The organism is Enterobacter sp. 22466 (assembly GCF_052044775.1).
In the GTDB taxonomy this organism is placed as follows: Bacteria; Pseudomonadota; Gammaproteobacteria; order Enterobacterales; family Enterobacteriaceae; genus Enterobacter; species Enterobacter dissolvens.
In genome coordinates this window covers 1-114392 of record NZ_JBQENX010000004.1, presented here as the reverse complement: position 1 = coordinate 114392, position 114392 = coordinate 1, and the positions used below count along the sequence as shown (strand labels likewise).

Genomic DNA, 114392 nt, shown 5'->3' with positions numbered 1-114392 from the left:
GTCAACTTTGGTGCGAATACAGCCACTGCCAAGGTAGGTTAACTGGCGTCCAACCTGACGGATAACGCCGTAACCGGTGACGCGTGAGCCGGGGTCAATCCCAAGGATAATCGACATCACGCGTCTCCCGTAAACGGTTTACACGCTCTCATCAGAGAGTCGCTGCAACCTCATCAGAGATCTCACCGTTGTGATACACTTCCTGCACGTCGTCGCAGTCTTCAAGCATGTCGATCAGACGCAGCAGTTTTGGTGCCGTTTCAGCATCCATATCCGCTTTGGTGGACGGGATCATGGAGACTTCAGCGTTGTCGGCTTTCAGGCCCGCCGCTTCCAGCGCATCACGTACTGCGCCCATCTCTTCCCATGCGGTGTAGACATCGATAGCACCATCGTCGAAAGTGACTACGTCTTCCGCACCCGCTTCCAGCGCCGCTTCCATGATGGCATCTTCGTCGCCTTTCTCGAAGGAGATGACGCCTTTTTTGCTGAACAGGTACGCAACGGAACCGTCAGTCCCCAGGTTACCCCCGGTTTTGGTGAACGCATGGCGCACTTCTGCAACCGTACGGTTACGGTTGTCGGACAGGCATTCAACCATTACCGCGGTACCGCCAGGGCCGTAACCTTCATAAATGATGGTTTCCATGTTCGCGTCTTCGTCACCGCCCACGCCACGTGCGATAGCACGGTTCAGGGTGTCACGCGTCATGTTGTTGGACAGCGCTTTATCTACCGCCGCACGCAGACGTGGGTTAGACGCCGGATCGCCGCCACCCAGACGCGCCGCTGTCACCAGCTCGCGAATGATTTTGGTAAAGATCTTACCGCGCTTGGCATCCTGTGCCGCTTTGCGGTGTTTGGTGTTGGCCCACTTACTATGACCTGCCATAAAAAGTTCTCCAAAAATCGCGCCTTTTCAGGCTGCGTTAATTACAAATTCTTCAATCGCCTGCCGGTTGCTCCACGACTTGGTCAGTGCGGCGGCATCCGCCGCATCCACCCAGCGGTAGGTCAGATGTTCGGTGAACACGATCTCCCGTTCGTGGGGAAGCGCGAGACAGAACCACGATTCCGTGTTGCGCTCGATCCCCGGCGCATAGCGATGACGTAAATGGCTAAAAATTTCAAACTCCACCGTGCGCTGACAGTCCTTCAGGGTCAGTTGCTCACAAGCAACGTCAATGGTGACCTCTTCCTTTACTTCACGCGCGGCGGCCTGCGGCGCGGTTTCCCCCTCTTCCAGACTGCCGGTAACCGACTGCCAGAATTCAGGGTCGTCGCGCCGCTGCAACATCAGCACCCGCTTCGTATCTTCTGCATAAATCACTACCAGAACAGAAACGGGACGCTTATATGCCATATCAGTTTTTCTCTTCCTTTTTCACCACGTCGATACCCAGCTCAGCCAGCGCGGCCGGGTTAGCGAAGCTTGGCGCTTCAGTCATCAGACACGCCGCTGCGGTGGTTTTCGGGAAGGCGATAACGTCACGGATGTTGTCGGTACCGGTCAGCAGCATGGTCAGACGGTCAAGACCGAATGCCAGACCTGCGTGAGGCGGCGTACCGTACTTCAGCGCATCCAGCAGGAAGCCGAACTTCTCGCGCTGTTCCTGTTCGTTGATGCCCAGAATGCCGAACACCGTCTGCTGCATGTCACCGCTGTGAATACGCACGGAACCGCCGCCCACTTCATAGCCGTTGATAACCATATCGTAGGCGTTCGCGACCGCCTCTTCCGGTGCCGCTTTCAGCTCTGCCGCCGTCATGTCTTTTGGCGAGGTGAACGGGTGGTGCATGGCCGTCAGACCACCTTCACCGTCGTCTTCAAACATCGGGAAGTCGATAACCCACAACGGCGCCCATTTGCTCTCGTCGGTCAGGTTCAGATCTTTGCCCAGTTTCAGACGCAGCGCACCCATGGCATCGGCAACAATTTTCTTGTTGTCAGCGCCGAAGAAGATCATGTCGCCATCCTGCGCGCCGGTGCGCTCAAGGATCGCTTCGACGATTTCCGCATTCAGGAACTTCGCTACCGGGCTGGTGATACCTTCCAGACCTTTCGCCCGCTCGGTAACTTTAATATAGGCCAGACCTTTCGCGCCGTAGATCTTGATGAAGTTGCCGTAGTCGTCAATCTGCTTACGGCTAAGCGCAGCACCGCCCGGAACTCGCAGGGCTGCTACGCGGCCTTTCGGATCGTTAGCCGGGCCGGCAAACACTGCAAACTCAACGGATTTCACCAGGTCAGCAACGTCCACCAGCTCCATTGGGTTACGCAGGTCTGGTTTGTCGGAGCCGTAACGACGCTCGGCTTCGGCGAAGGTCATGATGGGGAAGTCGCCCAGCTCCACGCCCTTCACGTCATTCCACAGGCTGCGCACCAGCGCTTCCATCACTTCACGCACCTGCTCAGCGGTCATGAAGGAGGTTTCCACATCGATCTGGGTAAATTCTGGCTGACGGTCAGCGCGCAGGTCTTCGTCACGGAAACATTTAACGATCTGATAGTAGCGATCGAAGCCGGACATCATCAGCAGCTGTTTGAACAGCTGTGGAGACTGCGGCAGTGCGTAGAATTTGCCTTTATGAACGCGGGATGGCACCAGGTAATCGCGCGCGCCTTCCGGCGTGGCTTTGGTCAGCATTGGGGTTTCGATATCGAGGAAACCGTGGTCATCCATAAAGCGACGCACCAGGCTGGTGATTTTCGCACGGGTTTTCAGGCGCTGTGCCATTTCCGGGCGACGCAGATCCAGGTAGCGGTATTTCAGACGCGCTTCTTCAGTGTTGACGTGGTTGGAGTCCAGCGGCAGCGCTTCAGCACGGTTGATGATCGTCAGATCGGAGGCCAGCACCTCAATGGCACCGGTCGCCATATCTGCGTTGACGTTTTTCTCGTCACGCGCACGTACGGTGCCGGTGACCTGAATGCAGAACTCATTACGCAGCTCAGAAGCCAGCTTCAACGCGTCCGCGCGATCCGGATCGAAGAACACCTGAACGATACCTTCGCGGTCGCGCATATCGATAAAGATAAGGCTACCAAGATCACGACGACGGTTGACCCAACCACACAGGGTCACCTGCTGTCCGACGTGGGACTGACGCAGCTGCCCGCAATATTCTGTACGCATGAGATATCCCTTAATTAGCCGCAGGCTAAATGTCGCCTGGTATCAGGCTACTATGTCGCAGCTTTCTGTATGTCACAACTGGATGAAAAAAGGCGGCTATTATACTGGAAATTCCGCCGGACGATAAGAGCGAAGCACGGCCAGACGCACGTTTGCTGTGCTCTTATTGCGCATTCTCACAAAAATTAACAAAATTATCCGACCGATAACAGGCCATAACGTCGTAAGGTGTAACGGAAGCGATTCATTTAACTGGAGTTACCATGCTGACACTTGATGCCCGCAAAACCGCGCTGGTGGTGATTGATTTACAGGAAGGGATCCTTCCCTTTGCCGGTGGCCCGCACACCGCTGATGAAGTCGTCAGCCGTGCCGCCCGTCTGGCAGAGAAATGCCGCGCCAGTGGCGCACCGGTTGTCATGGTGCGCGTGGGGTGGTCGGCCGATTTTGCCGAAGCGTTAAAACAGCCGGTTGACGCCCAGGCACCCGCGCACGCCCTGCCGGACAACTGGTGGACGTATCCGGTCTCGCTCGGCAAACGCGACAGCGATATCGAAGTGACCAAACGCCAGTGGGGCGCCTTCTACGGCACCGACCTGGAGCTGCAGCTGCGCCGCCGCGGTATCGACACCATTATCCTGTGCGGGATCTCCACCAACATCGGCGTGGAATCCACCGCCCGTAATGCCTGGGAGTTGGGCTTTAACCTGGTGATTGTCGAAGACGCATGCAGCGCGGCTTCCGCAGAACAGCACCACGGCAGCATGACCCACATTTTCCCGCGTATCGGTCGCGTGCGCAGCACGGATGAGATTTTAAGCGCGTTATGATGTACGTGGGCCTGCCCCAATGGTCGCACCCGAAGTGGGTGCGCCTTGGCATAACCAGCCTTGAAGAGTACGCCCGGCACTTTAACTGCGTGGAGGGCAACACCACGCTGTATGCCCTGCCCCGGGCAGAGATTGTCGAGCGCTGGCGCGAGCAGACCACGGACGATTTCCGCTTCTGCTTTAAATTTCCGGCCACCATCTCCCATACCGCCGCGTTGCGAAATTGCGGTGATTTAACCGAAGAGTTCTTTGGCCGGATGTCGCCGCTGGCAAATCGTATCGGTCAGTACTGGCTGCAGCTTCCCGCCACCTTTGGTCCGCGCGATCTGCCCGCGCTCTGGCAATTTCTTGATGGCCTGTCCCGGGACTTTACCTACGGCGTTGAAGTGAGACATCCTGAATTTTTTGCCAAAGGTGAGGTGGAGAAAGCACTCAACCGGGGTTTGCATGAGCGCTCAGTCAACCGCGTCATCCTTGACAGTCGTCCTGTTCACAGCGCCATTGCGCATAACGAAGCCATTATTGATGCCCAGCGCAAGAAGCCCAAAGTGCCGGTCCACGCCATCGTAACCGCGCAGAATCCGATGGTCCGGTTTATCGGCAGCGACAATATGCAGCAAAATCAGGAGATGTTCGCCGTCTGGCTGCAAACGTTAGCGAAATGGGAACACTCCACCACGCCGTATCTCTTCTTACATACGCCGGATATCGCCCAGGCCCCCGAACTGGTCGATACACTCTGGCAGGCCTTGCAAACCGCGGTTCCGTCGGTAGGCAGCGCGCCGTCCATCCCACAACAATCTTCTCTTTTCTGAGATCACGCCATATCATAGAGACGCCATCTGCCAAAACACAGGGAGTTTGTATGGTCAGCGCGTTGTATGCGGTGCTAGGTGCATTACTGCTGATTAAATTTTCATTTGATGTTGTGCGACTCAGAATGCAGTACCGCGTCTCTTACGGCGACGGCGGGTTTTCCGAACTGCAAAGCGCTATCCGTATCCACGGCAACGCGGTCGAGTACATTCCGGTGGCACTCATTTTACTGCTGTTTATGGAGATGAATGGCGCCGAAACCTGGATGGTACACATTTGTGGCCTGCTGCTGATTGCGGGTCGGTTAATGCATTATTACGGCTTTCACCACCGCTTATTCCGCTGGCGTCGTTCCGGCATGAGCGCGACATGGTGCTCGCTTTTGCTGATGGTGCTGGCTAACCTTTGGTATATGCCGTGGGAGTTGGTTTTCTCCTTCCGTTAGCGCACAATACGCCACTTTATTTTTCCCGGATTTTTACGTTATGTCAGATCGCGACACGCTTTTTTCCGCGCCTATCGCCAGCCTGGGCGACTGGACCTTTGATGAACGGGTAGCCGAAGTCTTCCCGGATATGATCCAGCGCTCTGTTCCCGGTTATTCCAATATTATCTCTATGATCGGCATGCTGGCTGAACGCTTCATTCAACCCGGCACGCAGGTGTATGACCTGGGCTGCTCGCTCGGCGCGGCAACGCTGTCGGTACGTCGTAACGTTCATCACGAAGGCTGTAAGATTATCGCCGTCGATAACTCCCCGGCGATGGTTGAACGCTGCCGTCGCCATATTGATGCCTGGAAAGCGGCAACCCCGGTCGAGGTGGTTGAAGGCGATATTCGTGATATCGAAATCCACAACGCCTCGATGGTCGTACTGAATTTTACCCTGCAGTTTCTGGTGCCTGATGACCGCCAGCGGCTGCTGGACAAAATTTATCAGGGCCTTAACCCCGGTGGTGCGCTGGTGTTGTCCGAGAAATTCAGCTTTGAGGACGCGACCGTCGGCGAGTTGCTGTTCAACATGCACCACGATTTCAAACGTGCAAACGGCTACAGCGAACTGGAGATTAGCCAGAAACGCAGCATGCTGGAAAACGTGATGCTGACAGACTCCGTGGAAACCCATAAAGCCCGCCTGCGCCAGGCAGGCTTCGAGCACAGCGAACTGTGGTTCCAGTGCTTTAACTTTGGCTCCCTGGTGGCGCTGAAAGCTGAGGATGCCGCATGATTGAGTTTGGTAACTTCTATCAGCTGATTGCAAAAAATCATCTCTCCCACTGGCTGGAGACCCTGCCTGCGCAGATTGCCGCCTGGCAGCGCGATCAACAGCATGGGCTGTTAAAGCAGTGGTCAAATGCGGTGGAGTTTCTGCCGGAGCTGACGCCTCATCGTCTGGATCTGTTGCACAGCGTAACGGCAGAAAGCGCAGAGCCGCTTCCCGCCGGGCAGATTAATCGCATCGAAACGTTGATGCGTAACCTGATGCCATGGCGCAAAGGTCCCTTTTCGCTCTACGGGGTGAATATTAATACCGAATGGCGCTCAGACTGGAAATGGGATCGCGTTCTGCCGCATCTCTCCGACCTGACCGGCCGTACCATTCTGGACGTCGGCTGCGGTAGCGGTTACCACATGTGGCGCATGATTGGCGCGGGTGCGCATTTAGCCGTGGGCATCGATCCGATGCAGCTGTTCCTGTGCCAGTTCGAAGCCGTGCGTAAGCTGCTGGGTAACGACCAGCGTGCGCACCTGCTCCCACTGGGCATTGAGCAACTGCCAGCCCTGAAAGCGTTTGATACCGTCTTCTCCATGGGCGTGCTGTACCACCGCCGCTCCCCGCTGGAGCATCTGTGGCAGCTGAAAGATCAGCTGGTCAGCGGCGGCGAGCTGGTGCTGGAAACGCTGGTGGTGGAAGGCGATGAAAACACCGTGCTGGTGCCGGGTGACCGCTACGCGCAAATGCGTAACGTCTACTTCATCCCTTCCGCGCTGGCGCTGAAGAACTGGCTGGAGAAGTGCGGGTTTGTGGATGTGCGTATCGCCGACGTCTGCGTAACCTCCATCGAGGAGCAACGCCGTACAGACTGGATGGTGACCGAGTCGCTGGAGCAGTTCCTCGACCCAACCGACCACAGCAAAACCGTTGAAGGCTATCCGGCACCGATGCGTGCGGTATTGATTGCCACCAAGCCGTGACCTTATAGCCGGGTGGCGGCTGCGCCTTACCCGGCCTACTCATCGCAGGTTTTCTCCAAAATATTTCAAGTTGCAGCAAGGCGGCAACGCAGCTGCGGCTTAAAATATGAAGGAGAAAAAAAGGCCCCTGTGTAATTGGCAGGGGCCTGGTACAAGCAAGCATCATATTGGGCGACATGATGCGCGGTAAAAATCGGTACGTTGCTACACGTGATGACGTTCAATCAGCGATTTCATTTCCGCAACCGACTCTCCCTCTACACCGTAGCGTGAGTACTCATCCGCTTCAGCATCCGTCGACATAGACAACCCTGTGTTGCGATAACGCATGGGCGACGGTATCCATTTCCCGGCAGAGCTATGAAGCTCTTCCACCCCGGCGTTTAAAAACAGTTCCAGATTGCTGGCACGAACTCCCGCGCCCGCCATTATTATTGGAACACCGGAATGTGCTTTTAGTTCCGTAATTAATTGCAGTCCTTTTTCAGCAGACGACTGCTGGCCCGATGTTAAAATGCGCGCTACGCCAAGTTCTGCTAGCGTATCAAACGCTTGCAACGGGTTTTTACACATATCAAAGGCCCGGTGAAAAGTCACTGCCATCCCCTTTGCGGCATCCATCACCTGGCGCATACGCGGTACATCGACGTTGCCTTCTTCATCAAGCAGCCCCGTCACCAGCCCCGGGAATCCCAGATCGCGAACAAGGGCGATATCTTCAAGCATGGCACTGAACTCGCCCGCCGTATAACAAAAATCACCGCCACGAGGACGAATAATGGGGTGTACCGGAACGGTGACAGCCTGACGGGCAGACTTCAACACGCCGTACGAGGGCGTTAACCCCCCTTCTTTCGGTGCCGCGCACAGTTCAATGCGGTCAGCTCCCCGCTGTTGCGCCGTCACGGCACACTCCACGCTGTAACAACAAATCTCCAGCAGCGCCATCAACACCTCCTTAAATTCCGCTTAATGTACCATCATGACACGCTGTCCCCGGCCGGTCTTCGCGTGTTGTCACACCGCTTACCCTTCACTGGCAACGATCTGTTCAATCGTCCAGGGGTGAAACTTCACCGTCACCTGCCCGTCAGTCACCGCCAGCGTCGGGTTTGGTAAACGCTCGCGCTCGCCTTTCGGTGAACTCGTTTTCACAAAGATGCCCGGCTTGCTCAGCCCCTCATCAGACAGCAGCGCCAGCGCGCGGGCATTCAGCGTTTCGGGCTCGCCAGGCAGCACAATTTCGATATGCTCCCAGCCTTCATGCGGGTAACGCTTCTCTCCCGGCCACGGCAACTCAACGACGGTGAATTGCCAGTGCGCTACGCAGACCGGCTCATGCAGTTTAAACAGGCAGATAGGACGGCCGTTGATGATGTTCTCAGAGAGCAGTTCCCCGCACTGTTCAAACCCGCGACGCCAGCGCTCGGCGGTGGCGTTCTGATGACAGCGCAAGGAGATGTGATCGGCCTCAAGCGGCGCAATGTCCAGACCAAGACGGGTGGCAAGTTCTGTGAACGCCTGGGTGAAGCGCGGTAAATCTGCGGAAATATCATGCAGTTCGTCAATGGATTGCCAGTTCGCCATAAGTCAGTCTCTTATTGTGTCGCAAAGCCGCTAATTTACTCTGTTGCCCCCTTTTGACCAACCGTGGAATAACGGTTTTTGTGACTGCATGATTATGCACGCCTTCTTAGCCTGGATTCTGCGCGATCTTCGCCCCCCGCAATGCTGACGCCAGAAGGCATTTGCAGTATACTCCCGCCCTAAATTCTTTAACTGGCGCGGGCGGTGGTAAGCCCGCATCAAAAACGTAAGGTATCCAGGTGAATATTCAGGCTCTTCTCTCAGAAAAAGTCAGTCAGGCACTGATTGCCGCAGGCGCGCCTACGGATTGCGAACCGCAGGTTCGTCAGTCAGCGAAAGTACAGTTTGGCGACTATCAGGCTAATGGCGTGATGGCAGTGGCTAAAAAACTGGGCATGCCACCGCGACAACTGGCTGAGCAGGTGCTGACTCATCTGGATCTCACCGGCATTGCCAGCAAAACCGAAATCGCTGGCCCAGGCTTTATCAACATTTTCCTTGAGCCGGCCTTCCTGGCAAGCCACGTTGACGCCGCGCTGAAATCTGACCGTCTGGGTGTAACCCAACCAGAAGCGCAGACCGTGGTGATTGACTACTCCGCGCCAAACGTTGCAAAAGAGATGCACGTTGGCCACCTGCGTTCCACCATCATCGGTGACGCGGCAGTGCGCACCCTTGAGTTCCTCGGTCACAAGGTGATCCGGGCGAACCACGTGGGCGACTGGGGCACCCAGTTCGGTATGTTGATTGCTTACCTAGAAAAACAGCAGCAGGAAAACGCGGGTGAGATGGCGCTGGCGGACCTGGAAGGGTTCTACCGAGAAGCCAAAAAACATTACGACGAAGATGAAGCCTTCGCCGAGCGCGCACGCAGCTATGTGGTAAAACTGCAGGGCGGCGATCAGTACTTCCTTGAGATGTGGCGCAAGTTGGTTGACATCACCATGTCCCAGAACCAAATCACCTACAACCGTCTGAACGTGACCCTGACCCGCGATGACGTAATGGGTGAAAGCCTCTATAACCCAATGCTGCCGGGCATTGTGGCTGACCTGAAGGCCAAACAGCTGGCGGTTGAGAGCGAAGGTGCAACGGTGGTATTCCTTGATGAGTACAAAAACAAGGAAGGCGAACCGATGGGCGTAATCATCCAGAAAAAGGATGGCGGCTACCTCTACACCACCACCGATATCGCCTGCGCGAAGTACCGTTACGAAACGCTGCATGCTGACCGCGTGCTGTACTACATCGACTCCCGTCAGCACCAGCACCTGATGCAGGCGTGGACTATCGTGCGTAAAGCCGGTTATGTTCCCGATTGCGTACCGCTGGAACACCACATGTTCGGCATGATGCTGGGTAAAGACGGCAAGCCGTTCAAAACCCGTGCGGGCGGTACGGTGAAGCTGTCCGACCTGCTGGATGAAGCGCTGGAACGCGCCCGTCGCCTGGTGGCGGAGAAGAACCCGGATATGCCAGCCGATGAGCTGGAAAAACTGGCGAACGCGGTAGGTATCGGTGCGGTGAAATACGCGGATCTCTCCAAGAACCGTACCACCGACTATATCTTCGACTGGGACAACATGCTGGCGTTTGAAGGTAACACCGCGCCGTACATGCAGTATGCCTACACCCGCGTGCTCTCAGTGTTCCGTAAAGCGAATATCGATGAAAGCGTGCTGGCGAATGCAACAGTGACCATTACCGAAGATCGCGAAGCCCAGCTGGCAGCGCGTCTGCTGCAGTTTGAAGAGACACTGTCTGTGGTCGCGCGCGACGGTACCCCGCACGTGATGTGTGCTTACCTCTACGATCTGGCCGGTCTGTTCTCCGGCTTCTACGAGCACTGCCCTATTCTGTCGGCGGAAAATGAATCGGTCCGCAACAGCCGCCTGAAGCTGGCACAGCTGACGGCGAAGACCCTGAAGCTGGGTCTGGATACCCTGGGTATCGAAACCGTAGAACGTATGTAATACAAAAAACCCGGCCAACATCGCCGGGTTTTTTTATGATCAGAAGTACTTCCGCAAATACTCCGTCAAGCAGAGGATCGCCATTGCCTGACCGTACGGCATCGACGTCAGCGGGATCTGACGGTAAAACGCCAGATCGCTTCCCATCCCGGTTCCGAACGACGTTTGTAGCAGCTCCCCTTCCGGCGAGATATTTTTCACTATTCCTCGAATGGCTTTCTCCGCGACATCAGCATACTCCACCGCCACATAGCGCTTACGCACGGCTTTGAGAATACCGTAGGCAAAGCCTGCCGTGGCCGACGCCTCCAGGTAGGAGTCAGGGTCATCGAGCAGCGTATGCCACAGGCCGCTGTCATCCTGACATGTCGCCAGCGCAGCGATCTGCGCATTGAGCACCTGCGTCAGATAGCGGCGCACGGCGTTGTTTTCCGGCAGCTCGACCAGTTCGAGGAAGTCCGGGATCACGATGGTGAGCCAGCTGTTGCCACGCGCCCAGCGGGCATGGGCAAAGTTATGGTTGCCGTCATAGTTCCAGCCGTGGAACCACAGCCCGGTCTCCCGGTCCATCAGGTTCTGCACGTGCAGCAGGAACTGGTACACTGCCTCCTCAACGTATTCCGGTTTGTTCAGCAGCTTGCCAATTTTGGCCAGCGGCAGGACCGTCATCATCAGCGTATCATCCCACATCTGCTGCGCGTTCTCTTCCGCCAGGGTAATGTGCTGCATGCCGCCGTGTTCGGTACGGGGCATCTCGTGCATCGCCCATTCCGCCCAGCTCTCCAGCCACGGCAGCCAGGCCGGGTTTTTGGTCTCTTCATAGCGGTACGCCAGCGTCAGGAACGGCGACATGGTATTGACGTTTTTGGTGGTTGCCCCTTCCGCAAAACGGTCGGCAAACCAGGCGTCAATAATATCACGCATCCCTTCATCGCCGGTCTGGCAGTAGTACTGCCAGATACCGTACAGACCGACGCCATGCGTCCACTCCCACCCTGACCAGCCTTTGGTATCTATGACGCGCCCGTCGTCCAGCCGCAGCAAAAATTCACCCGTTTTGTCATGGATATTGACCAGGTTATGCGTCACCTTCTGAATCAGCGATTTCAGCTCGTCCCTGGCGATAAAACGCTCTGGCTGACGCAGTAAGGGGCTATGTTTGACAGGCCAAACTTTCATCATCTTAACCTCTGTTGTATGTCGAATTCAGTACCGCACGTCCCTTCAGCGAAGGCGCCGCTGGTTTATTGCGATTGAGATAACCAATGTTGTTATTGCCCCACAGGGATTCGAACGGCATACCGGCCAGCATTTCCACGGTGGCGCGGGCGCGCGGGGTGGCCGCTTCAGGCATCGCATGGCCGGACGCGCGCATTTTCGCGGTCTCTTCGCGCAGCGTGCTGTGGGTTTGCAGATTGAGCCTGAAGCGCAGGGAGACCAGGAAGCCACAGAACAGCACCAGAAGGGTTCCCACGCTTAAAATCAGCAGAATGGTGTGGCTTACCTCGGCAGGCTGGGTTTTCTGACCGCTGACAAACCCGGACATCTGCATCACAATCCCGACCAGCATTACCGCACCGGCCTGAGACGCTTTTCGGGTCAGCGTCATGATGCCGGCAAAGATGCCCTCGCGACGCTGACCGGTGATCACTTCGTCCACGTCAGCAATGTAGGTGTAGGTGTTCCACGGCACATAGTTGATACCGCCGCGACCGAGACCGGCAACCGCTGAGATAAGCAACAGCAGCGCGTAAACGTCGCTCAGTCCGGCGTAATACAGCACGGCGTAAGAGAGAGAGGCCAGGCCAAACAGCACCACCACCATGCGGTAAGACGGGGCAGGTCCAAAGCGAATGCACAGCGGGATCATCCCAATCACGGCGAGGAACTGGAAGATGGCCATCGTGCCCAGCAGGTTTGACGCCATTGAGGCCTCCTGCATCAACACAAACACCACGTAATAGGTAAACACGGCGTTGAAGACATCCTGGGCGATATATCCCCCAAGGTACATGCCCAGGTGCTGACGGAAAATCTTGATGCGCAGCGTCGAGCTTAACTCCACAAACAGGCGGTTCAGGCTCTGGCCGAGGGTCAGTTTTTTCTTCTCTTCTTCCGCGCGCAGGGCCGCTTCGGACCACTCCTCGCGCGGGCGCTCCCAGGTGAAGAACCAGACAAAGGTCAACATCAGCGCGCACAGCACCGAGAAGACCAGGCTTGCGTAGAAGAAAGAAATCGCGTTGTCTTTCCCAAAGTGGGTCAGCAGGATCCCCGGCAGGAACGAAGCCAGGATCGCGGACATCTGCGCCATCGAAATACGCGCACCGGAGAATTTGGTTTTCTGTTTAAAGTCATCGGTCATTTCCGGTACCAGCGTTTCATACGGCACCAGAATCATGGTGTAGACGATATCGAAGACCAGATAGGTCAGCAGGTAGTACCAGAAACTCATCTCCCCAACCCACATCAGGGAGTAGCTGAAGACGCAGGGAATACCGAGCAGAATAAAGAACTTGCGGCGGCCAAAGCGTTTGCCCAGCCAGGTCGTGCCAAAGTTATCGGTCACAAAGCCCATTAACGGGCTGACCACCGCATCCAGCACCCTTGCCGCCGCAAAAATAAAGGTTGCTTCAATCGGAGTGAGTCCACAGAAGGTTGTATAAAAATACAAAAGCCAGGCCGCCGTCAGCGCGGTGGTTCCCGCGCCGAGGAAATCCCCTGCCCCGTATGCAAGATAGTTTGCGAGTCCAATTTTTCGTGTTTTCATTGCCGTCAACCCTAATCAGTTTTAGGAGCCCCCTGTAAGCAAACCTCATCCGGGAGTTTTTACACGGCTACAGTAGAATTAACGCCCTGTGGAAACCTTTCTGTTTCTGCCATCACACCGCAGGGGTTGGCAAAAACGCAAAGAGTGTCATTACGCGCGTCACTGATTTATAAAACAGCGTTTCCTTTACTTCAAAAGGCGAGGTCATTTTTGCGAGCCCGCTATCATAATCATTGATAACGGGCGTTGAGGCGGGCAACTAGCGGTAGTTAACGATAACGGAATTACTCTGCACCTTAAGCGCCGGGATCAAGCGTCCGCCGCCTGGCACCTCCCAGATAAAGCGTAAAGGCTCTACAGCAGGTACGCCGTTGAACGCCTGGGTGGTGCCATTCTCTCCGTCGATTTCCGTGCAGCGGCTCTGGGAGCACAGACGCACCTGCAGCCCGGCGGGCGTCGGGCCAATCAGCGTGTAGTTCCACACCACCAGGCTCATCTGACCGGACACCGGTTCAGAGGGTGCCAGCGGGCGCGACGACATCGCCACGCCACGGTTGCTGAGGGTCACGCCAATGCTGCTGGCCTGCCAGGTACCTTCTCCGGCGGCCTGCGCCACCAGCGGGAAGAGTAAGAGCATTAACCACTTACGCATTATTTACCTCCAATCGTCGCCGTCATACGAATATGGCGATTATCAGACAGCTCCAGATTCGACAGCACAACCAGCTGGTTCAGGCTACGACGCAGGAAGCGTGACAACAGCGGACGTAGCGCATGGTTAACCAGCAGCACCGGTGGCGCCCCCAGCATCTCCTGGCGCGCCAGCGCCTCCTGAGTTTGCGCCAGCAGACGGTCCGCAAGACCTGGCTCCAGCCCGCCACCGCCCTGCAGGGCCTGCAGCAGCAGGCGTTCCAGCGGTGTATCAAGGCCAATCACCTGCACTTCACCGGTGCCCGGGAACCACTGCTGCGTGATTGCGCGGCCCAGCGCCACACGCACCACCGCCGTCAGTTCGTGCGGATCGCTTTGCAGCGGCGCATGCTCGGCGAGGGTTTCCAGAATGGTGCGCATATCGCGGATCGGCACTTTTTCATCAAGCAGGTTTTGCAGCACCTTATGCAGCGTGGTCAACGTCAGCACGCCCGGCACCAGATCTTCCGTCAGCTTCGGCATCTCCTGGCTCACGCGGTCAAGCAACTGCTGAGCTTCCTGGCGGCCAAACAGTTCTGCTGAGAACTGCCCAATCAGGTGGTTAAGATGGGTGGCCACCACGGTACTGGCTTCCACCACGGTATACCCCTGAATTTGCGCCTGCTCTTTCAGCGCGCTTTCAATCCAGATAGCGGCCAGACCAAACGCGGGATCGATAGTCTGTTCACCCGGCAGCGTACCGGCGGCTGTGCCCGGGTTAATCGCCAGCCAGCGCCCCGGATACGCATCACCGCTGCCAATCTCTACCCCTTTCATCAGAATACGGTAGCGTGCTGGCGGAAGATCCATGTTGTCGCGGATGTGCACAACCGGCGGCAGGAAGCCCATATCCTGAGCGAATTTTTTACGGATACTGCGAATGCGGCCAAGCAGCTCGCCATCCTGCTGGAAATCGACCATCGGGATCAGACGGTAACCCACTTCCATCCCCAGGGAATCTTCCAGTTGAACGTCGTTCCAGGTGGCTTCCACGGCCTGCGTGTTCTCCGGCATTTTAACCGGCACAGGTTCTGCCGCCGGTTTCATTTCGCGGCCACGCATCCACCAGGCCAGGCCCAGCAGCGCCGCCGTGAACAGCAGGAACACCAGGTTCGGCATGCCCGGCACCAGACCGAGCAGACCCAGCACCGCCGCCGCCAGCAGCATGACGCGCGGGTTGCTGAACAGCTGCCCGACCATCTGCTCACCAACGTCCTGATCGGTACTGACGCGGGTGACGATCACGCCCGCGGCGGTCGAAATCACCAGCGCCGGGATCTGGGCCACCAGACCGTCACCGATGGTCAGCAGCGTATAGCTTTCCGCCGCGTGTCCCATGTCCATGCCATGCTGCAGAACACCCACCAGCAGGCCGCCCACCACGTTAATCACCATGATGAGAATGCCCGCGATGGCATCACCACGCACAAACTTACTCGCACCGTCCATCGAGCCGTAGAAGTCCGCTTCCTGGGTCACTTCCGCACGGCGTTTTTTCGCTTCATCTTCCGCGATGAGTCCGGCGTTGAGGTCGGCGTCGATCGCCATCTGCTTACCTGGCATCCCGTCCAGCACAAAGCGCGCGCCAACTTCCGCGATACGCCCCGCACCTTTAGTGATAACCATAAAGTTGATGATAACGAGGATGACGAACACCACGATGCCGATGGCAAAGTTACCGCCCACGAGGAAGTGGCCGAACGCCTCGACCACTTTACCGGCCGCTGCCGCACCGGTATGCCCTTCCATCAGGATGATACGCGTGGACGCCACGTTCAGCGCCAGTCGCAGCAAGGTGGTAAACAGCAGAATGGTCGGGAACGCCGCGAACTCAAGGGTACGCTGGGTGAACATCGCCACCAGCAGCACCATAATGGACAACGCAATGTTGAAAGTGAAAAGCAGATCGAGGATGAATGCCGGCAGCGGCAATACCATCATCGACAAGATTAGCAGGATGAGGATCGGCCCGGCAAGGATCTGCCATTGGGTCGATTTCAGGTTGCCGGGCAGGCGCAACATTGCCACCAGATTAGCCATCAGTGTCCTTCTCGTTCATAAAATCCAGCGCAGCAGGCACCGGAAGGTTCTCAGGTTTCACAGGTCGTTGACCGCCGGCCAGACGCCAGCGTTTCAACTGCCATACCCAGGCCAGTACTTCCGCCACGGCGGCGTAGAGTTGTCCTGGGATCTGTTGTCCAATTTCAGCGTGGCGGTACAACGCTCGCGCCAGCGGCGGTGCTTCCAGTATTGGCACCCGGTTTTCCGTGCCAATCTCCCGGATGCGCAGGGCGATTAAGCCCGCCCCCTTCGCCACCACTTTCGGCGCGCTCATTTTGTTCTCGTCATACTGCAGCGCAACGGAATAGTGGGTCGGGTTGGTGACGATAACGTCGGCTTTCGGCACATCTTCCATCATCCGTCGACGGGCGGCGGCGCGCTGCATCTGGCGGATACGCCCTTTCACGTGCGGGTCACCCTCCATCTGCTTATATTCGTCGCGGATATCCTGGCGCGACATGCGCAGTTTTTTGAAGTGGCTATACAGCTGGAAGATAACGTCGAATCCCACCATCGGGATGATGCTGAGGACCACCAGCAGCGCACAGAGTCCGACCAGATTCAGCGCATTGCTCATCGCGGTAAGAGGAGATTCGCTGATAAGCCGCATCATTTCCGGCCAGTTATGCCAGAGGTAAAATCCCGCAGCACTGCCCATCAGCGCCGCTTTGAGAATGGCTTTAAGCAGTTCTGCCCCGGTCTGGGCGGAGAACATTTTCGCGATGCCCGACAGCGGGTTCAGTTTGGAAAATTTCGGTTGCAGCGATTTGGTGCTGAAGACCAGGCCGCCGAGCATCACCGGCGAGATCAGCGCAACCAGCACAACCCCGGTAATGAGGGGCAGCAGCGCGACCATGGCCCCTTTAATAAGCTGAATAATCTGGCTGAGGATAAGGTTTGGGTCGTTGACCATACTGTGGTCGAAACGTAAGCCGGCAGAGAGCATCCCCGCCAGTTTTCGGGCGAGCGACTCCCCACCCCACCAGATGATGCACACACCCACAATAAGGATCAGCAGGGATGTCAGCTCTCGGGATCGGGGGATCTGCCCTTCCTCACGCGCTTTTTCAAGTCGGTGGGGTGTGGGGGCTTCTGTTTTGTCGTCGTTCTCTTCTGCCACAGTGCATGCCCGGCCTGTTAAGTCACGGGTATCATGCCAGCGCAGCGGAAATCCAATGGCGGGAAAAGCCCGTTTATTCGGGCTCTTTTCGGTGATTCTGCGTTAACCGCCTCAGGTGCATGAGCCCCTGAGGCGGAAAGGCGTATCAGAAGCCGAGGCTGTCCAGCAGGTCGTCTACCTGATCCTGGCTTGCCACCACGCCCGCTTTGGTGGCGTCGAGCTGTGGACCATTGAGCAGGCTTTCGTTCTCGCGTTTCGGACGTGCAGCCGGTTCCGGGATGTTCTCGAGCAGCACCATCAGCAGCTGACGTTCAATCTCCTGAATGACATCCATCATGCGCTTGATAACCTGACCGGTCAGGTCCTGGAAATCCTGCGCCATCATGATGTCCAGCAGCTGAGCGTTGGTAAAGCTGGTGTGGCCCGGTACATCACCCAGGAACTGACGGGTATCCGTCACCAGCTCGCGGGCATCCGCCAGCTCGATAGGGTTCTCAAACCACTCATCCCAGCGTTTGGTCAGCGCCTTCGCGCCCTTTTCCATCGCATCCTGGTGCGGTTGTGACGCTTCAACGCTGTTCAGCGCACGTTCAGCCGCTTGCGCGGTCATCTGCACAACATAGTCCAGACGGTCACGCGCGTCAGGAATTGCTTCCGCCGCTTCTGCGATAGCCTGGTCCAGCCCCAGTTCACGCAGGCTGTCACGCAGCATGCGTGTCAGGCTGCCGATGCGGGCAATGATATCGCTGGGCGAATGTTCTTCAACGGGTTTCATAGCAGGTTGCATCATAACCAACACCTCACATGCCGAGTTTCTCGAAGATCTTACCGAGCTTCTCTTCCAGGGTCGCCGCGGTGAAAGGTTTCACCACATAGCCGCTTGCGCCCGCCTGTGCCGCGGCAATGATGTTCTCTTTTTTCGCTTCTGCGGTCACCATCAGCACCGGCATTGAAGCCATGCCCGCGTCCGCGCGGATGGTTTTCAGCAGTTCCAGACCATCCATGTTCGGCATGTTCCAGTCAGAGATAACAAAACCAAACCCGCCCGCCTGCAGTTTGTTCAGCGCATCCACGCCGTCTTCTGCTTCTTCAACGTTGTTGAAGCCCAACTCTTTCAGCAGGTTGCGCACGATGCGACGCATGGTGGAAAAGTCATCCACAACCAAAAACTTAAGCTCTTTATCCGCCATAAAATAATACTCCTGAGTCAAATACGTATTGCCTGTCCGGCACTGATTTTCGCCAGCATCTGCTGGCTTACCTGGCTAAGATCGACCACTTCGCTCACGCCACCCATATTGATGGCCTCGCGCGGCATGCCGAACACCACACAACTTGCTTCATTCTGCGCAATCGTCCAGGCGCCAGCCTGGTGCATTGCAAGCATTCCGGCGGCGCCATCGTTGCCCATCCCCGTCAGGATCACCCCAACGGCGTTGCGCCCCGCATGTTTCGCCACCGAATGAAACAGCACATCCACCGACGGACGGTGCCGGTTAACCGGCGGCCCGTCATGAATTTTGATTTGATAGTTAGCGCCGCTGCGCGCCAGCTCCATATGCTTATCGCCCGGTGCGATATAGGCATGCCCCGGGAGTACACGCTCGCCATCTTCCGCCTCTTTCACGCTGATCTGGCACAGCTTGTTCAGACGCTCCGCGAACGAGCGGGTAAAGCCTGGCGGCATATGCTGAGTGATCAGAATACCCGGACTGGAAAGCGGCAATGGCTGGAGTACATGGCGAATTGCCTCTGTTCCTCCGGTTGATGCGCCAATCACCAGCAGTTTTTCCGAGCTGAGTAACGGACCCGCCTTCAACGTTGCCGGGACAGTCGTTGGCGTGTGAGCGGCGAGTTTGGCGCGCGACGCGGTGCGGATCTTCTCGGCGATCATTTCGCTGTACGCCAGCATGCCTTCACGAATGCCAAGCTGGGGTTTGGTGACGAAATCCACCGCCCCCAGCTCCAGCGCACGCAGGGTGATTTCCGAACCTTTCCCGGTCAGGGATGAAACCATCACCACCGGCATCGGACGCAAACGCATCAACTTCTCAAGGAAATCTATGCCATCCATGCGCGGCATCTCGACATCCAGCGTCAGCACGTCGGGGTTATATTTTTTAATTAAATCCCGCGCTACCAGCGGATCCGGCGCGGTAGCGACCATCTCCATGTCGCTGTGGCTATTGATGATTTCAGTCATGATCTGGCGCATCAGCGCCGAATCATCGACAGACAATACCCTGATTTTACTCATGCTTTTTCCTTACTCAGCGCATATACCGTTTGCCCACGCAGGCTAAACTCACGCACGAGGTTGCTGAAGTTTTCCGAGTGCCCGGCAAACAGTAAACCGTCAGGCTTGAGCAACGGAACAAACCGACGCAGAATGTCCTGTTGCGTCGTTTTATCAAAATAGATCATGACGTTACGGCAAAAAATGGCGTCGAACGGCCCCGGCACGTTGTACTGCTTATCCAGCAGGTTAACCGGCGCGAATTCAACACAGTTCGCCAGCTCCTGACGCACGCGCACCAGCCCTTCATGCGGGCCGGTACCGCGCATGAAGTAACGCTGTAACTGCTGAGGCGACAGCGTCTTCAGTTCATCCTGGCGATACACGCCGTTACGCGCCTTCTCCAGCACTTCGGTATCAATATCGCTGGCGTACACTTTCCAGCGTCCCGGCGCCATTCCCAGGGTATCTGCAAGGGTGATCGCCAGCGAGTACGGCTCTTCACCGGTCGAGGCCGCCGCACTCCAGACGCGATACTCCCCACTGCGGCGACGGGCGTGCTCTGCCAGCACCGGGAAGTGATGAGCTTCACGGAAAAAGGCCGTCAGGTTGGTGGTTAACGAGTTGATAAAAGCCTGCCACTCGGCGCTGTTCTGGTTCGCTTCGAGCATGCTCAGGTAGCGACCAAAATCATCCAGCCCCAGCGTACGCAAGCGCCGTACCAGACGGTTGTAGACCATGTCTCGCTTATGGTCAGCAAGCACGATCCCTGCACGCTGGTAAATTAACTGACATATCCGACGAAAATGCGCGTCGGACAGCGCGAGGCGCTGTGTCATCTGCAACAATAATGACGTTTGCCCTGGGGGCATTGGTGATGTCATAGCGCCTTCTTAATTACATTCAGGATACAACTGGCACGGCCTGCGACCGCCCGACTTCTGTTACTGCTTCAACATGCTCTTTGACATTAAATACCGCGACCAGCCCGGTCAGATGATCGGCCTGACTGGCCAGCTGATCGGTTGCCGCTGCCGCTTCCTCCACTAACGAGGCGTTCTGCTGCGTGACCTGGTCCATCTGGCTTACCGCCTGAGCCACCTGCTCAATCCCGCGACGCTGCTCATCAGACGCCGAGGCAATTTCACCCATGATGTCGTTCACCCGCGTCACGGAGGTGACAATCTCGTGCATGGTTTTCGCCGCCGTATCCACCAGGGCGGAGCCTTGCTGAACGCGGGAGACGGACTCTTCAATCAGCCCCTTGATCTCTTTCGCCGCGTTGGCGCTGCGGCTCGCCAGGTTACGGACTTCACCCGCCACCACCGCAAACCCACGCCCCTGCTCACCGGCACGCGCTGCTTCCACAGCCGCGTTCAGCGCCAGAATGTTGGTCTGGAAGGCGATACCGTCAATCACGCTGATGATGTCGCCAATTTTCTGCGAACTGGCGGCAATGTCCTGCATGGTGCTGGCCACATGAGACGCCTGGTCGCCCCCCTTCTTCGCCGTCATTGCCGCCTGTTTCGACAGGTCAGACGCCTGACGGGCGTTATCGGCGTTCTGGCTTACCGTCGCGGTCAGCTGTTCCATGCTGGCCGCCGTCTGTGCCAGCGAAGCCGCCTGTTGCTCGGTGCGGGAAGAGAGATCGTTATTGCCTGCCGCAATCTCTGAGATCCCGGTGTGCATGGCATAGCTGCCCTGACGCACATCGGAGACCGTTTCCCGCAGCGATCCCTGCATGGCCTTCAGGCTGGCAAAGATCGCTGAGATTTCGTTCTTACCGTACACCGCCACCGGACGCGCCAGGTCACCCTTCGCGATACTGTCGAAGTGGCTGCTGATAATGGCCAGCGGCTGAACAATCATCCTGCGCGACCAGAGCAGCGCGGCACCGGTCAGCAGCGCCGCCAGAATCACCACCACGGTAAAAATCACCCCGGACATGTGGTAGCTCGTACGGCTGCTCTCCCCTGCGCGCTGCACAAACTGGTTAATGTCCTGCTGCCAGGCGTTAAAGCTGTCATCAAACGCCGCCTGTGAGGCCTGCACCGGCGCGGTCATAAAGTCCGAGAGCTGGTTGTTCTCAAGCCAGGTCGCCTGGTGATCCAGATCGCTGTGCCACTGTTCAAAGTTCTTTTTCATGGCAGCTTTCAGCGCTTTCCCTTTTTCGCTGACATCGTCATGTGCAATGAACGTTTTGAACTGCGCGTCGGCCTGCTTAAGGCTGTTGCGCGCCGTCGCCATCAGCGCCTTGATATCATCCGGCGGATAACTCAGCGCGGTTAAGGTTCCTGCCTTGTTCAGCGCAGTGCTTGCCTGCAACAGCACGGCACGCGTTTGTGCCAGTGCGGAGCGCTGCTGATTACTCGCCTCAACTTCCTGCAAATTCTGATAACCATCGCGAAACGCCCAAAAAGACAACCCGTTACTGCCAACCTGCAACACACCGCATAGGATCAGAATCAAAAACAGTGTGGTCGAGATACGAATACGATTTAACATCCACGCTCCCATCAAGCGGCAAGCAGCCGCGGTTTAAATGTCAGTCAAAATGTTTCCCAGTTTTCATCTTGTCCGGTCGTCGCAGTGCGGGTACGCGTGGCCGCCGGCTCAGCGGCTGGCGCACGATACGTGGCTTGCGGGGTGACCGTATTTCCAGCGAGTGAAGCGAGACGAAACGCCGAGACGGCCATCTTCAGACGGCTCGCCTGGTCTTCCAGCGCAGCGGCCGCCGCAGCGGACTCCTGCACCAGGGCGGCGTTTTGTTGTGTCACGCGATCCATTTCCGATACCGCCAGGGCAACCTGGTCAATACCACGACTCTGCTCATCAGAGGCAGAGGCGATTTCACCCATGATGTCCGTTACGCGGGTAACGGCATTCACGATGTCATTCATGGTCTCCCCTGCGCTTTCCACCAGCACGGAGCCGGTATCCACACGGGAAACGGAGTCTTCAATCAGGGCCTTAATCTCTTTCGCCGCGTTAGCACTGCGGCTGGCGAGGTTACGCACTTCGCCGGCCACCACCGCAAACCCACGCCCCTGCTCACCCGCACGCGCGGCCTCAACGGCGGCGTTCAGCGCCAGGATGTTGGTCTGGAAGGCAATGCCGTCGATGACGCTGATGATGTCAGCGATTTTCTTCGAGCTGTCGGCGATTTCGTGCATGGTTTTCACCACCCCATCCACCACCCGACCGCCGCGCTGCGCCGTCTCGGACGCGCTCTCTGCCAGCTGAGAAGCCTGACGCGCGTTATCCGCGTTCTGCTTCACAGTGGCGGTGAGTTGTTCCATGCTGGCCGCGGTCTCTTCCAGCGCGGAGGCCTGTTGTTCGGTACGGGAAGAGAGATCGTTATTGCCCATCGCAATTTCGCTGGTGCCGGTGTAGATGGCATCCGTGCCGCTACGCACGTTGGCAACGGTATCGATAAGCGAACGCTGCATGTGGTCTACGCTGTTGGCCAGTTCGGTGATTTCGTTACGCCCGGAGACGGTGAGCGTTTTGGTCAGATCGCCGCCGGCAATCTCGCGGATGTGGGCAATGACGCGCCCCAGTGGGTTCAACAGGCTATGGCGAATGCCGTACCAAACCGCGATCAGCACGATCACCAGCGCCAGCGCCATCACCGCCATCTGCCATTTGGCAAAGCGGTAGTCATTCTGGCTTTCCGTAAAGGCCGAGTGGTAGAGCTCTGCGCTGGCTTTGGCGTATTCACCCAGCGCCGCGCCGAGCCCGTTTTGCATCCCCTGGGTCGGCTGGGCGAAATAGGCGTCCATGTTGCCGCTTTCCAGGAACTGGATAAGCTCCGTCAGACCGGCATAGTAGGCGTTGTATTTTTCATCGATATTCTGGCTCACCTGCTCCATGGCAGGCTGCGGGGTGATCTTCTTGAAGGCATCGTAATGCTTTGCGGCATCCGCAAGGGTTGCGCGGGCATTTTTCAGCAGATCGGTTTTCGCACTGCTCTGCTGATTGTTGGGATCCATCATCATGCGCGCGGAGGAGCGGCTCAGGTTGATACGCGTTTGCAGCATCAGATCCCACGTTGAGGTGAGTTCACTCTGCTGCAGGCGCAGGTCGTTTGAGGCGGCGAAACTGTCCTGATTCTGCTTTAACGACGAGAAAAAAAGCCCACCGGAGATAAGCTGAAGTAGTGCGAAAATGACCAGCACCATCATGAGCATTGTGACAACGCGGATACGGTTCAACATACAACACCTTCTCATAGATTTATTAACGGTGTTATCGGCACAGGCCACAGGAACTTTACATTTGCGAAAGGGAAAAGCGCGGGCCTTAAAACGCCACGTCTACGATCAGCGTGTCGGTGTAGGTTCCGGCGGGGGGTGTGGCTTGTGTGGTCAGGACTTTGGCGGTGTAGTTGTAGGTACGCAGTAAACCGTCGGTACTGATCTGCGACGACGTCGCGCTGGTCCAGCGCTCGGTGCCGCTGCTGCCCCAGCGGTTGGTGGTGGCTTCTTTATAGATGTCGTAACTCATGTAATTACTGCCGCTCACCATGCGACGAACGTTGTTCAGCGCGTTGGCACCATTGTTAATCCCTATGGTATAGGTACTGCCTTTGGTGCAGGTGACGGCAATCGCCTGCGAGACGGTGGGAAAACTTTGTACCAGCGGTGCGCTGTTGAAATTCACGTCCGGGGTGCTCATGGTGCTGCAATCGTTAGTGACGGTCATGTTGAGAAGGATCGTGGTGGTGGCCGTGCCGGTTTGCGGCGTCAGGCAAAGTCCGGCAGCGCCAACGGCACAAACGTTGTAATTAATGCTGAATGTCAGCAGCACCTGATACGGTCCGGCCGAGACATTCTGCCCCGGCACCGTGCGGAAATAGAGCGGAATGTTGTAGCGCTTCGACCCCAGCAGCCCGAGCAGCGTGTTCCCGCTCCAGGTATAGGTATTACCGATCTGCACTTCGCTGCTACCGCCACAGCCGGAGGCCGCGCACAGGCGCGTGGGTATGACATCGGTAATAGCCGCATTGTCCGTGCGCTTCAGGGTGGCGCGGCTGTTGGCGAAGATCGATGCCGAGGTGTAAGTCAGCGCCACCGAGTCGTTGGTAAGCAGGTTGAGTACCGTATCGCAGGCAACCACCAGCGTGCCGGTGGTTTCCACTTCTCCGGTTCCGCTCAGCGCGAACGAGGTCACGCTGCCAAACGACGCATTCACCGTACTGACGGTGCAGGCCGCGCCGCTGGCACCGGAGAAGAGCAGCAAAATCACCAGCAGTAAACGCGTCACCGTGCCTCCCGACATACCAGCGGCCCGTAGGTTTGCAGCCTGTGTTCCGGGTTCGCGCCAACGGTCAGCGTCGCATGGCACCGTTTCCCCGTCGGGGTGATCACCTCAAGCGAATTGACGTCGCTGAGATTTTCCAGCCACGCAATCCCGTCATACCCCACCACCGCGTTGCTGCGCGAGGCGCGTCTGACCTGGCTGCCCACCGGAATAGCCTGCCCCTGCGCATCCTGCAGTATGACGCTGGCCACCCGCTCCTGCTCCATCGGGAAGTCCACCAGATAGCCACTGTGGCGGCGGATCGCGATCCGGCGCTCGGTCTCTTTCAGACGCGTATCGGCAGGCAGATTGAGGGTGTCAATGCGGTAACTGGCCGGGTAATAGGCTGATACACCGCTCACCAGCAGGTAGCCGTTGCGATTCGTTTTACCGACCGGCTGGTTCTCGTAGCTGACGGGCACATCCGGGTGACCATCGGTGCTGATCACCACAAAGGCGTCGTTGATTTTATTCGCCGCGAACAGTTCCCCGTCCATCAGCACAATGGAGCCCAGCGCCTCGCTCCACCAGGTCATCATGTCCTTTTCCCCGTAGGCCCCGCCCTGCAGTTCGATATTGTTATTACGCCAGCCCAACGTTCCCTGCTGATAATTATTCGCCCGTGACTGATGTGCCCATGCCATGTTCCAGCTCAAACCGCCATCGGAAGGCATGGAGTGGTTGTAGTTGATACGCTGCGTGCTGCCTGCCTCCGGCGTGTTTTCGAAGGTGACCGCGGCGCTGTCCCGTTCCCCAAAGGGGACCTGTAACGAGAGTGCAACCGTCCAGTCCCCCCGCTGCTGATCACGGCTTGCGGCAAGATAGAGACTGCTCGCGCCCCACAGGTTGCGGCTCCAGGAGAGGTTAAGCAGTTCCGTTTTCTGGCTGTCAAAACTCTCCACACCGATCCAGGCGGCCCCGATGTTGCCGTACTGCCCAAGATTAAAGGTCAGGGAATATTGATCGGTATTGCGGCTGAAGCTGGCGATTGGCCTGTCGTTTTCGTCATACACCGTCGGCTGGTCATAGAGGGCCAGGTTGCCAAAGCCGCGATCGCGTCGTGTATGTTGGGTCGCCAGGCTAAATTCGCTGGTGCTGTATTGATAGCCCCAGTTGATCTGCCCGCCCTCATCACCGCGCATCCGGCTTTGGGTATACGCGGTATTCACAACGCCAAAGCGCCCCAGCTTCACCACCGTCCCCGCCCCGCCCAGCGCCAGCGTCTCTGCACCCTCTGCGTGTCCCTCCAGGGTCAGCCAGTCCGTTACCCCGTAGCGATACGAACCACTGCCCGCCGCCGGACCGTAGTCGAAGTTATCAATCCCGTAATTACGCCGCAGGCTACCCAGCGTGACCGCCCCATCGCTCAGCCCTTGTTTGAGGAGTTCGCTGGTGACATAAAAGGGCAGCGTGGTGCTCACCTGGCGTCCCAGCGCATCGGTGGTGATCAGTACCGCATCGCCGGCCCCGTTGATATAGGGCAGATTCGTTAAGGTGAAGGGGCCCGGCTGAAGCTGCGTGGAGCCAGACCGATAGCCATTAATAAAGAGATCGACCGAGGTGGGAACTGCGGCTTCTCCGGAGAATTCCGGCAGTGGCCAGGTCACCAGATCCGGGCGCAGGGAGAAATCGCGCCCGTAGCTGATCCCGCCCATGCGCACGCTGGTGCTCCAGCTCAGGGCATCGCTGATCACATCCCCGGCGGTCCAGGTGGTGGCGTCGTCTTCGTTAGTGATCAGCAGGGTGGTGTCATAGCGAACGTAACCCGCCTGCTGGCCATTATCGCCAGCGAAATTTTTCCGCACATAACCGGTTGAAGAGAGCGAACCGCCCTCATTGAAGTAGCGGAACTCATGCCAGAGTGAGGCCTGACCGCCAACATGTTCCGTGTGGTTGGTATACAGATCGTAATTCAGCAGCGCCCCACGTCCAAAGTGAGGTTTACTTTGCGCGGTTTGCCCGCCAAAGGAGGTCACCCGGGAGGCTACCCAGTCGCGAGGAACGGTCAGCAGCAGACGCTGTCCGGCGCTGTCATACGCCACACGAACCTGTGAAAGTGACGCGAGATCCACCTCGCCTGTCGGGACATGCTCCGGCGGCAGCCCGGCGCGCAACAGGTCGGCACTGGAGATGAAGTAAGCACCTTTGCGCTGCGTCACGGGCACCACCAGACCGGTATCGTAGTGGTTCAGCACGAGGGCAAGCTGAAAAACCGCCTCATCGTTCACCCCCCGGGCCTCGGGAGGCGGCGGTAAACTGTCATCGCCGGGTTCAGCCCAGGTGCTGGTCGTGACGCAAAGCAGGATCATCATCGCCGGTTTCAGTTGACGGGCGTCGACTGCCATTGCTCATCCCTGGCATTAATCTGCGCGCGCATCTGGTCTGGCTGCCGAATGCCGGCCGGAATGGCCCAGCTGCGGGTACTGCCCGCCAGCACGTAGCCCAGCAATCCCTCGGCAACAGGACGTTTCTGACCGTCCTGTACCAGCGAAACATGGCTGAGTCTGACATGGACATCGCCCCGGTTGTTCACCGCCAGGTGAGGCTGTCCACCCTCATGCGTTACCCGCCAGCTCAACGTGCGGGTATCCACCAGCGCATGGTGTGCCCCCTCTTTGCGTGTCGGGATCCCCTGCCCATAGACAAAAAGGGGAATGGAATAACGCATCTGCAGTTTGAGGCCGATAGCCGGTTCGGCTTTGTTATCCGGCTGAGGGATTTCATCGACAATAATGCGGTAGGCCTGTTCGACCCCCACCGGAACTGTCCCCTGTTTGATAAGACGAATAAGCTGTTTGCTGCCCGCTGCGATGGTGACAATGGGCGGGCTGGCGACCACATCCTGCTGGGTGCTGTAACGTTCGAACCCGCCCTCCTGCTTCCAGCGCACAATGCGTACCTGCATGGTGGTTGGGCTGTTCCCTTGATTCTGGATCCACAGCTCCGTGGCTTTGGCGTCTGCCGCCAGCCAGGGATCGATAGGCCATAACAGAATGGTGGCGGCCGCCTGTACGTGGCCTGCCGTCACGGCCATCACCCCCAGCAGACTTCCCAGACACATGCGCCTGAAATATGCCGTCATCGTCTCTCTCCCTTTATCACCATGACAAGGTCACGGTAAGCTGATCAGAATAGGTTCCCGCCGGGCTGAACCCGGTCAATAGCGCCACGCCAAACAACGGCAGCGCGATGTTGTTGCTGTTGGTATAGGTCACCGGAATCGCCTGGTTGACCCCTATTTCGCTGTTCGCCGCAAGTGAACTGCTGCTGTAAAGCCGGTATCCCACCACGTCGTTCCCGCCGTTGCGCGTCATTCGCCGCACGGAGGCGTAATTCTGCCCGCCGTTAATGCTCATACTCAGCGCCACGCCTGGCGTACAGGCGATCGAGAGTGCCCCGTTTGGTACGAAGCTGGTGCTCACCGGGGCACTCTCCACGCCGGTATGGGTACCGAAGTTCAGCGTGCCTAGTACGCCTCCGCTGCCGGTACTCACCGCGCAGCCTGGAACAATGGTTGCGCTGACCTTAAAGGACTGTGACGTGACAGCCTCAACCGTGGGCGCCAGCGCCAGCCCAACGAGCAGGATGAAAAAAGGGCGCACGAGTCCTTCTGCGCGTTGGCGCAGACGCAAACAAGCGGTTTTCATGGCTGAATGGGTTTAGTAGGTTACGCTGACATTTATGGTGTCGGTGTAGGTTCCCGGTACCACCGTCACGCTGTTCCCCCCGCCGGTGATACGCCCGTAGAGGGTGTAACTGTCCACCCCGCCTGCCGTGGACGCGATCGGCAACGCCGCGTTATTCGCCACAACGTTATTAAACCCGCTGTCGCTGTACAGGCTGTAAGCCACACCCTGCGCCGTGTTGGTGGTGTTGATCAGATAGCGCGCGGGTGTCCCCGTCGTGCCAACGACGGTGCCCGGCGCAGTGGAATTGGTATTTCCGGTTATCGCCACCGTGTAGCTGGCGGTCGTACATTGAATCGTGAAGGTATTTCCCCCGCTGGCGCCAGTCAACTGCGTCGTCAGGGTGGAAAAGGTGGCAGGATGGGTCCCGAAATCCAGTGTCCCGAAGTTAATGCCGTTTTGGGTGGGTGATCCATTAATCAGACACCCGTTTGTCAATGTCAGTGTCGCGCCGATGGTGCCACTACTGGTGACCGCCAGCGCCTGCTGGGCGGTAGTCGCGGTTAACAGGATGCCAGCGCAGGTCAAAAGGCGTTTTCTTTTCATTTACCACCCTCCAGAAGACGTCTCCGTTCACGTACAACAATTTAGTTTTAACGTTCAAGATGTTAGCCCCGCTAAATGCGCCTCCGAGGGGGTTATTGAGAATTTAGTTTATGGTTATCGCTTCGACCACCCACGTCCATTGACGTCATCCCTTTGTCTGATTGACGCATTAATGATTTAAAAAACAGTGACTTAGATATTTTAAAAATGAATTTCGCAGCTTTCGCTTGAGGATATATCCATTAAAATGTGATAAGCGTCACAATATATCGTCGGCGCATTAGCAACAAAATTAATAAAACTTAAAAAGGAGTTGTATCTACCCCCGCTTTACTTCAATTTATGTGCCGAATAATTTCCCGCGCTGTAATAAAAAATCCATATACATCGGCGCGGGCTACACCTAAAGCGCATAGAGGGTCTTTTTTCGTGGCAAGTGCAAACAAACTTACACTCTTCATCGTGATATTCATGCTGGCGGGTATTCTTTCAGGGGCGGCCATTCATGAATATGCATCAGCGGATGCCATCAAAGCGTGGTCGGATAACATTACGCTTCTCACCGATATTTTCCTGCGACTGATCAAAATGGTGATTGCGCCATTAGTCTTCAGTACGCTGACGGTCGGGATTATGAAAATGGGCGAAACCTCCACCATTGGCCGCGTAGGCGGTAAAGCGATGGTATGGTTTATCAGCTCATCGGTGCTGTCTATCCTGGTGGGGCTGTTTATTGTCACCCTGGAGCATCCTGGTAGCGGTCTGAACCTGACGATCCCCACAGAAGCGGTGGATACGGGTCTGGCCGTCGGCGGCATGACGCTCAAAGCCTTCCTCTCTCATACCATTCCGACCAGTATCGCCGGGGCGATGGCGGACAATGAAATTCTGCAGATCGTCGTGTTCTCCATGTTCTTTGGCATTGGCGGCGCGTCGCTGGGCCAGAAATTCAACGCCCCGCTGGTCGCGGCGCTGGACGTGGTGTCCCATATCATGCTGAAGGTCACGGGCTACGTGATGTATGTTGCCCCACTGGCGATTTTCGCCGCCATCTCCTCGGTGATTGCCACCCAGGGTCTCGGCATTCTGCTGAACTATGCGTCCTTTATTGGCGGCTACTATGTGGCTATCCTCCTCACCTGCATGGTGTTGCTGGCGGTGGGTTATATGGTGCTGAAAAAAGAGGTGTTCCGCCTGCTCAGTATGCTGAAAGATCCGGTGCTGGTCGCGTTTACCACCAGCAGCTCCGAGGCGGCTTATCCGAAGACCCTTGAGCAACTGGAACGTTTTGGCTGCTCACGCAGCATCGCCTCTTTCGTCCTGCCAATTGGGTATTCCTTTAACCTGGTGGGCTCGATGGTGTACTGCTCCTTTGCCTCAATGTTTATCGCTCAGGCGTACAACATTCATCTGAGCTTCTCGGAAGTCACCGTCCTGATGCTGACGCTGATGCTGGCCTCAAAAGGCATTGCGGGCGTACCGCGCTCTTCGCTGGTGGTACTGGCGGCGACGATCCCAAGCTTCAATATTCCGGTAGCGGGTATTCTGCTGCTGATGGGAATCGACCACTTCCTGGATATGGGGCGTTCTGCCATTAACGTGCTGGGTAACGGGATTGCAACCGCGATGCTGTCGCAGAATGAAGGAGCGCGGGAAGCTGAAGCGGAGCTGGTAGAGCAGGAAGTGTAAGAGTACAAACGGGGTGTGGCCTGATGCCTCACCCCCACCCCTCTCCCACAGGGACAGGGAGCAAACACAAAAAACGGCAACCTGGATTGCCGTTTTGCATTTACCTACGCTACATGGTTCGCCGCGATATCCAGCAACGCCATCTCTTCGCTGTTCAACAGCTTCTCGATGTTCACCAGAATCAACATACGCTCACCCAGCGCACCCAGCCCCGTCAGGTACTCGGTAGACAGCGTGACCGCAAACTCCGGCGCCGGACGAATTTGGTCAGACGTCAGTGAGAGCACGTCAGACACGCCATCTACCACGATACCGACCACGCGCTGCCCCAGATTGAGGACAATCACCACGGTGTTATCGTTGTACTCCACATCGCCCTGGCTGAACTTCACGCGCAGGTCAACGATAGGCACAATCACCCCACGCAGGTTGGTGACGCCTTTAATAAACGCTGGCGTGTTCGCGATGCGGGTAACCTGATCGTAACCACGAATTTCCTGCACTTTCAGGATATCGATGCCGTACTCCTCATCGCCTAAAGTGAATACCAGGAACTCCTGTCCTGATGGCTCGCCCGCCAGTTTCGTTACATTACTCATACCGGTCATGTTCTTACCCTTTACTTAATCAGGCGGCTGTGTACGCCACACGTTGTTCACGATTTAATCCCTGAAGCGCCGACACGTCGACGATCAGCGCCACGCTACCATCACCCAGAATGGTGGCGGCAGAAATACCCGGCACTTTGCGGTAGTTGCTTTCGAGGTTCTTCACCACCACCTGGTGCTGACCGATCAGCTGGTCAACCAGCAGTGCGTAGCGGCGACCCGCACTTTGCAGGATCACCACGATACCCTGCGTGGCCTCTGTTTTCGCGCCATCCACTTCGAAGACTTTCCACAATTCCACCAGCGGCAGGTATTCGCCACGCACTTCGAGCACACGCTCGCCACCCGCCAGCGGATGCAGATCTTCTTCACGTGGCTGCAGTGATTCCATCACCGCATTCAGCGGCAGAATGAAGACTTCGTCCGCCACTTTTACCGACATGCCGTCGAGGATCGCCAGCGTCAGCGGCAGCAGAATACGAATGGTGGTACCCGAACCTTGCTTAGACTGAATTTCGACGTGGCCGCCCATTTCCTGGATGTTACGCTTCACCACGTCCATCCCCACGCCGCGTCCGGAGACGTCGGTCACCTGCTCAGCGGTAGAGAAACCTGGGGCGAAGATCAGCATGCCCACTTCTTCATCGGTCATGTTTTCGCTGACCGCCATGCCCTGCGAAATCGCCTTCGCCAGAATGCGCTCACGATTAAGGCCCGCACCGTCATCGGTCACTTCGATACAAATGTTCCCGCCCTGGTGCTCTGCGGAGAGGATCAGGTTACCCACCGGGGATTTGCCGGCTGCAATGCGGTTTTCCGGCAGTTCGATACCGTGGTCGAGGCTGTTACGCACCAGGTGCGTTAACGGGTCGATAATGCGTTCAATCAGGCTTTTATCAAGCTCGGTGGAGCTGCCCATCAGCGTCAGTTCAATCTGCTTATTGAGCTTACCGGCCAGGTCGCGCACCAGACGCGGGAAGCGGCTGAAGACATATTCCATCGGCATCATACGGATGGACATCACCGATTCCTGCAGATCGCGGGCGTTACGCTGTAACTGGCCCATACTGGTAATCAGATCGCCGTGCGTGACCGGGTCCAGTTCGTTAGAACGCTGGGCCAGCATTGACTGGGTGATCACCAGTTCGCCGACCAGGTTGATCAGCTGGTCAACCTTCTCAACGGCAACGCGGATACTGGTCGATTCGCTGGAGCGCGCCGCCGGTTTTTCACCGCGGCCCGGGGCGGCAGCCTCTTTCGGTACGGCTTTCAACGCCGGGGCAGCAGGGGCGACCGCAGGTGCAGCAGCCTGAGCCACAACAGCAACCTCCTCCACTGCAGCCGGGGCTTCAACGGCAACCGCTTCCGTTTCAAAGGCAATTTGATCGGCTTCGATAACAAAGCACAGCACCGCCACGATGTCATCCTGGCTGATACCGTCTTCAAGCGTCGCGGCAAGGCTGTCTTTGCCTTTCACCACGTTGCTCAGTGTCGCCAGGTTACCCAGCTCCTCTTCCAGCAGGTTGACCTCATTCTCTTTCAGGCGCGACAGCACAACGCGCAATTTTTCCGCTTTAGCAGCGGCAGGCGCTGACGCCTCAGCGGCAACCGCATCGACCACGCTCAGTTTGGCGGCAGGGACAACGGCTGCGGCGACCTCACCTTTTGCTTCCAGCGCAAGCTGGCGCAGCGCATTGCAGATGTATTCAAAGCTGGCGGCATCAGGCTCTGCCGAACTTTTATAGGCGTCGAGCTGTTCCTGCATAATATCTTTGGTTTCCAAAAACAGGTTGATAATGTCGGTATTGAGCTGCATCTCACCGCGTCGTGCTTCATCAAGCAGGTTTTCCATTAAATGGGTGGTTTCCTGCAAAATGGTAAATCCAAACGTTCCGGCTCCGCCTTTAATGGAGTGCGCGGCGCGGAAGATGGCATTGAGCTGCTCGGAGTCTGGCGCTTCAGGCACCAAATCCAGCAAATGTTGCTCCATATCGGCCAACAATTCGTCGGCTTCATCAAAGAATGTCTGGTAAAAATCGCTAATATCCATGCTCACGCTATCACCTCGGATTGGCTGGTGGCGATGTTGGAACGGCAGCCGAAGGAACGGCCCTAGGCTGTTTTAAATCGTCCAGTGACTCATTCTGACTTTCGGCGTTTTCATGCAGGATGGCCTGCTCCGCCTGCTGGTTCAGCACTAAAAGACTGATACGACGGTTGATGGCGTCATCCGGCCCGCGGTCGGAGACACGCATGGTTGCTGCCATGCCGACCACGCGCAGTACCTTGCCATCATCAAGCCCACCCGCCACCAGCTCGCGACGCGAGGCGTTGGCACGATCGGCAGAAAGCTCCCAGTTGCTGTATCCCTTTTCGCCCGTGGCATACGGGAAGTCATCCGTATGGCCTGACAGGCTGACGCGGTTTGGAATACCGTTCAGCACTGGCGCAATGGCGCGCAAAATGTCGCGCATATAAGGCTCAACCTCCGCGCTGCCGGTCTTGAACATCGGGCGATTCTGGCTATCAATAATCTGGATACGCAACCCTTCCTGTACCAGATCGATCTTCAGGTGCGGTCTCAGCGCACGCAGTTTCGGGTCCGCTTCAATCAGCTGGTCGAGATCGCCACGCAGTTTCTTCAGACGCGCCTGCTCCATCTTTCTCTTCAGCTCGTCGATGTTCGGCTCTTTTTTCACTTCACCCTGCTGCTGGGTGTAATCATCGCCGCCACCGGGGATCGGGCTGTCGCTGTTAGAGATACGCGGCCCACCGGAGACCGCAGTCGCCAGTGGCGTACGGAAATACTCCGCAATCTGGATCAACTCTTTCGGGCTGGAGATGGAGATCAGCCACATCACCAGAAAGAAGGCCATCATTGCGGTCATAAAATCGGCGTAGGCAATTTTCCAGGAGCCATGCGCACCGTGCCCATGCCCCTTATGCTTGCGCTTTTTTACGATGACGATCGGATGGGACTGGTTTTTCATGCGTCCTCAGTTGTCGTCTGTTGGTTTGGGTTTTTCACCGCACGCACGTGTTCTTCAAGCTCGATAAACGACGGACGCTCGCTGGAGTAAAGCGTTTTACGGCCAAACTCAACCGCGATCGGTGGCGCATAACCGTTGAGGTTAGAGAGCAGCGTGATCTTCACGCACTGCATCATTTTGGTGGTTTCCGCGCTCTTCTGGCGCAGAACGCTGGCCAGTGGCGAGATAAAACCATACGCCAGCAAAATACCGAGGAAGGTCCCCACCATCGCGTGGGCTATCAGCGCCCCCAGCTCTGCCGCCGGGCGATCTGCCGAGGCCAGCGCGTGGACAACCCCCATGACCGCCGCCACGATACCGAAGGCCGGCAGGGAGTCCCCCACCAGCGCCAGGCTGTTGGCCGGTACTTCGGATTCGCTCTCGTGGGTTTCGATCTCTTCGTCCATCAGCGCTTCAATTTCGAAGGTATTCATGTTGCCGCTGATGATCAGGCGCAGATAATCGACAATGAAATCCAGCATCATGGCATCCGCAAGAATGCGCGGATAGCTGGCAAAAATTTCGCTCTCTTTCGGGTTTTCGATATCCCGCTCCAGCGAGAACATCCCCTGCTGACGCGACTTCGCCATCAGGCGATAGAGCAGTGCCAGCAGATCCATATACATGCTTTTGGTATATTTCGAGCGACGGAACAGCAATGGAATAGCTTTCAGCGTCCCCTTGATCGATTTCCCGTTGTTGCCAACGATAAAAGCCCCTACCCCTGCGCCGCCGATGATAATAAGTTCAGCCGGTTGATAGAGTGCTCCAAGGTGCCCGCCGGTCATCATGTAACCGCCGAAAACTGTACCGAGAACTACCAGGTAACCTAATAAGATAAGCACGACATCATCCTTCCGCTAGTGACTATGGCAAGGACGTTCAGCTCGCAGCGTTTACCGAATTCAGGGTAAAAAAAAGCAGCGGTAATGGCTTACCGCTGCTGGAATCTTGCCCACACGTTCGGGTTAAACAGCTTGTTCGATCTGTTCATCCAGCAGTTGTGGAATAATATCGGCAGCATCCCGGGAAAGTTTACGTCTTTTTACTGCGCGGGATGGAGGCTGACATAAACTACAGGCGAAGCTGCCTGCAGGCTGATGAGCATGGGTAATAAAATTGCCATCGCAGCAGTTGCAGCGCGACAATTCAAGCATTCCGCTCTCAACAAAACGCACCAGCGTCCATGCGCGGGTCAGCGCCAGCAGGGGACCCTCTTCCTGCTGTGGGCATTGTTCAAGGTAAAGTTTATACGCTTTGATCACGGCATCAACGCCGCTACACAAACCGGTTTTGAGAAGGTACTGCCAGGCATTACAGAACATGGAGGCGTGAATGTTCTGCTCCCAGGTCATAAACCAGTCCGTTGAAAACGGCAACATTCCTTTCGGTGGAGGACTACCGCGTAACTCTTTGTACAGTTTGATGAGACGACCACGGCTCAACTGAGTCTCGCTTTCCAGCATTTGTAAACGAGCACCCAGTGTAATCAGCTCCATGGCCAACTGTATGTCACGCGCTTCCTGAACAATGCTTTTCTCGCTCATTTCTACGCTCTTTTCTTACGGGCTGCGTCATCAGGCTGGCTGATTTCGTTGAGCAAGCGGGTGGAGAGGAGAATACCGGTATGGATCTGTTGCAGATCGTCCACACGAGATTCCTGTGTCAGCCGCGTGATGGTCTGCGGATTATCGAAGCGGAACTGGCAAACCAGTTGATTCGTTTCAGCCAGTTTAACCATTTGAGGCAGGGTTAATCCGCCCAGCATGGTCGCCATCTCTTCGTTAATACCCAGACGAAACATCGCGGACGCTTTGTCCTGACTAATCAAACGCTGCGCGAGCAGTAAATATGACAAGTTGATGTCATAGATATGTTTTAGCAACTCGGATGTATGCATTTTTCCCATCCCGAATAACCAACTATTGTTTTTATGCGGAAAGACCGCACCCCGTGATGTCGCCGGGAAATCACCCGGTATTTAAAAAAAAGGCTAAATGCATAGTTGAATTTAGGTTTGTATTCAGCAAAACGTGCAACAACGAAACGCGGCAGCGTTTCTTACAGGTTTTATCATTTCTTACAAATAACTAAGATTTTTCCTAATTCGACGCAAACTCTACTCGTCAGTTTTGACACATACAATGCAGCCTACCCCAAATTTAAAAAAAATGTGATCCACGTCACATAATTTAAGTGAATATCATCCATAAATCCATCAGTATGACTTGTAATTTGTTCATTATTTGAACAATCGAGACCATTTTATATTCTTAATGGACGAATACTCATGCAGAAGTCTGAACCGAGGGGCCAGTGCGATTGCTTTTATGCTCATTAACGACTACCGCAACAATTCACATACTGTACATCTCAGGAGCACATTTTCATTACCTATGAAAAACATACAGTTATGCCTGAGGGGTTATAAAATTGTTTCAATGCGTGATCATTCGAATTGTGTTTATAACTCGTTAAAACGATTTAACAGCACGCGAGTGAATTTGTGTGATTTACGTTAAGTTGTTAATTTTTTTCATTTGGACGCGGTTTCCAGTTATTCTTCTTATAAGAATAATTAATGAATAATTATGAGAAGCTTCACACTATTGTCGTATTCACCTCTTGCAGAAGTGGTGATTTCGCGGTAATGCTGACGTAGACACGGTTTTTCAGACAGCTAAGGAGTGCGTGATGAGTTACGCCCATCTTCTTGTTTCTGTTGCAGTTTCACCGGAAAGTCATCAACTCGTTGCCCGGGCGGTTTCCATCGCCCGCCCGCACAACGCACGCATCAGCCTGATCACCCTTGCGGCCGAACCCGAGATGTATAATCAACTGGCTGCGCCGATGCTGGAGGATATTCGTGGGGTTTTGCAGGAAGAAACGCAGCAATTTCTGCGGGAACTGGTTGAGAAAGCGCACTATCCTGTTTATCAGACCGTCATTGCGACAGGTGAATTAAATGAGCATATTCTCAGCATGTGTCGAAAAGAGAATATTGATTTAGTGATCTGCGGAAATCATAACAAGAGCTTTTTTTCACGCGCGGCCTGTGCGGCGAAATCGATTGTCGCCTCAAGCCAGGTTGACGTGTTGTTAGTGCCTCTTGGGGGTCGTTAAACCCCCAGAGGAATATCACGCGAGTTTAGGGAATGTCGCGATCTTTTTTTGTAGAACGCCTTCGTGACTTTGCGGTTCGATATTACGCAAATCGCGAATAAAACGTGCCTGCCAGTGATTAATATCGTTCTTGCGAATCGTCTCCATCATTTCCGCATGACGGGAAATACGTTCCGTCAGCGGCATCGTCAGGGCACGGTTCAGCGCGTTCGCCACATCATCCCGGTCATAAGGGTTAACGATAAGCGCTGAGGTGAGCTCATTGGCGGCGCCCGCAAACTGAGAAAGCACCAGCACCCCCGGATCGGCCGGATCCTGTGCCGCCACATACTCCTTTGCCACCAGGTTCATCCCGTCGCGCAGCGGCGTAACGAGGCCGACGTCGGCATAGCGGAACACCTTCATCAGGATCTTACGGTCAAAATGTTGGTTCAGATAAAACAGCGGCGTCCAGCCCAGCTGGCCATAGCGGCCATTGATCCGCCCCGCTTCCGTCTCCAGTTGATGACGGATATCCTGGTAGGCCTGCACTTCCCCACGCGAGGTTGGCGCGATCTGTGTATAGCGGATTTTACCGTGGTGCTGCGGATATTTATCCAGCAGCGTTTCATACGCCAGGAAGCGCTCCGGCAGCCCTTTGGAGTAGTCGAGACGCTCCACCGAGAAGATATTCTTCACGTGTTTCAGCTCGTTTTTAAGCTGCGCCAGCTTCGGTGGCAACGGACCAGACGCCTGCTCAGCAATCTCATCCGGCTCTATCCCAATCGGATAGACTTCGGTGTGGAACGTTTTACCCCACGCCGTATGCGTTTTCCCCCCTTTCGTCATCAGACGCGTTTTGCCTGATACCGAATCCAGGAATGCAATGCGATCATTCTCAGTCTGGAAGCCCAGAAGATCATAGTCGCACAGCGCTTCCAGCAGCTCTTCGTGCGGTGGCAGCGCGGTAAAAATTTCCGGCGTCGGGAACGGAATATGGAGGAAGAAGCCGATACGGTTGTTAACTCCCCTTTTACGCAACTCACGGGCGAAGGGAAGCAGATGATAATCGTGGATCCATAAAATATCGTCTTCCTCGATTAAAGGCAGCAGTTTATCCGCCAGCAGCGCATTGACGCGGCTGTAGCCTTCAAACGATTCTCGCTGGAATTTTACCAGGTCAAGACGGTAATGGAACGCAGGCCAGAGCACCGCATTCGAGAACTCGGAGTAGTACTCATCATAATCTTTCTCTTTCAACGCGAATGACGCCCACGTGATGTTTCCGCGCGTCACTTTTTTGAGTGGTTTTTCTTCCTCACTGATGTCTCCACTCCAGCCAAACCACAGCCCCCCAGCGGCTTTTAAGGCACCTAATACCCCCACCGCCAGGCCACCTGCACTGGCTTTTTTATCGTCAGGCGGTGCGATACGGTTAGAGACGACGACTAAGCGACCCATAATGGTTTCCCCCCTTGTTTTGCGCTATTTGTTGTTGTTGCTGGTTAGCGATATCAGATATCCACTGCCAGACGCTGGCCACATTTGCCAGACGCCATTCGGCTTCAGTGTCACCAGGCCCAACCTTCAAGGAGATCCCTCCAGCCTGATTCACTACGCGAAACCCGGCCTCATCGGTCAGGTCATCCCCCAGAAAAACGGGCGTCCGGCCCTTGAAAGGCGGCGTTGCCATAAACGCAGCAATCGCAGCGCCTTTATTGATCCCCTTCGGTTTTAGCTCCACGACGCATTTACCCGGCTGCAGCGCCAGCTCAGGATGCGCATGCGCGACCCTGTCGGCGAGCGCAAGCACAGCCTCTTCATGCTGGGGTGCCTGACGGTAGTGCAAGGCAAAGGCCATACCTTTGGCTTCCAGCTCTGTGCCAGGCAGCTCCGCCAGCGCAGCAGAAAGCTGTATCTGCAGTTTGTTAATTAATGCGTCGGGGAGTGTAACGATGTGCGTATGATCATGGATGTCGCGGCGCTCCGCTCCGTGTACACCGGCCAGCGGAAAGTGGTAAGGACTGGCGAGCAGATCCAGCTCGGCCATTGAGCGCCCTGATATCAATGCCAGTGCTCCCTCATTCAGTTGCGAGAGCTGATGCAAATCCTGTAATACCGCCTCCGGGATGACCACCTGATCGGGGTGCGGTTTTATCCCGGCGAGCGTGCCGTCGAGATCAAAAAAGAAAGCATAGTGTCCGGGCAGTACAGGCGGTGCGGTTAACATGTCAGCCACCCTGGTCCTCCTTACGGTTTACGAGAGGTAAACGCCTTTACCTCTTTCATAGCCATGTAAGTATAGACAGTGTGACGTCGCTCGCCATTTGACAACCGCCCCGCCAGCAGAACTGGCGAGGCGATTCAGATGTCAACTAAGGTTATTAGTTGAGCAATTTAAAGGCAGGAAAAACGTTATACGGTACGCTTCGCTTTTTGCTTGTAACGGTCGAAAATCACGGCTGCGAGCAGGATCAGGCCACGAACCACATACTGCGAGAATGGCGAAATATTCAGCAGGTTCATGGCGTTCTCCACGGTCCCCAAAATCAGGATACCGGCCACCACATATGAGATTTTTCCGATGCCACCTTTCAGGGAAACACCCCCTAAAACGCAGGCTGAGATGACGATCAGCTCGTACCCGATGGAGGTCATAGGCTGACCGCTGGTCATGCGTGACGCCAGAATAATCCCCGCCGCCGCCGAGACCAGACCGGAAAGCACAAAGATAATGATCTTGGTACGCACCACCGGGACACCCGCCAGCCGCGCCGCTTCCTCATTACCGCCAATCGCCAGCGTATTACGGCCAAACGTGGTGCGATTAAGCAGGAAGCCGAACAGGATCAGGCAGGCCACCGTCAGCCAGATTGGCGCAGGTAATCCCAGCCAGTTCGCATAGCCCAGGGTGAAGAAGCGCTCGTCTTCAATCCCCACCGCTTTACCGTCGGAGATGATATAGGCCAGACCGCGCACTATTTGCATCGTTGCAAGCGTGGTGATCAGGGCGTTAATCTTCAGGCGGGCAATCACAAACCCATTGACCAGACCGCTGATCACGCCCAGCAGCAGACCCGCCAGCACGCCAATCCACAGGCTTTCGGTCATGTTGATCACTACGGCGGTGGTGACACCAGCACAGGCAATCACAGAGGCCACTGACAGGTCAAAATCGCCCGAGGCCAGACAGAAGAGCATCCCGCAGGCCACCATGCCGGACATGGAGATAGCCAGCCCCAGCCCTTTCATATTAATGAAGGTGGCAAAGTTGGGCACAAAGATTGCGCAGGCAACAAAGAGTGCGGCAAAGACCACCAGCATGCCGTACTGATCCCAGATGCGGCCAAAACTGAAAGCCGACTTCGGCGCTCCGGATGTAGTAACAGAGGACATCATTAACTCCTTACTCAGGCGACAGCCTGGCTAACTTTCGGCATGGCGAGGCTCAACGCCTGTTGTTCATTCGCCTGTTCATGAAGCAATTCACCGGCGATTTCCCCTTCACGCATCACAACAATGCGATCGGCGACGCCCAGCACCTCAGGCAGATCGCTGGAGGCGAACAGCACCGCCACACCGCGTTTTGCCAGCTCATAAATCACGTTATAAATTTCGTGTTTCGCCCCCACATCGATGCCGCGCGTTGGCTCATCCAGCAAAATGACCTTCATATCCTCCGACAGCCAGCGGCCTAAAATCGCCTTCTGCTGGTTACCGCCGGAGAGATTCATGATCAGCTGTTCCGGGCCCGGCGTTTTGATGTTCAGCGAACGGATATGGTGGTCGGCGTTGCTCTCCTCCCAGCCGTCGTTGATCAGGCAACCGGCGCGAATAAACTTCCGCCGGGCGGAAATATTGATGTTGTCGCGGACCGAGTGCACCGGAATAATGCCTTCGGCTTTGCGGTCTTCCGGGCAGAGCATCATGCCGGCCTGAATGGCATGCGCAGGCTTCTGGATATCGACCCGCTGCCCGTCAATGGAAACCTGACCTTCGGTGATGCGTGTACCGCCAAACAGGCCTTTCATTAACTCGCTGCGTCCCGCCCCCACCAGGCCAAACAGCCCGACGATTTCACCGCTGCGCACCGAGAGCGAGATCGGCGTCCGCACGCCCGGTGCTTTAACGTTCTCCAGCTTCAGGCGCTCAGGACCGTATTCGCGAGGCTGCCAGTGATAGATATCCCCCAGCTCGCGGCCGACCATCGCCTGGACGAGCTGGTCGTGGTTGACCTGCTCCATGTCGGTAAACGTGCGCACATAGCGACCATCTTTAAACACGGTGATGGCATCGCTTAAGGCAAAAATCTCTTCCATACGGTGCGAAACATACAAAATAATGCGGCCTTCTTTACGCAGCTCGCGGATCACCCGGAACAAATTCTCGATTTCACGTGCGGACAGCGAACTGGTCGGTTCGTCAAAGGCAATGATTTTGGCGTTACGCGCCAGCGCCTTGGCAATTTCAACCATCTGCCACTGGCCGATGGAGAGATATTTCAGTGGCGTCTGGGGATCGACGTCCAGGCCAAGGTGCTTCAACTGCAGCCCCGCTTCATAATTAAGTAGCGAACGATTCACCACGCCGCTTTTGTGCGGAAGCTGGCCTAAATAGATGTTTTCCGCCACCGTCATCTCAGGGATCAGGTGCAGCTCCTGATAGATAATGGCCACCCCGGCGTTGAGCGCGGCGGTGGTATCAGCAAATGCCACCTCTTCGCCACGAATGGCCAGCGTGCCGGTGGTTGGCGTGTAGTTGCCGCTGAGGATTTTCAACAGCGTGGATTTTCCGGCGCCGTTTTCGCCCATCAGGGCATGCACCTGACCGGCATAGCAGTCGAAGCTGATATCGGTCAGCGCGTTGACACCGGGAAAAGTTTTCCCGATACCGCGAAAAGAGAGATACGGATCAGACTGTCGCATAACGTCTCCGTGATTCCTGTAGTGTGTACGTCTGGCCCCTCGTGGTTCGCGAGGGGCACAATCACCGCGAATTACTTACCGCCCAGTCCTTTTTTCGCCAGCTCCTCTTTGAAGTTGTCGCGGGTGATCAGCACCACGTCGGTCACTTCAGTAAATTTCGGCGGTTCAACCCCTTTGGTGACCCAGTTGTACAGCATTTCGCTGGATTTATAGCCGTGTACGTCCGGGCTTGGCAGCAGAGAGCCGTAGAACCCGGTCGCCTGCGCTTTAGAGAGTTCACTCACCGCGTCGACGCCGTTGATGCCGATGCCGATCACATCAGGCGCTTTAAAGCCCTGACCTTCCGTGGCGCGCACGCCGCCCAGCACGGTGTTATCGTTCATGCCAACCACCAGCCAGTGTTTGACCTCCGGATGCTGAACCAGCATGGAGTTGGCAGCGTCGAAGGCCCCCGGGATATCGTTGGATTTGGTTGGGACTTTATAAATCTGTTTTTCCGGGAAACCGGCCGCTTTCAGCGCGTCCATGGAACCGGTGGTGCGACGGCGGGCGGTATCCAGCTCATCGGCGGTAATGGCCATCACGGCGGTCTCTTTCACATCCCAGCCGCGTTTTTGCATCTCTTTATAGAGTTCCTGGCCCTGACGTTCGCCAATTTTGGTTGCCGCCATCATGACCAACGGCACGCTGTCCATCGGTTTGCCCTTGGCATTGACGAACTGATCGTCAACCGCAATGACTTTCATGTCGTAGCCGCGCGCTTTGGCTGCAATCGCTGAGCCCAGTTTTGGATCCGGTGTACAGATAACGAAACCTTTTGCACCACTGGCCGCCAGGCTATCGATGGCGTTCAGCGTTTTTTCACCGTCAGGCACGGCGATTTTAATGACTTCAAAACCTAAATCTTTCCCGGCTTTATCGGCGAATTTCCATTCGGTCTGGAACCAGGGTTCTTCCGGCTGTTTTACCAAAAAACCGAGTTTTAAATTCTCAGCGATAGCGGATTGTGACATAACGGCAGCCAGACCGATGGCCGCCAGCGCTTTAGTAAATTTGTGCATGGTAAACTCCAGCATTAGCGTTCTTTTCTGTAGGGAATATTTGCGTGCTTCTTATTTAATCGGACTTAAAACAAGGCATTAGCGCTTACCTCGTCATAAGCGTTAGTGCTGGTGATAGTTTTAGCGGGAAATTAATCATCCATAAGAGAGCGCCATCACACCGCAGAATTACAGTAATTGCGTACATAAATTCAGCGAAAAATGACATGAAAATGGCTGGAATTGTCGGACAAACGAAACAGAGATAAGCAGAATTATCCATAAGATCAGCCAAGAAATCCCTGATAACCAGACACGCGGGCTGCGGCCGCGATGGTGGCAGGAAGATCTCCTCATCCAAATGTGTTCTGAACCCGTGTTGCGGGAAAAATGGCATCAGGCGCTATTGAATAAAATTGATTTAGCGCAATTTAATCAATGCATCATATAGTTGAAAGAGTTAATCCTGAATTATCCATTTGACCGAGTATTATTTCGACTCACTATTTCCGCCCGGAAAATATCTATAGACAAATACAAATAAAGCATAAATATCAATCAGTTAATTAAATTATGATTTATAACAACATATTGTTATTTTTGTACTATATTAAATTTTGTAATGTATGGTAAAAGCAAGCCAATTAAGAGTTTTCTTAATCCTCTCGCAGGGGTATGCTTATTTATATCGAACACAGGAAGTGAATATTCGGTCGACTTTTGTCGCTGCAGAAATGTTTTTCTGCCACTCACTCGTCTTAACCTGCCCGTTCAGGTTTTGTTACGGACATCACACCCAACAGTCTATAAGGATATTGGTATGACTACCCAAACGATGATGCAAAAACTCAATGCGCAGATGAACCTGGAGTTCTATGCGTCGAATCTGCACCTCCATTTGAGCGAGTGGTGTTCTGAAAACCGTCTCAACGGTACCGCCACTTTTTTTCGTACCCAGGCGCAGAGTAACGTCACCCATATGATGCGCGTCTTTGACTTTATGAAAGGCGCAGGGGCAAACCCTATCGTCAAAGCCCCTGATGCGATTAATGGTCACTACTCCTCGCTGGAGGAGTTATTCCAGAAAACGCTTGAAGAGTATGAGCAACGCTGTGTCACGCTGAATAAACTGGCTGATGAAGCCAGGGCACAGCATGACAGTACTACCCTGCAGTTCTTGCGCGATATGGACAAAGAGCAGCAGCAGGACGGCATACTGCTCAATGCGCTGGCGGATGAGCTCCGCAATGCACAGCTGGCCGGTTTATGCCCGGAACAGACCGACCGCCACCTGCTTGATCTGGTGACCGTACAGCACCACTAAGCATTTTCGCCTGCTCCCGTCAGGGAGTGGGCCTCTTTTCTCACAGCCAACCTTCTGCTTTTCCTGAGATTTAACAAATCAGATCTCGCTCTCATTGATTATCCATACAAAATGTAATGATTTATTTAATTACATAATTAATGACGAGGGAGCATCATGATCACCATTGAGTTTATTGTCATCCTCCTGTGCCTGCTGACAGGCACCCGTTTTGGCGGGATGGGACTCGGGTTAATAAGCGGTATCGGCCTTTTTATTTTGACGTTTATCTTTGGTCTGCAGCCCGGTAAACCCCCGGTTGATGTGATGCTGACCATCCTCGCCGTGATCGGTTGTGCGGCTACCCTGCAGACGGCAGGCGGCCTGAATGTAATGATGCAATTTGCCGAGCGCCTGCTGCGCAAACATCCTCAGCACATCACCCTCCTCGCCCCCTTTACCACCTGGATGCTGACCTTTCTGTGTGGTACCGGGCATGTGGTATACACCATGTTCCCGATTATTGCCGATATTGCCCTGAAAAAAGGGATCCGCCCGGAACGCCCGATGGCCGTCGCATCGGTGGCATCGCAAATGGCGATTACCGCGTCTCCGGTCTCCGTTGCCGTGGTGTCGCTGATATCGATCCTGGGTGCCCAGCACGGCATCGGTCACGCGTGGGGGATCCTCGAAATTCTCGCCGTGTCGGTTCCCGCCTCGCTGTTTGGTGTGGCGACTGCCGCCCTGTGGAGTTTGCGCCGCGGGAAAGATTTAGCCGATGACGTGGAATTTCAGGAAAAGCTGAAGGATCCGAAACAGCGTGAGTTTATCTACGGCGGAACCGAGACGTTAATGAATCAACGTTTTCCGAAACAGGCCTACTGGTCCACGTGGATTTTCTTCGCCGGGATCGCGGTGGTTGTCCTGCTTGGCGCATTGCCTGAACTGCGCCCGGCGTTTGAGGTGAAAGGCAAAATGACGGCGCTGTCGATGAACCTTGTCATCCAGATGATGATGCTCATTGCGGGTGCGGTGATGCTGGTCGCCTGTAAGGTCAATGCGGCAACCATTTCTAACGGCGCGGTATTCAAAGCCGGGATGGTGGCGATTTTCTCAGTGTTCGGGGTGGCATGGATGAGTGATACCTTTTTCCAGGCGCATCTCGACGAGCTCAAGCTGGCGCTGGAAGGGGTCGTGAAAAGCCATCCGTGGACCTATGCCATCGTGCTTTTCCTGGTCTCTAAACTGGTGAACAGCCAGGCGGCAGCGCTGACGGCCGTTGCCCCGATGGGCCTGATGCTGGGTATCGATCCGAAAATGCTGATCGCTTTCTTCCCGGCGTCGTATGGCTACTTTGTGCTACCCACCTACCCAAGCGATTTGGCCTGCATCGGTTTTGACCGTTCAGGAACAACCCGTATCGGCAAATTTATCATCAACCACAGCTTTATCCTGCCGGGGTTAATCGGGGTGAGCTGTGCATGCGCGGCAAGTTATTTGCTGGTGCAAACTTTCTTTTAAACGCTTTCCGGGCGACAGACGCTGTCGCCCTTCTCACATTGCTTAACGTTAGTGAGACTCGCCCTGCGGCGTGAATCGCAGTTCAATCAGCGCGATAGCTTTCTGGATCGCCCGAAGCGTGACCGGATCTGCCGCCGCGGGATGGCTGGTAAAATCGATGTTTTTCAGCTGGGTGGACATCTTCTCGCGCACTTCGACCGGTGCAATAACATCTAATACATCAAGGATTTGTTTGATGACCAGCTGGCATGCAACGACATCAGACACCAGCTCCTGATCGGCGCTCAGGTTTTGAGACATGGGGTTTCTCCTTATTTAAAGGCCGCCATAGTAACAAAACACGCCCCCTTTCATCTCCCTTCTGGCGATCGCAGGCATAAAAAAACCTGCCGAAGCAGGTTTTTTTATCAGAACATTGCGCCTGGCGGCACGTCTTTAAATGTGTTGCAGTAGTTAGCCCACATGCTTTTCAGGATTTTGCGCAGTTTCATTGTGATGCTCCATTAACTTGTTATACAACTTTATCGTCAATGTGCCTATAATATGACCACCATCACAAAAATCAATATTTTTGTGACTCACATCACAATTTTCTCTGCATACAGCCACGCATTTTAGCCGACAATCTCGCGCACAAAAGCCTCGATCTCTTTGTCCTGACAATTTTCAAAGAAGCACTGCTGGAAGCGCTGGCCGGATACGGCAGTTTTCACCAGCTCAGGATCGATAGCCCGTAACGTGTCCAGATAGTTCTCTTTCACCACAGCCGCTTTGACCTGATTCAGGATCCCCGCGTTACGGACCTGAGGCTCCTTACGCTCTGGCGGGTAACCTTCTCCCTTGCGCCCGGTGAACGCTTTTTCGAAAATAAAGCGTACGTTCAGCTCAGCGCCCCAGCCAAAGCCTTTGGCAAACGGCAGTGAAAGCGCGTTACCGTTGTTGATCTGAGCGAAGAGAAACGCATCCGCAGGATCGATGCAGTAGCCGCAGATCACGCCCGGGTGGATGTTCAGCGACATCAGCGCCCCCTGGCCCGTTCCACATCCCGTCACAACAAAATCAACGGCCTTCGCGTTCAGCAAAATGCTCGCCATAATGCCCAGATGGATATAGGTCAGATGATGGTCGTTCTCGTCGCTCATCCCAACGTTAAACACCGGGAACCCTTTTTCGTCGGCGACCGTTTTTAACTCTTTCAGTATCAATGGGTTTTTAGCAGCCTGGCTGTTTTCCATCATCAGTGCGATTTTCATTGTCTCTCTCCTGAATGCGTTACGGGAGTGCCCGCTATGGATACGTTGTCATCATCACCCTACTATCTGACAAACGCACTTTCAAATTAAATGAAATATTGTTTTAAAAAAATGAAGTGGGACTCACAATTTTCATCCTGACAATGGCTTAACCCGCCCGTTGCAAAGAGAAAGGGTAGATTATCTGGCTATTCCAGCCATTGCACCGGACAGCGACAGGTACGATAACGTATTTCCATCTACTTAGAGCGAACCATGAAAAGAGTCTACGTTGTCGGTACGATCCTGCTGCTCGCGGGATGTAGCATCAACCGCCAGGCACAGGTGAGTAGCCTGGATGCGCCGAACGGGATAGTCCGCCTCGACTATGGTCAGGCCGCGCTGCAAAACGCCTGGTCTGATGAATATGTTAATAACGGCACCGCAACTAAAGCGTGTCAGGGCATGGGATATGCCACCGCGTCTGCCTATGGTCAGCCCATTAAAACCTGCACCCTGATTAGCGGCTCACTGTGTCTGAACGAGAGCGTCACTATCCAGTACAAATGCATGGGTTATGCTGTTAAACCGGCCTCTAATAACCCGTGGTATTAATCTGCGCTGCCAGTCCTGGCTGGCAGCCAGTAAATAAAATAATTCTCATTTATAAATATAAAAAATTGCCAATGCGTTTTATTCCCATTCGTATTTTTAAATAAGCAGATATTTATTTTACTTTTTGCATATAATTAAATAACAAATTATAGTGTCGCTCATTGTGAACCAGAAATAATAAACCGGAGCGTCACCATGCTGAAAACTGAAATGATCGACAAGCTCAATGCTCAGATGAACCTTGAGCTTTTTTCATCCCTGCTCTACCAGCAGATGAGCGCCTGGTGCAGCTATCACAGCTTTGAAGGTGCCGCCGCGTTCCTGCGTCGTCACGCGCAGGAAGAGATGACCCACATGCAGCGTCTCTTTGATTATCTGACAGATACCGGCAGCCTGCCGCGCATTGATAACGTGGCATCGCCGTTTGCGGAGTATGGCTCGCTTGATGAACTGTTCCGTGCCACTTACGAGCACGAGCAGCTGATCACCCAGAAAATTAACGAACTGGTGCATGCGGCAATGACCAGCCAGGATTATCCAACCTTTAATTTCCTGCAGTGGTATGTCGCTGAACAACACGAAGAAGAGAAGCTGTTTAAATCTGTGCTGGATAAATTGTCGCTGGTCGGTAAAACCGGTGAAGGTCTTTACTTTATTGATAAAGAACTCTCAACGCTGGATACCCAGAATTAATATCGATAGGGCGCTGACTTTCAGCGCCCTATTTTTTTACATGCAGCCAGCACAGCTCGTACAGCGCCAGTCATGCGGATTTATGGCCTGGAAAAAGTATCGATAGTTGGCCGTCTCAAGGGGAATACCCGCATCAAAGAAAACATCCGTCAGCCAGTCCACGTTTTCGATAATCCACTCATCTTCTTTTAACCCCTGTGCGAAGGTCTCATCCTCTGGATCGATTATCGAATAAATAGCCCAGGTTCCCATATCTTTCTCGCGTCGGGATTCCGGCAGTACCAGCGCCGTATTCTGCCAGCTGATGATCCAGTGGCCGTGGCATAACAAATTACCGCCCCGGCTCCAGGCCGCCGTGAATGGATTCTCTCCCGCCATCAGAACCTCACTTTATTTTATTTTTTGCAATTTCTGTTTAAATTACGCCTGATTTTCGCGCAATCCTATTGTCCTTATGAAGTAGGCCCTCGTATCAGAAGGATCAGTGACTTACCGGGCAGCTTATGCCCGGCCAAAAATGTAAACTTTATATTACACAGCTTGTAACGGTGATTTGACGAAATACGGCTTTTCCCTTACTCTGCGCCGCAGATTTTGTCGCGATCGTGAAGCGTTGTAGAGGAAAGCGTGAAAAACAGAACCCTGGGAAGTATTTTTATCGTCGCCGGAACGACGATTGGCGCAGGAATGCTGGCGATGCCGCTGGCCGCCGCGGGCGTCGGATTTGGTATGACCTTGTTGCTGCTGGGCACACTCTGGGCATTAATGTGTTACACCGCGCTGTTACTGCTTGAGGTGTATCAACACGTGCCTGCCGATACCGGGCTGGGTTCGCTTGCGGCACGCTATCTGGGCCGTTACGGCCAGTGGATTACCGGCTTTAGCATGATGTTCCTGATGTACGCCCTCACTGCCGCCTATATTAGCGGTGCCGGGGAATTGATCGCCTCCAGCGTGAACGACGGGTTCGGTTCGGGTATCACCCCGGCGACGGGGGCCATCTTCTTTACGCTCATCGGCGGCGGCGTGGTCTGTGTGGGCACCTCGCTGGTCGATCTGTTTAACCGTTTCTTGTTCAGCGCCAAAATTCTCTTTCTGATCGTAATGCTGGTTCTGCTGGCACCGCATGTTCACAAAGTCAACCTGCTGACGCTGCCGCTGGAAAAAGGGCTGGCGCTTTCCGCGATCCCGGTCATTTTTACCTCATTTGGCTTCCATGGCAGTGTGCCAAGCATTGTCAGCTATATGAACGGCGATATTCGCAAGCTTCGCCGCGTGTTTGTCATCGGTAGCGCCATCCCGCTGATCGCCTACATTTTCTGGCAACTGGTAACGCTGGGCAGTATCGATTCTTCCACTTTTATTGGCTTGATGGCGGAACACGCCGGTCTGAACGGTTTTCTGCTGGCGCTGCGTGAAGTGGTCACGTCGCCACACGTGGAACTGGCGGTACACCTGTTTGCCGATCTGGCGCTGGCCACGTCATTCCTGGGCGTGGCGCTCGGTCTGTTTGATTATCTGGCGGATCTGTTCCAGCGTCGCAATTCCGTCTCCGGTCGCTTACAGACGGGGGCGATCACCTTTCTGCCTCCGCTGGCCTTTGCCCTGTTCTATCCGCGCGGGTTTGTCATGGCGCTGGGGTATGCGGGGGTGGCGCTATCCGTCCTTGCCCTGTTGCTCCCTTCTCTGCTGGCGTGGAAAAGCCGTCAACAGCATCCCCGGCAAGGGTACCGGGTGGCGGGCGGAAAACCGCTGCTGTGCATTGTGTTTGCCTGCGGGGTGGTCATTATTCTGGTGCAATTCTTAATTGCGGCGGGAATGCTGCCGGAAGTGGGGTAAAAAAAAGGGGGCTATCAACAGCCCCTTTTTTTATCAGTGCAGGCAACAGCTCTTAAACTTCTTCCCGCTGCCGCACGGACACGGATCGTTACGCCCGACCTTTGTGCCGTTCACAATCGGTTTCTGCGCTTCCGGCTGCTGAGGGTTAGCTGACCAGTAGTCGTACAAACGCAGCGCCGCTGGCTGAATACGCTCGATGCTGGCGATGTACTCCTCTTCGCTCAGGGCATCCAGTTTCTCGCTGTTCTCTTCTGAGCCGTGAAGCGCAATGGCATCCAGATCCGCTTTCAGCTCTTCAGGCAGTGCAGACCAGTCGGTCAGCGACACGCCGCGCATATAGCCATAGCACCACTCTTCCACAACGGTGTAGCTCTGGCCGTCCACGTCGTTATAACCAAACATTGGCTCAAACTGTTCCGGGAATTCGCTCAGGCGCTCAGCAATGTCGTTCATATGCTTAAAGCAGAGATCGATAAAACGGTTCATTTCACGATCGTTTTTCCAGCGCGGGATATATTTCTCACCGCCCCATACCGCCACCAGCCAGGTGTCTGGCTCGACAACCACGGGGCCGGAAAGCACTGCCGTAAGCATGCCGTCCAGTTCGGACACGTCAATCACGGACGCATCGTCATGACCGTAAGACATTAACGTCTCTTCCAGCCACTCCATTTCGCTTTCATTTAATGGGCCTTCAGTCATTGCTGACACTCCTGATCAAAAAGGAAAGGATCCTAACACATATCGTACGCCTTTCCCGGCGGAAGTTACGCGAATTATTGCTGCAAAAACGTGCAAATCGTGACCCTTGCACAACTTATGGGCTTTATTGTTAATGAGATGTGATCTCCGCTGTAATTTCAGCGTGTCCCGCAAGGCTGCGTAAAACGGCGCTCTATACTCAACCTGTCGCAACGCCGTCAATGGGTTAACCATTCTGGCAACGATTTTGCTTAATGTTCTGCACGCGACACTGCGCATGGAAACCTCGCCGTATTAAGCAGGATGCTGACTGTATCTTGTTCGTTGAATCATTTTTTTCTCGCTGGTGTTTTTGATTGGCTGCGCCGTCGGGCGTTCGGGTTTACACCGTGGTGCAAAAACCTCTTTGCTAAGGAACACAATAATGTCGCTGAAATTAATCAGAACTCCTCTTTCTCTTGTGTTGGCCGGTTGTCTGGTGACGGCATTTTCCGCCCGGGCAGATATTGTCATTGGCGTGGCCGGGCCATTCACAGGCCCCAATGCCACCTACGGCGATCAGTACTGGCACGGCGCAACACAAGCTGCAGAGGACATTAACGCCGCTGGCGGGATCAACGGTGAAAAAATTAAGCTGGTACAGGGAGATGATGCCTGCGAGCCCAAGCAGGCCGTTGCCGTCGCCAACCGTTTAGTCGACCAGGATAAAGTCAACGCGGTAGTCGGCCATTTCTGCTCCTCGTCCACCATGCCCGCCTCCGAGGTATACAGCGACGCGGGGATCATCGCCATCACACCAGGCTCCACCAACCCGCTGATTACCGAACGCGGCATGAGCGATATGTTCCGCATGTGCGGCCGCGATGACCAGCAGGGCCAGGTCGCCAGCGATTTCATTATCGACAAGCTGAAAGCCAAACGGGTAGTGATCATTCATGATAAAGACACCTACGGCCAGGGCCTGGCGGACGCCACCAAAGCCGCACTGGCAAAACGCGGCGTGCAGGATGTGATGTACGAAGGGTTATCCCGCGGGGAAAAAGACTTTAACGCCCTGGTCACCAAAATTGGGGCGCAAAAACCGGACGTGGTGTTCTTCGGGGGCTGCCACCCTGAAGCCGGTCCGCTGGTTCGTCAGATGCGCGAACAGGGGGTGCAGGCAAAATTCTTCTCCGGCGACTGTATTGTCAATGAAGAGATGGTGACCGCGGCGGGTGGCCCTCAATATACCAACGGCATTTATATGACCTTCGGTAAAGATCCGCGCCTGATCCCGGACGGTAAGGCGGTCATTGAGAAATTCCGTGCGGGTAAATTCGAACCGGAAGGTTACACCCTTTACTCCTATGCCTCCGTGCAGGCTATCGCCGCGGCATTCAAGGCCACGGGTGGCAAGGATTCAGCCAAAGCCAGCGAATGGCTGAAGGCGAATTCGGTCGATACGGTGATGGGTAAAAAAGCCTGGGACAGCAAAGGCGATCTGAAAGTCTCTGACTACGTGGTGTATCAGTGGGACGACAAAGGTAAGTATAAGGAAGTGCCGTAACGGGACGGAGTCACGCTCAACGTCGGCAGGGCCGCCTGCCGACGCAAACAACACATCTGGCTGCGCGGGTTGCGCGGCCGTTATAAAGAGCGCGCTAAGATGAGTACATTCTTCCTGCAACAGTTAATTAATGGCTTAACGCTGGGCTCCGTCTACGGACTGATCGCCATCGGGTATACGATGGTGTACGGCATCATCGGGATGATTAACTTCGCCCACGGCGAAGTGTATATGATCTCTGCCTATCTCTGCGCGATTGGCCTGGCGCTGCTCTCCTTCTTCGGCCTGCAGTCATTCCCACTGCTGATCCTCGGCACGCTGGTATTCACCATGGTGGTCACCGGGGTGTATGGCTGGACCATCGAACGCATTGCCTATAAACCGCTACGCAACTCCACCCGTCTGGCGCCGCTGATCTCCGCCATCGGCATGTCACTTATCCTGCAAAACTACGCGCAACTGAGCCAGGGGCCGCGTCAGCAAGGGGTTCCCACCATGCTGGATGGCGTGATTCGTCTGCATGTGGGAGAGGGGTTCGTGCAGATCACCTACACCAAAGTATTCATTCTGCTCGCCTCTTTTGCCGGGATGCTGTTACTCACCTGGATAATCAGCCATACCCGGCTGGGACGAATGTGTCGTGCGGTACAACAGGATCGAAAAATGGCCTCCATTCTGGGGATAAATACCGACAGGATTATTTCACTGGTATTTGTCATCGGCGCGGCAATGGCCGGTCTGGCGGGTGTGCTCATTACCATGAATTACGGCACTTTTGATTTCTACGTCGGGTTTGTCATTGGTATCAAGGCCTTCACGGCCGCGGTGCTCGGGGGGATCGGCTCTTTGCCCGGCGCGATGCTCGGCGGGCTGATTCTGGGGGTGGCGGAAGCCCAGTTCTCCGGCATGGTGAACTCGGACTACAAAGATGTGTTCTCGTTTGGGCTGCTGGTCATGATCCTGATTTTTCGTCCTCAGGGGCTGCTCGGCCGCCCTGTTGTGGCCAAAGTGTGAAGGAGTACGCGATGACATCACACGGTTTCTCCCTCAAGCGCTGCCTGCTGGACGCGATGTTTTCCGGGCTGATCGCATTGATTATTTTTGGCCCGATTGCAGGCGTGGTGCTGGACGGGTATAGCTTTAACTTTGCCGGACAGCGGCTGGCCTGGATGGTCGGCACAGTGATGGTTGGGCGTTTTCTGCTGAGCGCTTTTTTAAGTACCGCTGCGGGGGCCCGTTTTCAGGCGCGGTTCGAGGCCGACAGCGCGGGGGTATATGTTCGCCCGCCGGAATACAAAAGCCGCCTGCGCTGGGTTATTCCTCTGGCGATCGCCCTTGCGATCTGCTTCCCCTTTGTCGCCACCAAATACCTGTTGACGGTTGCTATCCTCGGGCTGATTTACGTCCTGCTCGGCCTCGGGCTGAATATTGTCGTGGGTCTGGCCGGACTGCTGGATCTGGGGTATGTCGCCTTCTACGCCATCGGCGCTTACGGACTGGCGTTGGGGTATCAATATCTGGGACTCGGATTCTGGAGCATGCTGCCGCTGGCGGCAATCATGGCCGCTGCCGCCGGTGCCCTGCTCGGCTTCCCGGTGCTGCGCATGCATGGCGACTACCTGGCGATTGTGACGCTCGGGTTCGGGGAAATTATCCGTCTGGTGCTGAACAACTGGCTAACCTTTACCGGCGGGCCTAATGGCGTGTCAGCCCCGCCGCCCACGTTTTTCGGTCTGGAGTTTGGTCGCCGCGCCAAAGAAGGTGGCGTGCCATTTCATGAGTTTTTCCATCTGACGTACAACCCGAATATGAAGTTTATCTTTATTTACGCGGTGCTGTTTCTGGTGGTGCTGCTGGTGCTTTATATCAAGCATCGCCTGACGCGAATGCCGATTGGCCGGGCATGGGAAGCCCTGCGGGAAGATGAAATCGCCTGCCGCTCCATGGGCCTCAACCATGTGCTGGTTAAACTTTCGGCCTTTACGCTGGGCGCGTCAACGGCCGGGATTGCGGGCGTGTTCTTTGCCACCTATCAGGGGTTTGTGAATCCAACCTCGTTCACCTTTTTTGAATCTGCGCTGATCCTCGCCATCGTGGTGCTGGGCGGCATGGGCTCCACGCTCGGAGTCGTGCTGGCAGCCTTTGTGCTCACCGTGACACCCGAACTGTTGCGCAGCTTTGCTGAATATCGCGTCCTGCTGTTTGGCATGCTGATGGTGGTGATGATGATCTGGCGTCCGCGCGGGTTGATCCGCATTAACCGCAGCGGCTTTGCCGTGCGTAAGGGCGTGGCGCCATGAACGGAACGATTTTAAGCGTTGAACACCTGATGATGCATTTTGGCGGGATCAGGGCGCTTAATGATGTCAATCTCGACGTGCAACGCGGCTCGATTACCGCCCTTATCGGCCCAAACGGCGCTGGCAAAACCACCGTCTTTAACTGCCTCACCGGCTTCTATAAAGCGTCCGGCGGGAGCATCCAGTTTACTGCACGCAACAAAACGACCAACGTCATTCAGGTGCTCGGGCAAAAATTCCAGCCGGGTGACTGGATAAATCCAGCACAGTTGGGGCAGCGCCTTTTCTATAAGATGTTTGGCGGGACGCATCTGGTTAACCGCGCCGGGCTGGCACGTACTTTCCAGAACATCCGCCTGTTCCGTGAGATGTCGGTCGTTGAAAACCTGCTGGTCGCACAGCATATGCGCGTTAACCGTAATTTGCTCGCCGGAATTCTCAATACTCCTGCTTACCGACGGGCAGAGAACGACGCCCTGGACAGGGCCTTCTACTGGCTTGAGGTGGTGGATCTTGTGGATTGTGCCAATCGCCTGGCGGGCGAGATATCCTACGGCCAGCAGCGGCGTCTGGAAATCGCGCGAGCCATGTGCACCGGACCAGAAATGATCTGTCTGGATGAACCCGCCGCCGGGCTCAACCCGGTTGAAACGCACAAGCTGAGCAACATTATCCGCTTTCTGCGCGACCACCACGGCATCACGGTACTGTTGATTGAACACGATATGGGGATGGTGATGGAGATTTCGGACGACATTATTGTGCTCGACCATGGAGACGTCATCGCCAGAGGGAAACCCGAGCAGATCCAGCATGATGAAAAAGTGATTGCCGCATATCTGGGCACCGATGAAAGCGAGGTCAATCTATGAGCACTCCGATGCTGGCCTTCCGCGAGGTGGACGTATTCTACGGCGTGATCCAGGCGCTGAAACAGGTAACTCTTGAAGTAAACAAAGGGGAAACCGTGGCGCTGATTGGTGCTAACGGCGCGGGTAAATCGACATTACTGATGTCTATCTTCGGCCAGCCGCGTATTCGCAGCGGGCAGATCGTGTTTTGCGGAGAGGACATCAGTCATAAATCGACCCACTATGTCGCCTCCGAAGGCATTGCCCAGGCGCCGGAAGGACGACGCATTTTTCCCGATATGACCGTGGAAGAGAACCTGCTGATGGGGACCATCCCCATTGGCAGCCAATTTGCGACAGAAGATATGCACACCATGTTTGACCTCTTCCCTCGCCTCAAAGAGCGGCGTAAACAGCGCGCGATGACCATGTCCGGCGGGGAACAGCAGATGCTGGCTATCGCCCGGGCGCTGATGAGCCGCCCTAAACTCCTGTTACTGGATGAACCCAGCCTCGGCCTGGCCCCGATTGTGGTGAAACAGATCTTCCAGACGCTGCGCGAACTGGCCCGCAACGGGATGACCATTTTTCTGGTGGAGCAGAATGCGCACCACGCGCTGAAGCTTTCTGACCGCGGCTACGTGATGGTTAACGGGCAGATCCGCCTGAGCGGCAGCGGTGAGGAATTGCTGGGAAATCAGGAGGTGAGGAAGGCGTATTTGGGCGGGGTGTGATTTAATACAAGAGAACCTTTTTAAATTATTTTATATAAATAACAATGAGTTATTCATAAATCTTATAGCACGCAATGCCTTGAGAAGGTCTGAATTTGTTGATTTATTAGTCTTTGACAATCAGGTCAAACTCACTGAAAAGGAGCATCAGAATGGCTATACCTGCATACCTTTGGCTTAAAGATGACGGTGGAGCAAACATCAAAGGGTCTGTCGATGTTCAATACCGTGAAGGTAGTATTGAAGCTCTTGGTTTTGGGCATGGTTTACATCTTCCTACTGATAGCGCAACCGGCAAAATTACAGGTACACGAGTTCACTCCGCATTAAATTTTGAAAAAGAATTCGATTCATCAAGCCCATATCTTTATAAAGCTGTGGCGCATGGGCAAACGTTACAATCAGCGGAATTTAAGTGGTACAGGATTAACGACGCTGGGCAGGAAGTTGAATACTTCAATATGTATCTTGAAGGGGTAAAGGTAGTGTCTGTATGCCCCGTCATGCACGATGTGAAAGATCCTACTACTGAAAAGCACAACCATCTTGAAAGCATATCTTTGCGTTATGAACGCATAACCTGGAAGCACTGCGACGGCAATATTCTTTTTACTGATTCTTGGGCAGACAGATGATCCGTTGTTATTTTCATATGAATAATGGGCAGCTATCGTCACTAAGTTGTCCTGGTGTGGGTTTTTTCGCCGCCTATTCAGGCAATAAAGGGAAGCACAGAAACAACCCAGATTCTGTAGCAATCGCCAAAAGGGGGCCTCTTCCTCCGGGTAATTATTACATTGTTGTAAGATCTCGGGGTAATCTGAAAAACCGTACCAGCAATTGGATGAAGTCAATTCGAAGCGGATCGGACCGTGACTTATGGTTTGCACTCTTGCGTGAAGATGAACGGATTGATGACACTACTTTTATAAATAAAGTTGAGCGAGGATCATTTCGTCTACACCCGGCAGGAAGCAGTGGCAATAGTGATGGGTGTATAACGCTTGTCTCTCTCAATGATTATATGGTGCTTTGGAGAGCGCTTGTCAGAACCCCATCAACGATGATCACCCCTCAACTACGTGCGTTTGGCACTATACAGGTCTACTGATGAAACCCGTTCACTCAGTGCTTATCTGGCTTGCCGAATTGAGCTTCTTAAGCATTCTTTACTGTATATTCTGTTACTTCACGCCTGATTTGGAGCTATATGACTGGTATGTAGAAAAGTATGGGTTTGTTATCGAAGAGGATTTTCTGGATTACTACACATTAATTCTCTATTTGATAGCGATTGCAGTAACTACTGCATGTATATGGCTGATCGCCATCATGCGAACAAAGAGGCACTGATTAGCGCATTGTGAAAGAAATAAAAAAACCGCCTTAAGGGGCGGTTTCACGACACTGCTTATTGCTTTGATTATTCTTTGTTTCCCATGGTAGCCGGAGTGGGACTTGAACCCACACAGCGCGAACGCCGAGGGATTTTAAATTGGTTGTTAAAACTCATAATATCAATACGTTGTAGATTTTTTCCGAACATAGAGCAAAACTACAACACTTTAAATACATGTACTTACAACCTATCCGCAATCAATCTTCGGAATGGTTAGTGAATAGATATTCGCTATTCCGTGGCAATGTACCACGCCTGCCAACGATAGATGTTTGTCCGCAGCTCCCGCACGCACTCCGTCGTCTGAGTATCCGCCTGTAGGTCTTCTTCACCGTCCCGTCCGGCGTCACTTGCCTTGCACGGTGGGTTCATCAAATCCTGGGATATTGTTGGCCGCATCGATTGCTCGCTGCCGCAGCTACACAGCGTGATCGTCAAAATCGCACTTAGTATGATTCGGGTCGTTAACATATTTCACCACGTCGCGATAAATGGTCCGGTAAATCACTTTTCCTTCTGCGCTGGCCGCTGCCGCTTTCAGCTCCCCGGCGGCGACGGTTTTCTCAACCTTTTTGTTCTTTGCTGTATGTTCGTTGTTTACCTTGTCGCTGTGCGCATACCAGCCTTTCAGGTAACCGGCGTAATATGCACCAGCAAACAGCGCCAGCAAAACGGCCAGCGCTAACAGCTTCGCTTTAACTGTCACTGGTCTATCCCCCAGCAAGTAAGCGCGCTTTCCTGATCCCGGCGCACAACCTGACCATAGCAGCCATTCTTCTGGCCTTTAGTCAGGCGGCAGTCGCGGCCACCGTCTCTTACCCACCAGCGGATCGCCTCGCATGCCCCGTGGCGGTCACCGGCATTGATCCGCTTGTAGAACGTGGAAGGGAAGCACTTACCCGGCCCGATGTTGTAAGGGCAAAATGAAGCAATACCCGCTTTCTGCGGTTCAGTCAGTGGCACCTTGATATTCCGGTCAACCCACGCCAGAGCCTTATCACGTTCAATAGAGTTTACCTGGTCGCATTTCGTCTGCGTCAGCTTCATGCCCTGCACCACCGGTTTACCGTCCACTGTTGTGGCACCACGGCAAATCGTCCAGATACCGCCGCCATCGCGGTACGCTATCAGGCTATTACCTTCTTTTTCAACGAGAAACTGGTCGAGAATAACCGACGCTGGCGCACCGGCGAGTACCAGACCAAGAACAGCAGCACTTAATTTCGTCCTGTTATTCACGGCTGGATCTCCGTTTCTTCCATAACGCGTTGTACTTTCGCAACCACCTCATCGGCCTGCGTCATATCGTGGTTATCAGACTTATTCAGGTAATCAACGATGGCGCGGTTACGCTGTTTGTCCAGGTTCAGCCGCTCGGCGCTCGCCTGGCGTTCAGCTTTTATGGAAATACGTCGGTCAAGCCAGCTTAAAAACGAAATAAGAAAACCAAGCACGGCCAGTGTCAGGTACGCAAGTTCCAGCGTGGATATTCCGATAACTGCTGCAACAGTAGTGATGGCGTTGCCGAGCAAAGAAAGCCAGTTGTTTTGTGGGTTCATCCTCATGCCTCCCCCCCGTGGGGAAGATCGTATGGTGGGCTGAGAGTAAGGTCAAAGAGCGGTCGGAATCCCGACCAAAGTAAAAAGCCCACCGAAGTGGGCGGGCTGGTTAAAGTATCTATTTTGCTATTTATCTATAAAGCTTGGGTTGAATCTATAATAATACGGTTGCTTTCCAAACCATTCTTCTTTTTGAACAGCCATGATCTCATTTTCTCCGTATTTACTTCAACAAGAAGATACATGATAATGCCAAAACCAATCACACCTGCAAACATGAATGCAATAGAAAACGGTGAGTGAGTACGTGGCATTACAAAATTGTAAATGTAATTATATAAATATATAGAAAATGAAGACTGACCAATTAAAAGAATAACAGAAAGTAATTTAGACTTACTATCATCCGTAATCACACCCCCAATTTTTAACATAATTATTCCATAAGTAAACGCGATAAGCATTTCATACATTTTTTCATTGTTGCCGCCATCTACTTTATAGTTTATCAAAAGAATAAACGCAGGCACTGCAATGTAAATTATTTTTGTGAGATTTATCACTTTTAATATAAATTCTCTGTGCGAATACAGAACCCATCCGTATACAAAAAGAATCAAATATTTAATAAGCCCCCATTTATATACAATGCTCAAATCACTTCCATAGGTTGCAATAGACATACCCAGACAGACCAGCAACACTAATAAAGATGAAAACAGCCCCCTACATAATGCGATGATAAATGGAAGGATTAGATAGAACTGCATTTCAACCCCAATAGACCAAAACACTCCAGAAATACCGAAGAACGTGTCCTGAAAAAGATTGTGAGTAAAAGTAAGATGAGTGACAATATCTCTTATTTCGGTTGACTTAGGCGCTATCTTATACACATTGATTATCAATACCCAAACAGCAATTGATATATAATAAGGAGGTGCTATTCTCATTAGTCTCTTTAACGAATACTTTATATAATTAGGTATACTGAGGCCATCTTTGAAATCACGCTCTGTAGACATCCCCATACAATAGCCAGATATAATAAAAAATATCCCAACGCCAACCCATCCATTTGCTAAAAAACCAAATATATCAAAATCCCCTACGGGGTACGTAGGAAGAGAGGGTCCCCGCGAGACATGAAATAATGTGACGAGCATCACAGCAAGCGCTCTTGACACATCAATCGATACATTTCTGTTCAATTTTTCACCTAAATAATTGTAAGATATTTCTGTATCTATAGCCCATCCTTGGGCAAATATCATTAATTTAATTTCGCTCTTATGGCAGCGGTTGTACTTGCCCCAGTGTTGACATCAACAACTACTCTAAAAGAAAGGGTGGTGGTGGTAGAAGAGTTCGGGACGTAATATGCATACTGAAGCCCTGCATATGCAGTTTGGCCCGCAGGGTTAGTATTGACAAGAGAAACGGACACTTCTGCAACAGTAGGGATGTATGGTAAGTTCAACCCACTTATTGTCACTGTCTGCATTGTAGATACTGTAGTGCTAACGCTTCCTGCTGCACTCAAACACACTTGTCTATTGCTGCCAAACGGTGATGATATTTCCAATAAGCCTTTCTGGTGAGGTGTGGCATTAGTGCTGTATAGAGCCTCAACACTCGCAACATTGTCAGAATAAAAGATTTTACCGTGCATTAATGGTTGGCTGGCGTTGCTACTCCATCTCAGCGCGAGCGTGCACCTTCTGACGGAGCATTGAATTGATGTTATGCTACCAGGTTGTGCTTGTATTGCACAGCTTGTGCTCCCGTCAGATGCTGTTCCCAGAAAACCAATTATTTCAGATCCTGACGTTATTGAATTATTTGAGTCCGCACATATAATACCGATTCCGCCTAGCGCTGGTTCAAGGAACCGCGAACGATGTAATTTCAACCTTACAGCATTGTTCGCCCCAGAAAGCGCAATATGAGTACCATTAAAGTTAATGAGCGGATTTGCGGTACTTTTAACGTAGTTGAAAACTTTAATAAATCCATAATCACTTGGGATTGCACCTTGAGTGCCCTCTATGCTGGCACCGCTTTCAATAATTACAGCGGGAGGATATGTTCCATACGCAGTGTGCAACGCAATAGTTTTATGCTGACTAATGTCGTGGAAGTCAATTTCTCCCCCCATAACAAAGCTGGTCGGTCTGAACCACGCGCCGATCATCATGGACTCTATAACCATGCGATCGTAATGTATCCTTGATGGATATTTTGAATAATCAGAGTCACCGGTCACAAGTCCATAGCAAACATAACTTCCATAAATATGTTTTTGTGATAAATCTGCCCCCTGCTTTAAATACAGTCCACAAGGATATCTCCCACTATCATAAAATGAGTTTGGCTGTGGGTTTGAGTCGCTGTAACCATACCCAGGGAAGCCTGAAAGAATATTTCTATAAACAGCATCATGATCTGCCAAAACAATGCCATCATTGCCGCATCTTTTTACGCAAATTGTACTGTTTTCATAAACAGCCCAGTCTCCCTTATCTTCGGGGAAATCATCAGGATCACCAGCCGCTCCCATTTTTACGAAACCTACACCGGGGACTAACTCTATATCAATATCGTTTACGTAGTTACCCCAGCCAGCAATCAAAACACCATTGCCGGAATCGATCGAAGCCGTCCCGCTAAAATTATCAAAGTTTCCGTCGAATCCAACGCCTTCGATGACGAACCCCCAGCATCCTTTCACCCCGCCACCATAATCGCCGCCGTCCCGGAACGCTACAAAATCGTAAGTATAAAGAACATCAAGCCCGCTCCAGCCATCCCGCGCTTTGATCCGGGAGTTTATTGAACCCTGTCCTTTTAGTCTGACAAAGTCTTTTCCTACCAGGTTATCAGCCCGGTATTGTTTTGCAGCCAGATGAACATCCCCCCCACCAATTCCCGCCATATAATCAATAGCCGCCTGAATTGCCGCTGTGTCGTCAGTAACGCCATCGCCAACAGCGCCAAACTGTTCCGGCGTTACCCAGTTGATTACATCAGACAAATTACCCTGAGGCTGCACACCTATGCGGCACGCACCAGTGGGTTTGGCTAATTCGATCATGACATCAGAAGCAGAACCCGAAGCAGGCAATACGGTAATGGACTGTCCTGAGGCATTGAACGCCAGTAATTTGTTTGCACGCTGATCTACCGGAGGGAGAGCAGAAACAAAACTTTCAGGAACCCGTAGCGCGCGTACCAGACTGACATTATCAACATAGTTCTTTGTTGCTGCGTCCTGCGCATCAACCGGATCGCCGAGGTTAGCAATACGATATCCTTCGGCGTTGAAGGGGCCACCTAACAGAGGGCGACGAAGTGCCAGTCCCAGATAAATAAAGGAGCGCTGAACTGCCATCCACAGGCGGTCAAAATCTTTGTTTACCGTGTCGGCCAGCAGATCGCCGTTGTCCTGATAATCAGTAAGCCTGTATGTTGGTACAACACGCTCCAGCATTACCACAGACCCGCTTGCTGGTGGCGTAAGGAACGTAACATCACCCCCTCCGATGTTCCCGACGCCTGTAACAGAATATCCGCTGGTAACTACGGTACCGTTGATACGGATCTGAATATCACCGGCGTTGATGATATAGAACTCAAACGGGAAAACGGTCGTCAGACCGTTGGCATTATAAATAATATAGGGCGTCTGGTTGGGTACCGACATGATGCGAAACCTCAGGCAGGTTAGTGATCGACGTCGACCAGATGATCTCCGTCACTTAACTGCCAATCTTCGCGCGCATGTCCGGTCGGAATCCCGACCACTTTCCCGATACGCACCGGGGTCTGGCTGATAGCGCCAGCGCCTGAGTCGATAAAGTCATCTGGCTGGTTGGTCAGCGCCGGGTTAAAGTCCCGCATCTGATCGTAGACAGGGCCGTCTAGCACGTCGGTATGCGCCCACAGGAACCGTGACGACAACTGCGCTTCAAATGCATCAAGGATACGCTTCTGCTTGTTGGTAACGCTGAATTCTTCCCGTACGCCGCAGCCGGTTCCTTTAAGCGCCTGACGCAGCAATTTACCCGCAAAGCTGCCCGGGCCGTTAGCCTTTATGTAATTCACCAGTAATCTGGATCTCGCTATACGCGTGATGCATTCAATGCTCAATGGATGAAGGCAAAAAAGGTTGCTGCTGAAAAATTTCCTGAGCTCGAATTTAACTTCACGTTCCATGATCTGAAAGCTAAAGGGATATCTGATCTGGAAGGAACGCTGCATGAAAAACAGGAAATATCAGGCCACAAAAATGCTTCGCAGACTGCAAGATATAACCGCAAAATATCTGTAGTGCCGGTGGTTGGGGGGCAGTAATGCCCTCTTTCTGTGGTGAAGTCGAATGGCGAAAGAATGGCGAATGGCAAAAAACAGGCAATAAAAAACCACCTTTCGGTGGTTTATACGACACTGCTTATCATTGATTTTATTCTAGTTTTCCCATGGTAGCCGGAGTGGGACTTGAACCCACACAGCGCGAACGCCGAGGGATTTTAAATCCCTTGTGTCTACCGATTCCACCATCCGGCCAGGGAAGAAAGTGGAGGCGCGTTCCGGAGTCGAACCGGACTAGACGGATTTGCAATCCGCTACATAACCGCTTTGCTAACGCGCCGTAAAACTTTTTAAACTGACACCCGCGATTGCGCATGTCTTTAATCTGGAGCGGGAAACGAGACTCGAACTCGCGACCCCGACCTTGGCAAGGTCGTGCTCTACCAACTGAGCTATTCCCGCATGTCATCAAGTTAACTGCTAACCACTTGATTTCATTATCGTCCGGCTAACTGTGCCGCCGTTCGATGCGTTGCATTCTACTGATATGACGTGATGAGTCAACGTTATTTTTTACATCCCCGGATCGTTTGCTGAAAATTACGGCGAAACGATCACTGTTCAAGCAAATCTCCGCGTGCCGCGTTCAAATACTGCAGCATTGACCACAGTGTCAGCACCGCGGCAACCCACAGCAGGCCGATTCCCGCCCACTCTACCCAGGCGTTCGGACGCCACAGCATCCAGACCAGCGCCGCCATCTGCGCGGTGGTTTTCACTTTCCCGATCCAGGATACCGCCACGCTGCTGCGTTTACCCAGCTCAGCCATCCATTCACGCAGTGCAGAGATGATGATCTCACGTCCGATCATGGTGGCGGCTGGCAGAGTCACCCACCAGGTGTGGTAATGTTCAGCCACCAGCACCATGGCAATAGCCACCATCACTTTATCGGCCACCGGATCGAGGAAAGCACCAAAACGGGTGCTTTGGTTCCAGCGGCGCGCCAGATAGCCATCAAACCAGTCGGTGACCGCGGCAACCAGGAAAATCAGCGCACAGGCGAACGGTGCCCAGACAACCGGCAAATAAAACGCGAGTACAAAGAACGGGATAAGCACGACGCGAAAGAGAGTGAGCAACGTAGGGATGTTATATTGCATAATGACGGTAACTATTTGTTGTCAGTAAAATTTAGCTCTATGTTGCTACAGAGCCCTCAATGTTTCAACGAGTAGTAGATCTTTTCTGCCAGCCCTTGCGAAATACCCGGCACTTTTGCAATTTCTTCCATGCTGGCGTTGAGTAGTCCTTGCAATCCGCCCATATACTTCAGCAGCATCTGGCGACGTTTTGGCCCAACGCCTTCAATGGTCTCCAGGGTACTGGTATTTTTCACCTTCGCCCGTTTTTTACGGTGGCCGCTGATGGCGTGATCGTGTGACTCATCGCGAATATGTTGAATAACATGCAGTGCCGGGGAATCCGGCGGCAGGCTAAAGCCCTCACCTTCCGGCTCGAAGAACAGCGTCTCCAGCCCGGCTTTACGATCGGCCCCTTTTGCCACCCCTAACAGTAAGGGATGGTTTTTATCCCAGCTGACATCAAGGGATTCAAAGACCGCCTTCGCCTGGCCAAGCTGCCCTTTCCCACCGTCGATCAGGATCACATCCGGGATCTTGCTCTCTTCAATGGCTTTACCATAGCGACGGCGCAGCACCTGATTCATTGCCGCATAGTCATCCCCCGGGGTGATGCCGGTGATATTGTAGCGACGATACTCTGCACGCAGCGGACCGTTCGCATCAAACACCACGCAGGAGGCAACGGTCTGCTCCCCCATGGTATGGCTGATGTCGAAACACTCCATGCGTTTCACTTCCGGCAACTTCAGGAGCGTCGCCAGCGCCGTTAAACGCTGGCTGACCGTCGACTGCTGGGATAGTTTTGTGCTCAGCGCTGTCGCGGCATTGGTGCGCGCCAGCTTCAGATAACGCGCACGGTCGCCGCGCGGTTTGGTCTGGACATTCACCCGGCGTCCCGCCAGTTCGGATAAGGAATCCGCCAGCAGGGTTTTATCGGCAAGATTAAAATCAAGCAGGATCTCCGAGGGCAGCGTGCGCATCTGGCTCCCCTGCAGATAAAACTGGCCGACAAAGGTTTCAACCACTTCACCCAGCTCCGTACCGCCAGGCACTTTCGGGAAATAGCTGCGGCTGCCGAGCACTTTTCCCTGACGGATAAACAGCACATGCACGCAGGCCAGACCGGCATCAAAGGCAACACCAATCACGTCGAGATCGTCACCGGTGTTCGAAACAAACTGTTTCTCCGTCACCCGGCGCACCGCCTGGATCTGGTCGCGTATCCGCGCAGCCTCTTCAAATTCCAGTGCGGCGCTGGCCTTCTCCATACGGGCAATCAGCTGGGTCAGCACCTGATCGTCTTTACCGGCTAAAAACAGGCGCACGTACTCAACCTGCTGCGCATACTCCTCTTCACTCACCAGCCCGGCGACGCAGGGCCCCAGGCAGCGGCCAATCTGGTACTGCAGGCACGGGCGCGAGCGGTTACGGTAGACACTGTTTTCGCACTGACGAACAGGAAAGATTTTTTGCAGCAGCGCCAGCGTCTCACGCACGGCATAGCCGTTAGGAAACGGCCCGAAGTATTCACCCTTCGCATGTTTCGCACCACGGTGCATCGCGAGCCGGGGATGGGTATCGCCGCTCAGAAAAATAAACGGGTAGGATTTATCATCCCGCAACAGCACGTTATAGCGCGGCTGATAGAGCTTAATATAGTTGTGCTCGAGCAGGAGTGCTTCAGTCTCCGTATGGGTGACGGTGACATCAATATTCTGGATGAGCGCGACCAGCGCTTCAGTCTTACGGGAGGCAAGGTTGCTGCGAAAATAGCTGGAGAGGCGTTTCTTGAGATCTTTCGCCTTCCCCACGTAGATAACCGTACCGCCAGCGTCATACATGCGATAAACGCCAGGCTGGCTGGTCACGGTTTTCAGAAATGCTTTTGAATCAAATACATCACTCACTGACTTAATAACGTCTCCGCATTACACAGACCATGACGGATGGCAAGATGAGTCAGTTCAACATCACCGTGGATGTTCAGTTTACTGAACATCCGATAACGATAGCTGTTCACCGTTTTCGGGCTGAGATTCAGTTGCTCCGAAATCTCATTCACCTTCTGGCCTTTGGTGATCATCAGCATAATCTGCAATTCACGCTCAGACAAACTGGCAAACGGAGATTCGGTTTTCTCCGGCTCAATCTGGCTCAGCGCCATTTGTTGCGCAATGTCGGAAGCAATATAACGCTGGCCGGCAAAGACGGAGCGAATCGCGTTCACCACTTCCTGCGGCGCGGCACCTTTACTGAGGTAACCCGCCGCGCCCGCCTGCATCACCTTCGCAGGAAGCGGGTTTTCGGTATGCACGGTCAGCATGATGACTTTAGTGTCAACAAAGGTACGCGCGATTTTGCGTGTTGCTTCAAGTCCACCGATACCGGGCATGTTCATATCCATCAACACCACATCGGCTGAATTGGTGCGGCACCATTTTACCGCATCTTCGCCGCAGCAGGCTTCACCGGCAACTTTAATACCTTTTATATCTTCAAGAATGCGTCGTATCCCTGCGCGCACCAGTTCGTGGTCATCAACAAGAAGGACGTTGATCAAAGGGAATGTCTCCAGAATAGGGATAACGCTACTGAGTGATAATGAGGTTTATATTACCGTTTTTCCTCACAAGATTAAAACGTTAAAAAACCGGCTATTCGATTTCGCTCTCGTTTTTGGAAATTAGCCTGTACAGCAGCTGGAAAGAAAGCCCGCTCAGCAAGCGCTTGTACGGCTTTTTTTAAGCATCTGTATTCAAAAAGTTACAAAAAGCGGACACCCCTCACGGGTAAAAAAACAGTTCTCAAATTTTTGTAACAATAATTAACGACAAGCGAACCGTCCATAAACAATTAATAATGTTCGACCGATGAGCAGTTTACTGGCAGGCGGTGTTTATGCAAATAAACAACCTGCGTAAAAGTATGAAAAACAACCGCTGCATTTTTTGGATCAGCTTGTGGTATACTCCGCCGCCTTGACTTGCATCATCGCGCGCGAGCGCTGTTTTATAACGAGGAAAATAAATGAGCACACCTGAATTTGCAACTGCGGAGAATAACCAGGAACTGGCCCAGGAAGTCAACTGTCTGAAAGCGCTGCTGACGCTGATGTTACAGGCAATGGGCCAGGCTGACGCCGGACGTGTGATCATTAAAATGGAAAAGCAAATCGCGCAGATGGAAGACCAGGCTGAGTCAGCCGTATTTGCCAATACCGTTAAGCAAATCAAACAAGCTTACCGCCAGTAAAACAAACGGCTGGATGCATTGCATTCAGCCGTTATCTCGTCTGGCACGCAGAACGTTCTATCCGCTCAGATTAACCCTGTCGCCGCCGCATAACATGCAATCTGCGTCTTGTTTGGCGCATTGAATTTCTTCTGCATATTCTTTTGATGGAAGTTAACGGTATTCTCCGAGATAGAGAGAATGATCGCTATTTCCGCCGACGTCTTCCCTTCCGCGGTCCATTTCAGAATTTCACGCTCACGTTTGCTGAATTTCATTTCAGGTGGCATCACCATCTCATCTTCGAAACGCAACAGGGTGGTTAACGCCATTTGCAGCAGCATTTGCAACCGCAACTCTATTTCTTCGCTCCCTATTCCCCCCTCCAGTATGCTAGTACGAGAAACGGAGAGGAAACCGAGCGCGTGATTTGGCAGCATCAGACACTGGGTTATTCCCTTACGCAAGCCGTGGTCACGTGCGCCATTCCATAATGCCTGGGCATCCGCGAATAATTCATCCGTCCAGGGTAAATGGCCCTGAATGAAATTCTCCGGTTTCAGTACCGGATCAATGGCGAAATAATTCTCTGACTGATAATGCGCCATCCACCGTTGTGGATACGTAGCGTGAACAGATATCTTTGGCCGCGTAAATGGCACAGGATGGCGCACACAGAGTGCGTAATAATCAAATTCGAGCGCCTGAGTTTGTCGCTGTAGTTCCTGATATACCTCACTGACACAGGACAGCGCCTGAAACCGGAGGAAGCATTCCCGTCGCCAGGTAAAAAAGTCTGAATCCTTCATACTTACTAAATGAAGCCTCTGAAATGATATTCATTATTAAGGTGAATATAACCTAACACATAAAACTTATTTCTAACCACAAAATATCGGCAATAGCACAATTAACTTTAGTTTTGATAAGGTTTATCTGAACTAAGCGGAATAAAAAAACATGAGAGACGACGCCGCGAGAGGATAATTTGCTCCAGAGGACAAATCTGGAGCAAATGCGCGCAAAAATGCTACTGCATAAGGAATTTTTCAAGGAATTGACGGGTTCGCGGCTGCTGAGGGTTGGCAAATAAACTTTTTGCCGGTCCCTGCTCCACAATCCGCCCCTGATCCATAAAAATGGCCCGGTCTGCCACGTCGCGGGCAAAGCTCATTTCATGGGTCACAATCACCATGGTGCGTTTTTCCTGTGCCAGCTGACGAATGGTGTTCAGTACCTCGCCCACCAGTTCAGGATCGAGCGCCGAGGTGGGCTCGTCAAAGAGGATAACATCCGGGCGCATCGCCAGCGCGCGGGCTATCGCCACACGCTGCTGTTGTCCACCCGACAAACGACGCGGATAGCTGGTCTCTTTCCCGGCCAGCCCGACCTTTGCAAGCAACTCACGTGCGCGCGCCGTGGCCTCCTCTTTCGGTTCACCTTTGACGATCACCGGTCCTTCAATAATATTCTCCAGCACCGTCCGGTGCGGGAACAGATTGAAGTTCTGGAAAACAAACCCTACGTGCTGGCGCAACTGGCGGATCAGACCTTTTTGCTGGCTGATGGATTTACCGGTATCAATGGTGATCTCCCCGACCCGGATGGTGCCGCCCTCCGGCTGTTCAAGCAGGTTAATGCTGCGCAGCAGCGTGGTTTTTCCTGAGCCGCTCGGGCCGATAATCGCCACCACTTCACCCTTTTCAACCTCCAGATCGATTCCGTGGAGCACCGTTTGCCCGTGGAATTTCTTCACCAGGTTTTTAACGTCGATAGCACTCATTTTGGATCACGCTCCTGGCGGTTAAGCTGGTTTTCAAAGTAGTTTTGCAGGGCAGACAGCACCGTCGCCATCACCCAGTAGATCAGCGAGGCCGCGAGGTACATGGTAAACACTTCAAGCGTGCGCGAGGTGATAAGCTGCGCCTGACGGAACAGCTCCGGCACCTGAATCGTCGCCGCCAGCGAGGTGTCTTTCACCAGGCTGATAAAGCTGTTGCTGAGCGGCGGCAGCGCCACCCGTGCCGCCTGCGGCAGAATGGCCCGGCGCAAAGTCTGCCACGGTGTCATACCGATACTGGCCGCGGCTTCCCACTGCCCTTTATCAATCGACGAAATAGCCGCGCGCAGGGTTTCCGAGGTATACGCTGCCGTATTGAGCGACAGGCCAATCATTGCAGCCGGGATCGGATCCAGCTCAATCCCGAACTGCGGTAAGCCGTAGTAGATCATAAAGAGCTGCGCGATAAGCGGCGTACCGCGAAACACCGAGATATAAAAACGAGCCAGCCAGCGCACCGGCCAGACGGGTGACATACGCATTAAGGCCAGCACAAACCCGAGTACCAGGCCGAAGAACATGCCACCAATACTGAGCTGTAATGTAAACACCGCGCCTTTCAGCAGGAACGGCAGCGAATCGATAACCAGTTGAATACTTTCTTGCATTATTATTTTTCGACCTGATTTTTAGACATGAGGATGATAGGCAAACAGCGCGGGCGCCCCGCCGGTGTGCACAAATAAAATCGGCCCTTCATCCTTAAAGCGTTTCTGCGCAATCCCATCAATAAGACCGGCCATCGCTTTGCCCGTATAGACCGGATCAAGCAGTATCCCCTCGAGGCGCGCCAGCAGTTTAACCGCTTCCATCCCCTCTTCGTTCGGCGTGCCGTAACCCGGCGCAAAATAGTCGTCCCAGAGCAGAATATCGGCCTTTGCCTTCAGCTCCAGCTGCCCGGCCACCGCCTGCTGCAAGCTCACCACTTTGGGTTTCTGATCTGCAACGCTGCGCGATACCGTTACACCAATCAGCTCCACCTCCGGCAGCAGTTGCTCCAGACCGACGGCCAGCCCCGCGTGCGTCCCCGCACTGCCGGAAGCAACCACCACTGAGGAGAGGCTTACCGCCCCCTCACAATGCTGAGCAATTTCCAGCGCGCTTTCCACATACCCCAGCGCACCCAGCGCATTCGACCCGCCCACTGGAATGACATAGGGACGGAAACCCTGTGCTTCCAGACGTGTGGCCAGCTCATCGAGTTGTGCGGTCGGGTCGGTTAACGCGTCGACCATTTCAACCTGGACATTAAACAGATCCAACAGCAGACGGTTTCCGTTGGTCAGGTAGTTTTCTGCCCGCGTACCGATTGGGTTTTCCAGCAATGCCACACAGTGCAGCCCGAGTTTTGCCGCCACCGCCGCCGTCTGACGAACGTGGTTGGACTGAATCGCGCCTGCGGTGATGAGGGTATCAGCCCCTTCGCGCAGTGCGTCAGCCGCCAGAAACTCCAGTTTGCGCAGCTTATTGCCCCCCATTGCCATGGGCGTCACGTCATCGCGTTTAATAAAAATATCGCGCCCTAAATAGTCAGAAAATCGCGGCAGATACTCCAGCGGCGTCGGCGCGCCGATAAATTCCAGGCGGGGAAAACGCGTTAAATTCTGTAGTGACATGGGTTCTCCGGTAACTCAGACAAAATGTGATATTTTTCATTATGCACGCAGACGCGTAAGAAATAAAAAAGGCGCTTTTAAAAGCGCCTTTTTTTAACGTCACAGACTTATTTGGTGACGTCTGCCCCAAACCACTTCTCAGAAAGGGCTTTCAGGCTGCCGTCTTTTTGCATATCAGCAATCGCGGCGTCGATCGCCTTGACCAGGTCTTCGTTACCTTTACGGATAGCAATACCGGACTCCTGACGAGAGAACGCATCACCGGCGACTGCCAGGGTGTTGTTGGTTTTCTTCACCAGATCCAGCGCCGCCAGACGGTCAACCAGGATGGCATCGATACGGCCAACGCGGAGATCCTGGTATTTTGTCGGGTCATCATCATAAGTGCGGATATCCACACCCTGAACGTTCTGGCGCAGCCACTCTTCGTAGTTGGTGCCCAGACCGACACCGACTTTCTTACCTTTCAGGTCCGCGGCAGTTTTGATTGAGCCTTCGTTACCTTTCTTCACCAGCGCCTGGATACCGGACACGGTGTACGGCGTGGAGAAGTCATACTTCTTCTTACGCTCGTCAGAAATGGTCACCTGGTTAATCACCACATCAATACGTTTGGAGTCCAGCGACGCCAGCATACCGTCCCATTTGGTCGGTTTCAGGGACGCTTTTACGCCAAGGTGTTTCGCCAGTTCTTCCGCAAATTCCACTTCGAAACCGGTCAATTTACCGTCATCGCCCTGGAAGCTGAACGGAGGATAGGTTCCTTCCAGCCCGACCAGCAGCGTACCGCGCTCTTTCACTTTATTAAGCAGGTTCTCTGCGGCGAACGTTTTCACGCTCATGCCTGCGACCAGCGCAACGGCCATGACGCCCATCAGTGCCTGACGACCCAGAAGTGCTAATTTCATAAGTACCCCGATATAGTGGAATTTTTGAGTAGTGTAGAGAAATCGCCTGCAAGGTCAAAGGCGACTGCGCTACATCTTATTCTTTTTTAATATATATCAGAAGTTGTCCCGGCGTGGGCTTTCTGCTTTACCGCACCGGGCATTTGTACCTTATATTGTGCGTACTTGCGCAGCGCAATACGGTAGTTGTTGGTGCTGGTTGCAGGCAGCCACGGCTCCAGGTTTTCATCCAGATAACCGGTCTTGAGCAGATCGCGAGAAATATTGTTCACGGTCAGATGCTGCCCCAGGCGACGCAGGCGAACCACGTATTCGCGCACGGTACCGTGGCTCATCTCCGTTTGTTCAAACAGGAACTGTTTGAACCCGATAATATCGAAGAAGTCGCTTTGCTCTTTGCAGTGGAGATCGCCACAGAAACGGCAAAGCGCCACCCACTCTTTCTGCTCTTCGCGCCACGCGGCTTCATCCATCAACGTGTCGAGACGAGAAATCGCAATTTTATTGACGATTTCGCCACGACGAACCAGCGTGATACGATCGAGTAACTTGTTACAGTGGGCGCAATGCGTCTGGCTGTGTTTAAAGTCTTTCAGGTAGCGGCTTAAAGGCCGTCTTTTAGATTGCTGCACCGTCATGATAACTCCTGGTTGTCAATACGTTGTGCGGCATTTTTCAGATGAATCAATCACCTATAACTTACCCAGTTTGGTTCGTAAGCGTTTAATGGCCTGGCTGTGCAGCTGGCTCACCCGCGACTCCCCCACTTCCAGAACAGCACCAATCTCTTTGAGATTGAGCTCTTCCTGATAATAGAGGGTCAACACCAGTTGTTCGCGCTCCGGTAAAGCTTCAATGGCTTCCATGACGCGCTGGCGTAAATTACCTTCCATTAAATGGTGTAACGGGTTTTCTTGCTGGTGCTCATCCGTCACCAGCTCGATGCTATCGCCATGCTCTTCGCGCCACTCGTCATAAGAGAAGAGTTGGCTATTATTGGTATCGAGCAACATCTGACGATACTCTTCAACAGGAATTCCAAGCCGTTCCGCCACTTCCGTTTCCGTAGCGTTGCGTCCCAGTTCCTGTTCCAGCTGCCCCATCGCATGCGCCACTTCGCGTGCGTTGCGGCGAACACTGCGCGGCACCCAGTCCCGGCTGCGCAGCTCGTCCAGCATCGCGCCACGAATACGCTGAACTGCGTAAGTGGTAAATGCCGTTCCTTGCAGAGCGTCGTATCGGTCAACTGCATTCAATAACCCGATACCGCCCGCCTGTAGCAGATCGTCCAGTTCCACACTCGCCGGCAAACGCACCTGGAGGCGCAATGCTTCGTGACGCACCAGCGGGACATAACGCTGCCACAGCGAGTGTTTATCCATTACACCTTCAGCGGTATAGAGTGAATTCACGATAAACAGCCCTGCGTTAGTTGAGTTATCGGCATGATTATCCGATTCTGCAGGGCGTTCAATTGGGTGAATAGTGGGTAAAATAAGGGGTTATTTGGGGGGTTACCGATGCATGTCGGGATAACATGCATCCTGCAGTAAGAATAACGTCAGCCTTTTTTACACAGCAAGAATATGCTGGAACATAAATCAGGGTATTGATGGCCTAACTCGTAGCAGCCCTCAAGATATTCCTTCGAGATGATATCTGTCTGTAAAAGTTTGTCCCACTGGAAATTAGCAAGCGCCTTGAAAAAAATACCCGTGCGATACACAACGTTGAGTCCCGCAAGACGGGCATCTCTCTCAAGCGTATCCAGAGAATAAGTACAACGATGGCCATGCTGATACTCAGCCTCCGTCACCGCACTATTATGCGAAATTAATCCCATTTTAACGGCAATCTGTCGGGACGCGGCATGCGCATTAGGACAGACCAGAAAAAAGTGTCCATCATCCGTTAGCCATTCATCATTAATGCGTTTTAAGAGGTTAACGGGATCGTCAATATGCTCCAGCACATGGGTGAGAACAATATTGTCATAACGCGCAGGAAGCTGAACATCCTCAAAGCGGGAATGGACAAACGAGACGTTTTTTCCCAGGCGCTCACGGGCGATGGTCATCGCCTCTTCGGAAGCTTCCACGCAGGTGATGGCGTTGAATTTTTCAGCCAGGCGTGCGGTAAAATCACCTTTAAAACTACCCAGTTCAAGTAAATTACCCGGCTTAAAGAACGGTGTGAACGCACGGATCATAAAAGGGTGCATCACATCAAAATCAAAGTTATAGGCATACTGATGATCGGCAGTGTCTTTGATTTCCAGATTGTAATCACGAAGGGTCATGTTGTTATCTCACTCTGCAAAGTCATGGTTATCTTTGAAGCGTTTGATCGTCCGAAGATAAATCCATGCTTTAGATATAAACGTTGCGCCGACACGTTATTCTTATCGACTTCAAGATTAATTTCAGTCACACCCAGGGACTGTAAATGTTCAATGCTTTGAATTAATAGCTGACTACCCACACCGCAATGCTGAGCGTCAGGCAAAACGGAAACATTCGTAATAAATCCCTGCTGACGCTGCGCGTTGTAATAGGCTGCAACCAGTCCGGTGAGCGTGGTGTTATGCCAGGCTTCGGTTCGCCATGCCCGCTCCGCTATTTTTTTGGCATAGTCCTGCAACGCGATTATTTCGGTAATAGACGCGACAAATAGCGGGTCACACTGATTAAAGTGTTCGACGATCTCCTCCGGTGAGGCGCGGTTCTGGCAAAACGCCCAGCAATTCATAACACCAGTTCCGCCAGGCCAAACCCTGCTTTGCCAAACGCATTACCGTTATAAAGCAAATAGACTTTTTCATCGCAGCGGAAAAGATGGGGATAGCACTGCATTTCGCTGTCCCAGTCATCCACGGACGCGAGCGACGCCATCTGGCTATCATCACGATGCCAGTGGTGTAAATCATCAGACCAGGCATAGCCCAGACGATAACCGCGCCCCTGCCCTGTGCGGAAATCGAAACACTCCCGGAAGCAAAAGACCATATGATACCGGCCATTGATTTCAATCACCGTCGGCAGCGCCTGACATTCGTCTTCCCCCAGCACCGAAGGAATGATTTGCTGGCTGTCACGCTGCCAGTGGATGCCATCGTCTGATTCCGCATGGGCAATTTTATAGATGCGATCCGGCACCGAATCCGGCGTGCGCTTTTTCCAGCCCGTGCCAAAGATGTACCACATATGGAAACGTTCACGGGTATGGATAACAAAGGCATCACCCACTAAGTGCGGCTCGTGCAATGAGGGGCCCATCACCGGCCCGGTACCGATGCGGGTGAAGTGTTCGCCATTGTCCGTACTTACCGCAAGACCAATGGCCGTATCAACCGAGACCGAAACGCGACGGTTCCACCCGGTTGTCCAGGCCATGATTTTGCCGTCGTGACGCAGAACGTTGCAGGGGAAAATACCGTGCTCGTCGAATGTGCCCAGTTCAGCAGGAGCAAGCACCGGCTCGGGACTGATGCGCAGCACCTCCCGCAGCGATTTATCCATATCCACATAGCAGACGCGGCTGATGAACTTTGCTGAATGCTCCTCCCGCTCGCGGGTGGAAAAGTAGATGCGGACAAAGTCATCAAATACCAGCGCTTGCGGAGACTGGGCAAACCCCACCCCATTTGCCAGAGGAGGAAACTGTGACGGCGAATAAATAAGCCCGTGCTTACGCCAGTTCAGGGTTAGCATAATTTGCCCTCAAGTTGTGCCAGTCCAAAGCCATATCGCCCCACCTGATCCCCCAGATAAGCCATATAAACAGTGCCATCCAGTTCGAATACGTGTGGGTAGCTGATCATCTCGGCATCCCATCCGGAAGCAGACACATCAATGCCGGCTTTGCTGTCATCCCGATGCCACGTGATCATATCCAGACTCCACGCGTAGCCGATCCGGTAACCGTTCTGTTTCCCGCGATAATGGGCGCTGTAGCGGTAGCAAAAAAACATATGGTATTTGCCGTTGGCGTAAAAGACATCCGGACTGGCCTGCGCCTCATCCTCTTCGATACGGCTGGGGATCAGATCTTTATTCAGTTTTGTCCAGTTGATGCCATCGTCAGACGTCGCCATGCGGATCTTGTAGACCGGCTCTGCACGGCCATCCACCTGCTTCCATTTGCGACCCGCGATATAAAAAAGCTGCCACTGGTTATTGAACCTGCGAATTTTTGGCCCACTCATCACAAACGGCTCATCCGGAGAGTAACCGATTGCCGGCCCCGGGCCCGCTTTAACGAAGGTCTCCCCCTGGTCATGGCTTACTGCCATGCCAATCGCCACGTTGAACGGCACCGATTCGCAACGGGTCCAGCCCGCATACCAGGCTTTTACCACATCGTTATCGCGCATCACGGAGACGGGATAGGTTCCAAATTCGTCGAACTCTCCGTATCCCCCCAACGGGAGGATCGGTTCGTGGGCGACGCGCAACACGTGGAAGAGATCGTCACGTGCCAAATCCACCCAGGCGGAGTAGCTGACATATTTTCCCTGCTCATCGGCAGGTGGGCGGCAGGAGAAATAGACACGCACGAAATCATCAAAGATCAGCGTCGCCGGAGCCTGCGCAAACTCTTTAAGCCAGGGGCGATGAGTCACCTCCTGCGGGGTAAAGACCTTACCCAATTTTTTCCATGTAAACATATTAAATTAACTCATAACCATGCTGGAGGCGACGAACCACCTCATCACGAGGGTTAAACATCATGACGTCAATAATCGACAGCCAGGGAATAAACGCCGCGTCAGAATGCGGGTAGTGCCACGGCTGCGGCTGGATAAATTGCAGCGCAAGCCCACGATCGACAAAATCCTGCCGGGAATAGAGCGCCATGCCCCCCGGGGGATTAATATACGTACGGGCGTTCATCACCTGACAAATATCGATGACGCGATCCTGAGACTTTAATGCGTGATTCGCCGGTAACGCAGACGAGACAATCAGCTCGCAGGAGAAGCCGAAATAATCCCGTAGCCTGGTCAGGCCCTGCCACAGATAATTAAACAGGTTATCGTCCGGGTTCTGAATAATCTCCTCAACCACCGGCATTACCGCAGAAAATGACGGTGCGTGGCGATACGCGCCGACAATCTGATTGCACAGCTTGTTGCGGTCAAACGCTGCCGAAAGCTGCCGCTCCCTGATATCCAGAAAGTCCGAGTCCTTTTTTAGCGGCAGTGAGATTAACGACTCCGTACCGCGAACCTGGATACGGTTACGGTTAATCCACCCTTTTTTCGTGTACTTGATGTTGTCATACACCACGAAAGCATCAACGGCCGCCATAAGCTGAAAATAACCGCAGTACGGGAAAAAATAGGGTTGCATAATCGCCAGCTTCATCGATTTCCTTTCCTATCCATTGACCACCAGCGCAGGCTCTGCCGCGCGAGCGGCATCGACAAACAAGCCCTGAATAATCTCTATAATGCGACGCTGATCGGCCACCGGCAGTCCGGGATAGATCGGCAGGCAAAGCACCGAATGAGAAATTTCATCGGCAACCGGGAGATGTTGTGCATTCGCCGTCGGGAAGTGGCGATACATCGGGAAGGCGCTGATAAGCGGGTAGAAATAACGCCGGGCATAGATATTATGCTTGCGTAATTCCGCATAAATCGCATCCCGGCTGACCGCCGAATCTGCGCGAATAAGTACCGGGAAATAAGAATAATTCCATTCAATATTGCTGGCCGGTTTAATGTACTCCAGCGCCGGAAGCGCGGCATCGAGCAGCTCAACGTAACGCTGATAAATCACCGCGCGCTCCTGCAGTGCACTGTCGATATACTTTAACTGCAGCAGCCCCATGGCCGCCTGCACTTCATTCATCTTGGCGTTAATACCCGGCGCCATCACAATGGTTTCATCAGCAAAACCAAAGTTTTTCAGATAATCGATCCGCTGTTTGGTTTTGGCATCGTGGCAAATAATGGCGCCCCCTTCGAAGGTATTAAATACCTTGGTGGCGTGGAAGCTCAGTACGGACAGATCGCCATAATTGAGAATGCTGGCGTTATCCTGTTTGACGCCGAAACAGTGGGCCGCATCGTAAATCACTTTCAGCCCATAGGTATCGGCAATCTTCTGGATGCGTTCCATATCGCACGGAATACCGTAGCAGTGGACCGGCATGATGGCCGTCGTTTTAGGCGTAATCAGTTCTTCAATGCGGTCCGGATCGATATTAAAGGTGACAGGGTCAATATCGGCAAACACCGGCGTCAAATCATTCCACAGCAGGCTGTGAGAGGTGGCGACAAAGGAGTACGGCGTGGTGATCACTTCGCCGGTAATACGTAATGTCTGGAGCGCCGTCAGCAGTGCGAGCGTGCCGTTGGAGAACAGGCAGACATGCTTTACGCCAAGATAGGCCGCCAGCGCCTCTTCCAGTTGCTGATGGAATTGCCCGCTGTTGGTCAAAATTTTACTTTCCCACAAGGTCTCCAGGTAAGGGATGAACTCCTCAAGTGGCGGAAGAAGTGGACTGGTAACGTAGACATTTTTCATAAGTTAATCCTCAGTACCTGTTACCCGGAAACTGTGAGGTGCTTCATCAGCACACCATTTTCGCCAGGCCTCACGAAGGGCCTGCTGGAAAGGAATCGCCACATTGCTCTGCCCCTGAGGTGGGATCGTGCTCCGCATGTTCTGGCGCAGGGCATCGAGGGTTTCCAGTTGGGTTTGCCAGCGCACGGCTTTGTCGAAATAGTCCTGCTGACTGTCTGCAACAAATTCATCCAGCCCGTAGATATGCATAATCTCCAGCCCCTGGCGTGCGGGATACGTTGCCCCAGCCAGAGTCAGCGTTGGGACGCCCATCCAGATGCCATGGCTGGTGGTGGTGCCGCCGTTGTACGGGAAGGAGTCAAGCAGCATGTCCACTTCATGATGCATATGAAGATAGGCCTCCATTCCCGTGGTTTTACGGAAGATCAGCTGTTCATCCGGCACGCCCAGTGCATTCAGCTTTTTGCGGTAGCGCGCGATCATCGCGTCATCATCCATAAAACCAATCAGCAGCCGTGACGTGGCGTTATGCTGCAGAATGCGCGCCCACAGCGCGAACACCCGATCGTTCAATTTTTTAGGACGGTTAAAGCTACCGTAGGTAAACCAGCCGTTCGTCAGGGCTGGCAGCGTATTGACGTCAGGACTGGACGCATCCGGCTCGAAGAAGTTATCGAGTGGGATCGCAATCAGCTTCTCCGTGAACTGCGCGTCTATCGCCGCATTCCTGACGAACCCGGTACTGATGATGCGGTAATCCATCTGCGTCATCCCGGTCGTGCCCGGGTAGCCCAGCCAGGTGATTTGCACCGGCGCAGGCTTAAAGGCGAACGCAGGGAGTCGCGTCCCGGTGGTATGGCCCGAGAGGTCAAACAGAATATCGATCCCGTCACTGTGGATCTGTTTTGCCAGCTCAACGTTATTGAGATCGGTAACGGATAACCACTTCGTCGAGGTGCTACGGAAGTGCTCCGTGACGGCGTCATCTTTATCGAGCGTGCTATAGCCGTAGAGGGAAAACTGTTTCCGGTCCATGCCATCCCAGAATGGCCGCAGGAAGCGGCTGACGGGATGGTTGCGGAAATCGCCGGAGACAAAGCCAACGCGCAGCGGCCGTTCAGGATCCTTGCTGCCCTGCCACGGCAGCGCCAGGTCGAATTTTTTCGCCCAAGCGCTTACCAGCTCGCCATAGGCAAGATGGCGCTCAAAGAGCACCTCCGGCGAGATGGAAAAATCGTGGGTCAGAACAAACAGCAGGCTGGTGAAGCAGTCAAAATCGCCCGGCGCAAACTCAAGCGATTTTTCGAGGAAATAGCGTGCTTCCGTTAGTTTCTGGTTATCACTCAGAATGATGCCCATCATTGCGAGATGCAGCGGGTTCGTGGCGTTATAGCGCAAAGACTCCCTGGCACAGCGTTCAGCCATGGCCATGTTGCGGCGCGAGTGATAGACCACCGCCAGCGTATTCCAGAATGACGCGTTGTTTTTATTCAACCGCAGCAGCGCCTGGAGAATACGGGCTGAATAATGCAACTCACCTTTTTTCTGCAGCACGGTGGCCAGGTCGAACCAGATATCCTGTCCAGCAGAGTAGCGGCTCATCAGTTGACTGAGTGCCGATAAGGCCTCATCCCAGTCGCCCATCAGCAGGCTGGCGCGGGAATAGCAGCGAAGCATATGCAGATTATGGGGATCGTTTTCAATCTGTCCCCGGATGTAATCGCGCGCATCTTTTGCCAGCCCCGCGGCAATCAGGGCATTGACGTTTTTGTAAATGAGATCGATGGCGGGATCCTGTTCATCCTTCTCCCCTGCCATTATCTGCCCCTCAGCAAGTAAACCGCCCTGCTGCGATCCGACATTAAGCAGCAACAGCGTATCGATGCTGCGTTTGAGATAGTCGACATCGCCCGGGCGTAAATAATGCTGCTGTGCTCTGCGCCATGCTTCAGGGGAGCCTTTCAACAGGCCTTTCGCTTTTAGCGCAGAAAAAAGCGCGCTGCTTCTGGCCTGATTGACATCCATGCCTGCCACCGCAAATTCTCGCTCTTCCTGACTGAGGGTGACGCGCGCGCCCCACAGATTAAGCGTGACGTCAGCGTCATCGCCGGCCTGAAGGGGGGCAATGAAGGCCAACTCACGTTCCGGTTGAACATTGTATGGCCCCGGTGAACCGGCCCAGTACAGCCCCGGAATTTGATTGAGAAACAGATCTTTCAGTGACTCAAGCACCTGCTGAGCGACATCCTCTTCCTTTTCAGGAAGACGGGTGTTGAACACCAGTTGTTCAAACGACAGGCTCAGCGGCCATGCGCCGCCAAGCAGATCGAGAATCTGCAGGGTCGTGGTATTTAGCGTTGAGAAAAACTTCCCTTCCGCGTTGGTATGCGCATTAACGACTTCACCCCGATCGTTGCGGTACCGTCTGAAATCGCCGGCCCAGTGCAGCGCGTTTAAGCGGGTAAAATCCAGCGCCGCCGCGTCAAGGGCATCATCACGGGAAAGCAGACTGACGCGCTCGCGACGGTTGACGGCAAAATCGAGATATTGCTGCGCGGCAATCGACGCCTGGCCGGATGAGACCAGAGCGTGCAGCTGATGGATTTGCTCGCTAAAGCTCTCACCCGTTTCGTACTGCGGCAGCGCATCTCCCACGTAGCGTAACCCGCAGGATGAAAGGCTATCGTTGAAGTGAATGAATTGTGCACAGGTATGCGTGGCGCCTGCCAGGATCTCAATAAGGGTGGCGTCGTCAACGCGCTCCATCGCGAGCACATGTTGTTTAATCTCGCCTTCCGGCTGGGTCAGTGCCAGATAGCTGAGCATACCGCGAGCAAATGCCACCTTCTCTTCTGACCGGCCCGCAAGACGTGCGTGGAAGGCCAGCGCATCCTGGACATACTGCGCCGCGGACTCAGGCGGACTAAAGGTCTGGTGGATGGCAATCATGCCGTGCGCCGACAGATGGCGGCGACACCACTGCAACAGCGCGTCACGCTCTGGCATACCTGCAGGAATAAAGTCCCCGCGAATAAGAATGTAATCGAATTCTCCCGGCGACACGTTCAGCACATCGTGAAGACCTGCCGCAACCAGTTCGATATTGGCGATACCCAGACGCTGCGCCTGTCTCTGCCCCACGGCAACAGCCTCTTCGTTACTCTCAATCCCTATCCCGACACAATCAGGCCAGGCCAGCGCAGCGGATAACAACACATCCCCCTGCCCGCAGCCTAAATCCAGGACGCGCGCGCGCTCAGGCGCCCCGGCAGGAAACTGATACAGAGCAGCGGCCGCCTGCAGGCCCGATAGCGTGAATCGATTATCTGGATACAACATACAGAGAAAGTTCCATCAGTTCAGTGGTTAGGCAAAATAGGTTTGTTGCATCGCAGCTTTGTAGTTCTGATACGCTTCGCCGCCTGATTTTTGCGTGGTCACTGTCCAGCTGAACGTGTCGTCGGTGTAGCGAATGTCGATCAGTTTCTCCAGCGGCTCGCGATGAATGGCCATCTGGTCAACCGCCGGTAGTGCATCCAGAGAAACCGAGAGTGCGACCTGATCAAGGAACCACTCCGCATTACCGCGGCGTAAATTCCAGTCAATAAAGGTGGCGACAAGCGAAAGGTATTTCCGCGAAAGCGCGCCCGGGACCGTATAGACAAAGCCCGCGGGAACCTGCTCCCACGGCGGCGCGCCGTTGCTGTAAGAGAGGACGATCTCGCTCTTCGGAAGATGTGGCGCAATATCTGACCAGTTCTTACGCACCAGACAGTCCGCATCAAGCACCATGATCGGGGACGTGAATACGCTCAGCGCATAGCTGAGGAAAACAAAACGTCTTGAGGCGTACCAGACGTTGATACCAAAAACAGGCGTAATGGTTTCGGCCGTCGCGGATATCACCATGCCCGGAAAACGCTGGTGCAGCGAATTAACGTGCGCCTTTGTCTCATCATCCGGGTTATAAAGATGCAGGTGAACGTTAAGCCGATCGCCGTTGGTGTGGTAGACAGACCCTAACAGCGTGAGGGCATGATCGAAGTAATAGCGTTTGTCGCACGCCACCAGAACCGTGGTTTTTCCGTTTTCTTCGGCAGGAAGAAGCCACGCGTAGTGCGAAAAATCAGGCTCATAGTCAGGCATTTTCAGGGCGGAAAAATCGATGAACGATTCAGGACAGCCACCCAGCTTATGAATCCCCGTGACGATCATCAGCATCGTTAACGCGTCTTCACCAATATGTTCAGGATTGGCGGTCAGTTGCTGGATAAGCGTCTGCATCTGATTAAAATCATCTTCCATCAGACACACTAACAACAATATTTTCATCACGGTTGGGGATGGATTCACCACCGCGTAGTAATTAGAAATCAGGAAGAGTGCGGCTTCAATTTCGTTAATACGGAAGAAGACCTGAATACCCGCCACCAGAAGATTAATGCTGTCGTCGTGCTGAAGCGCCTCTACCACCCAGCCGGTAATGGTGTCGCTCATCTCTTTTGAAAATGGCGTGGGCTTACCCTGATTTTTAAAATCAAACGCGGCGTTTGCGGCAGCAATCGCGCACAGCATGCGCTTAACGGCGAGCTCTTTGTCTGCATCCAGATCGGTCATGGCTTCCATGATCTGGGGTTCGAGCGTGGCAATATCGGAATTTTTATAATGCAGGATTTCGGTAACGATATGCGCAGGCAATGCATCCGTTTCCGGCAGGAAAATTAACCGTGAAAATTCGTCGCGGTAAAACTGATGCAGCGATCGTGTACGCTCGAACTTGTTCATCCCGATTCTCTTAGTAAGATTGCGATTCTTACCCATCGTACAAGGGAATATTCGGGATAATGGAAGGAACACCCCCGGGAATAATGGCTTATTTCGGAGATTGTCTGACGGGCAAAAAAAAAGGTTGCTGTTTCCAGCAACCTTTTGTGAAACAGGCGCGGCGATTAACGCAGCAGAGACAGCATTGCCTGTGGAACCTGGTTTGCCTGAGACAGTACAGAAGTACCAGCCTGCTGCAGGATCTGCGCGCGAGACATGTTGGAAACTTCAGTAGCGTAGTCAGCGTCCTGGATACGGGACTGAGCAGCAGACAGGTTGTTGATAGAGTTGTTCAGGTTGTTGATGGTAGATTCGAAACGGTTCTGAATCGCACCCATGTTAGAACGCGCGGTATCGATTTTCGCGATTGCAGCGTCAGCAGCAGAGATAACAGCCTGTGCAGAGGCGTTATCGGAGATTGCAGTGCTCAGGCCAGCGCTCAGGGTACCAGAGGTGGCGTTGATCAGCGCGTTGCTGTCGATGGAGATGGTGTCGTTAGAAGAAGTACCTGCACCAACCTGAATTTTCAGCGCGGTAGATACGGAACCGTCCAGCAGTTTCTTACCGTTGAAGTTAGCTGCGCCCGCGATACGGTCGATTTCAGCCAGACGCTGGGTGATTTCAGTGTTGATGGAAGTCAGGTCAGAAGAACCGTTAGTGTCGGTAGCAGCCTGAACAGACAGCTCACGAATACGCTGTAAGTTGGTGTTGATTTCGTTCAGGTTACCTTCAGCAGTCTGAACCAGGGAGATACCGTCGTTGGCGTTACGCGCCGCCTGGGTCATACCTTTAACTTGGGAGGTCATGCGGTTAGCAATCGCCTGGCCAGCAGCGTCATCTTTCGCGCTGTTGATACGCAGACCAGAGGACAGACGCTCGATAGCAGTGCCCAGAGAAGACTGAGATTTGTTCAGGTTGTTCTGAGTGGTCAGGGACAACAGGTTAGTATTGATAACTGCCATAATTTAATTCCTTCAAAAATGGTTTCTAGGGTCGGTGCCTTAACACTCACGGCGTCTCTCACCGTCATGAAAGTTATCGACGGGTCTGAATAAGACTTTAGAAATTTCGTCAAAAAATTATTAACCCAATGATTTTAATAAATTTATAGTTATTAAACTCTACCCAGAGCGCCATCAGAAACCCTATTTTTGAGGAAATGTTTTCGCATTTTATTGTTCACGCGTTTTTCTTTTATATATGCCTCTCACGCGCCAATAGTGCTATATGGCCGTAAGGTTGAGCGCTATTCAGTCGATAATTTTTTTACCTGAAACGTAAACTATCTGCATAAGTCGCCGATAACTACCTGAAACTACCATTGGCTAAAGGAAATAAAAAAATGGCGAGTAGCTCAATCACTCTCTCTTCAGGCGCGACAATTACGAGTCTGGGCGTAGGTTCGGGTCTGGATCTGGCAACACTGTATAACAATCTCGAAACGGCTGAAAAAACCAAGCTGAACACCATCACCAATCAGCAGACCTCCTATAATGCCCAGCTGAGCGCGTTCAGTAAGTTGCAAAGTGCAATGACGTCACTGAATACCGCCACTGCAGCCCTGGGCAAAACGGACACCTGGAACGCGGCGTCTATTGGCTCGACCAACACCGCCTTCAGCGCCACGACCACGGCCGGTGCAGCGGTAGGTTCCTATAGCGTGCAGGTTAAATCGCTGGCGAAAGCCCAGGTATTAACCTCCGCCGTCCAGACCAGTGCCACCGCACAGCTGGGGGCGACCACCGGCACGACGCGCACCATCACCATCAGCCAGCCAGGCACCACCAAACCGCTGACGGTTGATCTTGCTGACGGCGACACCAGCCTGAACGGCATTGCCAGCGCGATTAACAAGGCTAACGGCAACGTCACGGCGACGGTAGTGAAGTCGAAGGACAACGAGTACACGCTGATGCTGTCCTCTAAAACCACCGGCACGGCCAATGACATGACGGTGACGGTGACCGGTGACGACACGTTAAAAGGCATTATCAGCTACGATTCAGCGACGAATACCGGCGCGATGAAGCAACAAACCGCGTCTCAGAACGCCGTGGTCACCATCAACGACATCGACATTGAACGTTCTACAAACACGATTAATGACGCGCTGCCGGGCGTGACCCTCACGCTGAAGGCAGAAAGCACCAAGAGCGAAAATTTAGATGTCACCCGCTCTACCGATGCCACCAAAAAAGCCGTGACGGATTGGGTCACCGCCTACAACTCCCTGCAGTCGACCATCGCCAGCATCACCAAATATGTGAAGGTGGAAGCCGGTGCCGATCAGTCTGCCAGCAACGGTGCACTGCTGGGTGACAACACCGTGCGTTCTGTGCAGTCACAGCTGCGCGATATGTTGACCGTCGTCCAGTCTGGCTCTTACGCGATCATGGCCCAGCTCGGTATTACCCAGGATCCTACCGTGGGTGCTGACGGCTCAATGGGAAACCTGAAAATCGACGATGCAAAACTGACAAAAGCACTGACCGACAGCCCGGAAGCGGTACAGGCCTACTTTGTTGGCGATGGTAAAACAACCGGTCTGGCCACGCAGATGGGCGCAACCCTGACCACCATGCTGAGTACGACCACCGGTAAAGAAGGGATCATCAAAAGCGCCACTGACGGTATCAACAGCACGTTGAAAACCCTGGATAAGCGCTATGACGCAATGGAAGCGAGCATCGAAGCCACGATGGCCCGTTATAAATCCCAGTTCAACAGTCTTGATACCATGATGAGTAAACTGAATAACACGGCCACCTACCTGAAACAGCAATTTAGTTCTTAGTCGTAAGGAACGTATATGTATGCACAAAATGGCGCCCGAGCTTATCAGCAGGTCGGGCTGGAAAGCGCGGTGCTAAGTGCCAGTCCGCATCAACTTGTCGTAATGCTGTTTGACGGGGCACTGAGTGCCCTTGTCCGCGCCCGGCTTTTCCTGGACGAAGGTAAAATCACCGAAAAGGGTGAAGCCTTATCGAAGGCAATCAATATTATCGATAATGGTTTAAAAGCCGGTCTGAATATGGACATCGACAGTGAATTACCGGGCAACCTTGCCGCGCTGTACGAGTACATGGTCAGACGTTTGTTGCATGCCAATCTGCGTAACGACGTGGAGGCGATTGTAGAGGTCGAAGCGCTGCTCAATAACATTGCGGATGCGTGGAAACAAATTGGTCCCAATGGTCCTTCTTCTCAGGATATCTATTGATGAATAATCCAGCGTCCGCTCTTGATAACTGGCAGGCCCTCTATAACCTCAGCCTTACCATGCTAAAACATGCTCGTTCCGGTCTCTGGGACGAGCTCATTACGCTGGAGATTTCTTATGTTCAGCTGGTAGAGAACATCTCCAAAAACCCTATATCCGAGGCACATCCATCGCAGATTGAGCAGGCCCGTTTTTTACTCGAGAAGGTTCTGCAAAACGAGACCGAGTTAAAAATGTTGCTTGCCGCACGCATGGACGAACTGCGCAGCCTCATTGATCAAACCGGTAAACAGCAATCCATCACATCAACCTATGGAAAGCTGTCAGGGAATATTCTTTATCCAGAAAGTTTGACCCGCGACACACAATTATGATTTCTTCATCCATACTCCAGAAGTCAGCCAAACGGCTTCTGGAGCACGGACGATGAAAAACCCCACCCTGTTACAATGTTTTCACTGGTATTACCCTGCAGGCGGTGAATTGTGGCGAGAGGTCGCGGCATTAGCCCCCAATCTTAACGAAATCGGCATCAATATGATCTGGCTGCCGCCGGCCTATAAAGGCGCATCCGGCGGGTATTCGGTCGGGTATGATTCATACGACCTGTTCGATCTCGGGGAGTTTGACCAGAAAGGGAGCGTGGCCACCAAATACGGTGATAAAGCCCAACTGCTGGAAGCCATTGATGCGCTCAAAAGTAATGACATCGCGGTGCTGCTGGATGTGGTGGTCAACCACAAAATGGGCGCCGATGAGAAAGAGCAGGTTCGCGTTCAGCGCGTGAACGAACAGGACCGCACGCAAATCGATGATGAGATCATCGAGTGCGAAGCCTGGACCCGCTACACCTTCCCTGCCCGCGCCGGACAGTATTCGCAGTTTGTCTGGGATTACAAATGCTTCAGCGGCATCGACCACATCGAAAACCCCAATGAGGATGGCATCTTCAAAATCGTCAATGACTACACTGGCGAAGGCTGGAACGATCAGGTTGATGATGAAATGGGTAATTTCGACTATCTGATGGGCGAAAATATCGATTTTCGTAACCATGCCGTGACGGAGGAGATCAAGTACTGGGCGCGCTGGGTCATGGAACAAACCGGCTGTGACGGATTCCGCCTGGATGCGGTCAAACACATCCCCGCCTGGTTCTATAAGGAGTGGATTGAACACGTTCAGGAAGTGGCGACGCAGCCGCTGTTTATTGTCGCGGAATACTGGTCCCACGAGGTGGATAAACTGCAGGGTTATATCAATCAGGTCGAGGGGAAAACGATGCTGTTTGATGCCCCCCTGCAGATGAAATTCCACGAGGCCTCGCGCCAGGGGCGGGACTACGACATGAGCCAGATTTTCACCGGCACGCTGGTGGAGGCCGATCCGTTCCACGCGGTGACGCTGGTTGCCAACCATGATACCCAGCCGTTGCAGGCGCTTGAAGCGCCGGTGGAAGCCTGGTTTAAACCGCTGGCCTACGCCCTGATCCTGCTGCGGGAAAATGGCGTACCGAGCGTGTTTTATCCCGACCTCTTTGGCGCCAGCTATGACGATACCGGGGGAGACGGTGAAACCTACCACATTGATATGCCGGTGATTGAGCAGCTTCATGAGCTGATCCTCGCCCGTCAGCGCTTTGCCCACGGCGTGCAGACGCTGTTTTTTGACCACCCTAACTGTATCGCGTTCAGCCGCAGTGGCACCGATGAGGATCCCGGCTGTGTGGTGGTGATGTCCAATGGGGATGATGGCGAGAAAGTGATCTGCCTTGGGGAAAACTACGGCAACAAAACCTGGCGTGATTTTCTTGGCAATCGTGAAGAAACGGTCACCACCGCGGCGGATGGCGAAGGGACTTTTACCTGCAAAGGTGGAAGCGTGAGTGTGTGGGTGATTGAGGATGCGTTGTAGTATTTGACGAGTGCGGCCTGATGCCCTCACCCACAGGGCTGAGGGATCCCCATAAATAATGCCTGCACAGACGGCCCCCTCTCCCTTTGGGAGAGGGCTGGGGTGAGGGGGAACATACGGCTGTGGAGGTCATTCCGTTCACTTTATGTTCCTTGCAACTCTGTAACAACATGACCCGTGAACGTGCCAGGGCGGCTCAATCGCCGCCGCCCTCTCGGCGCATCCATGCGCCTCGCCCCGGCCTGCAGGAAACGCCTCAGCGATTTACAGCCGGACCAGGGCATCGCTGAATGCTCTCAGTCATTCTGAGAGCAGCGTTATCACTTCTGGTTATGAATTACTGGGGAACCCTCAGCCCACAGGGAGAGGGTGCAAACACCAAAAACGGCTACGGTAGCTTACTTTCCAGCGGATTTTTGCTCAGGTAATCGGCACACTCCACCGTTGGGCGATCGACCTTCTGCAGCTCCATGCCATCATACTCCAGCACCGAGCCATCGCGCTCCAGCGGGTAGATATCCAGCTTGCTGGTTACGTTGTAATAGCTGTCTGAACGCAGCATGATTTTTCCCGGCACGGCAATCACGCGCTGCCATTGACGGCAGTCCAGCGTATCGCCCTCCTCCGTCACCACCAGCGTGGCAATCGCCTCCGGGCTGACCATTTTACTCTGCGGCCCTTTTGACTGCCAGTATCCCGCCAGATGCGCCGGAACGGGATGCTTAATCACATCCTGATAATTATCCACCTGTACGCACCCGGTGAGTGCCAGCAGCGCGCCAGCAATTGCTATTTTTTTCATCATCTTTCCTGCATTCGAAGAAAAAAATATTGTGGCATTAAAGCACTAAGGCTGCCAGCGAAGATCGTCCAGGTCTTAGACCTGCATACCCATCATATGAGCATACATTTTTCATAATCGACAAAGATCGTCCAAGAGCGCACCAAATAACAGATGGTTATAGTCGTCGAAAACATCAGTCGTCTAAGTTCACCTTAGAGCGAGTGCTGTTTTGTGTCCCACCCATGCCCCATCACATCACAGGGGAGTCATCTTCCCTTACTCGGTTGATGAAGAACGTCGCCACTCCAAGTACCTCCACTTCTGCAAGTGCAGCACCCTCTATTGCCTCTCCATCATCCGTAATGAGCGCTTTACCCATCAGCTTTGCAAACTGCGTGCGTCCATCGCTCAGAATCAGAAGAACATCCCCTTCGCAGGTTTTCACACACGGTTCGATAACCGCAAAGCCAATATCTGTCTCAAGCACTCTGCTATCCGCTCCAATGTTACACAGCACAACAGGTGATAGTTGTTGCTCAACGTAATCCGATGCCGGTGAAGGAAAGCCCATTATTGCACCCTCCCCATGTTACGCAGGATCCAGTATCGGTTATCGCTGTGATCTGTTGTCTTATCCACAAAGTCTTGCTGGTAACGCTCTATCCATGCATTGGCATCTTCCAGGGTAAAGTGCCAGTTGTAGTCACGCAGCTTCTCGATGAAGCTCTCGGTCCGAAGGTACTGGTAGCCCTTTGGGTTTAGCTGCATGGCCGCAATGAAGGCGGTCTTTATGTCTGCTGTGCGTGGCATGGTCACCTCACAATAATTAACTGTACATGCATACAGTATTACTGATCGGCGGTATCGATCAATTCCAGAATGCAAAAAAGCCCACAGGTGTGGGCTATGTGTTTGGTGTGGTTGTATTATTTTTTTAGAGTGGAATCGATGACTGGCTTGAGTATCTTGTTGGTTACATACTCAGATCCTTTCACGGTCATATGTCCGTAATCCCATACTATCGGAGTGTTGTCATCATCTACCTTTGCCAGGCAGACATCACCACTGCAAAGTTTTTCTATGACCGAAACATATTTTATGTAGCCATCATTCATATGTTTACTCAGCATGATTTTATCTGTGTCCATAACATGCTTCACAAGCGCCGAATCAGAGAAGCGCACCTCTCCCTTATCCCAGTGACGATCAGCAATTACCACTGGGAGCGCAGTCATGTATTGAGGAACTGGACCAACAACGATAACTGACTTAGCACCCAAAGATTTGAGCTTTTCCTCAATCGCTGGATAATCATTTTCTTCATGCTTAGCCACCTGCGCCATGATGACGATATCGGGCTTAACCTTTCCTATCAGTTCCAATGCAGCAGATTGTGCATTTTCGCAAGCCTTTTTAACTTCGCCTTTTACTCTCCAGTCCATCTTTAATCCTGGTCTGCATGCTGAAGATGCAACCTGGTAAACGGGTATGTGGGTATATGCGTTTCTAATACCTACCCCCAGAGCCTGAGAGTGCGAATCACCCCAAATCACAATTCCGCCAGATCCCTTAACTTTATTGCAATACTCAGGAACAGACTCCTTGGCTCTGGAGTTCACAGCGTCATAATAGTTACAGTCTTCCAAGTATGGTTTATAGACGTTTTTATTGTAGTAGTTATCACGGCTATACATAGTCGGATAATTTGCCTTTGCATCTTTAGCCATCTCTCTAAATGAGACATCAGCACCATGGGTGCTGTATATCAAAGTCAATAAAATAGCTACTGAGATGGACGATAAAAACGTATGCATGAGCTTTGATTTTTTTGCGTTGCCTTCCACTAGCTTAAATGAGGAATATCCAAAAATGAAAGACAGTAAAATCCCTAACGAAAGATACCATGCATTATTAAGAAGAGACTTATTGAACAGGAATACAACAAAAGGCCAGTGCCATAAGTATATTGAATATGAGCTATCACCTATCCTTTGAAATAACCAGTTGCCAGTTATATAGTTATTATTCATTGAAGATGAAAGTATCAAACAAGCGCCAGCCACTGGTATGGCAGCCCACATACCAGGCCAAGACAGCGATTCACTCATGAAAACAAATGAAAGAATTATCGCTATAACCCCTACGTATAGCATTGCTTTTCTTGTCCGCATCGTAGCGCTGACAGGAAAGAGGAACACCAACCCTCCGGCAATCATTTCCCATGCTCTTGATGGGAGCAGGTAGAAGGCAGATGTGGGATATGAATAGGCCAGCCATGTGCTCAATGCAATACTTGTAGTAAATAGCAGAAAGAGAGCTTTAACGGCTACTTCACGGCTTGCAATCTTCACTGCCCCCGCAATGATCAGTGGGTATATCAGGTAGAACTGCCATTCGACTGACAGAGACCATGTATGCAGCAACCAGTTTGCAGCTGAGTCTGTGGAGAAATATGACGAATCAGCCCAATACGCCATATTAGAAATGAAAAATATGCTGGAAAGACTGTTATATGATAGTCTCTGATATTCAAATGGAGCCAGACTGAACCATCCAAAAGCCAATAATGCGGCGCACAGCACGACCAGTGCCGGGATAATTCTTCTGCATCTGGCTGCATAGAATTTAAGTATTGAAAAATTATGGCTATCAATCCCAGTAAAAATTATCTTCGTCATCAGAAATCCAGAGATAACGAAAAACACGTCTACTCCTGAAAATCCGCCTGGCAGTGCGTTATGATTAAAATGGAAAATTAGCACGCCCAAAATCGCGAACGCTCTAAGTCCATTGATATCCTTTCTAAATTCCACGTAACCCCCGATCAAATTTCTGCCGGAAGTCTATATCATGGAGAAGGTGAATTCCATCCCTGGAACTCATAAGCTAGTTCAACTTCACACCAAGCCGTTGACCAGACGCAGCTCCTGAAACTGGGTTAACTTTTACTCTGAAAACTAAAAAGTTTACTGTTGACTCAGTTTGAATGTAGTTAATGTACTGAGGTTCGGCGTAAATTGTCTGAGCAGATGCCTGATCGTTAAAACACCATGCCTTTACTTCTTGAGTGGATGGGACGTAAGGAAGATTCAGCCCTGTAACAGTGATCGTCTGTTGACCTGATGCGGTAACACTCACAGCGCCTGCTGCACTCAACGCTGACTGTCTGTTCCCTCCGCCGCCAGGAGTGGTGATTTCCAGAGCCATACGCTGAGTAGCGTTTGCGTTTGCGTAAGCCACCTGCAGAATATTAATATTGTCCTTCATATTGATTCGTCCTGAAACAAGCGGTTGGCTTGCATTGTTTGTCCATCTGAGCCCAACCTTGCAGCGATGTATATCAATATCAACTGTAGCGGTAGCAGATGGTTGCACCTGAATAGCAGCACTATCCGTGCCAGAGGAGTCTGCGCCCAAAAAACCGGTTATTACACTGCCATTTTTAACAATATTGTTAAGGCCTGCCAGCATAATCCCAATCCCGCCGAGCTCTGGATCAAAGAACAAACTTCTCTGGATTTGAACCTGAAGAGTATTGTTCTCTCCAGCCAGGACAACATGAGTTCCTGAGAATCCTATTGTAGGGTTTGAACCACTTCGTGAAACGTTACTGAATCTTATTAGGCCATAATCACTGGCAAGTCTCCTTTCTTGGCTCGTCGCTATAAATTGGCCACTTTGAATGACTACACCAGGGGTATAGGATCCATATACATTAACCTCTGGAAGAAGCTGGCTCATGCTTATAGAGTGGATTTCCCATTGAGTGCCTTGCACCTGGCAGGTAGGACGGGCCCAAAGAGCGCAACTCACAGACTCAATGATGATGTTAACTGCGCGAAACAAAGCTGGGTACTTTGTGTAATCTCCTGAACCGAGTACCAGCCCCCAGCCTCCGTGATAGCCATAGCAATGCAACTGGAGTAAATCGGCTGACGCATTGAAGTGCATAGCCGCACATCGGCGAGTTGTATCCCAGAAGCTGGTCACCTGAGTGCCAACGCCAAAAGCGGGTAGCCCAGCCAAAATTCGATGATAGAGAGAGTCGGCATCATCAACAAACATGCAATCATTACCGCAGTTTTTTACGCATATGTCTGTGTTTGAGCTAACTGCAAATTGTCCTTTGTCTCTTGTCCAGTATGCTGGGTGTTGATTTGGCGATCCTGCGTAGTTGAGCTTAACATACCCTGTAGCTGGCGCATATTGAACCTCAAGCTCCTTAATTTCTATTCCTGCACCGGCAAACAGAACGCCATTGCCGGACATTTTAGACGGCGTACCAGCAAAGTTTTCATAGTTCCCATCAATGAACATTTTGCTGACTCCGCCCCCATAAGCTCCCAGGTCGGCGGGTGAGGCGTATGTTTCGAATCCTTCATCAACAATAACACCGGGAGCGTCCCACCCATCTGGTGCTTTGATAGTTGTTGCAGATACCCCCTGACCTTCAAAAAATACCAGTGGGCTTCTGCGGATATTGCACCCCCAGTATTTTTTTGCTGCGCATATTACTTTCCCCCCACCAATTGAAGCCACGTAGTCATTGGCAGCTTGCATCGCTGCAGACCAGTCGTTTGTAACATCAACTAAATTGCTCCACTGCTCCGGCGTTACCCAGTTGATAACGTCAGGCAACTTACCCTGAGGCTGGAGGCCAATCATTGACGCTCCTGCTGAAGACGCAAGCATGGTACGTAACGCGGAATCCCCAACGCTGATCCATGCCCCCTCATCAATCCCACCAGTAGATGAAGGAGTAGAACCAGCAGGCACAACTTTACCGGATGGAAGGAATGAACCATCCCACCGGTAGTATTCACCATCGGTTTCGTCTTTCAGAATCTGATTCGGGCTCGTTAACGTTGCACCGGCCTGGAATGTTCCAACTGGCACCCATCCATACTGCGCAATGGCCTGCTGCGCCAGCCAGCGCAGGCCTTCGATGGTGTAATGCTCGTTACCGAATCGGTCAACATATGTGTTAACCAGCGAGGTAACGAACTCGTCAATTTTCCCCGCGTTAAACTTAAGATCGCGTGGTGATTCGCTTGGGACAGGCAAATTGGTAGGTTGCGTAGCCATATTGATTCCATAAAAAAACCCGGCGCGGTGGCCGGGTTCGGTTGGTCGGGGACGGTTCTTATTGGTAGATGGCGTCGCTGTATTCCGCGACGGTCAGAGATACCGTGTTATCTGTGTTCGGTTTGATGCTGTTTACCGTCCATAGTTGGCTGTCCAGCTCCTCTACTGTCGCGATGATATAGCGCGACGGGAGCTGCACAGTGTCTCCGTTCCATATATTGAGCTGAATTTCTGGTATTGCCGCGGTGAAGCCGTACTTCGTGTCGCTACGGGCGGTGGCCGGATAGCGCAGAGTCGGGTTGCCCAGGCTGTCGGTTACAAGCACATACATATCCCCGGTAAACGTGATCGGCTCGCTGGTATCGAAGTTATTCCCGGCGCGGCCGGTGATGTAACCCTGCTGCTGGTTGCTGTCGTAGATATCCGCTATCTGCACGACGCTACCGACCTGGATTATCCCGTCCTCAAACACTTTGGCGTTCATCTTCACGCGCGAGTAGATCAGGCGTTTTGTTTCGCGCAGCGCGCGCTCCCGCGCCTGATACTCGTTACGAAATCCGACGATCTCCAGCTTGTTCGGGTTCTCAGCTTCCTGCTCGACGATAGCGCCGTTCACCACGCGGTAGTTGATGTACGTCTTGTTGTTTGTTGTCGGGTGAACATAGGACACCTGCACGCCGTCGTAGCCGCCTGGAAGAGTAGCTTCGTACGTCATTTTGTACTCGTCCGTCTTCATGTTGGCCCGGTTGAATACGGCATCCGGGTAATCAACTTTTTGGTCACGAGTAAACGTCAGCACGCCGTCATCCCAGTACGCCACCACCGACGCCGCATTGCAGATCGCCTGCACGCGGTCGCCCAAAGAGTCGTTCTCGTCGTCGAACGTGTAGTCGAAGTAGCCCAGACGCTCGTCAGGAAGGCTTTCAGCAATAGAGTACAGTCCGTACAGGTCAATGCTGCTTACCGGCTGCTCGCCCATAATCAGCCAGGTATGCGCCACCGCGTCAGCGAACGAGCGAGACGGTCGCAGCGTGTAATCCACTGTCTGCGTTTCAAGGTCGTACGTGATGGTGTGACGCGTCACCAGGGCGTTATATTTGCGCTCACGGCTACCCAGCGCGTTCTCTGTCGCCCTCACCTTCACCCGTACCAGCGTGTCGGTCGGGTGAACAACGTTCGTACGGATGTTGATGCTGTGGATCTCCTCGACCTTCAGCAGGGAAGCATCGCCGGAGTTATCCGTGCGCTGGAAGCTGACTGCGTATTTCCCGAAGCCGCCGGTCGGAGTGATTTTGTCAGTGCGGTAGAAGACTTCACTCGTCGACTGGTGAGGCGTGGTCTGCCGGTACGTAAAAGTCTGCTGCGTGCCCGGCACCTGGTTGTAGTCGTCGTCGATTTTCCAGATGACAACCTTCCAGTTCGTTTCTTTCTTCCCGCCAAGGCTGGACTGGGTATGCAGCCACAGTTGCGTAGACTCCACCGGAGAGAAGAACGGGCCTACCACCAGCGCCTCGTTATCGTTGAGGATGAATTTCGTGGTGTTTATCGTCGCGTTGGCCGGGATATCCTGTGGACCATCCAGCCGGTTCATCGTGAAGGTATACCAGCGAACCGGGTTAACCACCGCGCCGTCGTTTGTTTCAACAGCGGAAATAAGCGTGCCGGAGAATGTCGCATCAGTAGTGACACTGCCAGATGCGGTGTTGTACGTCACGTTTATCGTGAAGGTCACAGCATGCGGCAGTACGAGCCCCATGAAGTAATCGAACTCGGCCTGTTTAATGATTTTCATCGCAATCTGGCCGCCGGAATAAGCACCGCTGACCACGGTGTTAGCAGTGGCTGTTTCGATCGGGAAATCGCTGGCTTCGTTCTGCCCGGGCACCTCCTGCCCGTCGACATCATCAAACCCGTATCCCTCGACGATCTGCGGGATGACTTCGCCAGGCTCGAAGAACTGGAATTCAGCACCTGCAAGAGAGCCCAGGCTTGATTCTGAGTAGCGCACAGACTCGTAATCGTATTTGCCGATCCCGATGCACATCCACTCTGTAACGTACTTCAGGCCGCCGTCGGTAGATGTCTGGTGAACATATTCGAATACCGATTCCTGAATAAGGTCCGGGAATGAACGCACCTGGCCGTAGATGTCAGGCTTGGCTTTGTATACGCGAGCGGTATTTATCTGACCGGTCAGGCTATTGTTTGGTGAGTCGACGGTATTTCCGCCGTTGTTGGCGATAGCGGGCTTCGGCGCCAGGAACGAAAACACCTGACCCACCACCTTAAAGATCGGGCTGAGGATGTCGCCGACTATGCCCTTTGGCTGGTCGAATATCTGGATGTTGTCCAGTTCACTAAGTTCAAATGCCAGCTCGTCATCGTCGCTCAGCTTCACGCCATTGCGGACGATCAGTATATCGCGGTGAAAAGTGGCGTCATTGGCCGCCAGCCAGTCATAAAAAAGGGTGCCGTTTGGCACCCTGCAACGCAGCTTAGGCGTTCCTGGAAAATTCGATATCTCAACCAGCGCCATATTCGAAAAACTCCACTTTGGTGAATGCCCGCTGAATGACCAGCAACGAGTCCATGCGTACGCTTCCGTTCTCGCCGCGTGAATGCAGCGCCTGCCTGTTAAGCACCAGTCCAACGTGTGCCGGCTGCGCGCCGCGGTATCCAACGAATATCCCGCCCTCGACCGGCTTATCGGCCTGGTGCCAGAAGACGACGTCGCCCTGATAGCAGGTGAAGAAGTCGGCCCCGGCTTCGTAGTCCGGCGTCTGGTGAAGCTCAATCCCGAGAACGTGTCGGTAATACAGGACCACCAGCCCCCAGCAATCGACCTTATCGAAAGAACAGGCACGGTTAGCCCACGGCACGCCGATAACCCTTCTGACAAAATCAGAGGTACTGCAGGCCGGTGTATTCCGTTGGGTCATAAAGCCTTCCGATGTTGTTGTTCAGCGGGTTGGTGACAGAAAGGGTTACCGACGCTGAATCGGCGTCGATGTCCACCGTCTTGACGTAAAGCTGCCAGGACTTAATCGGCACCGACACATCGCCGCTGTCGAATATCTGCCGCGTGGCCGTGATGGCCGTCAGCCGTGCCGCCCCCTTCCACTTCTTCATCAGCGATTTGATGTCAGACGACAGCCGCCCTAACTTCACCGTCGCGTCGATCACCGGCGTGCCGCTCTGCTGGCTCTCTTCGATTTCAAAGCGCGCGGGCGTGTACTCCTGGCCGCCAAGCGTCTTCGGAAAGAACTGCTTATCGACAAGGCGGACATAGCCAAAGGAAGGATGGTAGAACGTGATGGTGTCGTAGAGGCCGCGCGTCGGGCGCTGCTGCTTATAAGCTCTGAAGGTAGGCATCACGGCACTCTCGGTAAAGATTCCGGGTCGCGCCCGTCAGGATAACCAGTAACAACGATATCCAGCCACGAATCCCAAGGCGGAGGCAGCTCAACAATGATGTCGTCGAATTCGTCGTCGGCGTTGTTGAGGTGGTTAGCGATAACGGTCCCCGTCCAGGTCACCACCCCGCCATCGATACTGGTTTGCACCGGCATCTGGGTGAAATGAAGCTCCTGGAGTTGCAGGCCACTGCCGCCCAGATTGATATTCATCCGGAACCAGTTCAGGCCCCGGTTGAGGTAGTTCGGGCTGCGTAGCCACTGTTGGAATGCTCTTTCCTCAGCCAGAGTGAAAATCCACGTAAGTGACCAGGTCACTTTCAGGTCGTCGGTTTGATTCTCGAAGATAGCTGGGCCGACCGCTGGCTGATCGGTCTGAAACCCGGTATCGAGAGTCATGTTTTTGCTGGCCTTCTGCGCCAGTGGCAGCCAGTCTGGGTAATCGATGATTGGCATCTAAACTCCAGGCATTAAAAAACCCGCCGAGGCGGGTTTGATTATTCAACTGACCGTGGACCAGATGGCGCATCGTAAACATTTATTTTTATGTCAACGATATCGCCATTATTGGTAAATTCCAGGTCCTCTCCAGCAGGAGCAATGCCTTTGATGATAGAGCCGTCCTTGAGAGTAAATACAAACTCTACTGCCCTGTTCGGATAAAGCTTATGAGGCTTGCCTTTCTCTGTTGGTATTGATTGCACATCGTTTGGCTCAATAACCACGCATATCTCCTTATAACTGACCTCGAGGTGTTCTTTTCGCAGTTGTATTACCAGTAATAGCCTGCGATATAGGACCTCCATTATTCAAGTCAGCAATAATGGCATCCACGGTTATTATACCATCTCCGTTATTAGTAGCCTGAGCGTCAAATGTGGCACTCGTCATATTCTGTACGTTGATTATGACGCTCACACCGCCGCCCGCAGCCATATCCTTGTTGCTTATTACCTTGCCGTTGTCACCCGGTATCATGTACTGCTTACCGGTACTGGCCTGGTAAATCTCCGGCTTCCCTCTCTCACCGACCTGATACATGCTTCCTGCTGACACTGGTCCGCCGTTGTACCTTGCGCCAGCCAAAGCCAGTCCTTGAGCAAGCCCAACGGTAGATGCAATACCAGCCATCGCAGGTGCTGAGTTTGCGCCAAAGGATGCCAGACTAGCCAGCGCTGCGGCTGGAGCCCATGCGGCCGCTGTCGTGGTAGCCATACCGACAGAAGCAGCGGTAGAAGCTGCGCCCAATGTCTGCCCGATAATGAAGTTTTTGAGAGCCTCAACCCCAACCTGGACTAGCGCATTGACCACGCTATTCAGCATCGTGTTCCCGAGTGATCGCATAGCATCCTGCGCTGACATCGTTCCGGTGATCAGCCCGGTTAACGCATTGGATGCATTACCTGAAAACGCATCCACCGCGCTTGTCAGCATTTCATAACCAAGACCTTGTTGACTGAGCAATTGCCACTGAGCGGCTGTCATCTGCTCATTGAACTGGTTTTCCTGCGCAGTCTTTAAGGCTAGGTACTGGGCATCGGTAGCTGCCTTTGCAGCAACGAACTGATCGTAATTTATTTTCCCTTTTTGGTAACTTTGCTGGAGTATCGCCTGTTCCTGCTGCTGATATTGCTGCATCAGGGCTAACTTCTGGTTATTTTCGTTCACCAGTTGCTGTACCGGGTCAACTTCGGCTCGGGCAGAAGCTACCGGATTGACTGTGGCCTGGGCGTTAATCTTGGCGAGGTTATTCTGGTGCTCGAGCGCCATTTTCTCCGTGGCAGCGTTATACTCATTGAGATCTATTTTCCCAGCGTTCAGTGCGGCCTTCAGATTTTGCATGGATTCGGCGTAGGATTTATTCTCCGCCTGCAAAGGCATTGCCTTAAGTGCTTCAGTAACCCCTTTGGCTGCCGCTGATGCATCCCATGCTTTTGCTGCATATTCACCGGCCTTTTTGATTTGCTCCTGGGTTGCAGAATTACCCAGTGACTGCTGAGCGCGTAATATGGCCTGTTCTCTGCTTAGCTCCTCCGTTGAATCAGCTGCCAATTCTGACTGCTGACGCAAATTTTCAAGCTTATTTGCAATTGATTCGGACTGCGCCTCAGTTTTCTTGCCAGTTTTATTGCTTTCCTTTCTTGCCTCGTTTACTCGGTACGTCTCCGCATATTCATCCTGAAGGGTCTTGATGCGTTTCGGATCCGTAACCCCAGCATCGGCAGCATCATACTGAGCTTGAAGTCTTGCTCTTGCCTCTCCTTCCAGTTTGGCTAGAGCCAGCCTGCGCTCGGAGTTTTTCACCAGCTTTGATGTTGCTGCATCGTCTCCGCTTGTTTCGGTCTTGAACCCTTGGTTGTTCTTAGCATCACTTGCTGCTTTAGCTCTGATGTGAGCAATTTCACCTTCTACCTGCTTTAACTGAACGGCGGCCTGCGCACGACGAGTCTGGAATACGGAGTCTGTCTCATACCAGCGCTGACCATCTTTAAGCTCGGAGTTTAATTCTTGCTGTAGCTTGATAAGCTTCGGCATTCTGGAAGAATCACCGACATTTTTATTGTAGTAATTAAGATTATCAGCAACACTTTGCATCAACCCCGCCAGGGTCGAGGTCAAGCCAATCGCCTGATTGATGTCGTTAATGGCGTTTTTAAATGCTACGTCCAGACTATTTTTCGCCCTGTCGATATTGACAGGCATCTTGTCGAATTCTTCGTTAACAGACTGGGATTGTTTTTGAATAGCGTTAAGGGCATCTTCAGCCGTTAACTTGCCCTCCAGCATTCTCTTGCGGAGATCACCAATCGATATTCCAAGTCCAGACGCAATCTGGCGAGCAAGCTCTGGCATTTGCTCAAGGATGGAGTTGAACTCTTCGGCTCGTACAGTGCCGCCGGCGATTGACTGCCCGAACTGGCGAAGTGCATTAGCCATTTCCTCAGAGGATGAACCGCCTATGGTGCCTATCTTTTGAAGCGTAGAAGTAAGAGCAAGGATCTGGGAGTTTGTTGCACCTGCGCTTTTTAATGCTGTGGTCAGTGATTCCCACAAACGCTCTGTTTCAGAAAGGCTGTTACCTGTTTGTGATGCAATAGCTGAAAGAGCTGACATAGTCTCTTTCGCTGTATCAATACTCGGACTGAGCCTGGTGATCCTGGCCTGCAAGGTAGCCATCTCATCACCAATCGCAATCAGCCTTTTGGCCGTCTCGATGGTGAAAGCTGCTGCAATCGCCACTCCTACTTTATTAAGCGCTCCCTCAAAGCGGCTAACCGACCCGGATGCTCGGTCGAAATTGGAGCCCATTTTATCAAGCCGATCGTTTACTTTACGCTGTGCCTCAATAAGCTCTGCTACGTCCATCTGGACTTGATAAACAATATTCCCAACCTGTTCGCTGTTGGCCATGCTTTTCTCCGGGCATAAAAAAACCCGCCGGAGCGGGTCATTCTCACTGACAGGCCTTTCGGCCTATGTAATCTGCTATTGAGCCTTCAACTATATTCGCCATTCTTGAATCAGATTTTGATGACTTCATCTGCTCAAGAGACTCACCCTCACCTAAATATTTCACGGTCCACGATGAGCAATCATAAAGGCGCTTTGTAAAAATGGTCCCGGAAGGTCCCACTCTTTTTGTGACTATGGTCGCCATACTTCCATTAATGTCTTTATCGAGGACTGTATAACTGGCTTTGGTATCGGTTGGAATTCTCATTTCTTCCGCCGCGACGACGCCAAAAGAAACCACTGCAAGCAATGCTAAAGTTAACTTCTTCATATCCATATTCCCCATTAGTAAAAGTTGAAACATCCTACCCCGGAACATCACAGTTGCAACGGAAAAGGATGATTTATTGTTCTCAGGGTATCGTTGTATAGAAGGTCGGTTACTTCTTTTTCGCATTCTCGCGTCGAACTGCCTGTTTAGCCAGATATTCGTCGGCGATGCTGTCGTACTCTTCGCGAGTGAACCCTTTCTGCTCAGGGTATTTCGCCGCTAGCAGCATCTGAAATTCGGTCATAGTTAGCTTGGACGCCTCATCACGACTCATGCCAAAGTGGCTACGCGCCGCGCTGATGTAGTCGAAGGCTTTAAATTCAGTGGTTCGCTCGCCTGTTTCGTGGCGCTGCAACTGGCGAACCTTCGCTTTGCCAACGATACCGTGCTGCATGAGGTGCTGAGCCAGCACGATGATGTCGTTCTTCGGCATCTTTCCAGGTCGGTATACAACGCAATGTCGCCACCCTTTCCATTCGCCGATCATGGACGTCAAGTCTTCATCGCAGCACGCCTGTAACACCTGCATGCACGTGGATAAAAGCTTCTCAGCGGCACGGTTGAAAGAGGGGGATAACCATTCAGGAAATCGTCCAAAAGTGCTCGCGCACGCTTCAGTGAGCTGAGAAACCTCAATGCCATGGATGATGGCGTACGCCTGCACAATCTCTTCCGGAGTGCCGATCCTCGTCATGGCCTCAAATGAAGGTCGGAGCAGGTAATCTTTTCCGCCTTCGCGACTGTCGCTGACGGAGATTTCGCCAATATCGGTTAAAACGGTCATAGGCATTCCAGTAAACGGTCATTATCAAGGGCAGCACGCCGCCCTTTTGAATGTCCGTTAGGTAACGGTAACCGTATGCACGGCCACAAAGTTTCCGTCTTCAGTGTTGATGATGATCTGCGCGCTGCCGGTGGCGACACGCGTCACGGTAACGGTGTTGCCTGAGGCGGTAGCCGTTGCTTTGGTCGCATCGGTAGTCGCTACAGTGAAGTCTTTGTTTGTTGCGCCGGTTGGTGCGATGTTCACCGTGAAAGTGCTGGTGCCGCCTGCCGTACCGGTGCTGGTTGTCGGAGTTACCGTTACGCCAGTCACTGCTACTGCGGTCAGTTCGTTAACTTCGATGGTACTCGCGTCGCCGACTTTGAACTCAGTTGAGAACGTTACGATATCGTTGGTTCCACCGTCAGAGCTCAGGGCATTAACGGTCATGTAGCCGACAAACTCAACCGGGCCGTAATCCATCCGCACCCAAATTCCTGGCTGCTTTTTCGCCTTAAGCTGTGCAGCAAAATACGTGATGAACTTTCCGATCCCGTACTGGTCAAGCTTGTCCTTTTTACGGACCTCACCTTCGAAACTAATCGTGAAATCGCTGTTGGTGATGATGGTTTCGACATAGCCGCCGCCGTCATCCGCATCAGATGTAACCGAGTTTGGGTTGAAGTCGAAGCCCTTTGATGTTCCAGCAGCCAGAGATTTCCACTCTGATTCTTCAGGTTTAACATCAGGGCAGCCGTCAGCGACCTCCAGCACGATCGCACCGCCGAACAGACGCTCGTTCGAGTTAGGGCAGTCAGCCATGTGAAACTCCTCTTTGACGTATAAAAGAAAACCCGCCGGAGCGGGTTATTTGGTTGGTAATGGCTAGTCGCCAAATGTGCAGGCAAATTGCAATCGGAAGACTATTCGCCCTTCTTCTGTGAGCACCGGCGCGGGAATTGCGCCCATGTTCTGGATGTAGCCGACACATTCGTCAGCCATGGGGTTGGCCTGGACATAATCAATGATTGACTGAGCCGCCGTTGCCGCCGCCTGGTTTTTGTCCTTTGCGCCAATCACATCGACCAGGACATAGTTATCGTTCCCGAGGTCATTTCTGATGGGGGTTCCGCCATTTGGTCTGAACACCATGATCGCTTTCGAAAGATCATTCGGGTCATTGAAACTAAGAAGCTGAACCAGGAAACCGGTAGTAAGACCGGCATCGCCAAACATGTTCCTGACTCGCTGATACATAGGAGGATTCATAGAGACATTTCCTTGGCGATCACAGCATCAATCTGTCGCTGCGTGTCTTCAAACCCTTTGGTTAAAAATTCCTTCCTGGCCGTCGCCCGGCGGAAGTTCTGAGGTACGCTTGGGTCATGGACATATGCAGCATAGTTAGCTGAATAACCCACCCGGCCCGTCACGCGATTGCCATTTACAGTGATCTCGCGGAACTGGCTATTGATGAGGGTGGATGTATCGATCGGGGTATAGAGCGCCGCTTGAGATCCGCCGATAATCAAAGCTGATTGCATCGCCCTGACGACCTTTTTCCCCTGAATATCACCAACCAGAGCATTAAGGTTTTTCTTAGCCTGGCTGATGCCCTTCACTTTGATGCCCATGGCTAAACTCCTGTCAGGATGGCGTAATCATCCGCCAGGCGGTCAAACGTATCGGCATAGCGAATAACCTGCCGCACCTCGTCGGCACCGGCCACAACCGGGTCAGCTGCGGTCGATACGCCAATCAGCAGGTAATCACCTGCGGCCGCCAGCGCGAACTCCGTCCAGACGGTATTCTTCACGACTATTTCGGCGCCCAGGCTGCCGATGCGCTTTGACAGGCCGCCTTCGTAATCGCACATGATTACTTCTGGTGCGGCGTACCCATTAATTGGATCGCCGTATTCGTCGGTTCCGCCGTTCTGCTTGCGCCAGATTGTGGCTTTTGCGGTATATGACCACGAAGCTACGCTGCTCAATTTTCTGCCCCATGCCTTACGGTGAACAAACCTGACGAAACCTCTGCAACCAAGCGGGCTTCCCATGCTTTGATGAATGAGTCAAATCTGCCAAGCGGCCTGGTCTTGCCCATGTAATGTATCTGGGCTCGAAACTTACCAGTTTGCTTGCACCACGTAACACCAGTCACTCCAGTGGTGTTATCTTTTCGCCTGCGAACATTTCGAGCATTTTCGCCATCGATACACTCTCGCAGGTTGCAAAGACGGTTATCAGTTTTGATGCCATTGATATGATCAATTCTGCCTTTGGGCCATTGCCCATGAGCATATAGCCATGCCAGACGGTGCAATCTGTAGTTCTTACCGAAGATTGTCATGTGAAGATAACCGCAACTATCAACACATTTACTAAGCGCATTCTCCTTAACGCCTCTTCGCCCTTTATTGCAGTTAATCAATCCCGTTTCGGCATCGTAAGTTATTAAACTTCTGAGAGTTTCAGCATTCATTAGTTTACTCATCCTCTCCATCTGATAACCTTTGCGCCGGAATTCCTTATCCGCTCGCAAAGAATGAACCACTCGCCGTCCGATTTCACATAGCCGGTAGTTTCCCGCCAGGTGTCGGTCACCACCCAGACGCGGGTGAGAGGCTTCGGCTTGCCTTCCGTCACTGATTTGTACTTCATCAGCAGCCTCCGACCACCATGAACAGGCCGACACTATTACCTGCGCTGATTGGCAACTCACTGGTGCAGCCGCTGGTGTCGAGCCGGGCCAACGAGTCGCGCAACCAGGTAATGCTGTCGTCGCCATATTCAAACGAGCGGGACGCGCCAGACGGCGCACCCTGCGATTTGATACGGCGAGCGCCGGACGACGTAGCCATAAGCGCGGCGGCGTACATCAGGATCAGCTTCGCGGTACAGTCGTCATAGCCCGCACCATCGAGACACGGGATAATCTTGTTCACCACGCAGAGGATCGGATCCAACAGCGCGCCCGGGATGGAGTAACCCAATTCACCGAGGAACGCCTGCACGTCTGCCGCTGTGATTGGGTCAGCCATGGTTATTTCGCCTTTTTCGATTTAGCGGTGGTGTCTGCCTGCTCTGCCTGCTCTGCCTGCTCTGCCTGCTCTGCCTGCTCTGCCTGCTCTGCCTGCTCTGCCTGCTCTGCCTGCTCTGCCTGCTCTGCCTGCTCTGCCTGCTCTGCCTGCTCTGCAGGTTTATCGTCAGCACCAGGTGTGGCAACTTCAAGCTCCTGCTCTTCAACTTCGCTAACGACCGATACGCGACCAGCGAAAGCTGGCGGCACATCAACCGCAACAAACTCATGACCAACCGGCAGTTGCTGGAATACGCCGTTAATCGTTCCCCAGCAACCAGCCTTCTCGACTTTTAACTTTTTCATGCTCTCTCCCGAAGAAAAGGGGCCGAAGCCCCTTAACCCTGTGCGTTGAACACTTTAGAGCGACCGTTGAAATCGCGCTTAATCTGCAGACCGACAGCACTCCAGACCAGAGTGTTGTAGTTGTCGAACGGATTCTGGCGCGGGATCATGAAGGTGCCCACCGGCGCTGCAATACGCGTCTTGATGTACTGCGAATTGCGCACGTACGCGATGAAGTGGTTACCCGTCAGCTTAAAGGTCTGGTTAACAGACTCGATACGGCCGTAGCGCAGGATGTACTCCAGCACGGTGCCTTCTTTGAAGCCGGCAGCGGAGGAATATGGTTTGCTCATGTTGCGCATGATGTCAGGCGACACCCACACCTTCACCTTCTCCTGCACGTAGTTATCGTCCAGGAGCTTAGCGAACGGGCCGGTGAAGAATGCGACCATCTCGTCAGGGGTGGCGGTGGTCAGGTCGATATTCAGACCGGACGCACTCAGATCCACCTGGTTGGTGTTGGCGTGGTTGGTGATGCCTGCGCCGACATACCCCTTCACCTTCACTTTCGCGTCACCAGACAGCATGTAGTCGGCCATATCCTCGCGGATGGCTGCAACGTGCGCTTCCTGGTCATCGGCCATTGCGTCAAGGTTTTCTGACTGCATGCCGTTCCACTCACGCCATTCACGGCTGTAGCCGGTGTTGAAGATCGGGATTGGGTCACCAGCTTCGTCGTAGATAACTTTATCCAGTTCTTCCGGAACGTGGCCCGTCAGTGTGCGATGAACCTTGCCCGCGTCACTGGAGACGCGGTAAAGCGCCGCTGTCTTGCCGATAGAGATCGGCGTACCGAGACCGAGCAGATCATCCAGCAGGCCGTTGCCTTCGTCATTACGGAAGACTCGGGTAGTGATGTTATCCACTTCACGCCAGTAGTCTTTGGAGATCAGCGCAGCCTGGTTAACTTCCAGTGCGCCGCCATACTGGGCGGAAATAGTGTTCTGGTTGATGTTGAAGGACTCACGCTGCATCAGCAGCTGATTCCACGCCTGCTTTACCTGGTTATATTCAGTAACCAGCTTTTTGTTGAATACGATCATGCTCATGCGGTTGCTTTCCCTGATTTGCGAACTTTCACGAGCTGAGCTTCTGCGCCAACGGTGATTTTTTCGCGTGAATAAAAGAGGACCTGGTCGGTGGCTGGTGTGGTCGACTTGGCCAGCGTGCCGTCACCGGCAGAAACCAGACCTTCGTTTTCCAGCAACACTTCGCCTGCTTTGACCAGCATGTGGTAATCCACATCGTCTTCGCACATGATGGCCGCGCCGGTATCACCTGCAGGAACCGAGTCGCGAATGTCACCACCGCCGATGTAGTTGTGCTGAAGAGCCAGGGCAACGCCTGCACCGCCAGCGACATTGTGAACTGCCAGTTTCCCAGTGCTGTCGAGCATCACCAGTGAGCCGGGTTTCACGGCCGCCGCCATGATTGCTTCAATGACCTGTGGGTCATTCTTACGGGCCGGGCCCGCGATTACCGTATGGAAACGAGGTGCGAGAGCCATTATTCAGGTGCCTCCATGTTAAGGATTTCACTCTGAGCGCCATTCCCCTGGAATGCAGGGTTCAGACCGGTGCTGGTCTGGCACTGTGAGTACAAGTCGTTCAGCGCGTCACCGGAAAGGGAGTTAACCGCTGCTTCGGTCATGAACGAGAATTTCGCTTTAACAGCGTCACGTTTGGTTTTCAGCTCGCTTTCAGCGTTCGCCTGCAGCTGAGTTTCCAGCTTGCTCAGCTTTTCGTTCAGCGGGGTGAGCGCCGCATTAACAGCCGCAGTGATCACATCAGAGTTAATCTGAGCCTGGCCCGGGTCTCCGCCGCCATCATTCTTCTGCATCTGCTGGTTGTAGGCATCCCAGACCTGATCGTCGGTCAGCCCCTCGGTTTTAACGCCTGCGGCATTGAGCGCGGCGATCATCTTCTCTTTCATCGGGTTTGTTTCTCCGTTGGTTTTGACTTCGTACTCAGTTGGTTTGCGCACGACTTCTACTGGATCGCCGACAAGCGTTACGACCTTGTCAGAGATTAGGTACTTCTGGTCGAAGAGCTTCGGCTTGGCGTTTTCGCCATCCTCTTCGTAAACGAAATGGTCAGGCCAGACGCTGACGACATAGCGCCACTTTTTGTCGTCCTGCTTGATAGCCATGCGCAGCGCCTGATAGATGTCGTCGAATGACATCTCTGAAGCGTTGCTGATGAAGAACTTCACTTTGTTCCACCAGCCATCTTTCATGCTGTTGGCTTCATCTATAAGGCTGGCATTTTCTACCTCACCCTCTTGTCCATCAGCATTCACGAACATGCCGACTCCCTCTTCCGGTGTTCCGGCGCCAGGCTCATCGAGTAGAATGGCTATATGGTCGAACTGCATATTGCGAGCAATCCAGGTGTACTTTTTACCTTTAGATTCACCTGCTTTTTGCTCTTTGTTCAGCAATAGCCCGGTAGACAGATGAATAGGCTCGATATTTGTACCTGCGATCATCTGATCAAGACGACTAATCAGGCGCTGACCATCAGGCTTCGATTCTGCTACCGACTTGTTGACATAGACATCATGTACGGTCTCGCCGCCAGCCTTGCTGACGTTCTGAGCCCATGCCCCGGCGTAGTAATCGTTGACCGCCTGCGGGTCGTTGGCGCTGACGTATTTGCCGTTCACCATCGGGTGGCCGATCGGCATTAACTTGCGCTCCATCGTCTGGTAGCTGTTGTTAATCTCCTCCGCCGGGTACAGGCCGCCATTCATCACGATGTCATCGACGATCGGGACCGCACCACGAATGACGTAGTGTTCCTGGCCGTTGATGGTGGTCGTTGAGATGTTGGAGGCGTTGATGGCGAGGGATTTAACGTGGATGCTGGATAGCTTCACGTTACGTCCTCATTGGTGGATTTCAGGCATTAAAAAAGGCCGCCTGAGCGACCCTTTTTCAAACAATTGTACAACTACACGCGTAGAACACCGATTTCTAGCGTTTCATATCCGCCTTGCGACTCTAGACTGAGGGCTTCTAAGATAACTTTATAAGTGCTGGTACTAGAGTCGCTAATTAGAGAGATCTCAACCATTGCGTTCATACGCTTAATGAGTTCTGACATTTCATCACGGTCAAAATGATCATTTTCCTTCGAAATCGTCAGGTTCATTCTTCCTGCGGATTGAGGGGCGATATATTCAAAAATCGAAATTTTGCCAAGGATGATGGTTTGCTGCTGCCCATAGGTTACATGCACAACTGTGTTCTGATCGATCATAAAACCTCCTTTTAATAAGAGGTTAGAGATTATTCTGATTTACTGTACAGGCCAAGCTTTTCTTTCCTTAGCTAACTTATCCGCCAGCCCTTCATTGAAGATGCTGCCGTCGTCGTTGAGCAGCGCCGGAATCTGGCTGCAATAGCAGTTGTACCGGTTGCCGTTTTCAGCGTAGAAGTCCCTCACCTCTTCGGTGGTGTAGACCTTGCCATGACGGCTGGCGTGCCAGGTTCGCGTCGTCGGCTTGAGCGCTGACAGCCACAGCAGGCCGGTATTAAGCCCCAGCCGGTCAGCAGCCCAGTCCGTTTCATTCCACTGTGCCTGCCGCAGCGCACCGACCTGTTCAGTCTGAGCGATGGTCTTGGCCTTCGACATCGAAACGTCGAGACGCTTGCTGATGACGCTGGCCGTCTCGAGAGGATTCACCCCGCGCGCTACCGCATCGGTGATGATGTTGGTCAGGTCGCCGCGGGCGGTATCGCTGATGACCTTCCAGTCACTGAACGTTGTCAGCCTGGCCGCCGCCACCTGGTTAAGGTGACCGGGGCTGTTTAAAAGCTGCTGGAGCGTCGTCTGGCTGGCGTATATCTGCGACTGCTGCGAGAGGTTGTTGAATGCCTCCAGCGTGCCGCGCTGAGCTTCTGCGACGACGTAATCCATCGCCCACAGGTTCTGCTCGCCACCATCCAGCAGGTAATCATCGAGAATAGACTGCACCGCTTCCAGCAGGTCAGCCAGTTCCTGCGCCGACATGTCGTAGATGAACTTGCCGGCGTTGACCTGGTAGAGCCGCATGTCCGCGCCGTTGTCGTGGCAAAGGAAGTGCCAGTTATGGCTGTTACCCTCACGCTCTCGCCCGGTCAGGCGCTGGTCGAACAGAGCTTTCAGCGCCACCTTTATCGCGTAATACCGGTCCTCAATGTCTCGCTCCATCTTGCTGACAGACTTGCGCGACATAGTGGGGTCAACTTTCGACCGTGGTATTACCGGACTTTTCGGCTTCTGACTGAGGGTCGGCCAGAGGATCAGGCTTTGGTTTGTTGTCATCAGGCGGAACCTCATCATCAAGCTCAGGCAGTGGTTGCAGTTCGCCAGCAGCGCGTATTTCGTTCTCTTCGATAGCCGAACGACCGAAAGCATTCGTTGATTTCACAGCCACGTCCGCGAGCTTGTCCATGTTGGCAATCTTCTCTGCCTGGCTCGGCGCCAGTAGATCGGACCATCCCACTGTAACTTCTTCGCCGCTGGCTGGAGGAATGAAACCAAGCGTCCAGAAGCGGGTAACCACCTCAGTGATTACTTCGGTCAGGAAGCCATTGCGTCGGCTCATACGGGTTTTTGCCCAGTCCTTCGCATCTTCCGTGCTGGCCCTTTCTCCTGTCTGCATGCCCACCAGCACCTTCACCGGGATCGGCACTGTGGAGCAGAACTCATTGAGCGCAGTCCGCCATGTTGGCTCCGGGTCGGCAACTGCCACGGAAAGCACGCTGGTATCGCCCTCCTGCATGATGACGGCGCTATCTGTGCTGTCATTCAGGCGACGAACCTGGTCATCCATCCCTTCAGAGAGTTGCGCCTCGCTAACGCCCAGCGCTCTTGCCAGCTGCGCAAAACTTGTCTTGGCGCTGAAGTTAAAATTGAGCTGCCGACTGGCATTCTTCAGGAACCCCTCCGCCGCGCCGCCTGATACCTTCTCAAGATCCATCAGCTTGTTGAAGCCCTCTTCCAGCAGAGACTCGCCGGAATCCAGTCTTCCGTCATCTGAACCTTCCGCCAGGATGATGACGCGATCAGGATGAACGTTGATAATTCGCCCGGGCTGGCCACTGCGTTGCTGCTGAACCGGTATCTCGGTAAATGAGTACATGCTAACAGCACCGTAGTCCTCGCTGTTCTGGTCCTCGTTATAACTGACAGGGTCGAGCTGAGCCTCCCAGACCGGGATTAGCCTGACGAGCGCCCTTTCTTGGAGTCTGCCGACCATCGCCTTATCGACAGGTTCCCACCAGGGCTTACTGTCTTTAACCAGGATGAGCAGCGCTGAGTAACGGCCCACTAGGTTACGTTTGTCAGCGCCCTTAATCTGCTTCCAGCAGCGTTTAAGCAGCTTATTGACCCTCTTATCCCAGGGTGTCTGCTGTGTGGCATCCTTAGTCTGGTCGCCTTCGTAAACGTCCGGGTAATCCTCCCAGCAGCCATCAACCATGCGCGCCACTCCGGCGCCAGCGATGGCATTGCGGCGGTATGCCCGGTAAAAGTCATCGAAGCAGAGATCCTGCGGGTACCCAAACTCCTGATACAGGCGCTTACGCTTGGTATTACTGGTGCCATTGAACAGTGCGTTGACGTAACGCATCCGCTCGCGGTCGATGCTGGCATTCGTGGCGAGTTGTTTATTTTCGCATTCGTTCACGGTTTCCTCCGTCAGCGCGAGCGCACCAACATGCCGGTAATTTTCTGTGGTGAGTGCAGTACTCGGTAGCGGGTAGCATCCCAGTCGTGGTCTTCCTGTTGGGTATCTACGTCATCTGGATTTTTGCTGTCGCGAACCAGCACTGGTATGCGGCTAGTCCAGCCACGGCAATGCTCGAACACGTAAAAGGCAGGCTTCTCAGGGATTCCAGATTCCAGCTTCTTACCTTCAACTACAGCCTCAAGCATGTCGGCAAATACCGAGGCCCCGTTAACTCGTGAGCCTGGCTTCTTATTGGCTTCAAGCCATTCGACACCCTGATTTTCCATTTTCTGGCCGATCGACAACTCATCGTCACCGGTATTGAAAATGGCGCTATCAGCCGGGCCCGGGATAACTTCCGAGCATATTCCCGGAACAACGTTCAATTGGCCCTGCGTAACACCGTCTATTTGAATCTCTTCCGGCTCGTCGACGTCTTCGCCCACCAGCCGCTTGTCAATCCACGCCACGCCTTTCGCGACGTTGGTGGATGACATATTCAGGCCTTTGTTCAGCTCATCAGGCGGGCAGCCATACCATTCTCCGATCAGGATTAACGTCCCTGCCGGCGGGCAGAACTGCCGACCATCAGGCAGCTCGGCGGCAGTGCCATCAGCCTGAGCCCACCACAGATTAGAGAACGGCTTCGACTCACCCCAGTCATGGGAGCGGTCAACTGTCCAGCTATCCGGTATGCGGAATGGCTTAATGACGTGCAGCGATTCATTCCACAGGTGGTCGAATCGCCCGCCACTGGTCACATCCCAGGAGCCCTCTACCCACGCTTTGCGTCGGTTAGGGTCTTTGATGGCCATCAGGGTCGCGATGTACTGCGGGTCGAGGTACGGGTTTTCTTTAAACGAGCCGTGGATTGCCACGCGGGTCAGCGTGATTTCCTCTTCTCGCTCAGTTTGAGGGTTAAATACCATTTGCCGGTCGCGCTGCACGGTTCCGCGCGGCGCTGGCTCAATGAAGCGTTTCTTCACCCAGGTATGCCCGATGCCAAACGGGTTGGTCGTGCTGAACGTCTCCAGCGGGATCGGCCTCAGTAACTTGCCATTATCCAGCGGGTAGTTTTCCGGCCTGAACGATGAACGTCGGCAGGAGAACATCATTTCGTAGAATTCCGGTGACTGCTGTTTAGTCAGCTCGTTAAAGCCAATGAACGGGAATTCCTGCCCGTGGAAATCCCAGTAGTCGTCCGCCTCTTTGCCGAAGCGGAAGAGCAACTCCTCGCCAGTAGGCCATACCCATCGCAACTCGCTCGCAGATGACAGATAGCGTGCGCCGTCGTTGAACAGGCGAAACATACGCTTCGACTGAGTGATGATGTCGGCAAGGTTCTTATATTCGGTATCGAAGATGACGCCGCGCCAGAACGAGCCATAGCCCACTCCGACATTTCTCCGGAACCTGGCTAACTGCGCAGCGGTCTTTCCCGGGCCGCGAGTGCCTTCGAACAGGATCTCATTACACGGGCAACTCAGCGCGAGAGACTGCGACCCAGGCAGTGGCTTCCATACAGCTTTGTAATTCATCCACCGAGAACCCCGCCCTGTTGTTTTTGCGCTGCTGCTTCCCAGTCATCCACGCTGTCACTGGTTGGTACCAGCATGACGTTATGCGTTACCTCTTTCGTTTCCGCCTTATTCTCGATGCTGTACGCCTCACGCTCGAGGCCGATCAGCGTCTTCAGGCTGTCACTAAGGTCTTTCATGGATTTAACACGGGAAGGCAGGCTGATTATTTTGTGGTACAGATCATTGAGCTTATCCTGGCCCTTGTCATCCTCACGGCGCATCAGGTCACCGAGCATCTCAAGCGCGGCAACATCGCCACACTCACCCGCCAGCTCATCGAATAGCATGTTTGTCAGTTCGCGAGCCCGGCGGATGTCTCCCCGGTGCTCCATGCGTACCGTGGCAATCACCTCGGCAGTCGCCTCTATCAGTACGCGCTCGGTCAAAGTGCTTTCGTTGCGTACCTGTTTGCGTACCTCCTGTTTGCGTACCAGATCGTCAGCCTTTTGCTGAATCTTCGCATTGAGGTCACGCGACCAGTCGTCACGCTTGGCACGCTTACGGATAGCGCCTTCGCTGATACCGTGCTGTGATGCTATTTCTCGGAGGTGTTACCAACGGTGCAAAACTGATCCACCCCAGCGGTTGAAAATTGATCCAGGGGTTAATCTGCTCCTCTGAATACAGGGGAGCTTATGATCACTTTTGAGATTCGTATGGAAATTA

The 114392-nt window shown here is 53.4% G+C and carries 115 protein-coding genes, 3 tRNA genes and 3 pseudogenes (1 of these 121 running past the window's edge); 27 read left to right on the top strand and 94 right to left on the bottom strand.

From position 1 onward, the window contains the following. The 4 genes in view from ruvC to aspS are tightly spaced (at most 34 nt apart) and all read right to left on the bottom strand, a layout consistent with a single transcriptional unit that may run on beyond the window. Positions 1-117: the 5' end (the start) of a crossover junction endodeoxyribonuclease RuvC gene (ruvC, locus tag ACTJJI_RS12730; RefSeq protein ID WP_014832404.1), read on the bottom strand. The gene continues 405 nt to the left of window position 1, outside the view; the window shows 117 of its 522 coding nt (coding positions 1-117); its start codon is at positions 115-117; the stop codon falls past the left edge of the window. A 34-nt stretch (positions 118-151) separates the two neighbouring features. Beyond that, positions 152-892, bottom strand: coding sequence for a YebC/PmpR family DNA-binding transcriptional regulator (locus ACTJJI_RS12725; protein ID WP_008500447.1), 741 nt, complete (start codon positions 890-892; stop codon positions 152-154). Positions 893-919: 27 nt separating this feature from the next. After that, complete coding sequence (gene nudB, locus ACTJJI_RS12720) at positions 920-1363, bottom strand: dihydroneopterin triphosphate diphosphatase (protein ID WP_014832405.1); 444 nt, start codon at positions 1361-1363, stop codon at positions 920-922. 1 nt (position 1364) lies between these two features. After that, the gene (gene aspS, locus ACTJJI_RS12715; protein WP_014832406.1) at positions 1365-3137 is read right to left on the bottom strand and encodes an aspartate--tRNA ligase; all 1773 of its coding nucleotides are present in this window, start codon (positions 3135-3137) and stop codon (positions 1365-1367) included. A gap of 263 nt (positions 3138-3400) precedes the next feature. Between aspS and ACTJJI_RS12710 the strand changes: the two genes are divergently transcribed. Genes ACTJJI_RS12710 through cmoB form a run of 5 tightly spaced genes read left to right on the top strand, consistent with a single transcriptional unit; the run spans position 3401 to position 6980 of the window. Continuing rightward, entirely contained in the window at positions 3401-3967 is a 567-nt protein-coding gene (locus ACTJJI_RS12710; RefSeq protein ID WP_440654310.1) for a hydrolase, read from the top strand. Then, positions 3964-4782: a DUF72 domain-containing protein gene (locus ACTJJI_RS12705; protein WP_046888025.1), complete on the top strand. Its 819-nt coding sequence runs from the start codon at positions 3964-3966 to the stop codon at positions 4780-4782. The genes ACTJJI_RS12710 and ACTJJI_RS12705 overlap by 4 nt, the downstream gene beginning before the upstream one ends. Before the next feature lie 50 nt (positions 4783-4832). Continuing rightward, positions 4833-5228 carry an MAPEG family protein gene (locus tag ACTJJI_RS12700; RefSeq protein ID WP_013096077.1) on the top strand — a complete coding sequence of 132 codons (396 nt, stop codon included), beginning with the start codon at positions 4833-4835 and terminating at the stop codon, positions 5226-5228. Positions 5229-5268: 40 nt separating this feature from the next. Beyond that, a complete protein-coding gene (cmoA, locus tag ACTJJI_RS12695; protein ID WP_440654307.1) occupies positions 5269-6012 on the top strand; it encodes a carboxy-S-adenosyl-L-methionine synthase CmoA in 744 nt (247 codons plus the stop codon). Further along, positions 6009-6980: a tRNA 5-methoxyuridine(34)/uridine 5-oxyacetic acid(34) synthase CmoB gene (cmoB, locus tag ACTJJI_RS12690; RefSeq protein ID WP_047360928.1), complete on the top strand. Its 972-nt coding sequence runs from the start codon at positions 6009-6011 to the stop codon at positions 6978-6980. The genes cmoA and cmoB overlap by 4 nt, the downstream gene beginning before the upstream one ends. A 204-nt stretch (positions 6981-7184) precedes the next feature. Here cmoB and cutC read toward each other — a convergent pair whose 3' ends face one another. After that, entirely contained in the window at positions 7185-7928 is a 744-nt protein-coding gene (cutC, locus tag ACTJJI_RS12685; protein WP_014832410.1) for a copper homeostasis protein CutC, read from the bottom strand. Between the two features lie 78 nt (positions 7929-8006). Next, a complete protein-coding gene (locus ACTJJI_RS12680; protein ID WP_046888023.1) occupies positions 8007-8567 on the bottom strand; it encodes a VOC family protein in 561 nt (186 codons plus the stop codon). Positions 8568-8806: 239 nt separating this feature from the next. On the opposite strand from ACTJJI_RS12680, the gene argS reads away from it, so the two are divergent. Continuing rightward, positions 8807-10540 (top strand): arginine--tRNA ligase, encoded by a 1734-nt coding sequence (gene argS, locus ACTJJI_RS12675; protein WP_440654304.1) that lies wholly within the window; start codon positions 8807-8809, stop codon positions 10538-10540. A gap of 39 nt (positions 10541-10579) precedes the next feature. Here the strand turns inward: argS and bglB are convergent, their stop codons facing one another. The 16 genes from bglB to ACTJJI_RS12595 all read right to left on the bottom strand — a co-directional run bounded on the left by bglB (position 10580) and on the right by ACTJJI_RS12595 (position 28947). Further along, a complete protein-coding gene (gene bglB / locus ACTJJI_RS12670; protein WP_050860163.1) occupies positions 10580-11719 on the bottom strand; it encodes a beta-galactosidase BglB in 1140 nt (379 codons plus the stop codon). A gap of 4 nt (positions 11720-11723) precedes the next feature. Next, the gene (locus ACTJJI_RS12665) at positions 11724-13307 is read right to left on the bottom strand and encodes an MFS transporter (protein WP_440654302.1); all 1584 of its coding nucleotides are present in this window, start codon (positions 13305-13307) and stop codon (positions 11724-11726) included. A 259-nt stretch (positions 13308-13566) separates the two neighbouring features. Next, positions 13567-13959 (bottom strand): flagellar protein FlhE, encoded by a 393-nt coding sequence (flhE, locus tag ACTJJI_RS12660; RefSeq protein ID WP_014832416.1) that lies wholly within the window; start codon positions 13957-13959, stop codon positions 13567-13569. Then, entirely contained in the window at positions 13959-16037 is a 2079-nt protein-coding gene (gene flhA / locus ACTJJI_RS12655; protein WP_014832417.1) for a flagellar biosynthesis protein FlhA, read from the bottom strand. Before flhA ends, flhE begins: the two co-directional genes overlap by 1 nt. Then, on the bottom strand, positions 16030-17178 hold the full coding sequence (gene flhB / locus ACTJJI_RS12650) for a flagellar biosynthesis protein FlhB (RefSeq protein WP_013096066.1): 1149 nt from the start codon (positions 17176-17178) through the stop codon (positions 16030-16032). Before flhB ends, flhA begins: the two co-directional genes overlap by 8 nt. Before the next feature lie 145 nt (positions 17179-17323). Continuing rightward, positions 17324-17968, bottom strand: a complete 645-nt coding sequence (gene cheZ / locus ACTJJI_RS12645) for a protein phosphatase CheZ (protein WP_013096065.1) — start codon at positions 17966-17968, stop codon at positions 17324-17326. 10 nt (positions 17969-17978) lie between these two features. After that, positions 17979-18368, bottom strand: a complete 390-nt coding sequence (gene cheY, locus ACTJJI_RS12640; RefSeq protein ID WP_008500431.1) for a chemotaxis response regulator CheY — start codon at positions 18366-18368, stop codon at positions 17979-17981. Between the two features lie 17 nt (positions 18369-18385). Beyond that, positions 18386-19435, bottom strand: a complete 1050-nt coding sequence (locus ACTJJI_RS12635) for a protein-glutamate methylesterase/protein-glutamine glutaminase (RefSeq protein WP_248041369.1) — start codon at positions 19433-19435, stop codon at positions 18386-18388. Next, positions 19432-20298, bottom strand: a complete 867-nt coding sequence (gene cheR / locus ACTJJI_RS12630; protein WP_014170664.1) for a protein-glutamate O-methyltransferase CheR — start codon at positions 20296-20298, stop codon at positions 19432-19434. The genes ACTJJI_RS12635 and cheR overlap by 4 nt, the downstream gene beginning before the upstream one ends. A 19-nt stretch (positions 20299-20317) precedes the next feature. Then, a complete protein-coding gene (gene tap, locus ACTJJI_RS12625) occupies positions 20318-21919 on the bottom strand; it encodes a methyl-accepting chemotaxis protein IV (protein WP_046888020.1) in 1602 nt (533 codons plus the stop codon). A gap of 44 nt (positions 21920-21963) precedes the next feature. Beyond that, a complete protein-coding gene (tar, locus tag ACTJJI_RS12620) occupies positions 21964-23631 on the bottom strand; it encodes a methyl-accepting chemotaxis protein II (RefSeq protein WP_440654297.1) in 1668 nt (555 codons plus the stop codon). Between the two features lie 85 nt (positions 23632-23716). Further along, positions 23717-24679 carry a Csu type fimbrial protein gene (locus ACTJJI_RS12615; RefSeq protein ID WP_096927585.1) on the bottom strand — a complete coding sequence of 321 codons (963 nt, stop codon included), beginning with the start codon at positions 24677-24679 and terminating at the stop codon, positions 23717-23719. Next, complete coding sequence (locus tag ACTJJI_RS12610; RefSeq protein WP_440654295.1) at positions 24676-27060, bottom strand: fimbria/pilus outer membrane usher protein; 2385 nt, start codon at positions 27058-27060, stop codon at positions 24676-24678. Before ACTJJI_RS12610 ends, ACTJJI_RS12615 begins: the two co-directional genes overlap by 4 nt. Next, positions 27036-27797: a fimbrial biogenesis chaperone gene (locus tag ACTJJI_RS12605; protein ID WP_440654293.1), complete on the bottom strand. Its 762-nt coding sequence runs from the start codon at positions 27795-27797 to the stop codon at positions 27036-27038. The genes ACTJJI_RS12610 and ACTJJI_RS12605 overlap by 25 nt, the downstream gene beginning before the upstream one ends. A gap of 16 nt (positions 27798-27813) precedes the next feature. Next, positions 27814-28362: a Csu type fimbrial protein gene (locus ACTJJI_RS12600; protein WP_047360935.1), complete on the bottom strand. Its 549-nt coding sequence runs from the start codon at positions 28360-28362 to the stop codon at positions 27814-27816. 12 nt (positions 28363-28374) lie between these two features. Continuing rightward, complete coding sequence (locus ACTJJI_RS12595; protein ID WP_046888015.1) at positions 28375-28947, bottom strand: spore coat protein U domain-containing protein; 573 nt, start codon at positions 28945-28947, stop codon at positions 28375-28377. Positions 28948-29376: 429 nt separating this feature from the next. Between ACTJJI_RS12595 and ACTJJI_RS12590 the strand changes: the two genes are divergently transcribed. Then, positions 29377-30636, top strand: a complete 1260-nt coding sequence (locus ACTJJI_RS12590) for a dicarboxylate/amino acid:cation symporter (RefSeq protein WP_047360936.1) — start codon at positions 29377-29379, stop codon at positions 30634-30636. 104 nt (positions 30637-30740) lie between these two features. Here ACTJJI_RS12590 and cheW read toward each other — a convergent pair whose 3' ends face one another. The 6 genes from cheW to flhD all read right to left on the bottom strand — a co-directional run bounded on the left by cheW (position 30741) and on the right by flhD (position 36173). Continuing rightward, entirely contained in the window at positions 30741-31244 is a 504-nt protein-coding gene (gene cheW / locus ACTJJI_RS12585; RefSeq protein WP_013096054.1) for a chemotaxis protein CheW, read from the bottom strand. Positions 31245-31263: 19 nt separating this feature from the next. Further along, complete coding sequence (gene cheA, locus ACTJJI_RS12580) at positions 31264-33300, bottom strand: chemotaxis protein CheA (protein ID WP_096927439.1); 2037 nt, start codon at positions 33298-33300, stop codon at positions 31264-31266. A gap of 4 nt (positions 33301-33304) precedes the next feature. After that, on the bottom strand, positions 33305-34234 hold the full coding sequence (gene motB, locus ACTJJI_RS12575) for a flagellar motor protein MotB (RefSeq protein ID WP_440654290.1): 930 nt from the start codon (positions 34232-34234) through the stop codon (positions 33305-33307). Beyond that, on the bottom strand, positions 34231-35118 hold the full coding sequence (motA, locus tag ACTJJI_RS12570) for a flagellar motor stator protein MotA (protein ID WP_008500417.1): 888 nt from the start codon (positions 35116-35118) through the stop codon (positions 34231-34233). The genes motB and motA overlap by 4 nt, the downstream gene beginning before the upstream one ends. Positions 35119-35241: 123 nt before the next feature. Continuing rightward, on the bottom strand, positions 35242-35820 hold the full coding sequence (gene flhC / locus ACTJJI_RS12565) for a flagellar transcriptional regulator FlhC (protein WP_013096051.1): 579 nt from the start codon (positions 35818-35820) through the stop codon (positions 35242-35244). A 2-nt stretch (positions 35821-35822) separates the two neighbouring features. Then, positions 35823-36173 (bottom strand): flagellar transcriptional regulator FlhD, encoded by a 351-nt coding sequence (flhD, locus tag ACTJJI_RS12560; protein ID WP_013096050.1) that lies wholly within the window; start codon positions 36171-36173, stop codon positions 35823-35825. A 794-nt stretch (positions 36174-36967) separates the two neighbouring features. Here flhD and uspC point away from each other — a divergent pair. Next, positions 36968-37396 (top strand): universal stress protein UspC, encoded by a 429-nt coding sequence (gene uspC, locus ACTJJI_RS12555; RefSeq protein WP_014832429.1) that lies wholly within the window; start codon positions 36968-36970, stop codon positions 37394-37396. Positions 37397-37411: 15 nt separating this feature from the next. On the opposite strand, the gene otsA is transcribed toward uspC, so the two are convergent. The 5 genes from otsA to araF form a co-directional block, all read right to left on the bottom strand. Then, positions 37412-38836, bottom strand: coding sequence for an alpha,alpha-trehalose-phosphate synthase (gene otsA / locus ACTJJI_RS12550; RefSeq protein WP_014832430.1), 1425 nt, complete (start codon positions 38834-38836; stop codon positions 37412-37414). After that, positions 38811-39614, bottom strand: a complete 804-nt coding sequence (otsB, locus tag ACTJJI_RS12545) for a trehalose-phosphatase (RefSeq protein WP_440654286.1) — start codon at positions 39612-39614, stop codon at positions 38811-38813. Before otsB ends, otsA begins: the two co-directional genes overlap by 26 nt. 176 nt (positions 39615-39790) lie before the next feature. Then, positions 39791-40771, bottom strand: coding sequence for an arabinose ABC transporter permease AraH (gene araH / locus ACTJJI_RS12540; RefSeq protein WP_014832432.1), 981 nt, complete (start codon positions 40769-40771; stop codon positions 39791-39793). 14 nt (positions 40772-40785) lie between these two features. After that, entirely contained in the window at positions 40786-42300 is a 1515-nt protein-coding gene (gene araG / locus ACTJJI_RS12535) for an L-arabinose ABC transporter ATP-binding protein AraG (RefSeq protein ID WP_013096045.1), read from the bottom strand. 71 nt (positions 42301-42371) lie between these two features. Beyond that, the gene (araF, locus tag ACTJJI_RS12530) at positions 42372-43361 is read right to left on the bottom strand and encodes an arabinose ABC transporter substrate-binding protein AraF (protein WP_014832433.1); all 990 of its coding nucleotides are present in this window, start codon (positions 43359-43361) and stop codon (positions 42372-42374) included. 799 nt (positions 43362-44160) lie between these two features. On the opposite strand from araF, the gene ACTJJI_RS12525 reads away from it, so the two are divergent. Together ACTJJI_RS12525 and ACTJJI_RS12520 are read left to right on the top strand one after the other, a co-directional pair. Further along, positions 44161-44664: a non-heme ferritin-like protein gene (locus ACTJJI_RS12525; protein ID WP_014832434.1), complete on the top strand. Its 504-nt coding sequence runs from the start codon at positions 44161-44163 to the stop codon at positions 44662-44664. Positions 44665-44820: 156 nt separating this feature from the next. After that, positions 44821-46164, top strand: a complete 1344-nt coding sequence (locus ACTJJI_RS12520) for an anaerobic C4-dicarboxylate transporter (RefSeq protein WP_203461328.1) — start codon at positions 44821-44823, stop codon at positions 46162-46164. A 48-nt stretch (positions 46165-46212) separates the two neighbouring features. Here ACTJJI_RS12520 and ACTJJI_RS12515 read toward each other — a convergent pair whose 3' ends face one another. The 3 genes from ACTJJI_RS12515 to ACTJJI_RS12505 form a co-directional block, all read right to left on the bottom strand. Further along, entirely contained in the window at positions 46213-46464 is a 252-nt protein-coding gene (locus tag ACTJJI_RS12515; protein ID WP_014832436.1) for a DUF2766 family protein, read from the bottom strand. A gap of 107 nt (positions 46465-46571) precedes the next feature. Next, the gene (gene azuC, locus ACTJJI_RS12510; protein WP_014832437.1) at positions 46572-46655 is read right to left on the bottom strand and encodes a stress response protein AzuC; all 84 of its coding nucleotides are present in this window, start codon (positions 46653-46655) and stop codon (positions 46572-46574) included. Between the two features lie 123 nt (positions 46656-46778). Beyond that, positions 46779-47417: an RpiB/LacA/LacB family sugar-phosphate isomerase gene (locus tag ACTJJI_RS12505; protein WP_014832438.1), complete on the bottom strand. Its 639-nt coding sequence runs from the start codon at positions 47415-47417 to the stop codon at positions 46779-46781. 255 nt (positions 47418-47672) lie between these two features. Here ACTJJI_RS12505 and yecR point away from each other — a divergent pair, with 255 nt between their 5' ends. Next, entirely contained in the window at positions 47673-48011 is a 339-nt protein-coding gene (yecR, locus tag ACTJJI_RS12500; protein WP_014832439.1) for a YecR family lipoprotein, read from the top strand. 195 nt (positions 48012-48206) lie between these two features. Beyond that, positions 48207-48704 carry a non-heme ferritin gene (gene ftnA, locus ACTJJI_RS12495; protein WP_014832440.1) on the top strand — a complete coding sequence of 166 codons (498 nt, stop codon included), beginning with the start codon at positions 48207-48209 and terminating at the stop codon, positions 48702-48704. A 36-nt stretch (positions 48705-48740) separates the two neighbouring features. On the opposite strand, the gene ACTJJI_RS12490 is transcribed toward ftnA, so the two are convergent. Next, complete coding sequence (locus ACTJJI_RS12490; RefSeq protein ID WP_014832441.1) at positions 48741-49082, bottom strand: hypothetical protein; 342 nt, start codon at positions 49080-49082, stop codon at positions 48741-48743. Positions 49083-49331: 249 nt separating this feature from the next. Between ACTJJI_RS12490 and tyrP the strand changes: the two genes are divergently transcribed. After that, a complete protein-coding gene (gene tyrP, locus ACTJJI_RS12485; protein WP_014832442.1) occupies positions 49332-50543 on the top strand; it encodes a tyrosine transporter TyrP in 1212 nt (403 codons plus the stop codon). 33 nt (positions 50544-50576) lie between these two features. On the opposite strand, the gene ACTJJI_RS12480 is transcribed toward tyrP, so the two are convergent. Further along, positions 50577-51245, bottom strand: a complete 669-nt coding sequence (locus ACTJJI_RS12480) for a YecA/YgfB family protein (protein ID WP_050860116.1) — start codon at positions 51243-51245, stop codon at positions 50577-50579. Between the two features lie 424 nt (positions 51246-51669). On the opposite strand from ACTJJI_RS12480, the gene ACTJJI_RS12475 reads away from it, so the two are divergent. The 7 genes from ACTJJI_RS12475 (at position 51670) to ACTJJI_RS12445 (ending at position 57787) form a co-directional block, all read left to right on the top strand. Next, positions 51670-52791 carry a branched-chain amino acid ABC transporter substrate-binding protein gene (locus tag ACTJJI_RS12475; protein WP_014832444.1) on the top strand — a complete coding sequence of 374 codons (1122 nt, stop codon included), beginning with the start codon at positions 51670-51672 and terminating at the stop codon, positions 52789-52791. 99 nt (positions 52792-52890) lie between these two features. Continuing rightward, on the top strand, positions 52891-53805 hold the full coding sequence (locus ACTJJI_RS12470) for an ABC transporter permease subunit (protein WP_219279210.1): 915 nt from the start codon (positions 52891-52893) through the stop codon (positions 53803-53805). Positions 53806-53816: 11 nt separating this feature from the next. Next, the gene (gene livM, locus ACTJJI_RS12465; RefSeq protein ID WP_014832446.1) at positions 53817-55091 is read left to right on the top strand and encodes a high-affinity branched-chain amino acid ABC transporter permease LivM; all 1275 of its coding nucleotides are present in this window, start codon (positions 53817-53819) and stop codon (positions 55089-55091) included. Continuing rightward, the gene (locus ACTJJI_RS12460) at positions 55088-55963 is read left to right on the top strand and encodes an ATP-binding cassette domain-containing protein (RefSeq protein ID WP_440654280.1); all 876 of its coding nucleotides are present in this window, start codon (positions 55088-55090) and stop codon (positions 55961-55963) included. The genes livM and ACTJJI_RS12460 overlap by 4 nt, the downstream gene beginning before the upstream one ends. Next, positions 55960-56676 carry an ABC transporter ATP-binding protein gene (locus tag ACTJJI_RS12455; RefSeq protein ID WP_050860098.1) on the top strand — a complete coding sequence of 239 codons (717 nt, stop codon included), beginning with the start codon at positions 55960-55962 and terminating at the stop codon, positions 56674-56676. Before ACTJJI_RS12460 ends, ACTJJI_RS12455 begins: the two co-directional genes overlap by 4 nt. 152 nt (positions 56677-56828) lie before the next feature. After that, positions 56829-57311: an Hcp family type VI secretion system effector gene (locus ACTJJI_RS12450; protein ID WP_440654277.1), complete on the top strand. Its 483-nt coding sequence runs from the start codon at positions 56829-56831 to the stop codon at positions 57309-57311. Beyond that, positions 57308-57787 (top strand): DUF2778 domain-containing protein, encoded by a 480-nt coding sequence (locus tag ACTJJI_RS12445; protein ID WP_232943379.1) that lies wholly within the window; start codon positions 57308-57310, stop codon positions 57785-57787. Before ACTJJI_RS12450 ends, ACTJJI_RS12445 begins: the two co-directional genes overlap by 4 nt. A gap of 634 nt (positions 57788-58421) precedes the next feature. Here ACTJJI_RS12445 and ACTJJI_RS12440 read toward each other — a convergent pair. From ACTJJI_RS12440 to ACTJJI_RS12415, 6 genes and pseudogenes are all read right to left on the bottom strand, one after another. Then, positions 58422-58781 (bottom strand): annotated as a pseudogene (locus ACTJJI_RS12440) (hypothetical protein). Then, positions 58778-59314, bottom strand: coding sequence for a lysozyme (locus ACTJJI_RS12435; protein ID WP_440654275.1), 537 nt, complete (start codon positions 59312-59314; stop codon positions 58778-58780). Before ACTJJI_RS12435 ends, ACTJJI_RS12440 begins: the two are co-directional and overlap by 4 nt. Then, positions 59311-59634 carry a hypothetical protein gene (locus ACTJJI_RS12430; RefSeq protein WP_440654273.1) on the bottom strand — a complete coding sequence of 108 codons (324 nt, stop codon included), beginning with the start codon at positions 59632-59634 and terminating at the stop codon, positions 59311-59313. The genes ACTJJI_RS12435 and ACTJJI_RS12430 overlap by 4 nt, the downstream gene beginning before the upstream one ends. 134 nt (positions 59635-59768) lie before the next feature. After that, positions 59769-60908: an acyltransferase family protein gene (locus ACTJJI_RS12425; RefSeq protein ID WP_440654271.1), complete on the bottom strand. Its 1140-nt coding sequence runs from the start codon at positions 60906-60908 to the stop codon at positions 59769-59771. Continuing rightward, a complete protein-coding gene (locus tag ACTJJI_RS12420; protein ID WP_440654269.1) occupies positions 60908-63337 on the bottom strand; it encodes a phage tail fiber domain-containing protein in 2430 nt (809 codons plus the stop codon). The genes ACTJJI_RS12425 and ACTJJI_RS12420 overlap by 1 nt, the downstream gene beginning before the upstream one ends. Before the next feature lie 20 nt (positions 63338-63357). Continuing rightward, positions 63358-63729, bottom strand: a pseudogene (locus ACTJJI_RS12415) (phage terminase large subunit); the annotation flags it as partial. Between ACTJJI_RS12415 and ACTJJI_RS12410 the strand changes: the two are divergent. Beyond that, positions 63721-63987: pseudogene (locus ACTJJI_RS12410) on the top strand (integrase); the annotation flags it as partial. The pseudogenes ACTJJI_RS12415 and ACTJJI_RS12410 sit on opposite strands and share 9 nt — an antisense overlap. Positions 63988-64113: 126 nt before the next feature. Here ACTJJI_RS12410 and ACTJJI_RS12405 read toward each other — a convergent pair. The 6 genes from ACTJJI_RS12405 to uvrY form a co-directional block, all read right to left on the bottom strand. Beyond that, a tRNA-Leu gene (locus ACTJJI_RS12405) sits at positions 64114-64200 on the bottom strand. Between the two features lie 11 nt (positions 64201-64211). Then, positions 64212-64285: transfer RNA gene (locus tag ACTJJI_RS12400), tRNA-Cys, on the bottom strand. A 46-nt stretch (positions 64286-64331) separates the two neighbouring features. Continuing rightward, positions 64332-64407: transfer RNA gene (locus ACTJJI_RS12395), tRNA-Gly, on the bottom strand. A gap of 152 nt (positions 64408-64559) precedes the next feature. Then, on the bottom strand, positions 64560-65108 hold the full coding sequence (gene pgsA, locus ACTJJI_RS12390; RefSeq protein ID WP_046888002.1) for a CDP-diacylglycerol--glycerol-3-phosphate 3-phosphatidyltransferase: 549 nt from the start codon (positions 65106-65108) through the stop codon (positions 64560-64562). Positions 65109-65164: 56 nt separating this feature from the next. Further along, positions 65165-66997: an excinuclease ABC subunit UvrC gene (gene uvrC, locus ACTJJI_RS12385; protein WP_013096027.1), complete on the bottom strand. Its 1833-nt coding sequence runs from the start codon at positions 66995-66997 to the stop codon at positions 65165-65167. After that, positions 66994-67650 carry a UvrY/SirA/GacA family response regulator transcription factor gene (uvrY, locus tag ACTJJI_RS12380; protein WP_013096026.1) on the bottom strand — a complete coding sequence of 219 codons (657 nt, stop codon included), beginning with the start codon at positions 67648-67650 and terminating at the stop codon, positions 66994-66996. The genes uvrC and uvrY overlap by 4 nt, the downstream gene beginning before the upstream one ends. A 400-nt stretch (positions 67651-68050) precedes the next feature. Between uvrY and ACTJJI_RS12375 the strand changes: the two genes are divergently transcribed. Then, positions 68051-68131, top strand: a complete 81-nt coding sequence (locus ACTJJI_RS12375) for a hypothetical protein (RefSeq protein ID WP_418250438.1) — start codon at positions 68051-68053, stop codon at positions 68129-68131. Further along, positions 68118-68342 carry a DUF2594 family protein gene (locus ACTJJI_RS12370; RefSeq protein ID WP_014832453.1) on the top strand — a complete coding sequence of 75 codons (225 nt, stop codon included), beginning with the start codon at positions 68118-68120 and terminating at the stop codon, positions 68340-68342. Before ACTJJI_RS12375 ends, ACTJJI_RS12370 begins: the two co-directional genes overlap by 14 nt. Positions 68343-68407: 65 nt before the next feature. Here ACTJJI_RS12370 and sdiA read toward each other — a convergent pair whose 3' ends face one another. The 16 genes from sdiA to ACTJJI_RS12290 all read right to left on the bottom strand — a co-directional run bounded on the left by sdiA (position 68408) and on the right by ACTJJI_RS12290 (position 85004). Continuing rightward, a complete protein-coding gene (gene sdiA, locus ACTJJI_RS12365; protein ID WP_014832454.1) occupies positions 68408-69130 on the bottom strand; it encodes a transcriptional regulator SdiA in 723 nt (240 codons plus the stop codon). 221 nt (positions 69131-69351) lie between these two features. Next, positions 69352-70104 (bottom strand): L-cystine ABC transporter ATP-binding protein TcyN, encoded by a 753-nt coding sequence (gene tcyN / locus ACTJJI_RS12360; RefSeq protein WP_047360947.1) that lies wholly within the window; start codon positions 70102-70104, stop codon positions 69352-69354. Further along, positions 70101-70769, bottom strand: a complete 669-nt coding sequence (gene tcyL, locus ACTJJI_RS12355) for a cystine ABC transporter permease (protein WP_013096022.1) — start codon at positions 70767-70769, stop codon at positions 70101-70103. The genes tcyN and tcyL overlap by 4 nt, the downstream gene beginning before the upstream one ends. 21 nt (positions 70770-70790) lie before the next feature. Continuing rightward, entirely contained in the window at positions 70791-71777 is a 987-nt protein-coding gene (gene dcyD / locus ACTJJI_RS12350) for a D-cysteine desulfhydrase (RefSeq protein ID WP_440654265.1), read from the bottom strand. Between the two features lie 107 nt (positions 71778-71884). Then, complete coding sequence (gene tcyJ / locus ACTJJI_RS12345; protein ID WP_014832457.1) at positions 71885-72685, bottom strand: cystine ABC transporter substrate-binding protein; 801 nt, start codon at positions 72683-72685, stop codon at positions 71885-71887. Positions 72686-72771: 86 nt separating this feature from the next. Continuing rightward, on the bottom strand, positions 72772-73323 hold the full coding sequence (gene fliZ, locus ACTJJI_RS12340; protein WP_014832458.1) for a flagella biosynthesis regulatory protein FliZ: 552 nt from the start codon (positions 73321-73323) through the stop codon (positions 72772-72774). Positions 73324-73377: 54 nt separating this feature from the next. Next, a complete protein-coding gene (locus ACTJJI_RS12335) occupies positions 73378-74097 on the bottom strand; it encodes an RNA polymerase sigma factor FliA (RefSeq protein WP_013096018.1) in 720 nt (239 codons plus the stop codon). A gap of 149 nt (positions 74098-74246) precedes the next feature. Continuing rightward, positions 74247-74984, bottom strand: coding sequence for a class I SAM-dependent methyltransferase (locus tag ACTJJI_RS12330; protein ID WP_046887999.1), 738 nt, complete (start codon positions 74982-74984; stop codon positions 74247-74249). Beyond that, the gene (locus ACTJJI_RS12325) at positions 74981-75433 is read right to left on the bottom strand and encodes a GNAT family N-acetyltransferase (protein WP_083021071.1); all 453 of its coding nucleotides are present in this window, start codon (positions 75431-75433) and stop codon (positions 74981-74983) included. Before ACTJJI_RS12325 ends, ACTJJI_RS12330 begins: the two co-directional genes overlap by 4 nt. Next, positions 75430-76395, bottom strand: coding sequence for a hypothetical protein (locus tag ACTJJI_RS12320; RefSeq protein ID WP_063426108.1), 966 nt, complete (start codon positions 76393-76395; stop codon positions 75430-75432). Before ACTJJI_RS12320 ends, ACTJJI_RS12325 begins: the two co-directional genes overlap by 4 nt. Further along, positions 76389-77351, bottom strand: a complete 963-nt coding sequence (locus tag ACTJJI_RS12315) for a glycosylase (protein ID WP_046887996.1) — start codon at positions 77349-77351, stop codon at positions 76389-76391. Before ACTJJI_RS12315 ends, ACTJJI_RS12320 begins: the two co-directional genes overlap by 7 nt. Before the next feature lies 1 nt (position 77352). Continuing rightward, positions 77353-78051, bottom strand: coding sequence for a WbqC family protein (locus ACTJJI_RS12310; protein WP_046887995.1), 699 nt, complete (start codon positions 78049-78051; stop codon positions 77353-77355). A 12-nt stretch (positions 78052-78063) separates the two neighbouring features. After that, complete coding sequence (locus ACTJJI_RS12305) at positions 78064-79218, bottom strand: DegT/DnrJ/EryC1/StrS family aminotransferase (protein ID WP_440654260.1); 1155 nt, start codon at positions 79216-79218, stop codon at positions 78064-78066. A 3-nt stretch (positions 79219-79221) separates the two neighbouring features. Continuing rightward, entirely contained in the window at positions 79222-82557 is a 3336-nt protein-coding gene (locus ACTJJI_RS12300; RefSeq protein WP_440654258.1) for an O-linked N-acetylglucosamine transferase family protein, read from the bottom strand. Between the two features lie 27 nt (positions 82558-82584). Then, on the bottom strand, positions 82585-84003 hold the full coding sequence (locus tag ACTJJI_RS12295) for a hypothetical protein (protein ID WP_063411535.1): 1419 nt from the start codon (positions 84001-84003) through the stop codon (positions 82585-82587). 164 nt (positions 84004-84167) lie between these two features. Further along, complete coding sequence (locus ACTJJI_RS12290) at positions 84168-85004, bottom strand: flagellin N-terminal helical domain-containing protein (protein ID WP_014832468.1); 837 nt, start codon at positions 85002-85004, stop codon at positions 84168-84170. A gap of 380 nt (positions 85005-85384) precedes the next feature. Here ACTJJI_RS12290 and fliD point away from each other — a divergent pair, with 380 nt between their 5' ends. Genes fliD through amyA form a run of 4 tightly spaced genes read left to right on the top strand, consistent with a single transcriptional unit; the run spans position 85385 to position 89176 of the window. Continuing rightward, a complete protein-coding gene (gene fliD, locus ACTJJI_RS12285) occupies positions 85385-86836 on the top strand; it encodes a flagellar filament capping protein FliD (RefSeq protein WP_014832469.1) in 1452 nt (483 codons plus the stop codon). 15 nt (positions 86837-86851) lie between these two features. Continuing rightward, positions 86852-87262, top strand: a complete 411-nt coding sequence (fliS, locus tag ACTJJI_RS12280) for a flagellar export chaperone FliS (RefSeq protein WP_014832470.1) — start codon at positions 86852-86854, stop codon at positions 87260-87262. Continuing rightward, on the top strand, positions 87262-87636 hold the full coding sequence (fliT, locus tag ACTJJI_RS12275) for a flagella biosynthesis regulatory protein FliT (protein ID WP_014832471.1): 375 nt from the start codon (positions 87262-87264) through the stop codon (positions 87634-87636). Before fliS ends, fliT begins: the two co-directional genes overlap by 1 nt. Positions 87637-87688: 52 nt before the next feature. Further along, on the top strand, positions 87689-89176 hold the full coding sequence (gene amyA, locus ACTJJI_RS12270; protein ID WP_096927447.1) for an alpha-amylase: 1488 nt from the start codon (positions 87689-87691) through the stop codon (positions 89174-89176). A gap of 388 nt (positions 89177-89564) precedes the next feature. Here amyA and yedD read toward each other — a convergent pair whose 3' ends face one another. The 28 genes from yedD to ACTJJI_RS12130 all read right to left on the bottom strand — a co-directional run bounded on the left by yedD (position 89565) and on the right by ACTJJI_RS12130 (position 114265). Next, on the bottom strand, positions 89565-89978 hold the full coding sequence (yedD, locus tag ACTJJI_RS12265; RefSeq protein WP_014832473.1) for a lipoprotein YedD: 414 nt from the start codon (positions 89976-89978) through the stop codon (positions 89565-89567). A 232-nt stretch (positions 89979-90210) separates the two neighbouring features. Continuing rightward, a complete protein-coding gene (locus tag ACTJJI_RS12260; protein WP_163280463.1) occupies positions 90211-90531 on the bottom strand; it encodes a hypothetical protein in 321 nt (106 codons plus the stop codon). Continuing rightward, positions 90531-90770 carry a hypothetical protein gene (locus tag ACTJJI_RS12255; protein ID WP_440654253.1) on the bottom strand — a complete coding sequence of 80 codons (240 nt, stop codon included), beginning with the start codon at positions 90768-90770 and terminating at the stop codon, positions 90531-90533. Before ACTJJI_RS12255 ends, ACTJJI_RS12260 begins: the two co-directional genes overlap by 1 nt. A 116-nt stretch (positions 90771-90886) precedes the next feature. Beyond that, positions 90887-92773 carry an acyltransferase family protein gene (locus tag ACTJJI_RS12250; protein WP_440654251.1) on the bottom strand — a complete coding sequence of 629 codons (1887 nt, stop codon included), beginning with the start codon at positions 92771-92773 and terminating at the stop codon, positions 90887-90889. A 73-nt stretch (positions 92774-92846) separates the two neighbouring features. Further along, positions 92847-95045 carry a hypothetical protein gene (locus tag ACTJJI_RS12245; RefSeq protein ID WP_440654249.1) on the bottom strand — a complete coding sequence of 733 codons (2199 nt, stop codon included), beginning with the start codon at positions 95043-95045 and terminating at the stop codon, positions 92847-92849. 58 nt (positions 95046-95103) lie between these two features. After that, positions 95104-97581: a host specificity factor TipJ family phage tail protein gene (locus ACTJJI_RS12240; RefSeq protein WP_440654247.1), complete on the bottom strand. Its 2478-nt coding sequence runs from the start codon at positions 97579-97581 to the stop codon at positions 95104-95106. Further along, positions 97568-97984: an NlpC/P60 family protein gene (locus ACTJJI_RS12235; RefSeq protein WP_440654245.1), complete on the bottom strand. Its 417-nt coding sequence runs from the start codon at positions 97982-97984 to the stop codon at positions 97568-97570. Before ACTJJI_RS12235 ends, ACTJJI_RS12240 begins: the two co-directional genes overlap by 14 nt. Beyond that, positions 97947-98417 (bottom strand): hypothetical protein, encoded by a 471-nt coding sequence (locus ACTJJI_RS12230; protein WP_440654243.1) that lies wholly within the window; start codon positions 98415-98417, stop codon positions 97947-97949. Before ACTJJI_RS12230 ends, ACTJJI_RS12235 begins: the two co-directional genes overlap by 38 nt. Beyond that, positions 98417-98914, bottom strand: coding sequence for a hypothetical protein (locus ACTJJI_RS12225; RefSeq protein ID WP_057072460.1), 498 nt, complete (start codon positions 98912-98914; stop codon positions 98417-98419). Before ACTJJI_RS12225 ends, ACTJJI_RS12230 begins: the two co-directional genes overlap by 1 nt. Positions 98915-98955: 41 nt before the next feature. After that, positions 98956-99183: a hypothetical protein gene (locus ACTJJI_RS12220; protein ID WP_440654241.1), complete on the bottom strand. Its 228-nt coding sequence runs from the start codon at positions 99181-99183 to the stop codon at positions 98956-98958. Positions 99184-99193: 10 nt separating this feature from the next. Further along, positions 99194-101869: a tape measure protein gene (locus tag ACTJJI_RS12215; protein ID WP_440654239.1), complete on the bottom strand. Its 2676-nt coding sequence runs from the start codon at positions 101867-101869 to the stop codon at positions 99194-99196. 43 nt (positions 101870-101912) lie between these two features. Next, positions 101913-102242, bottom strand: coding sequence for a hypothetical protein (locus tag ACTJJI_RS12210; protein ID WP_049110449.1), 330 nt, complete (start codon positions 102240-102242; stop codon positions 101913-101915). Positions 102243-102351: 109 nt separating this feature from the next. Continuing rightward, positions 102352-103026 carry a DUF6246 family protein gene (locus ACTJJI_RS12205; RefSeq protein WP_058681664.1) on the bottom strand — a complete coding sequence of 225 codons (675 nt, stop codon included), beginning with the start codon at positions 103024-103026 and terminating at the stop codon, positions 102352-102354. A 57-nt stretch (positions 103027-103083) separates the two neighbouring features. Next, entirely contained in the window at positions 103084-103827 is a 744-nt protein-coding gene (locus ACTJJI_RS12200) for a phage tail tube protein (protein ID WP_112871895.1), read from the bottom strand. A 63-nt stretch (positions 103828-103890) separates the two neighbouring features. After that, complete coding sequence (locus tag ACTJJI_RS12195; RefSeq protein ID WP_047357454.1) at positions 103891-104274, bottom strand: phage tail termination protein; 384 nt, start codon at positions 104272-104274, stop codon at positions 103891-103893. Continuing rightward, positions 104271-104639: an HK97 gp10 family phage protein gene (locus tag ACTJJI_RS12190; RefSeq protein WP_440654236.1), complete on the bottom strand. Its 369-nt coding sequence runs from the start codon at positions 104637-104639 to the stop codon at positions 104271-104273. The genes ACTJJI_RS12195 and ACTJJI_RS12190 overlap by 4 nt, the downstream gene beginning before the upstream one ends. Before the next feature lie 2 nt (positions 104640-104641). Next, positions 104642-104998: a hypothetical protein gene (locus ACTJJI_RS12185; protein ID WP_440654234.1), complete on the bottom strand. Its 357-nt coding sequence runs from the start codon at positions 104996-104998 to the stop codon at positions 104642-104644. Then, entirely contained in the window at positions 104995-105501 is a 507-nt protein-coding gene (locus tag ACTJJI_RS12180) for an HNH endonuclease signature motif containing protein (RefSeq protein ID WP_440654232.1), read from the bottom strand. Before ACTJJI_RS12180 ends, ACTJJI_RS12185 begins: the two co-directional genes overlap by 4 nt. A 166-nt stretch (positions 105502-105667) precedes the next feature. Further along, entirely contained in the window at positions 105668-106048 is a 381-nt protein-coding gene (locus ACTJJI_RS12175; RefSeq protein ID WP_032671064.1) for a DUF7370 family protein, read from the bottom strand. 2 nt (positions 106049-106050) lie between these two features. Then, positions 106051-106392, bottom strand: a complete 342-nt coding sequence (locus ACTJJI_RS12170; RefSeq protein WP_440654230.1) for a hypothetical protein — start codon at positions 106390-106392, stop codon at positions 106051-106053. Positions 106393-106424: 32 nt separating this feature from the next. Beyond that, entirely contained in the window at positions 106425-107480 is a 1056-nt protein-coding gene (locus ACTJJI_RS12165) for a major capsid protein (RefSeq protein ID WP_025913417.1), read from the bottom strand. Next, positions 107477-107938, bottom strand: a complete 462-nt coding sequence (locus ACTJJI_RS12160) for a hypothetical protein (protein WP_045331687.1) — start codon at positions 107936-107938, stop codon at positions 107477-107479. The genes ACTJJI_RS12165 and ACTJJI_RS12160 overlap by 4 nt, the downstream gene beginning before the upstream one ends. Next, on the bottom strand, positions 107938-109308 hold the full coding sequence (locus tag ACTJJI_RS12155; RefSeq protein WP_440654227.1) for a DUF2213 domain-containing protein: 1371 nt from the start codon (positions 109306-109308) through the stop codon (positions 107938-107940). Before ACTJJI_RS12155 ends, ACTJJI_RS12160 begins: the two co-directional genes overlap by 1 nt. A gap of 74 nt (positions 109309-109382) precedes the next feature. Next, positions 109383-109691, bottom strand: a complete 309-nt coding sequence (locus ACTJJI_RS12150; protein ID WP_440654225.1) for a hypothetical protein — start codon at positions 109689-109691, stop codon at positions 109383-109385. A 39-nt stretch (positions 109692-109730) separates the two neighbouring features. Continuing rightward, entirely contained in the window at positions 109731-110720 is a 990-nt protein-coding gene (locus ACTJJI_RS12145; protein WP_440654523.1) for a phage minor head protein, read from the bottom strand. Next, the gene (locus tag ACTJJI_RS12140; RefSeq protein WP_440654223.1) at positions 110656-112104 is read right to left on the bottom strand and encodes a DUF1073 domain-containing protein; all 1449 of its coding nucleotides are present in this window, start codon (positions 112102-112104) and stop codon (positions 110656-110658) included. The genes ACTJJI_RS12145 and ACTJJI_RS12140 overlap by 65 nt, the downstream gene beginning before the upstream one ends. Before the next feature lie 11 nt (positions 112105-112115). After that, complete coding sequence (locus ACTJJI_RS12135) at positions 112116-113684, bottom strand: terminase (RefSeq protein ID WP_440654221.1); 1569 nt, start codon at positions 113682-113684, stop codon at positions 112116-112118. Beyond that, on the bottom strand, positions 113681-114265 hold the full coding sequence (locus ACTJJI_RS12130) for a hypothetical protein (RefSeq protein WP_440654521.1): 585 nt from the start codon (positions 114263-114265) through the stop codon (positions 113681-113683). Before ACTJJI_RS12130 ends, ACTJJI_RS12135 begins: the two co-directional genes overlap by 4 nt. Positions 114266-114392 lie beyond the last annotated feature (127 nt).

Coding starts and splice junctions, on each gene's coding strand:
- ACTJJI_RS12725 (WP_008500447.1), bottom strand. CDS start 892: ATGGCAGGTCATAGTAAGTGGGCCAACACCAAACACCGCAAAGCGGCA.
- nudB (WP_014832405.1), bottom strand. CDS start 1,363: ATGGCATATAAGCGTCCCGTTTCTGTTCTGGTAGTGATTTATGCAGAA.
- aspS (WP_014832406.1), bottom strand. CDS start 3,137: ATGCGTACAGAATATTGCGGGCAGCTGCGTCAGTCCCACGTCGGACAG.
- ACTJJI_RS12710 (WP_440654310.1), top strand. CDS start 3,401: ATGCTGACACTTGATGCCCGCAAAACCGCGCTGGTGGTGATTGATTTA.
- ACTJJI_RS12705 (WP_046888025.1), top strand. CDS start 3,964: ATGATGTACGTGGGCCTGCCCCAATGGTCGCACCCGAAGTGGGTGCGC.
- ACTJJI_RS12700 (WP_013096077.1), top strand. CDS start 4,833: ATGGTCAGCGCGTTGTATGCGGTGCTAGGTGCATTACTGCTGATTAAA.
- cmoA (WP_440654307.1), top strand. CDS start 5,269: ATGTCAGATCGCGACACGCTTTTTTCCGCGCCTATCGCCAGCCTGGGC.
- cmoB (WP_047360928.1), top strand. CDS start 6,009: ATGATTGAGTTTGGTAACTTCTATCAGCTGATTGCAAAAAATCATCTC.
- cutC (WP_014832410.1), bottom strand. CDS start 7,928: ATGGCGCTGCTGGAGATTTGTTGTTACAGCGTGGAGTGTGCCGTGACG.
- ACTJJI_RS12680 (WP_046888023.1), bottom strand. CDS start 8,567: ATGGCGAACTGGCAATCCATTGACGAACTGCATGATATTTCCGCAGAT.
- bglB (WP_050860163.1), bottom strand. CDS start 11,719: ATGAAAGTTTGGCCTGTCAAACATAGCCCCTTACTGCGTCAGCCAGAG.
- ACTJJI_RS12665 (WP_440654302.1), bottom strand. CDS start 13,307: ATGAAAACACGAAAAATTGGACTCGCAAACTATCTTGCATACGGGGCA.
- flhE (WP_014832416.1), bottom strand. CDS start 13,959: ATGCGTAAGTGGTTAATGCTCTTACTCTTCCCGCTGGTGGCGCAGGCC.
- flhA (WP_014832417.1), bottom strand. CDS start 16,037: ATGGCTAATCTGGTGGCAATGTTGCGCCTGCCCGGCAACCTGAAATCG.
- cheZ (WP_013096065.1), bottom strand. CDS start 17,968: ATGATGCAACCTGCTATGAAACCCGTTGAAGAACATTCGCCCAGCGAT.
- cheY (WP_008500431.1), bottom strand. CDS start 18,368: ATGGCGGATAAAGAGCTTAAGTTTTTGGTTGTGGATGACTTTTCCACC.
- ACTJJI_RS12635 (WP_248041369.1), bottom strand. CDS start 19,435: ATGAGTAAAATCAGGGTATTGTCTGTCGATGATTCGGCGCTGATGCGC.
- cheR (WP_014170664.1), bottom strand. CDS start 20,298: ATGACATCACCAATGCCCCCAGGGCAAACGTCATTATTGTTGCAGATG.
- tap (WP_046888020.1), bottom strand. CDS start 21,919: ATGTTAAATCGTATTCGTATCTCGACCACACTGTTTTTGATTCTGATC.
- tar (WP_440654297.1), bottom strand. CDS start 23,631: ATGTTGAACCGTATCCGCGTTGTCACAATGCTCATGATGGTGCTGGTC.
- ACTJJI_RS12610 (WP_440654295.1), bottom strand. CDS start 27,060: ATGGCAGTCGACGCCCGTCAACTGAAACCGGCGATGATGATCCTGCTT.
- ACTJJI_RS12605 (WP_440654293.1), bottom strand. CDS start 27,797: ATGACGGCATATTTCAGGCGCATGTGTCTGGGAAGTCTGCTGGGGGTG.
- ACTJJI_RS12600 (WP_047360935.1), bottom strand. CDS start 28,362: ATGAAAACCGCTTGTTTGCGTCTGCGCCAACGCGCAGAAGGACTCGTG.
- ACTJJI_RS12595 (WP_046888015.1), bottom strand. CDS start 28,947: ATGAAAAGAAAACGCCTTTTGACCTGCGCTGGCATCCTGTTAACCGCG.
- cheW (WP_013096054.1), bottom strand. CDS start 31,244: ATGACCGGTATGAGTAATGTAACGAAACTGGCGGGCGAGCCATCAGGA.
- motB (WP_440654290.1), bottom strand. CDS start 34,234: ATGAAAAACCAGTCCCATCCGATCGTCATCGTAAAAAAGCGCAAGCAT.
- flhC (WP_013096051.1), bottom strand. CDS start 35,820: ATGAGCGAGAAAAGCATTGTTCAGGAAGCGCGTGACATACAGTTGGCC.
- flhD (WP_013096050.1), bottom strand. CDS start 36,173: ATGCATACATCCGAGTTGCTAAAACATATCTATGACATCAACTTGTCA.
- uspC (WP_014832429.1), top strand. CDS start 36,968: ATGAGTTACGCCCATCTTCTTGTTTCTGTTGCAGTTTCACCGGAAAGT.
- otsA (WP_014832430.1), bottom strand. CDS start 38,836: ATGGGTCGCTTAGTCGTCGTCTCTAACCGTATCGCACCGCCTGACGAT.
- araH (WP_014832432.1), bottom strand. CDS start 40,771: ATGTCCTCTGTTACTACATCCGGAGCGCCGAAGTCGGCTTTCAGTTTT.
- araG (WP_013096045.1), bottom strand. CDS start 42,300: ATGCGACAGTCTGATCCGTATCTCTCTTTTCGCGGTATCGGGAAAACT.
- araF (WP_014832433.1), bottom strand. CDS start 43,361: ATGCACAAATTTACTAAAGCGCTGGCGGCCATCGGTCTGGCTGCCGTT.
- ACTJJI_RS12525 (WP_014832434.1), top strand. CDS start 44,161: ATGACTACCCAAACGATGATGCAAAAACTCAATGCGCAGATGAACCTG.
- ACTJJI_RS12520 (WP_203461328.1), top strand. CDS start 44,821: ATGATCACCATTGAGTTTATTGTCATCCTCCTGTGCCTGCTGACAGGC.
- ACTJJI_RS12515 (WP_014832436.1), bottom strand. CDS start 46,464: ATGTCTCAAAACCTGAGCGCCGATCAGGAGCTGGTGTCTGATGTCGTT.
- azuC (WP_014832437.1), bottom strand. CDS start 46,655: ATGAAACTGCGCAAAATCCTGAAAAGCATGTGGGCTAACTACTGCAAC.
- ACTJJI_RS12505 (WP_014832438.1), bottom strand. CDS start 47,417: ATGAAAATCGCACTGATGATGGAAAACAGCCAGGCTGCTAAAAACCCA.
- yecR (WP_014832439.1), top strand. CDS start 47,673: ATGAAAAGAGTCTACGTTGTCGGTACGATCCTGCTGCTCGCGGGATGT.
- ftnA (WP_014832440.1), top strand. CDS start 48,207: ATGCTGAAAACTGAAATGATCGACAAGCTCAATGCTCAGATGAACCTT.
- ACTJJI_RS12490 (WP_014832441.1), bottom strand. CDS start 49,082: ATGGCGGGAGAGAATCCATTCACGGCGGCCTGGAGCCGGGGCGGTAAT.
- ACTJJI_RS12480 (WP_050860116.1), bottom strand. CDS start 51,245: ATGACTGAAGGCCCATTAAATGAAAGCGAAATGGAGTGGCTGGAAGAG.
- ACTJJI_RS12475 (WP_014832444.1), top strand. CDS start 51,670: ATGTCGCTGAAATTAATCAGAACTCCTCTTTCTCTTGTGTTGGCCGGT.
- ACTJJI_RS12470 (WP_219279210.1), top strand. CDS start 52,891: ATGAGTACATTCTTCCTGCAACAGTTAATTAATGGCTTAACGCTGGGC.
- livM (WP_014832446.1), top strand. CDS start 53,817: ATGACATCACACGGTTTCTCCCTCAAGCGCTGCCTGCTGGACGCGATG.
- ACTJJI_RS12460 (WP_440654280.1), top strand. CDS start 55,088: ATGAACGGAACGATTTTAAGCGTTGAACACCTGATGATGCATTTTGGC.
- ACTJJI_RS12455 (WP_050860098.1), top strand. CDS start 55,960: ATGAGCACTCCGATGCTGGCCTTCCGCGAGGTGGACGTATTCTACGGC.
- ACTJJI_RS12450 (WP_440654277.1), top strand. CDS start 56,829: ATGGCTATACCTGCATACCTTTGGCTTAAAGATGACGGTGGAGCAAAC.
- ACTJJI_RS12445 (WP_232943379.1), top strand. CDS start 57,308: ATGATCCGTTGTTATTTTCATATGAATAATGGGCAGCTATCGTCACTA.
- ACTJJI_RS12430 (WP_440654273.1), bottom strand. CDS start 59,634: ATGAACCCACAAAACAACTGGCTTTCTTTGCTCGGCAACGCCATCACT.
- ACTJJI_RS12425 (WP_440654271.1), bottom strand. CDS start 60,908: ATGATATTTGCCCAAGGATGGGCTATAGATACAGAAATATCTTACAAT.
- ACTJJI_RS12420 (WP_440654269.1), bottom strand. CDS start 63,337: ATGTCGGTACCCAACCAGACGCCCTATATTATTTATAATGCCAACGGT.
- pgsA (WP_046888002.1), bottom strand. CDS start 65,108: ATGCAATATAACATCCCTACGTTGCTCACTCTCTTTCGCGTCGTGCTT.
- ACTJJI_RS12370 (WP_014832453.1), top strand. CDS start 68,118: ATGAGCACACCTGAATTTGCAACTGCGGAGAATAACCAGGAACTGGCC.
- sdiA (WP_014832454.1), bottom strand. CDS start 69,130: ATGAAGGATTCAGACTTTTTTACCTGGCGACGGGAATGCTTCCTCCGG.
- tcyN (WP_047360947.1), bottom strand. CDS start 70,104: ATGAGTGCTATCGACGTTAAAAACCTGGTGAAGAAATTCCACGGGCAA.
- tcyL (WP_013096022.1), bottom strand. CDS start 70,769: ATGCAAGAAAGTATTCAACTGGTTATCGATTCGCTGCCGTTCCTGCTG.
- dcyD (WP_440654265.1), bottom strand. CDS start 71,777: ATGTCACTACAGAATTTAACGCGTTTTCCCCGCCTGGAATTTATCGGC.
- tcyJ (WP_014832457.1), bottom strand. CDS start 72,685: ATGAAATTAGCACTTCTGGGTCGTCAGGCACTGATGGGCGTCATGGCC.
- fliZ (WP_014832458.1), bottom strand. CDS start 73,323: ATGACGGTGCAGCAATCTAAAAGACGGCCTTTAAGCCGCTACCTGAAA.
- ACTJJI_RS12330 (WP_046887999.1), bottom strand. CDS start 74,984: ATGACCCTTCGTGATTACAATCTGGAAATCAAAGACACTGCCGATCAT.
- ACTJJI_RS12325 (WP_083021071.1), bottom strand. CDS start 75,433: ATGAATTGCTGGGCGTTTTGCCAGAACCGCGCCTCACCGGAGGAGATC.
- ACTJJI_RS12320 (WP_063426108.1), bottom strand. CDS start 76,395: ATGCTAACCCTGAACTGGCGTAAGCACGGGCTTATTTATTCGCCGTCA.
- ACTJJI_RS12315 (WP_046887996.1), bottom strand. CDS start 77,351: ATGTTTACATGGAAAAAATTGGGTAAGGTCTTTACCCCGCAGGAGGTG.
- ACTJJI_RS12310 (WP_046887995.1), bottom strand. CDS start 78,051: ATGAAGCTGGCGATTATGCAACCCTATTTTTTCCCGTACTGCGGTTAT.
- ACTJJI_RS12305 (WP_440654260.1), bottom strand. CDS start 79,218: ATGAAAAATGTCTACGTTACCAGTCCACTTCTTCCGCCACTTGAGGAG.
- ACTJJI_RS12300 (WP_440654258.1), bottom strand. CDS start 82,557: ATGTTGTATCCAGATAATCGATTCACGCTATCGGGCCTGCAGGCGGCC.
- ACTJJI_RS12295 (WP_063411535.1), bottom strand. CDS start 84,003: ATGAACAAGTTCGAGCGTACACGATCGCTGCATCAGTTTTACCGCGAC.
- ACTJJI_RS12290 (WP_014832468.1), bottom strand. CDS start 85,004: ATGGCAGTTATCAATACTAACCTGTTGTCCCTGACCACTCAGAACAAC.
- fliD (WP_014832469.1), top strand. CDS start 85,385: ATGGCGAGTAGCTCAATCACTCTCTCTTCAGGCGCGACAATTACGAGT.
- fliS (WP_014832470.1), top strand. CDS start 86,852: ATGTATGCACAAAATGGCGCCCGAGCTTATCAGCAGGTCGGGCTGGAA.
- fliT (WP_014832471.1), top strand. CDS start 87,262: ATGAATAATCCAGCGTCCGCTCTTGATAACTGGCAGGCCCTCTATAAC.
- amyA (WP_096927447.1), top strand. CDS start 87,689: ATGAAAAACCCCACCCTGTTACAATGTTTTCACTGGTATTACCCTGCA.
- yedD (WP_014832473.1), bottom strand. CDS start 89,978: ATGAAAAAAATAGCAATTGCTGGCGCGCTGCTGGCACTCACCGGGTGC.
- ACTJJI_RS12260 (WP_163280463.1), bottom strand. CDS start 90,531: ATGGGCTTTCCTTCACCGGCATCGGATTACGTTGAGCAACAACTATCA.
- ACTJJI_RS12255 (WP_440654253.1), bottom strand. CDS start 90,770: ATGCCACGCACAGCAGACATAAAGACCGCCTTCATTGCGGCCATGCAG.
- ACTJJI_RS12245 (WP_440654249.1), bottom strand. CDS start 95,045: ATGGCTACGCAACCTACCAATTTGCCTGTCCCAAGCGAATCACCACGC.
- ACTJJI_RS12240 (WP_440654247.1), bottom strand. CDS start 97,581: ATGGCGCTGGTTGAGATATCGAATTTTCCAGGAACGCCTAAGCTGCGT.
- ACTJJI_RS12235 (WP_440654245.1), bottom strand. CDS start 97,984: ATGACCCAACGGAATACACCGGCCTGCAGTACCTCTGATTTTGTCAGA.
- ACTJJI_RS12230 (WP_440654243.1), bottom strand. CDS start 98,417: ATGCCTACCTTCAGAGCTTATAAGCAGCAGCGCCCGACGCGCGGCCTC.
- ACTJJI_RS12225 (WP_057072460.1), bottom strand. CDS start 98,914: ATGCCAATCATCGATTACCCAGACTGGCTGCCACTGGCGCAGAAGGCC.
- ACTJJI_RS12215 (WP_440654239.1), bottom strand. CDS start 101,869: ATGGCCAACAGCGAACAGGTTGGGAATATTGTTTATCAAGTCCAGATG.
- ACTJJI_RS12210 (WP_049110449.1), bottom strand. CDS start 102,242: ATGAAGAAGTTAACTTTAGCATTGCTTGCAGTGGTTTCTTTTGGCGTC.
- ACTJJI_RS12205 (WP_058681664.1), bottom strand. CDS start 103,026: ATGACCGTTTTAACCGATATTGGCGAAATCTCCGTCAGCGACAGTCGC.
- ACTJJI_RS12200 (WP_112871895.1), bottom strand. CDS start 103,827: ATGGCTGACTGCCCTAACTCGAACGAGCGTCTGTTCGGCGGTGCGATC.
- ACTJJI_RS12195 (WP_047357454.1), bottom strand. CDS start 104,274: ATGAATCCTCCTATGTATCAGCGAGTCAGGAACATGTTTGGCGATGCC.
- ACTJJI_RS12190 (WP_440654236.1), bottom strand. CDS start 104,639: ATGGGCATCAAAGTGAAGGGCATCAGCCAGGCTAAGAAAAACCTTAAT.
- ACTJJI_RS12180 (WP_440654232.1), bottom strand. CDS start 105,501: ATGAGTAAACTAATGAATGCTGAAACTCTCAGAAGTTTAATAACTTAC.
- ACTJJI_RS12175 (WP_032671064.1), bottom strand. CDS start 106,048: ATGGCTGACCCAATCACAGCGGCAGACGTGCAGGCGTTCCTCGGTGAA.
- ACTJJI_RS12170 (WP_440654230.1), bottom strand. CDS start 106,392: ATGAAAAAGTTAAAAGTCGAGAAGGCTGGTTGCTGGGGAACGATTAAC.
- ACTJJI_RS12165 (WP_025913417.1), bottom strand. CDS start 107,480: ATGAGCATGATCGTATTCAACAAAAAGCTGGTTACTGAATATAACCAG.
- ACTJJI_RS12160 (WP_045331687.1), bottom strand. CDS start 107,938: ATGGCTCTCGCACCTCGTTTCCATACGGTAATCGCGGGCCCGGCCCGT.
- ACTJJI_RS12150 (WP_440654225.1), bottom strand. CDS start 109,691: ATGATCGATCAGAACACAGTTGTGCATGTAACCTATGGGCAGCAGCAA.
- ACTJJI_RS12135 (WP_440654221.1), bottom strand. CDS start 113,684: ATGAATTACAAAGCTGTATGGAAGCCACTGCCTGGGTCGCAGTCTCTC.